Consider the following 115343-nt stretch of genomic DNA (forward strand, 5'->3'; position numbering starts at 1 on the left):
CCGAATCGATCAGTCCGACGAACTCCTCGTGGAACGGCACGAAGCTCTCGTACACCTCCGCGATGGAGTCCTCGTCGATGGACACCCGCTCGGCGTCGAGCTGATCCTCGAGCTCCGAGTGTCCGGCCTCGGTGAGCCCGATCCGGCCGTCCGACACTTCCTGCGCCTTGCCCTGGGTCAGCAGCGCGTCGTAGGCGGCCTGCGCGGACGCGGCGCTCACACCGAGATGCTCGGCCAGAACGGCCGCGCTGACCTGCTCTTTCAACCGGACCGCCTGCAGCAGGGCCAACTCGTCCACATTGCCAGCGAAGGCCATAGATCTCTCCTCGTCACACCCCGTCCAGGGCGGTTCTCCGCAGGCCCGGTCGGACCTGCCGCCCTTTAGATAACACGACTACAGTTCGAGGATCTCCGAGGGCGCGGGAATCTGCCTGTGCGACCGATCGGACAGCTACCGACGAGTAGCCGTCAGCGACAGGGTCGTCCCTCGCCAAGATGTCAAGCATTCGTCGAGCGAACTGACGATCTCGTGCACCAACTCCACCCGACCCCGACGTACCATAGGCCTGTTAGCGCGGGGTGTGCCCCGTGAGTGGCGGCTCGATCACCAGCGGATCGTCCGCAGCCGGTGGTCCGTAGACGCCGCCGTTCCTCGTCCCGTTCGCCTGACCCAGGTCGTCCGGTCGTGGCACGTTCACGGCACCCCTCTGCTCCAGGTACTGCTGCGACTGGCACGTCCAGTCCAGGGCGGGCTGACTCGGTTCCGCGTCGGTCACCAGACGGCGCGGGGCGTCGTAGACGCACATCGGTCCCTGCGTTCCGACCAGGAGTAGGTCGGCGAGTCCGCCCTTCTCGATCGACGCGATCTTCGGCAGCGCGCCGGGCATGATCGTCAGGCCGTAGTCGAGGGAGGGTGTGCGGTCACCGACGATCTGGGTGGGGAGAACCAGATTCGCCATCAGCGCACCCAGTGAGTCCCGATTTCCGGACAGCAACGCGTCCAGGCTCGCCATCGTCTGCGGCGAGCGTCCGAGCAGGTCGACGAGGGCGGAATCGTGGGCCCGCAATTGCTCGAGGACGTTCCGCGCCGTACTCGCCGATTCCGGCAGAGCCGCGGTGAGACCGTCCGCCGTGTCCAGGAGCGGCATGCCCTTGTTCACGATGGTCGACAGTGCGTCGGTGCGGGTTTCGAGTGTCCGGGCGATGTCGGCGGAACCGTCGAGCAGGTTCTGCAGGTCCGGTCCCGTGCCCCCGAAGGCGGTGCCGAACGTGTCGGCCAGCGAGGACAGAGCGATGACGTCCATCGAGTTCACGAGGTCCGTGGTCTCGACGAGGGTCGCGTCGAGCGAGCGCGGGATTCCCTCCTCCGGAACCTCGACGACGTCTCCGTCCGCGAGGTACGGCGGGTCCGCGCCGTCGGGCATGATGTCGAGCGCCTGGATGCCGATCGCGTTCTCGGTGGTGATCTTCGCGGTCGAACCGGCCGGCACCTGCGTACCGGGATGCAGTTCGATGCCGAGGACGACGCCCGTCCCTTCGGGGTTCACGTCGACGGAGCTGATCGTGCCCACTCCGACGCCGCGATAGTTGACGGACGCTCCCTGGGCGAGGCCCGCGGCGTGGTCGAGCCGGGCACTCAGGTGAATGGGAGTTCCGAACGTATCCGGGCCGGCGACGTACCGCAGCCCGAACAGAATCGCGGCGATCGAGATCACGAGGAACAGGACCAGCTGCGCCACCACGTGACGTGTCATCATCGGACGCCTCCGCCGAGTACCTCGGGCAGCGTGCGGGCTTCCGGCACCTCGAGCGGAGCCGATCCGGTGAGCAGCTTGGCGATGACGGCGGTGACGTCGAACGTTCCGTCGAACGTCGTGTAATCGCCGGGTGTGGCCGCGGCGAATCCACCCAGGAACGTCGCCACCGAATTCAGTGTCGGCGCGAGTTGCGACTCGAACCCGTCGAGCGCCGTGAGTACGGCCCCCGCGTCGCTGATCTCGGCCGACAATTCGGATCCGGCGCTGCCGAGGACGTGCTGCGCCTCGCGGCTGAGACGGGACGCCTCCCCCATCAGCGCGACGATCTGATCTCGTTGCGACACCAGGAAATCCACCGCCGGCGCCAGGCCGGTCATCGCCCGGTCGAGGATCGGTTGCCCGGCAGCGAGTTCCGCTGCGAAGGCATTGGACGCCACCATCGCCCGGTCGAGTTCGTCCCTATGGTCGTCGACGACCCCCAGCGTGTCGTTCAGCATGTCCACCAGTTCCCGGACCTTGTCCGAGCGGCCCGTGAAGGCGACGGTCAATTCGTTCATGATGGCGTGCATCTGGTCGATGCCGCTGCCGTTCAGCACGGTGGCCAGCGCGGCCAGACCGCTCTCGATGTCGGGACCGCGCGACGTCCGATCCAGTGGGATGGTGTCGCCCTCGCTCATCGGCGCGCCCGCCGAGTCCCCGACGTCGAGCCGGACGAAGGGATTGCCGAGGGCCGTGGGCAATTCGATCCGGGCCGTCGCATCCTGCGGTATCGGGACGTCGTCGCGGATCCGCATCTCGATCCGAGCGGTGAAGTCCCGGGTCGACACGTCCGAGACGCGGCCCACCACCTCCTGGCCCACCCGGACCTCGGCGCCCGGGACGACGCGATCGACTCCGTCGAACTGCGCGGAGATCTGATACGACGGACCTTCCGGCGAACGGCCCACCGACAGATCCTGCAGGCTCAGCGAACACCCTGCGGCGGGCAGCGTCACACCGACGATCAGTGCCGCCGTCAGCGACTTCGTTCTCGTCCGGATCGTCATCGTCCTCCGACCATGAGTTCGCGCAGCCCGAACGGGTCGGACATGCTGGGCGGAAACTGAATCGGGTTGGTGATTCCCGCTCCTCGGCAGAGGATCGGATCGACCACCGCGCAGAGCGGGGACGCCGGCTCGGCTTGCGCCAGGTTCGTGGAGATGTTCAGTCTGATGCGGGCACGCTGGTCCGGAGTGACCGCACGCTGGATGTTGTCGATCAGCAAGGGCACCAGGTCCATGATCTCGGCGAGGTCGGTGTCGTGCCTCTGCAGCACCTGGCTCACGCCCGCGAGGTTGTCGATGCCGGCGGCGACGTCGCCGCCCCTGGCGGACACGAGTTGGTCGATCTGGTTCAGGAGCGCGGACAACTGGTTCACCGTGTCGCCGATCGCGAACTTCTGGCCGGCGAACTCGTCCCCGATCGCGGTGAGCGAACCGGCCAGTGAATCGACCTGCGCCTGACGAGACGAGATCGTGTTCACGAGTACCTCGAGGTTGTCGACGAGCGCGCCGACGTCCGCGCTGTTGCCTGCGATCACCGAACTCGCCTGCGACAGTGTGCGGATGGCGTCGTTCATCGCGGGACCGAGGCCGTCCGTCGACGCGGCGGCAGCGGAGATCGCGGCGCCGGCGTCGCCTCCGTCCGGGCCGAGCGCCTTGACGACGGTGTCGACGCTGTCCATCAGCTGGTCCCAGGTGATGGGCGAATGACTGCGTTCGGGTGGAATGGTCTGCCCACTCTCGAACACCGGGCCGCCGGCATACGCGGGACCGAGTTCGACGAAGCGCTCACCGATCGCGGACGTCACCAGCACGTACGCGTTCGCGTCCGCGGGGAGCACGACGTCCGACGCGACGGACATCGTGACCATCACGGTCGCGCCTCTCGGCTCGACCGCCTCGACGGTGCCGACCGGAACCCCGAGTACCGAGACCGTGGTGCCGGGGAACACGCCGTTGACGTAGCCGAATTCGGAATGCACGACAGTGAACGACGTGCGGAAAATAAGCAGCCAGCCGGCCACGACGACCACCACCACGAGGGCCAGCACGCCGCCGATCCCCGCGGCCCGGCGCGCGATGCCCGCGTTCACGAGCACCCCGTGATCAGCCCGACGACGCAGAGCAGGTTGTCGGCGATCACGGCCGACGGCGCCGAGACGTCGGCCCAGTCGCCGGTTCCGGTCGCGTTCACGAGTGCCCTCGCGGCCGGTGCCCCCGTGGTCAGGAGCGCGTCGAGGTTCGCGAGGTTCGCCTGCAACCGGTCCGTCACCTGCCTCGCGTTCGCGAGCAGTGAATCCAGCTCGGCGGTGTTCTCACCCAGGAACTGGGATGCCTGTGCGACGAGCGCCTGGAGATCGTCGACCATCTGGCGGATGGCCGCACGCCGGGTGGCGAGCGTGTTCATCACGACGTCCGCATTACCGAGCAGGGTGGTGAGCTGATCCTGCTGACCGACCAGCACGTCCGTGAGGGTCCGCGAGCTGTCGAGCAGCTGCGTCACCTGGTCGGCGTTCTTCGCCAGGATCGCGGACGCCGCACTCACACCCGCCAGAGCCTCCCGGTTCAGGTTCGCGTCCTGCGGCAACGTCTCCGTCACGACAGCGAGCATCTTCTGCAGTCCCCCGAGGTCGAGTTCGTCCGCCGTCTCGATCGCGGACGACCCGATGTCGTCGAGCGAGTACGGGACGCCGGTGCGGCGTAGTGGAATCACCCCGTCGTCCCCCAGGTCTCCCGGCCCCGACGGCGCCACGTCCAGATATCGCTTGCCGAGGATGGTCGACAGCTTCACTCCCGCGGACGTCGTCGATCCGAGGTGACGCTCACCGTCGAGCCGGAAGTGCACGACCACGTGATCGCCCGCCAGGTCCACTGCGGTCACCCGGCCGGCGGGGACACCCGCCACGTACACGTAGTCCGAATCGGTCAGGCCCGCAGCGTTCGCGAGTTCGGCCGTGTAACCGTCGGTCCGCACCGCGAAGCTCACCCGCGGGATCACCAGAACCAGCGCCAGCGCCAGCGTTGCCGCGAGGATTCCGGCGATCCCGACGATCAGCGGGTTGACGGGCCGCACTCGCTGATTTCCGGCCAGCGAGTCCCAGACGTCGCGCACCTCCTCGGTGACACTCATTGGCAGTACCTCGAATGCAGGTCGGGGCCGAGGACACCTTCGCGACCGTCGACGTTGACGATGAAGGTGCACAGGTAGATGTTGAGCCACGAGCCGTACGAGCCCGAGCGGTCGACGGACGAGAAGAACTCCGGCATGGCCACCATCAGGTGATCGAATTCCGGGTTGGCGCCCAGCATCGCCCCCGTCAGCGAATCGAGCTGTTCCACGGTGCGGCTGAGCTCCTGGACGCGGCCGTCCACGATCTGCAGCGCCGAGCGGCTCACCGCCGCACTCTGATCGAGGGTGTCCATGAGCACCTCGTTGTTCTCGGCGAGCATTCCGGTGAACTGGGTGAGGCTGTCGACGAGGTGGGACAGCTCGGGACCCCGCGCCGCCGCCGTGCCCACCACCACCTCGAGGTTTCGGATGAGATCACCGATCAGCTGATCGTGATTCGCCAGGTTGCCGGTGACGTCCGCCACCCGGCGCAGCAGAGTTTCCATGCTCGTCTTCCTGCCGTCGAACACGGCGACGACTTCGGTGGCGAGTGCGTTGACCTGTTTCGGGTCGATGGCGTCGAACAGTGGCTTGAATCCGTTGAAGAGACTGGTGAGATCGAGCGCGGGCGACGTTCGGTCGAGCGGGATCGTGTCGCCCTCCTCGAGCGTGCCCTGGCCCGACGGCCCGGCCGCGAGATCGAGATACCGGACCCCCAGCAGGTCGCCGTATCGGATGGCGACGGTGGTGTCGGCGGGAAGTACCTGATCGCGCTGCACCTCGAAGTCCACCAGGGCGGTGGCACTTCCGGCGTCGCCGTCGACGATGTCGATCGAATCGACGCGTCCCACCCGCACGCCGGCGATGGTGACGTCGCTGCCGGGAGTGACCCCCTGGGCGTCGGTGAACAACGCCGTGTACGTCACGGTGTGCCCCTCGACCGGCACTCGCAGAGTGTTCACCACGAGCACTGCCGAGAGGATGCCGAGGACGGCGAAGATCGCCAGTTTGATTGCCGAGTTCCGGACGCTCATCCTCCGCCACCTCCCCCGCAGTTCGGTCCGTCCACGCCGGGATACCGCGGGCAGTCGGCCGACGTGTAGGGCCGCGGGTTGGACAGGTCCGCGGCAACGCGGACCGCGAACTTGCCGGTGGAGAAGACGGCGGCGCCGGCCTCGCCGAACGGGCCTGCCTCGTCGAGGGTGGCCCGCAGCAGATCGGACTTGCTGGCCATGGTGCCCAGGGTCGGCGAGACGTTCAGGGCCACCGCGATCATGTTGTCCGCGTTCTGTTCCAGGACGTCGCCGGAGTTCCTCGACACGACGAGTGACGCGGCGAGGAAACCGGTGAAGCTGTCGGTGTTCTCGACGAGAGTGCTCGACAGGGACACCGCCGCGTCCATGGTGGCGAGGACGTCCGGTGCGGCCGCGGCCAGCTGCTCACTGATCCGGGCGATCTGCGGCGCCCGCTCCGCGACCGACTCGACGAGAGGCGCGGTCGACGTCGCCACCGTGTGGAGGCTGTCGATGGTGTGCCCCAACTGCTCGCCGCGGCCACGCAACGCGTCCGCGACGGCGCTGAGTGCGGCCTGCATCTGCTCGGGCTTCACCCGCGACAGCATGTCGTAGACCTTCGAGTACAGGTCGTACATCTCGACGGTCTCGGCCGAGGTGTCGGGTTGCAGCCGCGCGCCGGCCTCGAGTCGGGCGCCGCCGGTTCCGGCGGTCGACACCAGCTCTACGGTCTGGTCACCGAACAGCGTGCGGGGCACGACCCGCACCTGCACGGACGCCGGGATGTGACGCATCTGTTCCGGGCGGAGACTGATGTCCATGCCGGTCTCGTTCATTCCGGGGTCGACACTCGACACGGTCCCCACGGTCGCCCCCTTGTAGGACACCGTGGTGTGCGACTTCACGGCACCGGCGTCGGCCGGAAGCGTCGCTGTCACCACCGGATCGGTGACGATCGCACCGGTGCCGAAACCGACCAGCAATGCCGATCCCAGGATCAGGACGGCCACTCCGATCACCCCCCGCACGGCGAGTGCGCCGTTGCCCGGACCCCCCGGACGGCCGCGCATCACGGCAACCCCAGTGCGGGGGCGGACGGGACGAGGCCCCACAGCGAGAGCGTCAGGAGCAGGTCGACGATGCCGATGGCGAGGATGCTGGTACGCAAGGCGCGTCCGGCCGCACGGCCGACGCCCTCGGGGCCGCCGTACGCGTGGTACCCGTACGAGCAATGGACGAGCGCGATGATCGTCGCGAACACGACAGCCTTGACGAAGGAGTACACGACGTCGGTGGGGGTGAGCATGAGATGGAAGTAGTAGTCGTAGGTTCCGGCCGACTGCCCGCCGAATGTGACGATCACCAGCCGCGAAGCCAGGTACGACGACAGCAGGCCGACGATGTACAACGGGATCACACAGATCAGGCACGAGACGAGTCGTGTGCTCGCGAGGAACGGCAGCGACCGGATCGCCATCGCATCCAGCGCACTGATCTCCTCCGAGATTCGCATGGCGCCGAGCTGGGCGGTGAACCCGGTTCCGACCTTCGCCGCGAGCGCGATGCTGGCGATCACGGGCGCCAGTTCGCGGGTGTTGAGGATCGCCGACAGGAGTCCGGACAGGGATCCCATACCGAGCAGGTCCAGTCCGCGCAGCCCCTCGATGCCCACCTGCGTCGCGGCGACGGCGGACATCGCAAAGACGACGCCGATCGCGCCGCCGCCGGCGAGCAGCGTGGCACCGCCGAAACTGATGTCGCCGATCTGACGCATGATGTGCCGCCAGTACTTGACGATCGCGAGGGGAACTCCGGCGATCACACTGCCGTAGAACGTGAATTCGCGGCCCAGCCCCGTCATCAGGTCGAGGGGCTGGCGGGCCCGGGTCCGCACCCAGTGCCCGGCGGGCCATCTGGCACTCACGACCATCAGTAACCACCTACCGGGACGACGAGAACGGAATAGAGCTGACTGAGCACCGTGTTGACGATGAAGACCAGGATGAAGGCCAGGACGACGGCCTCGTTGACGGCGTCGGCGACACCGCTGGGTCCGCCCTTGGCGTGCAGCCCCTTGAAACTGGCGACGAGCGCCGATGTCACCGCGAACGCCATCGATTTGACGAGGGCGACCACGAAATCCGACAACCGCGTGTACTGGGACAGTGCGGTGAGAAAGCTTCCCGCCGAACTGTTCTGGACGACCACCTGGAAGAGGAAGCAGGCCGACACTCCGACGGCGGCGACCATCGCGCACAGTGCGACGCCGACGATCACCGCCGCGAGCACTCGCGGGACGACGAGCCGCTCGATCACGTTGAGCCCGAGGACCTCCATGGCCTCGACCTCTTCGCGGATCGTCCGCGAGCCGAGGTCGGCGCAGATCGCGGACCCTCCGACCCCGGCCAGCATCAGCGCGCATACCAGGGCGGACGCCTGCCCGACGATCACGAACCCCACGACCGCCCCGGTGTACCCCTCGGCGCCGAGCTGACCGGCGAGGCTACCGATCGTGACCGCGATGAGGACTCCGATGGGGATCATCAACAGCAGGGCGGGCGCCGACGTGACCGACGCGATCCGCCAGGCCTGGTCCAGCAGTTCCCGCCAGGCCAGCTTGCGCCGCACCAGAACTCGCACCGCGGCCACCGTAGTCGCGATCGAGAATCCGATGAGTGCGCCGACTTCGTTGGCGAAATGACTCACGGGCCCTTTGGCGGGTGGCAACTCGAATGTCACGCGGTCCTCCCCCGTGGCCGGTCACCGCAGAGCGGCGACCGGCTCGAGATGTTCGATACGGGGTCAGACGACCGCGACGCCGGTTGCGCCGTGGAACTTTCGGAGCTCGCCTTTGACGACCTTGCCGCTGGCGTTGCGGGGCAGTGCGTCGACGATCACGACGTCTTTCGGGTGCTTGTACCGGGCAAGCTTGTCGTCGAGCCACGCCGCGAGTTCTTCCACGGTCAGGTCGGATCCCTCGTCGTCGAGTGCGACGACGGCGACGGGCACCTCGGTCCACTTGGGATCGGGCCTGCCCACGACGGCGGCCTCCCGGATCCGCGGGTGTCCGAACAGGACGTTCTCCACCTCGGCGCAGTAGATGTTCTCGCCGCCGGAGATGATCATGTCCTTCTTTCTGTCGACGACGTAGACGAATCCTTCGTCGTCCTGCCGCACCAGATCTCCGGAGTGGAACCACCCACCGGCGAACGCATCCGCCGTGGCGGTCGGGTTCTGCCAGTACTCGAGCATCATCGTCGGTCCGCGGTAGACGATTTCGCCGACGGTCCCGGGTGCGACGTCGTTCATGTCGTCGTCCACGACGCGCGTCTGGATCGTCGGGATCGGTTTGCCCACCGAGCCCAGCTTGCGGATCGCGTCGTCCCCGTCGAGGACGCAGGTGATGGGCGACATCTCGGTCTGCCCGAACACGGCGACGATGAGCGCCCGCGGGAACGTGTCCGCCATGGCGCGCAGCACCGTATCCGATGCGGGCGCCGCACCCCAGCTGATGACGCGAAGGGCGAGATCGCGACCCCGGACGGTCGGGTCGGCGCAGACGGCCTGCCACTGCACCGGCACGAGAAACACCGTCGTGATCCGCTCCTGCTCCCACACGTCGAGCATCTCGGTGGGGTTGAACGCCTTGAGCGGGTGAATCACCGTGGTACCGCCCAGCATCAGCATCGGGGCGACGGAACCGAGCGCGGCCACGTGGAAGACGGGGGACGCGAGGAACCCGATGTCGTCGCCGCGGTCGTAGCGCATCGCGCGGATACAGGTGATGGACTGTCCGACCATGTTCGAGTGCGACAGCACCGCACCCTTGGGTGTACCCGTCGTTCCGGACGTGTAGAGAATCAGGGACGGTGTGTCCTCGGGCAGATCGACGGGTGCATACGCCTGGCCGGCCTCCGACACGAGTTCTTCGTAACCGAGCACGTCGGCTTCCGAGTCGGCGCCGATGTTCACGACCAGACTCAGTTCGGGAACGTCCTGACGCACCGCCGCGACCAGCGGTGCGAGCGCGGGCTCGGTGAACACCGCACGAGCCCCGCAGTCACGGGCGATGAACGCGACCTCGGGCGGGGTGAGCCGGAAGTTGACGGGAACCGCGATGGCACCGAGGGCATTGATCGCGAGAACCGCTTCGAAGAATTCGGTGCGGTTGAGGGTGAGCAGCAGAACACGGTCGCCGAAGTTCACACCGCGGCGGGACAGCGCGCCGGCGAGCGCCTCCGATCGGTCGTGCAATTCGCGCCAGGTCGTACTGTGGCCGAGAAAGCGGAACGCGGCCTGATCGGGCTTCATCTCCGCGTGCGACGCAACCCAGTTGTTCCAGTGGTTGCGGCGGGATTGCAGTGGCTGCTCCAGCAGCTCGCTACGTGACGACATGTGGTGGTGGTCCCTTCGCTGTACTCACGCCCGGCGCCCGTCCGTCCGTTCGGACCCGCACCGAGCTGTGACGAGTATTACAGATCTCGACGTCTATCGGAACAGTCTTGTTAACCGCAATTCGCATCAGCTCCGGAAGTTCGGAGCGCGTTTCGCGAGCATCGCGGTGACGCCTTCGACGAAGTCGGGGGCCTGCAGCAGTTCCGCCTGGCCCGCCTTCTCGCGGTCGAGTGATGCATCCAGAGCTGTGAGCGTCGCTGCGGTGAGTGCCCGCTTGGTGAGTTCGATGGCCCGCCTCGGACCACGAGCGAGCCGGGCCGCCACGGCATCGACGTGCGCGGCGAGTTCGTCCGGAGGAAGGACGCCGGCGATCAGTCCGTCCCGCTCCGCCTGTGCGGCGGGTAAGCGCTCTCCGAGGAGAGCCATCCGGGTAGCCCGTGCCCGGCCGATGGACGCCGCGATCAGCGCGCTGGAACCGCCGTCGGGCATCAACCCGATGTTGACGAACGCGAGGAGTAGATAGGCATTCTCGGAGGCATATGTCAGGTCGGCCGTCAGAGCGATGGACGCCCCGACGCCCGCGGCCGCCCCGTTCACCTGAGCGATGACCGGGACCGGCAACTCGACGATGGCACGAACCACCCTGTTGGCGGAGTCCATCACCACCTCCGCGGGCGCTTCCCGGCCTCCGGCCGCGGCGGCCGCCGCGAGGTCCGCGCCCGTGCTGAACGCCTTGCCCGCCCCCGCGATGATCACGACGCGAACCGAGGAGTCCGTGGCGGCTGCGGTGAGCACGTCGCCCAGCGCCGTCATGTGTGCCAGGTCGAGGGCATTCATCCGGTCGGGGCGGTCGATCGTGATCCGGAGGACCCCGGTCTCGTTGACGACGCGCAGCCCGTCGACCGCCGGCGCGGTCACGACACCGCTCCGATGCGCGAGTCGACCGTGCGCGCGAGCCGACCGGTGATGATCGATTCCGCCTCCGCGACCATCCGGGTCACGAGTTCGCGCACGGTCGGGATGTCGTCGATCAGGCCCTGACTCTGTCCCGCGGTCCAGATTCCGGCGTCGAGATCGCCGATTTCGAACACCGTGCGTCCCCGGGCTCCGGCGACGAGATGCTGGATGTCGGCGAATTCGCAGCCACGGGACTCGATGTCGACCACCTCGGCGCTGACCGCGTTGCTCGCGACGCGGGCGGTGTTGCGAAGGGATCGGAAGATGAGTTCGGTGTCGCGTTCGGTGTTGGCGACGATCTGTTCCTTGACGGCGTGTGCCACCGGGGATTCGACCGTGCACATGAATCGGGTGCCCATGTTCACGCCGTCGGCGCCGAGTGCGAGCGCGGCGACGAGACCGCGCGCGTCCGCGATACCGCCGGACGCGATCACGGGGATCGTGAGCTTTCGGGTGGCGGCCGGGATCAGGATCAGGCCCGCGACGTCGTCCTCACCGGGGTGGCCTGCGCATTCGAAGCCGTCGATGCTGACCGCGTCGACACCGACCTGTTCCGCCTTCACCGCGTGCCGCACGCTCGTGCACTTGTGGATCACCTTGATCCCCGCGTCCTTGAGGTACGGGAGGTGGTCCACGGGATTGGAGCCGGCGGTCTCGACGATGCCGATTCCGGAATCGATGATCGCCTGGCGGTACTCGGCGTACGGCGGCGGGTTGATCGACGGGAGGATGGTGAGATTCACGCCGAACGGTTTATCGGTGAGCTCCCGTGTGCGGGCGATCTCCGCGACGAGATCTTCGGGGGTCGGCTGGGTGAGCGCGGTGAGAAATCCGAGCGCTCCCGAATCGGCCACAGCCGCTACGAGTTCGGCACGGCCGACCCACATCATGCCACCCTGGACGATCGGGTGCTCGACACCGAAGGCCTCGGTGAATTTCGTCCTCATTCAGTTCACCTCTTCGAACGTGCCGCCGGTGGCGGCCTTGTCCAGCAGTAGTTGGGGTGGGAGGAATCGGTCCCCGTACCGCGCGGCGAGAAGCTGCGCCCGGGAGACGAATCCCTGGATCCCGCCCGGGTACTGGTCGATGTAGCGGGCCACGCCGCCCGTCCAGCCGGGGTAGCCGATGCCCAGAATGGAACCGACGTTGGCGTCGGTGGTTGATTCGAGCACCCCCTCTTCCAGGCAGCGGACCGTCTCGACGGCTTCGATGAAGAGCATCCGCTCCTTGATGTCCTCGAACGGAATCTCGGTGCGCGCACCGTCGCGCCGGAACGTCTCGAGCCCGGACCACAATCCGACGCGCTTACCGTCCGCGTATTCGTAGAAGCCGGCGCCCGTGGATCGACCCTTGCGGCCGAACTCGTCGATCATGCGATCGACGACGGCATCCGCCGGATGTGGCTCCCAGGATTTCCCCTCGGCGAGTATCGCGGCCTTCGTCTCCTCGCGGATCTTGCGGGGCAGCGTGAGCGTCAGTTCGTCCATCAGCGCGAGGACAGGAGCGGGGCATCCGGCCTGCGACGCCGCCTGCTCGATCGACACCGGGGAGACGCCCTCGCCGAGCATCGCGATACCTTCGTTGGTGAACGTACCGATGACGCGGCTCGTGAAGAACCCGCGGCTGTCGTTGACGACGATCGGAGTCTTGCCGATCTGCCGGACCACGGCGAGCGCGCGTCCGAGCGCGTCGTCGCTCGTCTTCTCCCCCTTGATGATCTCGACAAGGGGCATCTTCTCGACCGGCGAGAAGAAGTGCAGGCCGATGAAATCCTCGGTGCGCGAGACGTTTTCGCCGAGGAGGGTGATCGGCAATGTCGACGTGTTGGAGCAGAGCAGTGCGTCGGGCGCGATGAAGCGGTCGATCTCGGCGAACACCGTGTACTTCACGGCCGGGTCCTCGAACACGGCCTCGATGACCAGCTGGGCGCCCGCAGTGTCGTCGGGCCTGTCGGTGGGGAGGATCCGCGCGAGGATCGATTCGGCCTTCTCGGGGGACGTCCGGCCCTTGGCGACCGCCTTGTCCAGAAGAGTCTTCGAGTAGCCCTTGCCCTTCTCGGCCGCGGCCAGGCTCACGTCCTTCAGCACCACGTTCATGCCCGACTTGGCACACACGTACGCGATGGCGGCGCCCATCATCCCGGCGCCGAGCACCGCGACCGTGCCGACGGGTGCGCGGTCTGCTCCGTCGTACTGCTTGACCAGACCGTTGGCCTTCTGGAGGTCGAAGAAGAACGCGCGGATCATGTTCTTCGAGATCTGTCCCGTGGCCAGCCCGGCGAAGTAGCGGTTCTCGATCTTCTGAGCAGTGTCGAAGTCGACGAGCGCGCCTTCGACGGCAGCGCTCATGATCGCGATCGGAGCCGGATAGGGCGCGCCTTTGAGCTGTTTCCGCAGGTTGGCAGGGAATGCGGGAAGGTTCGCGGCCAGCGCCGGGGACGCGGGAGTTCCACCGGGAAGCCGGTACCCCTTCACATCCCACGGCTGCACTGCGTCGGGGTTGTCGGCGATCCACTTCTTCGCCGCGGGCACCAGGTGATCGACGTCGTCCACGAGCTGGTCGATCAGGCCGAGACCGTGCGCCTTCTCCGCGGTGTGACGCTGCCCCTGCAGGAGAACCTGGGTGAGAGCGGGGACGATTCCGAGCAGGCGCACCGTCCGGACCACGCCGCCCCCGCCGGGAAGGAGACCGAGCGTCACCTCGGGGAGTCCGATCTGCACGCCTGCGGCATTCAGCGCGATCCGATGGTGGGTGGCGAGTGCGATCTCGAGTCCGCCGCCCAGGGCGGCGCCGCCGATGGCCGCGACGACGGGCCTGCCCAGCGTCTCCAGCCTGCGGAGTGGTTCCTTGATGCGGTCGATGTTCGCCATCACCGCCTCGGCCTGTCCCGCGCGGGACTTCAGGATGTCGTTGAGGTCGCCGCCGGCGAAGAAGGTCTTCTTCGCGGAGGTGACCACGACCCCGGCGATGGTGTCGCGCTCGGCGGTCAAGCGGTCGACGACCTCGCCCAGGGACACGATGAACCCCTCGTTCATCGTGTTCGCGGACTGGGCGGGGTCGTCGAGAACGAGGGTGACGATTCCATCGGCGTCCTTCTCGTACCGAATTGTGCTGTCAGTCATGCTGTTCGCTTCTCCTGTGGTCAGTGCTGGATGCGTTCGACGACCGTCGCGATGCCCATGCCCGCGCCGACGCACAGGGTGGCCAGGCCGTAACGCTTGCCCCGGCGTTCGAGTTCGTCGAGCAGCGTGCCGAGGATCATTGCGCCGGTGGCGCCCAGGGGGTGGCCCATCGCGATGGCGCCACCGTTCACGTTCACCTTGTCGAGCGGGATCTCGAGGTCCTTGGCGAACTTCAGCGCCACGGAGGCGAAGGCCTCGTTGATCTCGAACAGATCGATGTCGGAGACGTCGAGCCCGGCCTTCGCCAGTGCTTTGCGTGCCGAGGGCGCGGGACCGGTGAGCATGATCGTCGACTCGGAGCCGATGACTGCCGTGGACACGATCCGGCCGCGCGGCGCGAGGCCGGCGCGTTCACCTGCTTCTGCGCTGCCGATGAGCACCAGGGAGGCACCGTCCACGATTCCGGACGAGTTGCCGGCGTGGTGGACATGGTCGATGCGCTCCACCCAGTGGTATTTCTGCAGTGCCACCGCGGAGAATCCGCCCTGCTCCCCGAGAGCGGCGAACGACGGCGTCAACGCCGACAGGCCCTCGACGGTGGCGCCGGGCCGCATGTGCTCGTCCCGGTCGAGGACGACGACACCGTTGCGGTCCCGCACCGGGACGACCGAGCGATCGAACCGTCCGTCGGCCCAGGCGTCGGCCGCCAGTTCCTGTGAGCGAACTGCGAACTCGTCGACCTGGCTGCGACCGAATCCCTCGATGGTCGCGATGAGATCGGCGCCGATCCCCTGCGGGACCATGTAGGTGTCGTAGTTTGTCGCCGGATCGAGTCCCCATGCACCGCCGTCCGATCCCATGGGCACCTTCGACATGGACTCGACGCCGCCCGCGAGAACGAAGTCTTCCCAGCCGGAGGCCACTTTCTGCGCGGCGAGGTTGACGGCCTCGAGACCGGAGGCACAGAAGCGGTTGATCTGGACACCCGCGACGGTCTCGGGCAGTCCGGCAGCCAGCGCCGCGACACGCGGAAGCACGCCGCCCTGTTCACCCAGCGGCGACACGATTCCGAGCACGATGTCGTCGATCAGTGCCGGGTCCAGACTCGGATTCCGGACCTGGATCTCCTCGATCAACCCGACCGCCAGGTCGATGGGCTTGGTGCCCTGGAGGGCACCGTTGCTCTTACCCCGTCCGCGAGGGGTTCTGATCGCGTCGAAAATCAATGCCTGCCCGGTCTGCCGGGTTGCACCCATGATCCAGCTACCTCCGATAGTTCGAAATGTGACATCCAGGAGCGCACGACCGTCAGGAGACCGCGGACACATGCGAATTGTCGTTAACTTATTCTGCGCGTTCCTCACGTGTCAATAGCTCTACGGCAACTCCGCAGCCAGATTCACCGGCATCTTCCGAGAATGTGGGGTCACGATTTCTCCGCACGCGACCCTCAGCCGACCCGACGATGCGAAAGTCTCGGTTAAGATCATCGACAGTTAAACTGGCAGAAGACTGCCGATCGATGGAGGTGACCGTGGCCCGGACCAGCACGGCGGCCGGTGCCGCCACCGAGCGGCCGATCCGCCGTCGCCCGAAGAATCGCAAGGCCCAGATCGCGAACGTCGCGGCCGAGGCCTTCAGCGAGCGCGGCTACCACGCGGTCGGCGTCGACGAGATCGCGGCCACCATCGGGATCTCCGGCCCCGCCCTCTACCGGCACTACCCCAACAAGTACGCCCTGCTCGTACACGCCGCCACCACGACAGCCGACGCACTGCAGGCGGCAGCGGACGGCGCCCTCGACGGCATGGCCGAGCGCGAGCCCGGAGACCGCCTCGACCATCTGATCTCCGCGCTCGTCGCGAATACCATCGAGAACCGCAAGGTCGCCGGGCTATACCGCTGGGAGGGCCGGTACCTCGAGGCCGAGGATCGCACGCGAATCCGCGACGTCTTCGTTCACGTCACCCAGTGCGTGGCGGGCCCCCTGCGGGAACTGCGCCCCGAACTCACGTCCGTCGACGCCACGACATTGGGGGCGTCGACGCTGAGCGTGATGGGGAGCATCAGCGCACACCGCACCACCCTCGCGACGCGCCGGCTCGACGCGCTTCTGAAGTCGGCGTGCGAATCGATCCTGCGCGCGACACTGCCTCCCGCCGTCCCGGCCGACGGAAGGAACACAGACACAGGCACAGGTGCGGTACGCGGCCTGGCGGTGACATCCAAGCGTGAGTTGCTGATCAACGAGGCCGTGAAGATATTCGACCGGCACGGCTATCACGACTCGAGCATCGAAGAAATCGGCGCCGCGGCCGGCATCAACGCGTCGAGCGTGTACCGCCACTTCCCCAGCAAGGCCGACCTTCTCGCGGCGGTGTTCTACCGCGCGTCCGACCGGCTGGCAGTGGCTACCTCGGCGGCGCTGTCCACCGCCACCGGCCCCGAGGATGCGCTCCGCACACTCGCGGAGTCCTATCTGGAACTCTCCTTCCGGAACCCGGAAGTGCTGTCGGTGTACTTCGCGGAGATCGGGAATCTCCCGAAGAACGAGCGGACGAATCTCCGCAACGTGCAGCGCCTGCACGTCGAGGAGTGGGTCCACCTGGTGACCACCGTGCGCTCCGAACTCTCGGCTCCGGAGGCACGGTTCCTGGTTCACGCGGCACTGGGTTTGGTTCTCGATATCGGCCGACTGGTCCACTTCGACACCCGCGAGGAGTCGCGTGCGCGTCTCCACACCCTGATGACGGCGGTACTACTGGGCCACTGAGGCCGTGTCCCTGGACGAGTCGCCCAGGGACACAGCCGTCATGCGACCCGTCGACGAGCTCCACGGTGATTGTCGCTGTCCGCGCCCAGATCCCGGGGACGGTAGCCGACCGGGTATCCGGGATAGCTCCGGTTGTGCCGATCCCGGGCGGCCTTGGACTCCCGCCGCGGCGGCAGGAAGCGCACGAACCTCGCACGGACCCGCAGCGCACGGCGGGACGCGTTCTGCAGCCAGATCGGGGCGGCGGGAAACCCGAACGCTGCCAGCATCATCGGGTCGAGGAGCGCGTGGACCCCCTGCGCGACGAGGGGCCGGAGTGGCGCCGGAAACCAGGAACAGAACAGCTTCAGCGTGTAGGTGCCGACGCGATGGTTGTCGTCGGTGTACCGGAAATGCTTCCGCTCGTAGTCGACTTTGAACCGGTAGAAGTCCTCGAAACTTTCGGGAATGTTCTTGATTCCCATTCGGATTCCCACCTGACGGTAGAAGTGGAAACACGCGAGACGCTCGTTCGGAGTCAGCCGTCGCCATCCGGAGCGGTCGATCCAGTCGATCGGCTCGTAGATGAAGGTGGTCAGCACGTACAGCATGTCGTCGTTGTCGATGTCGTACTTGCCGTGCATACGGTTCACGACGCGCAGTGATTCGATGCCGCGCTCGGAGTCGTAGCCGTGTTCGACGAGTTCGGCCATCAGCAGTGCAGTGTCGTCGTACCTCTTCTGCGGCCGTTTCTCGAACTCGCCGGTGCGCTGCAGCAGTTCCGAAATGGTGGGGACACAGTATGTCCGGAACAGCGCGAACTCGAGCGACCGCTGGTAGTCCCACGGAAACTCGTAGCCGGCCGTGATGCGATGGATCTCCTGGTGATCCCGGACCGGGTCGAGTTCCTCGATCCGCCGCTGCCAGCCTTGTCTGCCCCGCGGAACCCCGCCCGGCGCGCCGGAGTCGGCGCGCTTGGTCTTCATCAGCATGTGGATACCCTCCTGCCGCGTGATCAGCGTCCGTGCCGGTTCTTCAACATCCAGGCCGAGATCTTCATATCCCGCGACTTGCGCTGCATGGTGAGCAGGTTCAGCGGAGCCGCGAATCTCTGCCGGGCGATGGATTTGACCCGGCTGAATTCACGCAGACCGTCCGCTCCGTGGATCCGGCCGAAGCCCGAGTCTCCGACACCGCCGAACGGCAGCGCCGCCACACCGGCGAACCCGAGCACCGAACCGATCGTCACCACTCCGGCCCTGAGTTTTTCGGCAGCCTGCATCGCCTTCGTCGCATCCCTGGTGAAGATGGATGCGCCGAGCCCGAACGTGGTGCCGTTGGCCTTCGTGACCGCCTCGTCGAGGCTGGCGACCCTGTTGATGACGACCGTGGGTCCGAATGTCTCCTCGCGGATCGCGGTGCTGTCCTCGGGAACGCCGGTCAGCACGATCGGCCCGACATAGCCGTCCTTGATGGAGTCCAGTCCGCCGACCACCGCGGATCCGCCCTTGTCGAGTGCATCCTGGACGTGGCCGCGGACGACGTCGGACTGGCCGGCCATCGTCATCGGACCGTAGGCAGCGTCCCGGGGGCCGGGGTGCAGGACCTTCGACTTCTCGGCGACCAGTCGGACGAACTCGTCGTACACCGAGTCGACGACGTAGATGCGCTCGACGCCGGCGCACGTCTGTCCAGCGTTGCCCATCGCGCCGAACACCGCGAAGCCGGCCGCCTCGTCGAGATTCGCGTCGGCGTCGACGAGCATGGCGTCCTTGCCGCCCGCCTCGACGACGAGGGGGGTCAGCGTTTCGGCACACGCGGCCATGACGCGCTTGCCGGTGGCGGCAGATCCGGTGAAGGCAATCTTGTCGACCCCGGCCGAGACGAGAGCCGCGCCGGTCGACCCGTCTCCGGTGACCACCTGCAGCACGGGTTGGTTGGGAACGAGCGTCTTCCACTTGTCCGCGAGCCACACCGCGACCCCGGGGGTCAGCTCGCTGGGTTTGAAGACGACAGTGTTGCCCGCCGCCAGCGCATAGGAGATCGACCCCATCGGCGTGTACACGGGGTAGTTCCACGGCCCGATGACACCGACCACACCCATCGGCTCGTATCCGACACTGCTGGCCTGGTTCGCGCTGACCAGGCCCGACGGCACCTTGCGCCGCTTCAGGACCTTGCCCGCGTTCTTCGCGGCCCAGTCGAGGTGTTCGACGGCGAGCATCACTTCGAGGAGCGCGTCGTCGTACGGCTTACCGGTTTCGGCGGCGACGAGTGCGGCGAGCTGCTCAGCGTCTCGCGCGACGGACTTCTTCCAGTCGAGGAGCCATTGCTTGCGGCCGTCGGATCCGAGAGCGTTCCACCACTGCGCGGCCGCTCGGGCCGCGTCGACTGCCTCGCGCACCTCCTGCTCCCCCTGGATCGGGTACTCGGCCAGGACGTTGCCGTTGCGCGGGTCCAGGGACGCGAACGTCTTCGGCGCCTGCTCCGTCGAGGCCGCGGGCTGCTCGCCGGCCGTCGTCTCGGTCGTCTCCGCCTGCTGTGGCATGGTCAATGTCCTCCCTCGAGATCACATCAAATATATGTGATGTGATGTAATGTAGTGGACATCACAGTATGCGGCAGACCCCATCGCGGCAAGCCCCACACAGTCACCTCCGGCCGACCGATTCGCCGGCCCGATCAACCATGAGGAGTCCCCCGGACATGAGCGTCGAATTCACCAGTGAACAGAAGGACTTCGCGGCGGCGATCGCCGATTTCTGCAAGCGCGAGAGCGGCACCCACGAGCAGCGCGACAGGCTGACGAATCACGGCGAACACAACCACAATCAGGACGTCTACGAGAAGATGGCCAAGCTGGGCTGGCTGGGCATCACCATTCCCGAGGAGTACGACGGCTCGGCCGCCAGCCACGTCGACATGTGCATCCTGCTCGAGGAGGCCGCCAAGGGGATGGCACCCATCGGCGGCATCGGTCCCACCCTGATCACGGGCGGCGCCTACGCGAAGTTCGGAACCGACGCACAGAAGGACATCGTGCTGCGCGGCATCGTGGCCGGCCGATCACAGTCCATCTCGATGTCCGAGCCGGAAGCCGGTTCCGACGTCGGCAACCTCAGCACCCGCGCGGAGAAGACCGCCGACGGCTGGGTGATCAACGGTCAGAAGACGTGGTGCTCCAACGCGCACTTCGCCGACAACATCCTGCTCGTAGCCCGCACAGGGCGCGGCGACGGCAAGCACGAAGGCCTCACGATGTTCCACGTCCCCGCCGATACCGCCGGGCTGAAGATCAGCGGCATCGACACGATGGGCGGCAAGGAGGTCAACGATCTCTACTTCACCGATTGCGTCCTGCCCGAGGACGCGGTGGTGGGCGAGGTCGGCAACGGCTGGCGCCAGCTGATGACCGGCCTGAACTTCGAACGCCTGATCCTCGCCGCCATGATGCTCGGCACCGCGCAGCGCGCGTTCGCCGACACCCTCGACTTCGTCACCCAGCGCAAGCAGTTCGGGCGGCCGGTCGGATCGTTCCAGGCGTTGCGCCACCGCATCGCCGATCTCGCGACGGAGATCGAGTGCTGCAAGCTGCTCGTCTACAGCGTCGCCAGGGACGTCGACGCGAACCCGGACAAGATGCTGGCCCGCGAGGCGTCGATGGCCAAACTGAAGGTCACGGAGACGGCGAAGAAGGTCGCGCTCGAGGGCATGCAGATGATGGGCGGGTACGGCTATGCCACCGAGTTCGACATGGAGAAGCACGTCCGCTCCACCATCGTGTCGACCATCTACGGCGGTACCAACGAAATTCAGCGCGACATCATCGGCAAGACCTACGGCTTGTAATCATCCCCTGCGGTTTATGCTGGTTTGCCGCATCGAAGGAGTTCTCCATGGCATCGCCCTCCGTGTCACGATCCCCAGCGGGCCGCACCCTGCGCCGCCGACCCCAGCTGTCGGACGACGTCGCCGTACACGTCCGTAACCTGATCATGTCCGGGGGCGTTCGCCCGGGTGACTTCATCCGGCTCGACGAGACCGCGGCGGACCTGGGGGTCAGCGTCACACCTGTCCGTGAGGCGCTCCTGACCCTGCGCGGCGAGGGACTCGTCGAACTGGTTCCTCACCGCGGGTACGTCGTCGCCCCGCTCAGCCGGGACGACATCCACGACCTCTTCTGGCTGCAGGGGCAGATCGCCGAGGAACTCGCGGTCCGCGCGACGCGGTCGGCCACTCCGGAGGCCGTGGAGGAGCTGACCGCGATCAACGAGAAGCTGCGACGCGCCGTCGAGGACGGCGACGCCGACCGCATCGAGGACCTCGAGTTCTCGTTCCACCGGGTCATCAACCGGCTTGCCGACGCGAGCAAGCTGTCGTGGTTCCTGCTCAGCGCCACCCGGTACACCCCTGTGCAGTTCTATTCGTCCGATCCGGCCTGGGGCGAGTCGGCAGTCGACAGCCACCGCCGTCTCATCGCCGCCCTCGCCGACGGGAAGGCCGACGTGGTGGGTGCCGAGAACAAGGCCCACTTCATCGACGGCGCCCAGCGGCTGGTCGCGCATCTCGACGAGGTCGGCATCTGGGACTGACCGGCACCACCGCTGCCCGGCGCCCGGTCAGCACGGTGCGGGGTTGCGATCCCCGTAGGTGGGGTCCAGCGCCCGCTGGATGATGTACACGGCCCGCGCATCGGTGGTCAGCTGGCCGTGTTCGGCCGTGTTCGCCTCGCAGCCGTCCTGGAGCCAGATGTTGTGCACGACGGCCCCCGGACCGGCCGTCAGGAACGTGTTCTCCGGGGGGGTCGACACGGTGTCGCTGCGACTGGCGACCGCCGTGTACTCGATGCCCGGGTCGGTGTCGCCACCCGCGTTGAGGACCTGAAGGAAGGGCGAACCCACCATCTGCTGTATGTAGGACGGTCCGACCGCGACACCGGCGAGCGTCGTGACCGGTACACCCAGTGCCTGCGCGATCGCACCGAGCGCCTGGACGTCCCCGAAGCTGGTGCCGTGGTTGGTGGCGCCGAGCGTGACGAGGGAATGCACCTTGTTCAGCGCGGGGTTCGTGCGGTCGGCGCCGCCGTCGAACCGCAGGTACTGGCGGGACACTGTGCCGCCGAGCGAATGCCCGATCATGTCGACCTGCGAAGCGCCGGTGGTGGTACGGACCTGGTCGACGAAACCGGCGAGCTGCCGCGCGGACTCGGCGATGTCCGCGCCGCCGAACATGCGCATCAGGTTACCCTCGGTCAGACCGGCGGCCTGTCCGTAGTTGAGGGCGAAGACGCAGTACCCCTCCGCCGTGAGCGCCGGGGCGAGGTCCTTCTACGTTCCCACCATGCCGGTCCAGGTGCCGTGCACCAGCACGACGGGACGCGGATGCGCCGCGGACGGCTTACAGCTCCAGTCATTCGCACCCGGCAGTACCGACGGGTCGGCCGCGGATGCGGGTTCCGCTTCCACGGGATCCGCTGCCGCCGGTGCCCCGCCGCAGAGCATCACGATGCCTGCCAGCGCGAACAACAGGGCCCTACCGGCCGACGATATACGCATATTCCTCGTATCCTGAGTTGACGGAAATAGACTTCAGGTTACGTTACCCAACTGTCCATCAAAGTCTCAACCTGAGATCGAGACTCTGGGGGTGATAACCCACACGATTCGTCTTCGGCTGATCACAGACAGCCCTCCCGGCCATCCGGAAGGCTCACCGAAACGAACCACCAACGACACACGATAGTCGGGATGAGAAGGCTACTGCCAATCGAGTGAGTGGGGCGATTATGTATTTCTCCGTAGAACAGCGGAACGGCGACGATTCCGGAGAGCATTCTGACGCCTCGGCGCAGCAGGCACTCGACGGTCTGCGCGCGGAACTCGACGCAGTCGACGCGACCCTTCTCGACGCGGTGCGGCAGCGCTTGGAGGTGTGCCTGCGCATCGGCGAACTGAAGCGACGCGAGCACATCGCCATGATGCAGCCCGGCCGGATCCACATCGTCCACGAACGGGCGCGACAGTACGCGGACAGCCACTCACTGTCCCCGGAGTTCTTCGACTCGCTCTACGACCTTCTCATCGCCGAGACCTGCAGGCTCGAGGACCTCGTGATCAACGCGGAGCCCGCCGACGAGGGCCCCTACCACAACGGACACCACGACCACCGTGACAACCACCACGTTCGTCACAGTTCCGTGCCCTCTGCGAATGTCGAGTCGTGATGAGTACCCGAACGCTCCTGGTCGACAACTACGATTCCTTCACTTACAACCTGTTCACCCTGCTGGCCGAGGTGAACGGTGAACCCCCCACGGTCGTGCACAACGATGTGGAGTGGGATTCGATCCCCTGGTCCGACTTCGACAACATCGTCATCTCCCCCGGCCCCGGACGCCCGGAGCGGCAACGGGACTTCGGCATCAGTGCGCGCGTCATCACGGAGACCGCACTCCCCGTCCTCGGCGTGTGCCTCGGCCATCAGGGGCTGTGCCAGCTGTTCGGGGGCAGAGTGGTTCTCGCACCCGAACCGATGCACGGCCGCGTGTCCCTCGTCGAACACGACGGTTCCGAGCTCTTCGCCGGCATTCCGTCACCGTTCCCGACCGTCCGCTACCACTCGCTGATCGTCGAGGATCTCCCCGACGACCTCGAGGCCACCGCCTGGACCGCCGACGGCCTGCTGATGGGTGTCCGCCACCGGACTCGTCCGCTGTGGGGCGTCCAGTTCCACCCCGAATCGATCAGCACCGCGTTCGGTCACGAACTGCTCGCGAACTTCCGCGATCTCACGCAGACGCATTCCGGGACACCCACGCACGGGTCCATGCTGAGAATCCCGATTCCCCACGCGCCGTACGTGGTGCAGCAGGTGCGCGTCGATCACGAAGTCGATCCCCGCACCACGTTCGAGGATCTCTTCGCGTCCGGACCCAACGCGTTCTGGCTGGACGGGACGTCGGCCTCGGAACCGACGTCGCGATTCACCATCATGGGCAATTGTTCCGGCCCGCGCGCCGAGTACATCACGTACGACGTCAGCGAATCGATCGTCCGGATCACCCGCGAGGGGTTGCCGGTCGAACAGGTGCACGCACCGTTCTTCGACTACCTCGAGCGGCAACTGCAGGCCCGGTCGGTGCCCGGTCTCCCGGGTGTGCCGTTCGGCCTCGGCTACGTGGGGTACCTCGGCTACGAACTGAAGGCCGAGACCGGCGGCACGGCGGCCCACAAGTCGCCCACCCCGGACGCCGCGCTGGTGTTCGCGGACCGCGCTGTCGTCATCGACCATTCCGGCGAGCGCACCTACGCGCTGTGCCTGAGCGATCACCAGGACGATCCGGAGTTGCGCCGCTGGCTCGACGAGATGGAGGTGGCGCTGCATCGGCTGGCCGAGCCGGACAACCCGCCGACCGCGGTGTCGCCGATCCGGAAGCCGGAGTCCGCCGAACTCGCCCTGCGCCACGAGCACGACAAGTACCTCGAACACATCGCGACCTCGCTCGGCGAGATCCGGACCGGCGAGTCCTACGAGGTGTGCCTGACCAACATGGCGACGGTGGACCAGTCGATCGATCCCCTGCACACGTTCGAGTTGCTGCGCTCCATCAGCCCCACCCCGTACAGCGCGTACCTCCAGTTCGCCGGACTGTCGGTTCTCAGCGCCTCCCCCGAACGGTTCCTCAGGATCGGCGCGGACCGGGTGGTGGAGTCCAAACCCATCAAGGGGACGCGGCCGCGCGGCGCGACCCCCGCCAAGGACGCGGCGCTGCGGCAGGACCTGCTCGACAGCGAGAAGGACCGCGCCGAGAACCTGATGATCGTCGATCTGACGCGCAACGATCTGGCTCGGGTGTGCGTTCCCGGATCGGTGCACGTTCCCAAGCTCTTCGACGTCGAGACGTACGCGGCCGTGCATCAACTCGTGTCGACCGTGCGCGGGACCCTCAGCGCGGACGCCTCCGTCGTCGAGTGTGTTCGCGCCGCCTTCCCGGGCGGATCGATGACGGGCGCCCCGAAGATCCGGACCATGGAGATCATCGACCGGCTCGAGTCCGGGCCGCGCGGTGTGTATTCCGGGTCGATCGGCTACTTCTCACTGACGGGGACGGCCGACCTGTCGATCGTCATCCGCACGATCGTCGCCACAAACACCGAGGTGACGTTCGGTATCGGTGGGGCGATCACCGCCCTCTCCGACCCGGAGGAGGAGTTCGACGAGGCGATGGTCAAGGCCGCCACCATGTTGCGGGCACTGACCGTGACGGCAGACCGGCCGAACGAGATCGGGCCGTGAACGTCCCGGCCGCATCCATCCGGACCGTCGCGCTGATCGGCGGTTCCGGCGATGTCGGCCGGATGCTGGCTGCTCGGCTGCGTGCCGACGGAAACACGGTGCGCACCATCGACATCCGATTCACCGATCGATCCGACCCGGATCAGGTGAAGGGCGACGTCACCGACCCGTCGCCCGAGCTGCGGACGGTGGTGAACGCGGCCGATGCGGTGATCCTGGCGATCCCCGAAAGCATCGCGCTGGAGGCGATTCCGTTCGTCGTCGCGGAGTTGGCCGAACACGCCCTGCTGGTCGACACGCTGTCGGTGAAGTCCCGATTCGACGCCGCCCTGCGCGACAGTGCGCTGCGCACCGGTGCGGTGGGCATCAACCCGATGTTCGCGCCTTCCCTCGGACCGGAGGGCCGCCCCGTCGCGGCGGTGACCTACCGGGACAGTGGTGAGGTCGAGTGGTTCCTGTCGGTGCTGTCCGGCTGGGGGTCGTCGGTGGTCCGCCTGGACGCCGAACACCACGACCGGCTCACCGCAGCGACCCAGGCGCTGACACACGCCGGCGTCCTCGCGTTCGGCCTCGCGCTGGCGGACCTCGGTGTCGACGGCGCCGAACTCACCGCGGTGGCGACCCCTCCCCATCTCGTGTCGCTCGCGCTCCTCGCGCGGGTCGGCGGAGGCGTCCCGGAGGTCTACCGGGACATCCAGGCGGGCAATCCCTTCGCGGGCGAGGCCCGCCGCGCGCTCGCCGCGGCGCTGACCACTCTCACCGAAACCGTCGAGCGGGGCTCGGAGGACGATTTCGCTTCGCTCATGTCCCGCTCGACATCGGCGCTCGGCGACCGGAGCGAACCCCTCGCCCGGGTGTGCGCCGATCTCTTCACCGATCTCGTTCACAGACAGCCGTAGTCGTGGGACAGGAACGGAGATTCGTCATGACGCCCCAGAAGACGCCCTCGCTCCCGGAGTACGACCCGGCGGATCCGGTGGAGAGTGCCGTGGTGTCCCGGCTCGCCCGGAACTGGGGTCAGCGGGCGACCGTGAAGAAGCCGGAACCGGACCTCGACGCGCTGTTCGACCTCGACAAGCAGGACTACCCGAACGAGTTGCTGCCCTTCGCCGATCACGATCGGTTCCTCGGCATGAGCGAGGAGCAACGGAACCAGCTCCGGGCGTGGGCCTGGATCGCATTCAACAAGAACGTCATGGACATCGAGCAGTACGTGGTCAATCCCGGGTTCGACCTCGTCGCGCACGACGCCCTGGACACCGGGCTCGGAGACACGTTCGCCGTGGCCGTCCACCAGGCGATGGTCGACGAGCAGTACCACACCCTCATGCACCTGAACGCGAGCGCGGTCACGCGCAGGCAACGCGGTTGGGCGATGCCGAACAACGCCCTTCCCGACGTCCTGACGTTGCGCCGACAACGCGCGGCGACGGCCGAGGCCGCCGACCCGAGGAAACGGGCGATCACGACGTTCGCCTTCATGACGGTGGCGGAGATCTCGATCAGCTCCTACCTCGACCTGATCTCCGAGAACGACGTCATCCAGCCGGTCAACCGGGCGACGGTGAGGCTGCACAATCGCGACGAGTACTGCCACGCCTCGATCGCCGACGACATCGCCGGCGTCGTCTACGACACGCTGAGCCCCGACGACCGCCGCCACTTCCTGGACGGGCTCGTCGACGCGATGACCGCTTTCAGCAGCAACGACTACTCGACGTGGCACACCATCGTCGGACTCATGGACCTGGGCGGCGGTCAGGCGATGATCGACGACGCCGAGCACGACACCCGCCGATCCGCACTGGTCCAGGATTTCGGTGGAATCCACAAGCTGTGCAAGCACCTCGGCGTCGCCGGCGAGATGTCCTTCGAGTGGGAGCACTGACACGCAACTCCAAGGATTTGTAGCGATGGCGCGATGCGTGTCACGTCACTCGGCGGTGCCGGACGCGCCGAGCAGCTCCTTGCGGAGTTCGGTCCACACGGTGGCGTACGAGTCGATCACGGGTTCCGAGATCCACTTCGACTCCCCCGCCGCGACTTTCGCGAGAGCGTCGGCGAACAGGTCCTGGTAGCGGGACAACCGGGGTACGAACGCCGACAGGTCGTCGAACACGACCGACGCCCGGCGGTCCAAGTCGGCCAGCTGATCGGCGTCGGCCGAATCGATCAGTCCGACGAACTCCTCGTGGAACGGCACGAAGCTCTCGTACACCTCCGCGATGGAGTCCTCGTCGATGGACACCCGCTCGGCGTCGAGCTGATCCTCGAGCTCCGAGTGTCCGGCCTCGGTGAGCCCGATCCGGCCGTCCGACACTTCCTGCGCCTTGCCCTGGGTCAGCAGCGCGTCGTAGGCGGCCTGCGCGGACGCGGCGCTCACACCGAGATGCTCGGCCAGAACGGCCGCGCTGACCTGCTCTTTCAACCGGACCGCCTGCAGCAGGGCCAACTCGTCCACATTGCCAGCGAAGGCCATAGATCTCTCCTCGTCACACCCCGTCCAGGGCGGTTCTCCGCAGGTCCGGTCGGACCTGCCGCCCTTTAGATAACACGACTACAGTTCGAGGATCTCCGAGGGGGCTGCGAGCGCATCCGCGCGGGAGGTGTCCTTCAACTCCACTCCGGACCGGCCCAGTTTCCTGGCGCCGGACACGAGACCCGCCACGACGCGGGCTGCGAGTTCGTAGCCGAGCCCCTCGGGTGGGTGGATGTTGGACACGCAGTTCCGGTCCGCGTCGGTGCGTCCGGGACGTGGGAGGTGCGTGAGGTAGACGCCGACACTGTCGGCCACCGACAGTCCGGGCCGCTCCCCGATCAGCAGGACGAGGGTCTGCACGCCCAGTGCCTGCGCGATGTGGTCTCCGAGCGCCACCCGGGCCTGGGTCGCGATCACCGGCGGCGCCAGCGAGTACGTCCCGCCGAACTCGTCGACCAGTGCGGACAGCAGGGACACCCCGTGATCGGTGAGCGCCCGGGGCGACAACCCGTCGGCGAGGACGAATCCCACCTCGGCCGTTCCCGCGGGTACCGCGGACAGGTCTGCCGGTGTGCGGCCCAGGTCGGGCCGCCGCAGGTACTCGCTGCGGTCCGACGCCTGACTCGTGACGACCACGGGCCTGCCCAGGCCCACGGCCTCGACCTGCTCGGCCAGCGCCTCCGCGTCGAGCGGCTGGTGGACGGCGTCCCGTGCGGCGGCGTGCGCCGACCGGAACTCGAGGACGCGCTGCGTGGGCAGGGCGTCACCGGTGCGGCCGAGTCCGATACGCGCCTGCGTCGTGGCCCGCAGTTCCTCCCAGAAGTCGTGCACCACAGGATCGCTCATCGTGCCACCGTCAGCGCCCGCAGCGGCGACGCCGCGGCGTCGACCGGCAGGACCCGTCCCGCGTCGTCGACCATGCCGAGACGGCGCATCCAGTCCTCGAATTCCGGTGCCGGTCTGAGTCCGAGCACCTGACGTGCGTACAGCGCGTCGTGGAACGACAGACTCTGGTACCCGAGCATGACGTCGTCCGCGCCGGGTACCGCGATGACGAAGGCCGCGCCTGCCACCCCGAGCAGGGTGAGCAGCGTGTCCATGTCGTCCTGGTCGGCCTCGGCGTGATTGGTGTAGCAGACGTCGACACCCATCGGCAGGCCCAGGAGCTTTCCGCAGAAGTGATCCTCGAGCCCGGCCCGGATGATCTGCTTGCCGTCGTACAGGTACTCCGGACCGATGAACCCGACCACCGTGTTGATCAGCAGCGGTTCGAGATCACGGGCCACCGCGTACGCCCTGGTCTCGAGGGTCTGCTGGTCGACGGGCCTGCCACCCGTTCCGAGGTGGGCGCCCGCACTGAGCGCCGAACCCTGACCCGTTTCGAGATACATGACGTTGTCGCCGACGGTGCCGCGTTTCAGGGACCGGCCGGCCGCGTTGGCCTCACGGAGCAGCGAGATGTTCACGCCGAAACTGGAATTGGCGCCCTGAGTTCCGGCGATGGACTGGAACACGAGGTCGACGGGGACGCCTTCCTCGATCAGGCCCATCGTGGTGGTCACGTGCGACAGCACGCACGACTGCGCCGGAATGTCGAAGCGCTGACGGATGTCGTCGAGCAGGTGGAGCAGTTCCGCGGTGGCGTGCGGCGAATCGGTGGCCGGGTTGATTCCGATGACGGCGTCACCGCAGCCGAGCAGCAGACCGTCGAGCGTGGCGGCCGCGATTCCGCGCGGGTCGTCGGTGGGATGGTTGGGCTGCAGCCGGGTTCCCAGGTGTCCCGGTACGCCGAGCGTCGTCCGGAACCCCGCGGTGACGGTGACGGCCCGCGCGACCGCGATGAGGTCCTGGTTGCGCATGATCTTGCTGACGGCCGCGACCATCTCCGGGGTGAGCCCCGGGGCGACGCGGCGGAACGTCTCGGCCGCACCGTCCCGCGCCGCGACGTCCAGCAGCCAGTCGCGCAGTCCGCCGACGGTGAGATGGGAGATCTCGCCGAACGCGACCCGGTCGTGCGAGTCGATGATGAGCCTCGTGACCTCGTCGTCCTCGTAGGGAACGACGAGTTCGTTCAGAAACGTGCCGAGCGGGACGTCGGCCAGCGCCCACTGCGCGGCGGCGCGTTCGGCGTCGGAGGACGCCGCGCACCCGGCCAGTTCGTCTCCGCTGCGCAGCGGTGTCGCCTTGGCCATGAGGTCGACGAGACCGTCGAACGTGTACCCGGTTCCCGCGACTCCGTGACTGTAGGTGGTCATTCGAGTTCTTCCTCTGCCTTCGCAAGAACAGCAAACTCCTCGTCGGGCGAATTGGCAACGAGGTGATGGCGGCTGTACAGGCCGAAGTACGCCATGAAGGCCGCGAACGCGATCAGCGTCCAGAGTGCGGCGACCGGATCGACGAGGAAGGTGGCGATCACCGCGGCGGCCGCGATGACGAGCGCGAAGGATGTGGTGACGATGCCGCCCGGGGTGCGGTACGGCCGCTTCATCTCCGGCTCACGCCTGCGGAGGACGATGTGGCTGACCATCATCAGCACGTAGCTGACGGCCGCGCCGAACACCGCCATGTTCAGCAGCATCGCGCCTTCACCGGTGAGCGACAGCACGAACCCGATGACCCCCGGCACGATGAGGGCGAGCATGGGCGCCTTCCGCGAGTTGGTGATCGACAGACTCGTCGGGAGGTAGCCGGCGCGGGACAGCGCGAACGTCTGCCGCGAGTAGGCGTACATGATCGAGAAGAAACTGGCGACGAGGCCGGCCAGTCCGATGTAGTTGACGACCTTCGCCGCGGTTCCGTCACCGAGTGCCTCGACGAGCGGATTGCCGGACGTCGACAGGCTCTCGGCACCCAGCGCTCCGGTGGCGAGGAACAGGACACTCGCTCCCGTGACGATGAGGATGAGCATGCTGATGATGATTCCGCGCGGCACGTTCTTCTCCGGCTCGCGGGCTTCCTCCGCGGCCAGCGGCACGCCTTCGACGGCGAGGAAGAACCAGATGGCGAACGGGACGGCGGCCCAGATTCCGAATGCGCCGAAGGGCAGGAAACTCGATGCGCCCACCGCATCGGTCGCGGCGATGTCGGTGAGGTTGCCCGCGTCGAACAGACCGATCGCGGAGACCGCGAAGATCACGAGACCGACCAGTGCGATCGCCGTGATGACGAACATGGCCTTGAGTGCCTCGCCGGCGCCGGTCAGATGGATTCCGATGAAGATGGCGTAGACCGCCAGGTACACCCACCACCCGTCGGTGATACCGAACAGGTTCAGTGACTCGACGTAGCTGCCGATGAAGGTCGCGATGGCGGCGGGAGCGATCGCGTATTCGATGAGAATGGCCGTGCCGGTGGCGAATCCGCCCCACGGCCCGAGGGCGCGCCGCGCGAACGTGTAACCACCGCCTGCGGCGGGCAACGCGGACGACATCTCGGCCATGCCCAGCACCATGGCCAGGTACATGCCCGCGATGACGACACCGGCGATCAGCAGGCCGCCGAATCCGCCCTCGGCCAGTCCGTTGTTCCATCCGGCGTAGTCGCCGGAGATCACGTAGCTGACGCCGAGGCCGGCGAGCAGCACCCAGCCCGCCGAACCCTTACGGAGCGTGCGTTTTTCCAGATAGCTGCTGTCTTCCGAGTGGAAATCGGCAGCATCGTGATGTTGACCGGTTCCGGAATTCTTGGATGGTTCTACGAGTGACATTCCGTCCCCTACGTCGATCCGAATGGTGCCTCGCCCGCACCGCTCGGGGAGCGGAATCGAACGGCCGAGGCCAATGGTGAACGAGTTGTGTACACGTCGTGTCAGCAGAACGTGACCGCGACGTAAAAACCTGGGTCGTAGCGCGCTTCGGGTGCTATGGGACCGGGCGGCGGGCGGGCACGGGACATGCGTCGACGGCTTCGGCCACCACTTGCGGTTCGGGGGACGGCGCGGGCCGCCAGCCCTGCTCCCACCGCTGGCCCACGATGACCTCCTCCGCGGCGAGGCTGGCGTTCTCCTCCGGGGTGAAGGCACGTGCACGACTGAGAAAGCGCATGCCTTCGGGACTTTCCAGGCTGAATCCTGATCCGCGACCGGGCACCACGTCGAGCACCAGCTGAGTGTGCTTCCACGCCTTGAACTGCGAGCCGGAGATCCACACGGGCACGGCATCGGCACCCTCGGCCCGGGTGGACGGGGTCTCCCCGACACCGAGACGCAGGTCGAGGACGCCGAGCAGCACGTCGCGGTCGCCGACGATGAATTCACCGTCGGGGTAACACATCGGCGCGGAGCCGTCGCAGCACCCGCCGGACTGATGCATCATCAGCGCCCCGTGGGTACCGCCGAGGCGGCGGAGAAGCTCCACCGCCCCGGCGGTTGCCTTCAGGCGCTGAGGCGCCCGGGCTGCGTCCATCAGAAGAAGCCCTGAGCCTTCTGGGCGTAGCTGACCAGCAGGTTCTTCGTCTGCTGGTAGTGCTCGAGCATCATCAGGTGGTTCTCGCGGCCGATGCCGGACTGCTTGTAGCCACCGAACGCGGCGTGCGCGGGGTACTGGTGGTACGTGTTGGTCCACACGCGGCCGGCCTGGATGTCACGTCCGGCCCGGTAGGCGACGCCACCGTCCCGCGACCACACGCCGGCGCCGAGGCCGTACAGCGTGTCATTGGCGATCTCGATCGCCTGGTCGTAGTCCTTGAACGACGTGACGGAGACGACGGGACCGAAGATCTCCTCCTGGAAGATCCGCATCTTGTTCTGACCGGTGAAGATCGTCGGCTGCACGTAGTAGCCGCCGGACAGATCGCCGCCGAGTTCGGCGCGCTCACCGCCGGTGACGACCTTGGCGCCTTCGCCCTTGCCGATCTCGATGTACGACAGGATCTTCTCGAGCTGATCGTTCGAGGCCTGCGCGCCGATCATCGTGTCGGTGTCGAGCGGGTCGCCCTGGCGGACGGCCTTGGTGCGGATGGCCGCCATCGCGAGGAACTCGTCGAAGATGTCCTCCTGGATCAGCGAACGCGACGGGCAGGTGCACACCTCGCCCTGGTTGAGGGCGAACATGGTGAAGCCCTCGAGCGCCTTGTCCTGGTAGTCGTCGTTGGAGGACAGAACGTCGGAGAAGAAGATGTTGGGGCTCTTGCCACCGAGTTCGAGGGTGACCGGGATCAGGTTCTGCGACGCGTACTGCATGATGAGCCGCCCCGTGGTGGTCTCACCGGTGAACGCGATCTTCCGGATCCGCGGGCTGGAGGCGAGCGGCTTGCCCGCCTCCACACCGAAGCCGTTGACGATGTTCAGCACACCGGCGGGCAGCAGGTCGCCGATGACGGAGATCAGGTGCAGGATCGACGCCGGGGTCTGCTCGGCCGGCTTGAGAACGACCGCGTTGCCCGCGGCGAGTGCGGGAGCGAGCTTCCACACGGCCATGAGAATCGGGAAGTTCCAGGGGATGATCTGGCCGACGACGCCGAGCGGCTCGTGGAAGTGGTAGGCGACGGTGTCGGAGTCGATCTCCGACAGTGCACCTTCCTGCGCCCGGATCGCGCCGGCGAAGTAGCGGAAGTGGTCGATGGCCAACGGAATGTCGGCGTTCAGGGTCTCGCGGATCGGCTTGCCGTTGTCCCAGGACTCGGCGAGCGCGATGGACTCGAGGTTCTCCTCGATGCGGTCCGCGATCTTGTTCAGGATGATGGCGCGCTCGGCCACCGACGTCTTACCCCAGGCCGGAGCCGCAGCGTGTGCGGCGTCGAGCGCAAGTTCGATGTCCTCGGACGTCGAACGCGCGACCTCACAGAACGGCTGCCCGGTGACGGGTGTCGGATTCTCGAAGTACTGGCCCTTGACGGGCGCAACCCACTGGCCGCCGATCCAGTTGTCGTAACGCGATTGGAAGGACATGACGGCGTCCGGCGAACCCGGGCGGGCATACACGGTCATCGATAACTCCCTGGTGTCGTGAAACTCGGGTGGAACTGGGTGTGACTCACAACACTAGGGACCGTACCGTTGCAACTACGTTGCGTACTGCTGATCGAACAGATCGATCCTGGACTTGACCTGGGAATACAGGGGCGAACGCGGGTCGAGGCCTGCCAGATACGCCTCCCATGCGGCGACGTCCTCGCGGCCGTGGACGGACGTGGTCCATTTGGCGAGCAACCGTTGATCACCCTCGCGCAGCAGCGCCGCCTGGACGCGTGCCCGCAACTCGTCGCGAAGATCCTCGACCCCGGGCGCCTCCGACCCGGGAAGGACCGGTCCCGAGTAGACGTCGAGGGCGGCGGCGAGCTCGCCGCGATCCAGGGCTCCGCGGACCTGCCGGACGTCCGACGTCAATTCGGCGAGCAGCCGATAGGGCCGCGAACCGAGGTTTGCGGGACCGAAAACCTTACGCAGGCGCGACATCTCGGCACGGATCGTGACGGCGTCGAGTTCGTTCTCGTCGAGCAGCACCGCGAGGCGGTCGGAACTCAGGCCTTCGGGGTGCTCCGCCAGGAGCAGGAGAATCTCCGCGTGCCGCTGCGACAGCGGGATGCGTTCGGGCCCACGAACCAGAGTCGGCCGTCCCGATCCCAGCACCTCCAACCGCAGTACCGTCTCGACGAGCGGGTGCGGTGAACGCAGCTGGTGCAGTCGCAACTCCGCCTCGGCGGCCGCGACGGTCGCCCTGATCAGCGAGAGCACCTCGGGCACCGCCACCCGCGGACCACCGGTGATGTCGATCGCCCCGACGATCAGCCCGGTCGCGGGGTCGTGGACGGGCGCCGCCGAACAACTCCAGTCGTGCACCGAGCGGCTGAAATGCTCGGCACCGAAGATCTGCACACAATGGTCGAGCGCCAGCGCGGTACCCGGGGCGTTGGTGCCGACGGTGTCCTCACTCCAGTCGGCGCCCTCGACGAAGTTCATCTCCAGTGCGCGGTCCTTGGCGGACGAATCGCCCTCGACCCACAGCAGCTGGCCCTTCTCGTCCGTGATGGCCACGAGCAGCCCCGTGTCGGCGGCGTCCTCGACGAGAAGCTTGCGGACCACCGGGCGGATGATCGACATCGGGTGCGACGCCCGGTACGTGGCGAGATCCGCGGCCGCCAGATCGACCGCGCGGGCCGACCCGTCCGGGTTCACTCCCTTGCTGGTGCTGCGCATCCACGAGTCGAGGATGACGGAACGGACGGAATTTCCCTCATCGTCCGGGGCACGACCGGAGGGTGCGTGACGCTCGACGAACAACTGATGCGCCGACGACACCCTGCGTGCCAGCATCGCGACGTCGTCTCCCGGGCGCACGGCGACCCACGGATTGCCCCCTGTGGGCGGTTGACTTTGCATCGAACTCCTCCACGGCGTCTCTGCCTACTGTAACCCGCATCACACGGGCCCGTGTCGCCCCCTCGGTCACTCCCCCAGGAAGGTACTGACGCGCTCGGCGACCATCACCGCCGTGGCGTGCGGCCCACGGCTCGGGACCACCGGGAACACCGAGGTGTCGGCGATGGTCAGCCCTTCCATTCCGCGGACGTTGCACCACTCGTCCACCACCGCCCCCTCGTCGTCGCGTCCGCCCATCCGGCAACTGCCGCACAGGTGCAGCGACGTCCCCAGATGCGCGAGCACCGAGCGGGCGGACACCTCCTCCGACAGCGGCACGACGAACGGACCGAGCTCCGGCGAACGCAGCAGTTCCAGTGCGATGGCCTGCCCCTCGCGCAGCGCCCGGCGGTCGGCGGCCGATTGCGCGTAGCGGTATTCGATTCGGGGACGGTCCCGGCGGTGCCGCGACGTGAGCCGGATGTCGCCCCGGCTGTCCGTCACCATGAGCCCGATCCCGAGGACCGGGTCGGGCTGCCCGGATCCGGGGACGAGCACGTCGAACGGCGCCGTGTACGGACGGATCTCGAGGTCGCCGACATTCAGCACCGTTTCGACGACCGGACTGGTGTCGCTGCGACGGAGCGTGTCCCGGATACGGTACGGCAGAGCCACTTCGGGGTGGTCGCTGAAGTCGCTGCCGACCCCGGGCGCGTCGAGTATGACGGGAATGTCGTTGTCTTTCAGGTGTTCTTCCGGACCAATTCCCGAAAGCATCAGCAGCACCGGGGTTTCGACGGGACCTGCCGCCAGCACGACCCGACCGGTGCGGACCGTGCGCCGCACGCCGTCCGACTCCACCTCCACTCCGATGGTCTCGTTACCGGAGAACAGGATTCGGATGACGTCGGAATTCGCTTCGACCGTCAGATTGGGCCGCTCCCACGCCGGCAGCAGGTACGCCACCGCCGTGCTGACACGGCGGCCGCCGTCGACATTCAGGGGCACCGGACCGATCCCGCCGACGCCTGCACCGTTCTTGTCCGGTTCCTCGGGATGTCCCGCGCCGAGGGCCGCGGCGCGGAATGCCGCACTGATCTCGCTCAGCCGTTCGGCGGGCTGCCTGCGAACGGGCATCGGCCCGGTCGTGCCGTGCCGGGAATCGTCGAAGTCGGCGTCACGCTCGAGCGCCCGGAAGACGGGCAGCACGTTCTCGTACGACCACGACGCGGGCCAGTGCCGGAAATCCGCTTCCGTCCCACGGACGAAGTAGGCGCCGTTGACGGCGCCCGAACCGCCGAGGACGTGCCCACGCACCATGGCCGAGGGAACGCTCGGTGCCAACTCCACGCCGTACGTCTCCGCGAACGCGCTGCCCGGACCGACCGGCAGTGTCCGGTAGTCGAGCACGGGACAGTCGGCCACCGACCGGTAGCCGGGTCCGGACTCGAGGAGCAGGACCGATCGTCCGGGATGCCCGCTGAGCCGAGCGGCCACCACACATCCGCTCGAACCGCCGCCGACGACTACGACGTCGGCGGCGCGAATCGGATCGGCCACTACGACTTCAACCGGGGCTTCAATGCGTCGAGGTCGCGGGCGGTGATGGCGCCCTTCCAGAGCCCGGCCCCGTACGCGACGTCGTCGATCCGCTTGAACACCGTGTGCCGCACGGGTCCGAGCCCTCCGGGCTCCCGGTGAGTCACCCAGTCGGCGACGCCCTCGGCGACGGCGATCGCGAGCGCGATGCGGCGAATCCGTTTCGAGAGCAGCACCGCCAGCAGGGTGATGGGCCAGTAGTGACGACACATTGCGGACGCCAGCTGCCAGGCACCGCCGGCGAAGCCCTGCGCCGCGAGGATCGCGGCGATGCGGGTCGGCTGGTCGAGGCCCGTGAACATGCGGCGCAGGCGCAGCACCATCATCGCGAGTGTGGCGACGGCGCCGAGCAGGCCCAGCCGGGTGCACGTGGCGGCGGCGAGGCACGCGAAGAACGTCCACGGCGACATCGACAGCGGGGGAACCATGCCCGAGTGCCTCGCCGCCAGCGGCGCCGCACCGGTGCCGTAGAACAGCTTGCGGTCGAACCACTTTCCGAACGTCACACGGTGATCGTGCGCAACGTGGGCCACGGGCTCGTATCGCAGTCGCCAGCCGGACTCCTGGAGTCGCCAGCACAGGTCGACATCCTCCGCCACGTGCATGGACTCGTCGAAGCCGCCGAACTCGTCGAGCACCTCGCGACGGGCGATCATCGCAGCGCTCGGGACGTATGACACCGGGCCGCCGGACTGGACCGCGGACTCCTTGCGTCCGAGGTCGAGGGAGGAGCGGGCGTGCTCGTACCGCGCGAGTGTGCTCGCCTCGGGTTCGAGCGCCACGATCCTCGGGGCGACGAGTGCGACGGCGGGATCGCTGAAGTGGCCGAGCATGACCTCGATCCAGCCGGTGCGCGGCAGGACGTCGGAGTCGAGGAACGCCACGAACGGAGTTGCGGCGTAACGCAGACCGGTGTTCCGGGCAGCGGCCGGCCCCTTGGCCGTCTCGTGGCGCAGGACGGTGACGTGGCCACCACACCCGTTCTGCAGCGCGGGGGCGACGATCGGGACGTCGGAGCCGTCGTCGACGACGACAACCTCGAGTCCGCGGAGCGAGGCCAGCACCCGATGCAGCCCGGACGCGTTGTTCTTCACCGGAATGACAACGGTGACATCCCGGGGGGACGGAGTACTCATGGGGCGCGGGTTGGCGACCCCCGAATCGAGGAGGCGGCGTGCGACGACCGCGGACTGCGGATCGACGACCTCGAGGTAGCCGTCTCCGATCATGGCCGCCGCGGTGGGCGCCAGCTTCAGCATCCGAGTCGGCGAACCGCCGATCAACACTCGACCTCCGGAATATGCGCGTACCTTGGGGTCGATTCGGATCCCGAATCCATCGGGAAGTCGAGCTTGGCGCATCAGTCGATCGTATGCGGATCGGAGAGCGCTGGCAGGGCATGCCGGAAATTAGTCGCGTGGGCATGCCGGAAATCCGCCCTCGGCAACTCGAGGACGCCCGTGCGGGTCATCGGAGCCTCCCATCGGCGCCCGGTTCCCACCGGAGCCTTCCATCGGGGCCCGGTTCCCACCGGGCCAGTGCCTTGGTGACTGTGTGGACGAGTACGCCGAAGATCTGCGCCCCCTCCGCGGCCGTTGCGCCCGTCGGGTCACCGAGCACGCCGTTGGCCGACACGGCGACCATACCGCCTTCGCGCAGTCTTGGCATCAACCTCGCAACAGGTTCCGTATTACCGACTTCAGCCCTGGACAACCTCACCCGACCAGGTGAAAGGTGTAGCAACAAGGACGTTTCCGTACGCCCGGCATGGGCGTCCGCCCCGGGAACCGCACACGGCACCCAGGCCACATCGCGAGCCTCGTACCGAAGCAAGGCGACAGCCTTGACCAATGCGGGCCCGTTTCCGCCGTGCCCGTTGACGAACAGCACACGGTCGGCCCACCGGCACGCGGACCTGCCGTACTCGACCAACACGGCCTCCAGCGCCTCAGCCCCGAGCGACACGGTCCCGGGAAATCCCTCGTGCTCGCCACTGGCGCCGTAGGCGATCGGGGGTGCCACCAGCACGTGCGGCAGCGCGCGGGACACGGCGTCGGCGATGGCGGTGTCGGTGTCGAGCGGCAGATGCGGTCCGTGCTGCTCGAGCGAGCCGACCGGGACGACGACCGTCGACACACGGGATGCGAGTTCGGGCCACACCGCGTCGTCGAGGTGTCCGGAATGGGGCATCCCCCGATGCTAGGCGACGCGGAACCGGCTGCTGCTCGCACTAGAGCGCGAGCGCCACCCGCTCCCCCTCGATGACGGCGGAATGCGCGCGGCGCGGAGCCAGGGCGTCGCCGATGCGATGAACCTCGATACCGCTGTCGGCCAGCTCTTTCCAGAGCCCGTCCTCCGGCTGCTGATGCGCCGAGGAGACCACCCAGTCGACGGTGAGTTGCCGCGGCTCACCGGTCGGGTGGTGCAGGAGCGTGACCTCGAGCCGCCCGCCGTCGACGACGTCGCACCCGGTCGGCACCACGTCCGTCACCTGCGTGATGCCCTTGCCGTGCGCCCGCCGGTTCCATCCCTCGAGGTCCAGCGTGATGCCCAGGTCCTGGCCGACGATCATCCCCGGAGTGCAGATCGTGACGGCACACCCGTCGTCGGCGACGAACTCCGCGACGGACGTGCCCTGATGAAATCCCAGTTCGTCGACCACCAGCACCGTCCCGGACGGACACGCGCGACCCTCCAGCACGTCCCGCACGTCCACCACCCGCCCCGACGCACCCGCCCAGTGCGGACGGCGCGGACGTGCCCCGGTCGCGAGCACCACCACGTCGGGACGTCCCCGCACCAGGGTCTCGGCGGTCGCGTCGGTGCCCGTCCGCACGTCCACACCGCGCCGAACGCATTCCGATTCCAGATCGACGACGAGGTCGAGGAACTCGCGGCGACCCGGGACGACGGCGGCCGTCCGGACCTGGCCGCCGAGAACAGTCGCGCGTTCGAACAGCGTCACGTCGTGACCCCGCTGCGCCGCGGTCGCCGCGGCCTTCAACCCGGCCGGTCCACCGCCGACCACGAAGACCCGCCTGCCGCGAACGGTCGGTTCGGGCAGCGGGACCGCTTCCCTGCCCGCGCGCGGGTTGACAACGCATCCGAGCCACCGGCCCAGCCCCATGCGTCCGATGCATTCCTGATTGCACGCCAGGCACGTTCGGATGTTTCCCTCTTCGCCGGCCAAGGCCTTCACCGCGAAGTCCGGGTCCGCGATCTGGCCGCGCACCACCCCGATCAGGTCGCAGTGTCCCTCGTGCAGAGCCTGGTCGGCCTGGTGCGGATCCGAGAACCGGCCGACACCGACCACAGGAAGACCGACCCGCCGCCGGATGGCGTTCGGGACGAACAGCGCGTACCCGCGAGGGACGGCCATGGACGCCTCGATCATGTGGAGCGTCTCGGTGGCCATGCCGATGGACGTGTTGATGTAGTCGACCCGGCCGTCCGCCTCCACCAGAGCGGCCACCTCCACCGCCTCGTCGAGGCGGACTCCACCGTCGAACAGATCCTCCCCCGCGAGCCTCACCCCGAGTGCGCGGTCCGGACCGATCGCGGCACGCACGGCCTCGACGACCTCGAGGAGGAACCGGGCACGGTTCTCCAGCGACCCTCCGTACCGGTCCGTGCGCTGGTTCGTGGCGGGGGCCAGGAAACTGCGCACCAGCGACGAGTGGGAGCACTGCAGTTCGATCCCGTCGAATCCGCCTCGGAGACAGTGCTCGGCCACGCGCGCGTACCCGTCGACGAGGGTCCGGATCTCCCGCCGATCGACTGCCTTGGGAACTTCACGGAACAGTGGGTCGGGGACGGCGCTCGGCGCCCACAGCGGCCGCCGCGAGTACATGCTCGATCCCTGGCCGCCGTTGTGGTTGACCTGAGCCAGGATCGGGACACCGTGCTCGTGGACCGCGTCGGTGATCCGCCGGTACCCCGGGACGACCTCCGGCCGGTAGCCGGCGATCACCTTCTCGTACGGCCAGTCCCCCGGATGGGTGGCATGCTCCTCGGAGATGATCAGGCCCGCACCGCCCTTCGCGCGCGCCGCATAGTAGGCGGCGTGCTGCGCGGTGGGCAGGCCGTCGACGGCGTACCCCGTGAGGTGCGCGGAGAAGACCACCCGATTGCGCAGGGTCAGCGGCCCCAGGCGCAATCGGGTGAACAGGTGGCGGTACGCGGAGGTGCTCACACCTTGGTGTTGCCCATGTCGACGGCGACCTGACTGCCCGTGACCCTCCGCGAACCGTCGCCGGCAAGCCACAGCACCGCGTCGGTGATGTCGTCGGTGTCGGCCAGCGGGTGGTCGGTGAGGATGGTGCCGAAGCTCGACAGATAGTGCGGGTGCTTCTCGAGTATCACGAGGCTGCCCGGATCGGTGCCCATCGGAGTCTTCACCCCGTACGGATGAATGGAGTTGACCCGGATGCCGTATTCGCCCAGTTCCTTCGCCGCGGTCTGGGTGAGTCCGACGAGCCCGAACTTGGAGGCGGCGTAATTCGCCTGCCCCGGAAGCGGCTTGATACCCGCGACGGAGCTGATCACGATGATCGAACCCCCGCGACCTCCCTCGATGAGCGCCGGGACCGCAGCCTTCAGCGTCTTCCACGCGCCGGTGAGGTTCACGTCGATCAGCGTCTCCCACTGCTCGTCGGGCATCTCCCAGAAGCGGCTCCAATTGCAGATCCCGGCGTTCGCGATCACGATGTCCAGCCGGCCGAACTGTTCGACTCCCCGGTCGACGACAGCCTTCAGTTGCGCACTGTCCCGCACGTCCGCCTGCTCGGCGAGAATCTTGCCGCCCTCGGATTCCACGAGCCGCACCGTCTCGGCCAGGTCGTCCGGCGTCGCAGGCTCGTAGCTGTTGTACTCCGACACCGGCCCGCAGATGTCCACGGCGATGATCGCCGCACCTTCCCGCGCCAACCGCACCGCGTGCGTCCGCCCCTGCCCACGGGCAGCTCCGGTGATGAACGCGACCTTGTCGTCGAACTGTCCCATGAAATGTCCTATCTCTCGTTGACGAGGGTGAACGGATGGTGGTCGAACTCGTTCTGTCCGTGTGCGGTCCAGGTCAGCGCCTCGGCGCGACCCTCACGGACCGCCTCGAGCAGTGTGCGGGGTGCCACGCAGTCGCCGACCCGCACCGCATCCGGACGCGACGAGCCGAGTGTGTCCTCGGGAAGGCGATGCGAGCAGTCGATGAGCACGGCGCACGGCACCACCGACTCTTCGGCGGTGTACCGGTTTCGTAGGCGCACACCTTCGTCGCCGATCGACGCGATGCGGCTGTCGAGGTGGCGCGTCACCCCGGCTCGTTGCAGACGGGTGTTGGCGTCGGCCAGGTCCCCGGTCATGCCGAGTCGCGAGCCGGCAACGGAATCCTGGGTCACGATGCTCACGTCCCGGCCCCGCGCCGCGAGCCATTCGGCGACTGCCACTCCGACCGGTCCGCCGACCGGGTCGAAGACGACGTGCGGCCCTTCCGTCGACGCGTCGGCGTCCAGCAGGTCCGCGGCACCGATACATCGGACGCTCCCCTCGACCGGGAACGGCAACGGGCGAGGCCTGCTGCCGGTTGCGAGGATCACCCTCGTGCCCTCACCTTCCGCGGCGTCGAGTTCGGCGTCCGAGACAGCGGTACCGAGACGGAATTCGACTCCGAGCCTGCGGCATTCGTCCTCGAGCCAGTCGACCAACGCCGTGAGGTGCGGCGCACCCGCGGCGGCCCGGACAATCCCGCCGAGCCGGGCCGACGCGTCCGCCACGGTCACGCTGTGACCGTTGAGGGCCAGCACTCGCGCCGCTTCGAGACCGGCCGGACCGCCGCCGACCACCAGCACCGCGCCCGTGGCCCCACCAGTGCTGTCCTCGGCAGGCTCGACAGTCTCGTGTCCGGCCGTCGGATTACCGACACAGGTGACGACCGGATTGCGGGGGTCGAGCACCTGGCACGTCTGATTGCACAGGACGCACGGCCGCGGCACCGCACCGCGACGGATCTTGACGACGAGGTCGGGGTCGGCGATCTGTGCGCGCGTCATCTCGACGACGTCGGCGACACCCTCGTCGAGCGCCCGCCGGGCATCGGCCGGATCGACGACGCTGCCCTGCAGAACGACCGGGACCATGCCCGCGACAGCGGCGCGGATGTCCCGGCAGAGTTCGGTGTTGAACGCGGGTTGCCGATGGAAGTCGGGGCGGTAGGCCTTCGGCGTCATCGGTCCGCCCCGGACCACCACGAGCAGGTCGAGATCCTCGGCAAGTTCTCGTGCGTGTCCGGCGGCGATCGACGGCGTGATCCCCGCCCAGGACGTCGCCTCGTCGCAGCTCAGGCGCAGGGACAGGACCCGGCCGGGGCCCAGCTCGTCGCGGACGGCGGCGAGGACCTCCCGGGTGAGGCGCAGCGGGTCGGCGCCGTACGCGTCATCGCGCACATTGGTGAGGTTCGAATGGAACTGCCGCAGTAGCCCTCTCGGTCCCGCGTCGAGCTCGACACCGTCCACGTCCGCGGACACGGCCGCCGCGGCCGCGGCACGGAAGCCCTCGACGAGACCGTCGATCTCCGCCCGCTCCATCTGCATCGGCATCTCACGGGAGATCACGTCGGCAATGCCCGACGGTCCCCACAGCACCGCCTGCGAATACGCACTCGACCCCTGCAGTCCGGTGTGCCCCAGCCCGGCCAGCACCAGCGTGCCGTGCGGGCGGCACGCAGCGACCACGTCCCGCCAGCCGCCGACGCAGTCGGACGCCAGCGGCGCCCGCTCGTACGGCCAGTCGGACGCATGGACCGACGCCACCTCGGTGACGACGATCCCCGCACCACCACGCGCCCGACGCTCGTAGTACGCGACGTGCCGCGGGGAAAGCGCTCTTCCCGCACCGAGATTGGTGGGGTGCGGACCCAGAAGCACCCTGGCCGGGGCGTGGCGTCCGGCCAGGGTGATCGGGTCCGTCAGTTGCGCAGACATCTACGCCGTTCGTCGGTCAGGATTCGGCGCCGAGCACACGGGCGAATCCGGGCGGGATCACGACGTCGGACGGCGTGAGGTCGTGGATGGACGAATGACCCAGCCCGAGCAGCGCCGAGTCGATACCTCCGCGGAGGACGTCGAGAACGTTCTCGACGCCGGCCTGACCGTTCGCCGAGAGGCCCCACAGGTACGCGCGGCCGATCATGACCGCCCTCGCACCGAGCGCGACGGCCTTCACGACGTCGCTACCACGGCGGATACCACCGTCGAGAAGCACCTCGACCTGGTCGCCGACGGCCTCCGCGATGGCGGGCAGCGCGCGGATCGGCGCCGGGGTGCCGTCGAGGTTGTTGCCGCCGTGATTCGACACGGAGATCGCGGTGACGCCGGCGTCGATGGCGCGCTTGGCGTCGTCGACCCGCATGACACCCTTGAGCATGAACGGCCCGCCCCACTGCTCGCGCAGCCACGCGATGTCGTCCCACGTCGGCAACGGCGTCTGCATCCACTCGCCGTAGGCGCCGAAGAACGTGGGCGGTTCCTGACCGGGCTGCGCCAGGTTCGGGGTGGTCAGATCCGGGATCTTGCGGGTCTTCGCGAACTCGTACAACCACTTCGGACGGGCGATGCCCTCCGGGGCGAACTGAAGCATCGCCTTGAGGTCCATCTTCTCGGGAATCGCCGGGCTACCCCAGTCGCGTCCGTACGAGAACGACCAGTCGGTGGTGATGATCAGGCCGGTCGCCCCGGCGGCGCGGGCGCGTTCCATCCGCTGGATCAACACGTCCCGGGTGCCGACCCAGTACATCTGGAAGAACGTCTGAGGATTGGCCGCCGTGACCTCCTCGATCGACTTGCTCGCGAACGAACTCAGACCGATCGCCGTTCCCCGTGCCGCCGCCGCACGCGCGACCGCGACCTCCCCATCGGGGTGCACCGCCTGCACACCGGTCGGGGAGATCACGACGGGCAGCGAAATCGGCTGACCCATCACGGTCGTCGACAGCTCACGCTTGTCGGACAAACCGACGACGTGGGGGGCGAACCCCAACTCGGCGAACGCCGCGATGTTGTCGTCGACCGTCACGCCCCGCTCGGAACCGGCGATCAGCGCCGCGTACACCGACTTCGGCAGGCGCTTCTTCGCGCGACGCTGAGCCTCCGCCACCGTCTCGAAGAACGGATTCTTACCCATGGCAATACCTCTCGTACCTGGCAGACGACTTACGTCTGGTCCATGCCCGCAAGCGGGTTCTCGTCACAAATCTTTGCCGGCGGACGCACCATCAGCGTCAACGGAACCGGCGCCCGCGGAGTCCGGCGCTGGCCGGTGCGGGAATGGTCGACACTGGATTTCGGGATCTCCCCCGCGGCAGCCAACGCCAGTTCGCCGTTGCCGATCACACATTCAGGGTCCGGGCCGTCCATCGGCAGCCCGGTGAAGAACTTCGCGGCCATGCATCCGCCGCGGCAGGAGTCGTAGTGGTTGCACTTACTGCACGCGCCACCGGTCTGCGGGGACCGCAGCTCCTGGAACAGCTCCGACGTCTGCCACACCTGCTGGAAACCGCCGTCCGCCACGATGTTTCCCGCGAGGAACTGCTCGTGGATCGCGAACGGGCAGGCGTAGACGTCGCCGATCGGGTCGATCAGGCACACCACCCGTCCGGCGCCGCACAGGTTCAGACCGGGCAACGCATCGCCGTACGCGGACAGGTGGAAGAAGGAGTCGCCGGTGAGCACACCCTCGCCGTTGGCGACCAGCCAGTTGTACAGCTCGCGCTGCTGCGCCTGCGTAGGATGCAGTTCGTCCCACACGTCCGCGCCGCGCCCCGACGGTCGCAGCCGGGTGATGCGCAGGGTGGCGCCGTACTTGTCGGCGAGGGCCTTGAAGTCGTCGAGCTGGGACACGTTGTGCCGGGTGACCACCACGGAGATCTTGGCGTCCTTGAAACCCGCCTCGGACAGATTCTCGAGTGCGCGCACCGCCATCGCGAACGAACCCGGACCACGGACGGCGTCGTTGACCTCGGCCGTCGCACCGTCGAGGGAGATCTGCACGTCGACGTAGTCGCTGGCCGCGAGCCGGGCGGCGACCTTCTTGTCGATCTTCACCCCGTTCGTGGAGAACTTCACCCCCACCTGGTGGGCCGTCGCGTAGTCGACCAGCTCCCAGAAGTCCGAGCGAACCGTCGGCTCACCGCCGCCGATGTTCACGTAGAAGACCTGCATACGCTGCAGTTCGTCGATGATCGACTTGCACTGCTCGGTGCTCAACTCCCGCGGGTCACGTCGGCCGGAGGAGGACAGACAGTGCACACACGACAGGTTGCACGCGTAGGTCAACTCCCAGGTGAGGCAGATCGGGGCGTCGAGACCGAGTTCGAACTGGTCGACGAGGCGGCCGACCGGGGCGGACGGCCTTTCGAGCATGGAGGTCATGGGCTGTGTCCTCTGGTACGGGTGGAGAGAGCTGGTCAGGCGGGGACGATCATGTGCGACTCGGCCAACGTGCCGAGCGCGCGCGCATACTGCGCGGCAGCGTCGTCCCCGATACCCTGCGCCCGCAGTGCGGACCGGGCGTCGGCGTGTGAGGGAAGCGCTTCGACCACCGCGACGATCGTGCGGTTCTTCAGGAACGACAACTTGCGCGTCCCGAAGTGGTAGAGCAGCGCCCCGAAAGGTTCGGGACGCAGCGCCACCTGCGGATGAAGCTTCCAGCCCACATCGAGATCGATACCGGCGTTGCCGGCCACTGAAGCAGAAGCTGGAGCGGACATGATCAGTACACGCCGCACATGCCGTCGATCGAGACCTCTTCCACCAGGGATTCCTCGACCAAGTCGTTTTCGAGCACGTTGTTGTCGCGATCCGACATGATTTCCTCCTACTGTTCGGTGATACGGCGCGAGCCGGAGGGATGTTCCCCGTCATAGGAGACCGTCCCTGTGACTCGCCTCACCACTGTAATGGCATCGAGTGCAGAATGACAGGTCGGGAGGGGACGAAAATTGAGAAGTCGTCGAAAACCATCCAGTCGGATAGGGCGACGCCCGTCCACCACGCAGGATCGGATCAGTACTGTCGGGATCGAACTGTTCACGGAACAGGGGTTCGACGCCACCAGCGTCGACGAAGTCGCCGAAGCGTCCGGCATCGCCCGGCGCACCCTCTTCCGCTACTTCCCGTCCAAGAACGCGATCCCGTGGGGTGACTTCGACGCTCACCTCGCCGAAATGCGTGCCCAACTCGCAGCGCAACCCGACGACATCCCTATCGTCGACGGACTCACCGCAGCACTCCTGCAGTTCAACGCGTTCCCCGCGAGCGAGGAAATCAACCACCGCAAACGCATGGGGCTGATCCTGCGAGTCCCCGCCCTGCAGGCGTATTCGGTGGTCATGTACGAAGGGTGGCGCAACGTCATCGCCGAGTACGTCGCGAGCCGGCTCGGAACCTCACCTACCGACCACGTTCCCCGGACAGTCGGTTATCTTCTACTCGGCGTTGCGATGTCGGCGTACGAGCAGTGGCTCGACGACGATTCGCTCGAACTGAACGAACTACTCGCCAGCGGAATGCAATCGCTCTACGATGGGCTGAGTTCCCTCGGCGAGCCCGACACCCGAACCTGACCCACTCCCGCCATCACCTCTCGGCAAGGTTGCCTCGAATGACTTCCACTCTCGACACACCCGCGTTCGACTCTCTCGCACCGTGCGAATCCGGGCTGTGGTCACATGGTCACGTCACGGTGGAGCGGGTCGCGGCCGGGCCGCTCACACTCACCCGTGACGGCGAGCAGCTGCGGGTGACACACGCCCTGACACCCGAAGATCTGAGCGAACGACTCGTCGCCTCGGTTACCACGTCCATCGAGGACGCCGACTTCGGTCAGGACGAATTCGAATCGACCATGGTCGGACTGGTCCGCTCCACCGTCGACGGTGCGCTCGAAGCGTGGACCGTCTACTACCGCAACTCCCTGAACGAACTGCTCGACGGCACCGCCGACTTCGCACCGATCCACGAGAAGGCAGAACAACTGGTCCATGGCTCCGTCCTCGACCTCGGGTCGTGCTTCGGATTCCTTCCCCTCCGACTCGCCCGCGCCGGCCGGTCCGTCACTGCGACCGACATCCTGCCCGGCACCATGACCCTCCTCGACGCCGTGGCACCGGAACTCGGCCTCGATCTGCGCACCCTCGTGTGCGACGCCGCGCACGTGCCGGTTCCCGACGACAGCGCCGACACCGTCACCGCAATCCACCTCCTCGAACATGTCGACGAAAACATCGGGGCCGCAGTGATATCCGAGGCCCTCCGCGTTGCCCGCGACCGAGTTGTCGTCGCCGTCCCCTACGAGGACGAGGCAACGGCCTGCCACGGACACATCCGCACCTTCGACACCCCGTCGCTCACGAAGCTCGGCGAATCGACGGGACGTCCCTTCGAGGTGTTCGAACACCACGGCGGATGGCTCGTCATCGACTGCTGACCACCTCACGATGCCCACAGATGCGCCGAGGTCGGGGGCGCGGCGCGGTTGATCGGTAGTGGTGTCCGGTCGGGGTGCCGAGGTCGATGAGATGGGTGCGGCCGGGGTTGTGCACCGGTCGGGCCGTCCACCCCGGTGCTTCCTTCGCGTAGTTGCAGGCCTCGCACAGTCCGGACCCGTTTCGCGCGGTGGTCGCCCCGTGCTGTCGGCGGGAGCGGATGTGGTCGTGGTGCCGGATCGGTGCATCGCACCACGGCGTACGACACGTGCGGTCGCGGAGGTCGATCAGCGTCCGCAGGCTCTTCGGGAACGTGCGCGACTGCGATTCCATCGCCGTCAAAGCACCCGACTGCGGGCAGGAGTACACCCGACGTAGCGACGTCTCGGTGTCACTGTCGACGGCGTCGGCCACCAGCTGCCGGGCAATCCCGGCCGGCACCGGCCCGAAGCCGTGCAACTGCGCGGCCTCGTGCCCGCCGGCCAGCAAGGTCTCATCCGAGAGCACCAGATTCACCGCCACCGGAACACCACCACCAGCAGCGGTCTGCCCGGTGCCGCGGTCGAACAACAGGTCCACCATCAGCTGATTGCGAGTCCGGCCACCACTGTCCCCGGTCGCGATGAGACTGTCCGCATCCCGCCCCAGCGTGGCCTGCAGACACACCGCCTGCTCGACCGGCATCAGCACGCTCAGATACGCCATCGAATCCGGTGCCGGCCGCGTCGTCACCCGCCGCTCGGACACCGCTGTGATGCCGCCGCACCACGGATGCGGCGTCGAGTTCCACCGCCAGAGCCTTCGCCCGTGTGATCAGACCGCGGTCACCGACCCCGTCGAGAATGTCTGGATCCGAGCACAACCGGCGGTCCACGATCGCCCGATCCGTGGCCGACAGGCACGCCGTTTCCCGCACCAACAGGGTGGCCCGCCATTCGTTCAACCGCCCGGTCTGCAACATGGCGAGGGTGTGCGGCATCTCGTGCACCAGAGCCTGCGCGAAACCCAGATGCCGGCCGCCGCGGTTCGGGGATTCCCTGCGCGCCAACGCAATCTGCGACGCGATACCCCGGTCCCACTCCACTCGCGGCAACCCCCGAGCCCTGCGGTCCGCACGGATACTCGTCGCGACGCCGTCGGTGATCACCGCCTGCACCGCACACCCGACCGACTTCAACGCCTCGATCGCATCGAGCCACTCGATCCCCAACCCCGCGTCCCCACCCGCCTCGACACATCGCAGCCGCGCCGTGAACGCACGCAACTCGTCCAAATCCGCTGCAACCAGAGCCCCCACAACCAACCTCCCCCAAGGTCGTTCGAAACTTTGTTCGATTCTAGCAACGGAACCCGACCCGAGCAATAGACGGACGGCTTCCCACAGGTCCGCCGCACAGGCGCGCGTTCGACAATCCCCCCGACGCCTCCTCCGGTGGGTCCGCCACAACCTCGATCCCTTCGCCTCGGTCGGCGCTCACAGTCGGCACCACGAAGGTTCAGCTAACGAAAACCGATGCCGCAGCGACAGAAGCAACATACGGACCCGATCGTCAGGCGGGGCCGCCGGACTCGAAGGAGTATCCGATGACCCACAGGATCCGCAGGTTCCTCGCCGGAGCGGCCGCATCGTCCGCCCTTGCCGCCGCGGTGGTCGCCTTGGCCGCCGTACCCGCCCAGCCGAACCCTCGGCCGACTGTCACACCGGCACCACACCCACATCGGGCACCTCGCACTGCACGGCTTACGACGTGCCCGCCGGCAGGACCGCAGTCCACATCGGGACCGTCGAGTGCTTCGGCCTGACGCCACGGGCGATTCCGGGACCCGGGGGTGTCTCGCACATTCCGTGGATTCAGGGCTATCGCCGCGATGGCCTGTGGGTGCCGACCGGGACACCGTCGACCGGATCGTGTGTCGGGGGGATCGGTGCCCCGTGGTGGGAGGTCGGCGTCTCGACGGGCGCCTTCACTACCTGCGGGCTGCGGGTGGGGATCGTCACCTACGTCAGTGTCGCCTGCACTCCGATCCGCCCCCAGTAGGGCACACGACCATCAGCGATCAAGGAGTGTGGCCGGCGAGGATCTGCTCGCGCAGGATGTCGGCGTGACCGGCGTGCTGGGCGAGTTCACGCAAGACCTGCAGGTACAGCGCCCACACGGTGCGCTCGCCCCGGCCGTCGACTGTGTCGTCGAGCGCCAGGGCGGCGATGGTCCGCCGGGAGGCGTCACAGCGTTCGGCGTGGGCGTCGAGCACGGATGCGATGGTGTCGGCCCGGGTGAGGGTGAACGACTGGTCCGGGGTGCTCACGATGCCGATCTCCCGATACGAGCGACCGGTCACAGCCTGGTCGAACCACACGCCCTCGACGTAGGTGACGTGTTTGACCAATCCGAGCAGCGTCGTCTTCGAACGCACCAGACGCCGACGCGCCTGCTCGTCGTCCAGGTCGTCCAGACTGCCGCGCAGAGCGGCCCGGTATTCGTCGAGTAATTCGTCCAACCGGCCGCGGAGATCGACAGTCCACCCCATGCTGGGCATGATAATCACCTCCGAGCGGCCGGCGTGTCGGATCTGCTGAAACCTTCCGCGGCAGCGGCCCGAGCGACGAGCAAGGCGCGGAAATACTCTCGGCGTCGGTAGCCGAATACGACGTCGTCGCCGAGGTGCGGCCCCTGTTCGGGGACGGCACAGCGTGAAAGCGCGGAACGGCACGGGCCCCGATGGTCGAAAATGGAACCATGGCAGGGGAAGCGAGCGAGATCGTTCTGAGCAAGCATGAACTTCGTGAGGTCACCGCGTTCGCCGCGGCATGTGCGGAGGTGGTGCTCGCGGTATTCGAGGCCGATCAGCCGCACGACTCGCGGCCCCGCGCCGCGATCACTGCTGCGTGGGAGTTCGCGCGGGGTGGTGAGCGTGGTAAATCTCTGCGCGACACAGCGTGGGCGGCGCTCGAGGCAGCCAAGGTCACGGACACTGCGGCTGCGCGCGACGCAGCGTGGGCTGCGATGTCTGCGGCAGGCGCCGCCTATTTGCATCCGTTGCCCAAGGCCACCCAGGTCAAACACATTCTCGGGGCGGGCGCTCACGCGGCCAGAGCGGCCGAGCTCGTCGCCGGTGACGACCGGACCGTCGGTGCCGGACACGTCGAACAAGCGGTGCATCGTGCGACACCGGTCGTTGTCGACGTGCTCGAACGCTTTCCGGCGGCACCGGGTGGCGGTGGACGGGTCGGCGAGTTGATCCGCATGCTGGACACCGACCTGCGGCGCCGACCGTCGACCCAGCCTCCCTGTGCCGCTACGAATTCGTGAGGTCGCGCCGACGGAACAGCACGACTCCGACCGCACCCACGACGACGGCGATCACCGCCAGCCAAACCAGCGGAGTGGCCGTCACCTCCGCGGCGGGAACAGGAGGGACGTGTGTGAACGGCGACAGATCGCGGACCGCCTGAGGCAGCCCGAGCAGTGATCCGAGGAATCCGAAGATCAGGCAGCCCGCGAGCGCACCCCAGGAGAGCCCGGCCGCCCAGGCGGGAACGCCGCCGAACGCCAACACCGCCAATGCCGCGATCACCCCGATCGCCGGTACGAAGGCAAGGGCGGCCCCCGTGAGGTTCACGATTTTTCCCGGCACGTCGTCGGTCACCAGACCGTACGCGAGACCGGTCGCCGCCCCGGTCAGCGCCTGTAGGACGACGATGCCGACGGTGACCAGGCCGATGTGCGCCAGCATCCACCGCGGACGCGAGACCGCTGTCGCGAGAACGGGTTCGAGTCGCCCCGCCGATTCCTCACCGCGCATCCGCAGTAAAGCCTGTACGGCGTAGCCCGCAACCGCGATCGCCATCATGCCGAAGATGGCGGCGAAGTAGGCGTCGACCATGTTCGTCGTGCCGCCACCGAGCTGTTCCATCATGTCGGCCACCTGCTCGCCCTCGCCGAGGAAGTCGTCGATCTGGTCTGCGATCGCGCCGTACACCACGGCGAGGACGACGATTCCGAATGCCCACCAGAACAGGATCGTCCGTTGCATCCGCCACGCCGATCCGACCGCCGTCGGCAGCGAACGGGATGCGCGGGCGGGGCCCGGGCGGGTCGGCACGAGCCCGGAGCCGATGTCCCGGTGCTCCGTGAGGGCGAAGCCGACCGAGCCGACCGCGAGTGCGAACACGGCGGGCAACGCCAGCACCCACCAGGCGTTGTCGTCGTACGGACGGACCTGCTCGGCCCAGCCGATCGGCGACACCCACGTCGGCCAGCCACTCACCACCCGCGCGCCGTTGTCCGTCACGGTCCCCGTCATGTCCCCCACCGCACGCAACAGGAATGCCACGCCCAGGGCGGCCCCGGCGAGTCCGTTCGCGGTGCGGGCACTGTCCGTCACCTGCGCCGTCACCGCGGCGATCGCCGCGAACGCGATACCGGCACCGGCGACGGCCGCGCCGAGCGCCACCGACCCGTCCAGTGGCAGACCCGCCGCCACCAGCACCACGACGTTGAGCAGTCCGAGAGCGAGGTTCGCTCCGACCGCGACCACCAGGGCCGCGGTGAGCAGTGCCTTCCGGCCCACCACGGCGGCCTCGACGAGTTCGGCGCGGCCGGTCTCCTCGTTCTGGCGGGTGTGCCGCACGACCAGCAGGGTGGTCATCAGGCCGGCGGCCAGCGACAGGGGCATGACGATCTGACAGGCGAGCACGGCGCCGGCGCTGTACCCCGACACGAGACCGTTGGTGGCCAGCGCGACCGGCGACGCCGCGGTGGCCATCGCGAAACTGCGCAGGTCGGGCTCCGTGGGATACAGGCCGAGCACGCTCGACGCCGAGAATGCCTGCAGCGCTGCGAGAGCGAGCAGCCACACCGGCAATTGGATTCGGTCGCGGCGCAGGGCGAGCCGCACGAGCCGGGCGGTCCCCGCATACTGGCCGCGGCCCGCCGTCGCCGGCGCCGTCACCGTGCTCATGGCGTCCGCGTCCCGGACTCGGCCCGCCGGTGGTTCTCGCCCTCCCGGGCCAGTTCGTCCCCGTAGTGCCGGAGGAACAACTCTTCCAGTGTCGGGGGCGTCGACGTCAACGACGTGATCCCGAACGTCAGCAGATGGCGCAGCACCCCGTCGATCGCGCTGGTGTCCACCTCGCACCGGGTGTGCAGGCCGTCGACTCGCACGTCGTAGACCCCCTCGACGGCGTCGAGTCCGGTCACCGGCCGCTGTGTGTCGGCGGTGATCGACGTGCGCGTGAGGTGACGCAGTTCCACGAGGGTGCCGGTCTCCACCGTCCGGCCCTCACGAATGATGCTCACCCGATCGCACAGCGCCTCGACCTCCGCGAGGATGTGACTCGACAGCAGGACCGTCTTCCCCGCGTCGGACATCTCCTCGACGCAGTCCTGGAACACCGACTCCATCAACGGATCCAGCCCGGATGTGGGTTCGTCGAGCACGTACAGTTCGACGTCCGACGCGAACGCGGCAACCAGTGCGACCTTCTGCCGGTTGCCCTTCGAGTACGTGCGCGCCTTCTTCGTCGGATCGAGTTCGAACCGCTCGAGGAGTTCCGCGCGCCGCGGCTCGTCCAGCCCGCCGCGCAACCCCGCGAGGAGGTCGATCGCCTCACCGCCGGTGAGATTGGGCCACAGGTTCACCTCACCGGGAACATAGGCGAGCCGCCGGTGCAGCGACACCGAGTCGCGCCACGGGTCACCACCCAGGAGGCGGGCATTGCCCGAATCCGCGCGCAGCAGGCCGAGCAGTACCCGGATGGTTGTCGACTTGCCGGACCCGTTGGGGCCGAGGAATCCGTGCACCTCCCCCGTCCCCACCTCGAGGTCGAGGCCGTCGAGTGCGCGGGTCGGCCCGAACGTCTTGACGAGATTCTCCACCGAGATCGCAGACATGATGGGGACGCTACGCCGGTTCGCGGGTGGCCACGACGGGTTCCGCGGCCCCGGCCGCCACGGGGCCGGATCAGATCAGACCGAGTTTGCCCGCCTCGTACACGGCCTCCGCACGGCGGCCGACGTCGAGTTTGCGCATGATGTTGCTGACGTGAAACTTCACCGTCGTAGCCGAAATAAACAGCCGCTCACCGATTTTCGCGTTCGACAGACCCTTGGCCAGGAGTTGCAGGACCTCGAGTTCACGCTCGGTGAGCCCGTCCCGCGGCGTCGTCTGCCCGTTGAGCGAGCGGATCACGGCCGACGCGCTGCGTGAATCGAACGCGCTCTCGCCGCGGGACACGGCGCGGATGGCGCGCACCAGTTCGGTCGTGTCGACGTCCTTGACCACGTATCCGCGGGCGCCGGCGTGGATGGCGCGCACGACGAGTTGCTCGTCGAGAAACGTCGTGAGCACGAGCAGACCGATCTTGCTGTCCGCGGCGGACAGCTGCGCGCACAGTGCCAGCCCCTCGTAATCGGAGGCCGCCGACAGTTTCAAGTCCATCAGCACGACATCGGGCGCGACGTCACCGACGACGGCCAGCGCCTCCTGCATGGACGACGCTTCCCCGACCACCTCGAGATCCGGCTCCCGCTCGAGGACCGAACGCAGACCCTGGCGGAGAATCGCGTGGTCGTCGACGAGCACGAGCTTCACCACCGAGGTGGGGCGGGCGGACCTGGCCTGGTCACGCACCGAGGTTCGTATGGTCATCGGTCCACCTCACTGTCGGAATGTAACGGGATCCGGGCAGCCACCCGGACTCCGCCGATCCTGGCCCGCGCCACTTCGAGAGTGCCGCCCAATTCGGCTGCCCGGGCCTGCATGTTCGCCAACCCGCGGTGGTGGCCGTCGAGGTCGTTGTTCGCCGCCATCCGCAGCATCAGGCGCATCCGCTTGGGGTCTCCGTCTCCGTCGTCGGCGACGGAGAGCAGCACCGAATCTTCCGAATACGTGAGCCGCAGGACGGCGCGCGTCGCGTTGGCGTGGACCGCCGCGTTGAACAGCGCCTCGCCGGCGATCCTCAGCAGCGCGTGTTCCCGGTCGCTGGACAGCTCGGCGGGGGTGCCGCCGACGCGGACGGTGACCGCGAGTTCGTCGGGCATGTGCACGACCCCGAGTTGCTCGAGCATCTCGGGCAGGGACGTCCGGTCGGAGCCGCCGGAGTGATTGAGCGCGTAGATGGCCGAGCGTAACTGCTCCACGGCGCGGCGCGTCAATTCCTTTGCAAGATCGAGTCTCTCGCTGCGTTCGTCGTCCGGGACACCGCTCCGGCACACCTCGATCTGCATCCCCGCCGACAGCACCGCCTGCGTGACGCTGTCGTGGAGTTCGCGGGCGATCCGGTGTCGTTCCTCGTCGAGGACCTGGTGCCGGTGCGCCGCTCCGAGTTGACGCTGGGTGGATTCGAGTTCGGCGTTGCGCACCGCGAGATCGGAGGCGGTACGACGCGCCTCCGCGTACGCGTGCTCGGCCCGCTCGAGCAGCAGCTGGCCCCGCTGGTAGAGCGCCGAATTCTGCAGAGCCACGGCGGTCTGGCTCGCGAGGATGCTGAGGACCGCGCCGTCGGTCGTGTCGAGCGTGCGGTGTTCGGCCGTCCAGGCCGCGAAGGCTCCCACGACGCCACCCTCGAGGACGATCGGCACGAAGGCATGGTGCGCGTCGATGACGGGAGCGCCCCCGGTGCGCGCGGACCTGATGTCGGCCAGACACGTCACGACCTCGTCCGGCAGCGGGGGGCCCTCGACGTTGTCGACGAGGAACGGCGTCGCATCCGGGCCCAGGACGAGCCGGCGCGGGCCGGCGTCGGGCAGCATGCCGTCGGCGAGGGCGAACGCGACCCATCGCGCGTCCAGGTGCGCCCGCGCCGCCTCGGCGACCGCGCAGATGAGGGTCTCGGGGCCTTCCACCGTGCGGACGAGGGCCCGCGAGATGAGTTCCAGCGCGTGGACGACACGTTCGAGACGTTCTGCGGCGCCACGATATTGGGGGTAGAACGTCGGCTTGCCGGACCGCAGTCCGGTGAGCGTCGACAGGTCCGGGGCGTTCATGCGCTCACAGCGCAGTCCGGAACAGCGCCACCATCTGCTCCTGGGTGGCCGTACGCGGGTTGGTGGACATGCAGGCGTCGCGGAGCGCGAACTCGGCGAGGCGTGACAGGTCTGCTTCGCGAACCCCCAACTGGCCCAGACCTTTCGGAACTCCGACCTCGCGGGCGAGGCGTTCCACCCGGTCGGCGACCGCCAGCGCAGCCTCCTCGGGTGTTCCGCGACGCTCCTCGAGACCGAGAGCAGCGGCGATGGCAACGAACGGGGTGGCGTCGTCGGTGGCGTTGAAACGGATCACGTGCGGGAGAAGGATGCCGTTGATGACTCCGTGCGGCAGGTCCAGCAGTCCCCCGACCTGATGGCTCATCGCGTGGGCGGCACCGAGGATCGCATTGGTGAACGCGAGGCCGGCTTCGAGGCTCGCCTGCGCCATGACGGCGCGCGACTCCATCTCCATCGGTAACTCGATGGTGCGGACGAGGGTGTCGGTGACCAGCCCGACCGCGCGGAGCGCATGGTGGTCGGTGAGCGGGTTGTGGGCCAGCGACACGAACGCCTCGATACCGTGAGTGAGGGCGTCCAGGCCGGTCGCCGCATTGAGCCACTCCGGCATGGTGGTCAGCAGCCGGGGGTCGATCACGGTCACGTCCGGTACGAGCGCGCGGCCGATGATGGTGATCTTGGTGCCCCGCTTCGTGTCCGTGACGATGCAGAACTGCGACACGTCGGCGCCTGTGCCCGACGTGGACGGCACCATCACCAGCGGCGGGATCGGACTGGTGGCCTGGTCGACTCCCTCGTAGTCGAGGATGTTGCCCCCGTTCGCGGCGAGCACCGCGATGCCCTTCGTCGCGTCGATGACGGAGCCGCCGCCCAGGGCGACGAGGACGTCGCATTCACCCTCGCGATACGCGTCGTGCCCGGCCGCGATCTCGTGGTCCTTGGGGTTGGGCGTCAACGCGCTCCACACGACCGGGGTGAGGCCCTGCTCGCGCAGCTGATCCTGAAGCTCGGTCGCCCAGCCGGCGTCGATCAGACCCGGATCGGTGACAAGCATCGGCCTCGATCCGCCGAGGCGGAGTACCGCGTGCGCGGCCTCGACCATCGATCCGATACCGAACACGATCTCGGGCGCATGGAATTTGACCAGCCTGCCCGGGGCGGTGGTGCGGGTGGACGGATAGGATACGGACAAGTCGACACTCCTCCCGACACCTGCGTGCATGTGATCCACATTACAAGACTCTGACCTAGACCCTACGGTCCGGGACGAGCTCCCACACCCACCGAAGGACAGGTACGTACCTACCCGATCGGGTAGGTGGACGGGATCTTCACCGCAACGCGTGCCCCAGCTCGGCGGCGCGGGACATCAGCTGGGCGGCATCCCGCGCGACGACGACACGGTCGCAGATCTCGGCGTACTCCGGCATCGCGCACGACGCCTGGTTCCAGTACCGCTCGGGTTCCGGGGTGATCCAGGCCAGCCGGTGCACTTTGCGACGCAGTTCGGCGAATTCGTCGACACCCGGTGGGAGGCCGTTGCACCGCCCGTCACCGACGACGACCACCGAGGTGCGGGAGTTCACGTCGGTGCCGAACTCGGTCAGCACGTCGGAGAACACCCGGCCGTAGTCGCTGCTCGCCTCCAGATCGATGCGCGGGTCGGCGAGCACCGACGCGAGCGCGTCGTCGTCGGCCCCGGCGAGGAGAGTGTCCGTGACGTCGACGGGCCGGTCCACGAACGCCAGCACCTGGCAGCGGCTCGCCCGGCGATGCATGGCCTGTGCCAGCCGGAGGGTGAAGGCGGTGACGGGTCGCACCGACAGCGACACGTCCGCGAGGATCAGCACCCGCACCCGGTCCGGCCGCGGCGCCTTCACCATGAGGTGGAAGGGTATGCCCTCGGTCCGCAGGCTCGCGCGCACGGTCCGGCGCATGTCGAGCCGGCCCCGCGCCAGTTCGCGCGGGCGGGGACGCGACGGTCCGCGCATCCGCCGAAGCACCTCGTAGCACGCCTGATTCACTTCGGCACGGGACGTGGCCGACACCGATCCGCTCGTGGCCCCCGGTGCTTCTGCGGGTCCGGCGGTCAGATCCCGGGCGTCCGCCAGGGCGCCGACGAATGCCTCCACCGCCTCCGCCAGCCGGTTCAGCTGGGCCGCGGTGAGTGGTTCGGCCCCATCGGAATCGGCGTAGACCGTGCTCGGGTCGTAGGCGTCGAGCCACGCGAGAATCGACTCCGGATCGTCCCAGGACAACGATCCGACGACGGCACCGCTCGTCGACGACGCCAGGTCACCGACGGCGGTGCTCGCCGCCCGCTCGACCTCCACCGTGTAGGTGACACCGCGTCGTCCGGACTCGGCTTCCGAATCGACGGACAGATCCGCGTCGCTCGACGTCATGCTGACGTCGTCGTCGTCCTTGTGGGGGTTGAAACCCTTCTGCGCTTCGGGGGTGTCGAAGTGGTCGCCCACTTCGGCGGCGCGCTCGTTGTACTCCGCGTACCGGGCGGTCTCCGCGTTGTCCGCCACCTCCAGCGCGGAGGGCAGGCCCTCCGCGAACTCGGTCCGGGACGGGGGACGCGCGTCGGGTGCGGCGTCGGCGATCGATGCGAAGAACACGTCGAAGGCGCGGTCGAAACCCGCCTGCTCGTACGTGTACTTCGCGCACACCGCACGCAGCGACGCCCTCAGTGTGGGCAGGTCGCGGCCGCCGACCAAGCCGAACACCCGGCGAACCTCGATGACCTCGGCAGGAGACGCGGCGACGCCACAGCGGCGCAACACCTTTCCGAAGGACGCCGCGAGCACGTCGAGAAGTTGCGCGGGCAGGGACGGGGAGGGGTCGGGCTGCGGGCGGAGCATCGTCAGCGCCTGCCCTGCCGACCCGCGCCGATGCCGCCCCGGTCGCGGCCACCGTGCCCGCGGAAGACGGCCGTGGTGGTGTTGGCCGGCCGCGATGCGACCGTCACCCGCTCCACCGGCCCGGCCGGAGCGGTTTCGCCGTCGCCCGCCGGGACAGGCTGTTCGCCGGAGAGCCGGGTGCGGACCAGTTCGACGTCGCTGGTGTATTTGAGCAGGGCGGTGAGCAGGATGTCGCGGACCGCGGCCCGCGAACTCACGGCCACTCCCGTCGACTTCAGGACAACCGCCGCCCGGGCCGCATCGATGACCTCCGCGATGGATGGACTCTTGCGGAGCGGCAACTGCCGCAGCGTGCGAGCCAGATCCACCACGTCCGCCGCGACGGCCTCCTCGACCTCGGGGGCCTTGGCCGTCACGATGTCACGCTCGCGCTGTGGTGTCGGGTAGCCGAGGTGGTAGTGCAGGCAACGACGCTTGAGTGCGGGCGACAGTTCGCGAGTGTCGTTGGACGTCAGGATCACCCACGGCGCCGACCGCGCGGTGAACGTCCCCACTTCGGGGATGGTGACCTGTCCCTCCGCGAGAACTTCGAGGAGCAGCGCCTCCATCGACTCCTCGGTGCGGTCCACCTCGTCGACGAGCAGCACCACCGGTTCCGGCGACAGGATCGCCTCGAGCAGCGGGCGGACCGACAGGAACTTCTCCGAATACAACCCGAAATCCTGCGCGGCCAGGAACTGCGACGCCTCGGCGACGTCGTCGAACGCGGCCATCTTCTCACCGATGCGGTCGCGCAACATCTGCACGTGCAGAAGCTGTTTCGCGTAGTCCCATTCGTACAGGGCCCGGTTGTCGTCGAGACCTTCGTAGCACTGCAGCCGAACGAGCTTCCGCCCCGACGCCTCGGCCAGCGACTTCGCCAGCTCCGTCTTGCCGACGCCGGCCGGCCCCTCCAGCAGCAGCGGGCGCTCGAGCGCGGTCGCCAGGTGGACGACCACCGCGAACTCGTCGTCGGCGATGTAGTCGACCTCGCGCAACGCCTCCTTCAGTTCCGCGCCGTCGGCGAAGCGGATGTCCTCCGGTTCCGGGGCTGTGTGCGGTGCAGTCATGATCGGGGCGTCCGTCCTTCGTCAGCGGTGTGGTGGTGGGATCGCATCCGGGGCGGGGCCGGGCTGGGGTGAGGCGCCCGCCCCGGACGCGAGTCTTCTGCGGTCGGTCAGTACGCGCTGTTGATCGCGTGATCGACCACGGGGAGCATCGACTCGACCGTCACCTCGCGCGGGTTGCCCGGTGTGCACCAGTCGCCCTGGATGTGCTCGGAGATGGCCCGCACGGTCTTCTCGTCGCCCCGGATGGTGTCACCGCGACCCTCGTACTTCTTGGTGTTCATCTGGTTCTTGTCGTACGAGTCGGTGCGCACCTGACCGAAGTTGTCCGGAATGCCGACGTCCTTCGCCAGGCGGATGGCCGCCTCGACCGCTGCGTCCGCGGCCTGCACCGTGGTGAGGTTGCGGGTGTCCACGCCCAGCGCTCCGGCCAGCTGGGCGTAGCGCTCGTACCGCGACGGCAGGTTGTACTCCCAGACGCGGGGCAGGGCGATGGCGTTGTTCAGGCCGTGGTGGCTGTCGAAGAACGCGCTGACCGCGTGCGAGATGGAGTGCACGATGCCGAGGCCGCCGGAGTTGAATGCCTGGCCGGCGATGTACTGCGCGTTCATCATTCCCTCGCGGGCCTTCAGGTTGCGCGGCTCGAACACGGCCTCCCGCAGGTTCTTCGCGACCAGTTCCACCGAGTACAGCGCGTTGCCGAGCGACGGCGCGAAGTCGAGACGCGACACGTACGGCTCACTGCCGTGCGCGAGAACGTCGAATCCGCAGTACGCCGTGAAGTGCTGGGGGCAGGTGTAGTACAGCAGCGGGTCGTCGATCGCGAGGGTCACGATGGTCGCCTCGTCGAATCCCACCCACTTGTGCGGGTTGTTCATGTCCGACGTGTCGGTGATGACGTACGCCCACGATGTCTCCGAACCCGTACCGGCCGTGGTGGATACGGCGATGTGGGGTGGGTTCTCCTTGTTGGTGGACTTCGCGAATCCCTCGAACTCGTTGATGTTGCGGCCGTCGTGCGCGACCACCACCCGGGCGCCCTTGGCGGCGTCGTGACTCGAGCCGCCGCCGACGGAGATGATCGAATCGCACTTCTCCTTCTGGTAGAGCGCGGCGGCTTCCATGACGTTGTAGTCCTTGGGATTGGACTCGACCTTGTCGTAGAGCACGACCTCGACGCCCTGGTACTCGATCTTGCCGACCAGTTCCTCGATGATGCCCGAGCCGCGCAGGCCCGTGGTCATGAGCAGGGTCCTCTTGAATCCGAGGTTCTTCGCCTCGACGCCGATGATGTCGTGGGCGCCCACTCCCATCAGTGCCCGCGGGAACGGGTGGAATTCCTTGATGGGGAAGTCCCAGATCTGGTTGAGCTCGATGGCCATGGCCGTCTCCTCGATTAGTCGATGTCGAATCTGAAGCGTTGCGGAAGGGGACGCACTCGATGTGATCGGCGTCTCACCTGGAATCCACTGTGACCTAGTTCGGGCCCCGGTTACAGGCCTGCGGGGCCGAACCGTCCGACCGCGGCGCACAAACTGCCCGAACGGGCAGGTGCGGCCGGGCCGAGCCGGAGGGGGCGGCACTCGATAGGATGTCCACTTCACGCGGAGTCCACCCGCTAGGCAAAAACTAGAACCTGTTCTATATTTGGAGCAGGCAAGCGAGCGTTCCGGCGCTGCGAAGTACGGAAGGACTGCACACACGATGACGACTGTCGAGGTGCCGCACAGCTCACGATCGGTGGTGCTCACCGTGTCGGGCGTAGTCGAGGAAACCCCCGACTCCCGGTCACTGGTCTTCGACGTCCCGGCAGACCTCACCGACAAGTTCGCCTACAAGCCGGGCCAGTTCCTCACCCTACGCATCCCCAGCGACCGCACGGGCTCGGTCGCCCGGTGCTACTCGCTGGCCAGCTCACCGTTCACCGACGACGCCCCCAAGGTGACCGTCAAGCGGACGGCCGAGGGCTACGGGTCCAACTGGCTCTGCGACAACATCGCCGTCGGCGACACCCTCGAGGTCCTCCCCCCGTCGGGAGTGTTCACCCCCAAGTCACTGGACCACGACTTCCTGCTGTTCGCGGCAGGTAGTGGCGTCACGCCAGTGATCTCGATCCTCAAGTCCGCCCTCACCGAGGGGTCCGGCAAGGTCGTGCTCTTCTACGCCAACCGCGACGAGAAGTCGGTCATCTTCGCGGAGGAACTCCGCACGCTCGCGAGCCGGTACCCGTCACGGCTCGTGTCCATCCACTGGCTCGAGACGGTCCAGGGACTGCCGAGCGTCGATCAACTCGCCTCCGCCGTCGCGCCCTACCTGGGGCACGAAGCATTCATGTGCGGACCGGCGCCGTTCATGGACACCATCCACAAGGCGCTCGCCGACGCCGGGATGCCCCGCAGCCAGGTGCACGCCGAAGTGTTCAACTCGCTGGCCGGCGACCCGTTCCGTGACGCCGACGTCGCGGAGGTCACCGACGACGAGGCCGCCGACGCCGCCACCGTGGAGGTGGAACTCGACGGCGAGATCCACAACCTGAGCTGGCCCCGCAAGCAGACCCTCGTCGACATCATGCTGGCCAAGGGAATCGACGTGCCTTACTCCTGCCAGGAGGGCGAGTGCGGGTCCTGCGCGTGCACCGTGCTCGAGGGCAAGGTCGAGATGGAGAACAGCGAAATCCTCGACCCCGAGGACATCGAGAGCGGCTACATCCTGGGCTGCCAGGCCCGGCCGGTCACCGACCACCTCAAGATCGAGTTCTGACTCCGCTCACCCGAGCCGGCCGAAGCCGACGACGGCGGAGTCGCTCGTCCAGTCCACGGTGTGGACGCGGATACGGCCGAACTCGTTGCCGCCGACCGTCGTAGCGGTGTCCCCGTCGACCGCGACGACGACGTTGGTGTGCTGGCCGACCCAGCTGCTGTTGTCGTAGAGCACCACGTCCCCGACGGTCGGACGGTATCCGCCCCCGACCTCCTCGAACCGCGACTGCGACTCGTAGTACTCCTGCAACGTGTAGACCCCGGGAATCCGCCAGTGCCCGGAATTCGGATTCGCCAGCGGCAGGCCGGCTTCCCGCATGATCCAGCTGACGAAGTCCGCGCACCAGGGCTCCTCGACCCCTTCGGAGTAGAACGTGCCCGGCCGCTGCCTGTCGTGTTCGGCCTCGAGCAGCCCGACGATCCGTGCCTGCTGCGGCGACAACGCGGATGTGTCGACGGCCGGGAATTCTGCGGTGTCCCACGGTAAATAGCGGTCCGGTGCCAGCCACAACACCCCTCCCGCCACGACGACCATCACAGCGACGACGGCGCCGAGGATCACCCCGGCACGTCGGCGGCGGCGAGTGGGCGCGGGAGCAGTCATGCCACCGAATGTAGCGGGTATCCGGTCACCGCATCGCGCGGTAGCCCGCACGCTCCTCTGCGGTCAGATGCTCGCACGCATACGTCAGGGCGGTGCGGCCCATCGCCGCGGCGTGCCGGTCGAGGAAACCGGTGAGCAGGTCGCGGTCGACCCGCTTGCCGACCTCGCGCAGCATCCAGCCCGTCGCCTTCTGCGTGAGGTCGCGGCGATCACCGAGAACACGCTCCGCGACCTCGAGCGTCGTGGAGGCGTCACCCCGGCGGATGAAACCGAACGTACTGAGCAGCGCGACACGGCGCCGCCAGAGGTCGTCGTCCGCGGCCAGATCGAACACCGGGGCGCGCGGCCGGTCGTACAGCCACGCGCCCAGGATCCGGTCGGCGGACGAGTCCACCAGATCCCAGTTGTTCACCCGTCCCCGCATCACCAGGTCGAGGTAGAAGGACGCGATCTTCTCGCGCAGGGCGTCGTCGCCTGCCTTCGCCGCCCGGTCGAACTGCGTCGCGAGCACCAGCAGCCCCGCCAGTCGATGCTCGTGCACCGGACTGTCGAGGAGCACCGTCACCTCCGGAAGGTCCAGATCGGCGTGCGCGCGAACCACACTGCGCGTGCCGGGAACCCGCACGCCGATGAAGACGTCGCCCTCCCCGTACTCCCCCGGACCGGTCTTGAAGAACCGTGCCAGATTGACGGCGTCGGTCTCGTCCGACAACTCGTCGAGTGCGCGCTTCACGTCGTCCGCGGTGGAAGTCACGAAGGCACTGTCCCACAGGGGGCCGACAGCCGCCGCGACAGCACGGGCAAAAATCACGAAACATACTCTGACCTGCAGTTCGCGTTATCCGACTGCAACGAGCCAGGTATTGATCGGTCGGTCAATCAGGCGTGTACTCGAGGCGGACACAATCCATTTCGAGGAGGCTGGACATGAGATCGTGGAGTCGTATGCAAGATGTGGTGGCGATCGTGATCGGAGCCTTCGCGGCGCTCTCGCCGTTGTGGCTCGACACCAACAACGCCGCGATGTGGTCACTCATCGTGCTCGGTGTACTCGTGGCCCTCTCCGGTCTCGTCCACATGAGCCGCCCGGAGATGACCGTGGCCGAGTACGCGATGGCCGTCTTCGGAGTGCTGTTGTTCCTCTCCCCGTGGGTGATGAACTTCGACGCATTCACGGGCGCGTCGTGGACCGCATGGGTTGTCGGTGTCCTGGCAGTCGTCGTGGCTGTCACGGGGTTGCCGATGATGAGTTCCCGGATGCACGGACACGGAGGGCTGGCGACACATCACTGATCTGTGAACCACAGCACCGAGAACATCGATTGGGGCGGGGCGCAGGCTTACGGCCTGCGCCCCGCCGTTCACGTCCGGAAAGGCCCATGCCAGCACCCCATCTCGGTAAGCCCGGTGGCCTCCAACCGCGGAAAGGCCGGCGGCGGCGCAGCGCGAAGATCGACGGCGACGCCCGGGAACTGATTCTCGACGCCGCCGAATCCCTCATCGCCGTACACGGATTCGATGCCACGTCCACCGCATCGATCGCCTCTGCCGCGCACGTCCCGAAAGGACTGGTGTTCTACTACTTCCCCTCCAAAACCGACATCCTTCTGGCGCTGCTGTCCGAGAGACTGCCCACCGAACCCTTCGGCGACGTGGGCCCCCTGGTGACTCCGGGCGACCCCGCCGCCAGCCTCGTCAACCTCGACAACGCTCTGAATCTGCGCGATCACCACTCGTCGGTGATGCGCGTGATCATCTGGCGCGAGGCCGAGACCCACCCGGACGTCCGTGCGCACCTGCGGCGGTTCCGCGACTACCTCAGCGACATCACCGAGCGTCTCCTGCAGGCCAGTTCGCCCTACCCCGTGCAACCCGGGACGCTCCGGGCCTGCGCGACGGCATGGGTGGCCGCGATGTTCTCCGTGGCGGGCAACGACCGCCTCCACGACCTCGACGACCTGCCGCGACGGCACGGCGAGGAACTCGACAACGTCGCACGCGTCGTGGCGGCCGGGATGGTTCAGCTCGGCTGAGAACGCCCCGCCGACAACAGCTGACCGGCGGGGAACGCCTCGGCGCTCGCGGGCAGCCGCCCGGGCCTGCCGCTGAGGAAGACCTCGACGGTGCCCTCCCCCGCGCTCGGACGGTTCAACGCATCGATACGGCGGAGGGTCTGCGCCGCCACCGCCTCCGCGCTGTCGAACAACCGCACCCCGGCGGGAAGCTGCGCCGCGATCTCGTCGGCCATCAACGGATAGTGGGTGCAGCCCAGCACCACCCCGCCCACGTCGTCGGGTGTGCGCTCCACGGCGGAGGCGATGGCAGCGGTGGCCGCGTCCCGCTCGCCGCGGTCGATCGCCTCGGCGAGACCGTGGCACGCGACACCCACCACGGAACTGCCGTTCCCGAACTTCTCGATCAGATCGGCCTGATACCGGCTCGCCGTCGTCGCCGCGGTCGCCCAGACGGCCACCGACGGACACGCGGCGGCCGCCGGCTTGATCGCCGGAACCGTGCCGACGACCGGAACAGCCGGTCCGACGAACTCCCGGACGTGGTCGAGCGCCGTGACGCTCGCCGTGTTGCACGGCAGCACGATCACCTCGGCTCCGCGTTCGAGGCAGCGCTGCGCGGTCGCGAGAACGCGGTCGATCACCCACTGTTCCGGCTTGGGACCCCACGGAGCCCCGTCCGGATCCAGAGCGAGGATCAGATCCAGTTCCGGTCGCAACTTGCGCAGCCACGCCGACGTCGGCAGCATGCCGAGACCCGAGTCGATGAGCGCAACAATCACCCGGAGAATCTATCGCGCCCCCGCCCGGCGGCCTACGCCGACGCGGCCTCGAGGACCTCCCCGATCGGAGTTCCCGCCGCGATCTTGCCCCGCATCTTCATGACGCCCCCCGCCATGCCGGCGCCGACGACACCCGCCAGGATGCCGTCCCGCTCGTAGTAGGCGAGGAACTTGCGGCCGTCGTCCTTGATCACGTGCACCTCGTCGGTGGCCGCCACCGTGCCCAGTGCCTGGATCTTGATGTCGTACTGGTCGCTCCAGAAGTACGGCACCTGAGCGGCGGCGTTCTCGTCGCCGGTCCCGGTCAACGCCCCGGCGAGGATCTTGGCCTGCTCACCGGCATTGCTCCAGTGCTCGACGCGTTTGCGACCGCCCACTTTCAGCTGCCACGCGGCCACGTCGCCGACTGCCCATACGTGCGGGACCGCCGTGCGTCCCACGCCGTCGCACACCACACCGTTGTCCAGTTCGACGCCCGAGCCGTCGAGCCACGCGGTGACCGGCACCGAGCCGACTCCGATCGCCACCACGTCGACGTCCACCTCGCTTCCGTCGCTGAGGACGGCTCCGGTGACGCGGTCCGTGCCCACCAGCGAGGTGAGCCCGACACCGGCACGCAGGTCGACTCCCTCGTCCGTGTGCAGCCGGGCGACGAGTCCGCCGATCTTCTCGCCGAGCACGGACGCGAGCGGTGTCGGCTGCGGCTCCACCACCACCACGTCGAGACCACCGGCCCGCATGCTCGCCGCCAGCTCGCAGCCGATGAAGCCCGCGCCGACGATCAGTGCCCGCTTGCCCTCGGCGAGGTCCGCGCGCAACGCCAGGCTCTCGTCGATGGACCGGAGAACGTGGACGCCCGCGAGGTCGGGCAGACCCGGTATCCGCCGCGGCACGAGGCCGGTGGCGATCACCAGTTCGTCGTAGCCGAGTTCGGTGCCGTCCGCGAGTCTCAGGATGCGGGAACCGGTGTCCACCGAGGCCGCCTCGACCCCCAGACGCAACTGGATGTTCTTCTCGTCGAAGAACTCGCGCGGCTTGAGCGTGGTGTCGCTCTTCTCCCCGCGCATCACTTCCTTCGACAGCGGCGGGCGGTCGTACGGAAGGTGCGGTTCACCGCCGAGAAGCACCAGGTCACCCTCGTATCCGGCCCGCCGGAGTTCCTCGGCTGTGCGCAGACCTGCCAGGCCCGCTCCGACGATCACAATTCTCTGCACTGTCCCCGTACCCGCCCAATCTGCCCCTGCGACGACATGACCGCCATCACATCTCTGGCACAAGTCATATCAAACGCGCTCCGCACCCGTGAGTACTTGTCAACCGCCCGCGGTTGACAAGTACTCACGGGTCAGAGATCGGCGATGGCCTCCAACGGCCGGGTGCGGGCGGCCCGGCTCGCCGGCCACAGCGCGGCGAGGACGCCGACCACGCCGGATCCGAGGAGCATCGCTATCACCTGCCCCCACGGCACCGTCACCTGGTCGAGCCCCTGGTCCTTCAGAGTGCTCACGAAACCCCAGCCGAATGCGATGCCGAGCAGCACGCCGACGGCCGCACCGAACACCGCGATCAGCATCGACTCCAGGTAGATCGTGCGACGCATCTGGGACCGCTGCATTCCGACCGCGCGGAGCATGCCGATCTCCCGCCGACGCTCGACCACCGACAGCGCGAGCGTGTTGATGATGCCGAGAATCGCGATCACGACGGCCAGTGCGAGCAATCCGTAGAGGATGGCGAGGAGTGTGTCGATCTGTTGCCCCTGTGTTCCCTTGAACTGTTCGCGGTCCTGCACCTGAACCACGACGAACTGCTTGGTCGCGGATTCGAGGTCGGCGCGCAGCTGCGTCAGATCCGCACCCGGCTTCGCATCGACGAGGACAGCCAGATCGGGAATGGTCGCGGCGGGCATCACCTGGCGATACACGTCGTCCGAGACGAGCCAGTCGCCGACCAGCTGGTTGTCCTCGAAGACACCTGTCACCTCGGCGTCGACGACCTTGCCGTCCGCGCTCGTCATCGGGACGGTCGTCCCCAGTGTCCAGCCCTTCTGCGCGGCCGTCGTCTGGGACACGATGAGGTGGTTACCCGTCAGATCGGCGCCGCCCGCGACGAGCTTGTAGTCGAGGACGCCCTCGAGCGGGCCGTCCAGCGACGCGCCCTGCTGCTGCTCGTCGTCGACCTTCACGGACACCGGATGCAGGGCGGCGGCGCTCTGGACGTCGCCGAGCTTCCGCACGGCCCTCGCCGCGCCGCTGGGCACACCGATCTGGTTTGGGCCGGTGAGCACGTAGTCGGCGGACACCCCCGAGTCGACGAGCTGGTTGACGCTGGCCTTCGCGGACGCGCCGAACACGCCGATCACGGACACGAGCATCAGACCGAGCGTCAGCGCGAACGCGGTGGCGGCGGTACGACGCGGATTCCGCACGGCATTGGTGCGGGCCAGGCGCCCGACCGGGCCGAACGGCTTGGCCAGTACCGCTCCGAGCGCCCCGACGATCGGCCGGGACAACGCAGGCGCGGCGAACAGCACGGCCAGGATCAGACAGAGCGCGCCGGCACCGACGACGGCGGCCGCGCCCCCACCCGTGCCGCGCGAACCGATCACGAGTCCCACGACGCCGAGTGCCCCGAGGACGGCGCCGGCGATGGTCCGCACGTGCAGCGAGTCACCGGTGGACGCGAATTCCTCCCGCATCGCCGCGACCGGCGGCACCTTGGACGCGCGCCGGGCGGGCGCGTACGCGCTGATCGTCGTCACCAGCACCCCGACCACGAGGGCGATGAGAATCGTGCGCGGCCCCACCTGCAGGGGACCCTCGGGCAGACCGACGTCGAACGCGTTCAGCAGTCCGCGCAGACCGTAGGCCAGGCCGACGCCGGCGGCGATCCCGATCGCACTGCCGATCACGCCGACCACGAGGGCCTCGAAGACCACGGAACGGCCCACCTGCTTGCGGCTGGCACCGATCGCGCGGAGCAGCGCCAGTTCGCGCAGGCGCTGGGCCACGATCATCGAGAACGTGTTGTAGATGATGAACGTGCCGACGAGCAGGGCGATCGCACCGAATGCGAGGAGGAAGTAGTTGATGAAGCTCAGCGCCTCCGTCACCTGCGCCTTGGTCTCCTCGCGCACCTCGTCGCCGGTCTGGACCTTCGCGTCGGGAAGGGCCGCGGCGATCTCGTCGCGTAATTCGGTCTGGGACAGACCCGTTCCGGCGACGTCGATGTACTCGACGTGCTTGCCGTCGGTGAACAGTTCGCGGGCCTGCGAGTCGACGAACGTCGCGCCGATGAATCCACCGGTCTCGTTGCCGGTGTCGTAGATGCCGGAGACGGTGACGTCGACCATGCCGCGAGCGGGCACGAGAACCTTGGTGGTGTCGCCGACCGCCAGTCGCGCGCGTTCGGCGGCACTGGCGTTGACGGCCATCTGGCCGACCTGGGCCGGCGGGCCGCCCTGAACGTATTCGTCGGGTTCACCGAGCGCCTGACCCGGCGGGAGGTAGGACTCGCCGATGCTCGGCGCACCACCCGTCTGGACGGCGGCGCCGTCGGAGTCGATGAGGACGATCTGCCCGCTGACGGCTGGTGCTACCGCGCGCACTCCGTCGAGCGCGGTGATGGTGTCGAGGTCGGCGAGGGGCACTCCGCTGGAGTTGCGCTCCTCGCTCGACACGCGGACGTCGACCCCTTGCGCGGTGTTCTCGAAGATCGAGTCGAACGTCTTCTGGAGTGTGTCGGTGAAGACGAAGGAGCCTGCGACGAACGCGGTGCCGAGCACCACGGACAGCACCGTCAGTGCCAGCCGAACCTTGTGTGCCGCCAGGTTGCGCAGCGACACCTTGCGCATCGGAGCGCTGGATGTGGACGCCATGCGGTCAGACCGCCGCGTCGGACGCGAGGGCGTGGGCGGGCTCGTCGAGTCGCTTCATCGTGTCGAGGACCGAATCGGCCGTCGGGTCCCGCAGTTCGTCGACGATCTTGCCGTCGGCGAGGAAGACCACCCGGTCGGCGTAGGCCGCCGCACGGGGATCGTGCGTGACGATGACGACGGTCTGGTGGAACTCGTCCACCGCCGCCCGCAGGATCGCCAGCACCTCACCCGACGACTTCGAGTCGAGGTTGCCGGTGGGCTCGTCGCCGAAGATGATCTCCGGCTGCCCGGCCAGGGCGCGGGCGCACGCGACCCGCTGCTGCTGACCGCCGGACAACTCGCCGGGGCGATGCTCGAGACGGTCCTGCAGTCCGAGCTTGGTGAGCACGTTCTCGAGCCACGCGGCGTCCGGCTTGCGGCCCGCGATGTCCAGCGGAAGGGTGATGTTCTCCAGTGCCGTCAGCGTCGGCACCAGGTTGAACGCCTGGAACACGAAACCGATGCGGTCGCGTCGCAGCTGCGTCATCTGTTTGTCCGTCAGCGTCGTCAACTCGGTGTCGCCGATCAGGACGGAACCCGAACTGGCCGCGTCGAGACCTGCCAGGCAGTGCATCAGCGTCGACTTACCGGAACCGGACGGTCCCATGATCGCGGTGAACTCACCACGGGCGAACTCGGCGGATACCGCGCTGAGCGCGTGAACCTGGGTGTCGCCGGTGCCGTACGTCTTGGACAGCTCGACAGCACGGGCAGCGACAGCGGGGGCATGCGTGCTCATGATCGCCTTTCGTCATTCCTCTTGTGGCGGTCCGGCCCCGTGGTGACGGGCCGGGACGGTGCACGCGCGGCGCACTCCTCCATCTTGTCGACACCCGTGGCGGCCCGCCATCAGGGACCACCCTGATCTTGGGTCCCCGCGGCCGTGATCTCGGACACGGAGACCCGCGCGGAAACGCCCACGACGGAAGTACCGACCTGGGAGAATTCCGGTATCGCCGGCGCGAAGGAGAGCCTCATGGCCAACGAATCCCCCCAACCCCGGGCGGGATCGCGGTTCCTCGACGCGTTCCTGCAATCACCCTTCGCCGGCCTGGCGCCGTGGATCCTGATGTCGCTGCTGTCCGGTCCCGGGCGGTTCGAGGAATCGGTCGCCACCGCTCTCGGGTTGTCGATCCTGTTCCTGTTCCTCAGCCACCGCCGCGGCGGAACCCTCAAACCCCTCGAAGTGTTCGACATCCTCTATTTCGGCTGCCTCGCCGCCATCGGACTGTTCGCGTCCGACGACCTGATCACGTGGCTGGAGAAGTGGTCGGGCGAGATGTCGAGCCTGGCGCTGGTCGCGTTCGCGTTCGGCTCACTGCTGCTGCGCAGTCCGTTCACCCTGCCGTACGCGAAAGAGACCACGCCCGAGGAATATTGGACCTCGCCGCTGTTCCTCAAAGTCAACCAGCTCATCACGCTGGTGTGGGCGCTGTCGTTCACGGTATCGGCAGCGGCCGGACTGTACGGCGACCTGGTCCTCGACCAGCCGGACAATTTCTGGACGGGCTGGATCATCCCGATCGGAGCGCTGCTGTTCGCGCTGTCCTTCACCGAGTGGTATCCGGACGTGGCGAGCGCACAGGCGCCGCGGGAACCCGGAGAACCGCAGGAGGTGGCACCGCCCCTCGTCAGACTGTTCGACTTCCTGCCGCCGTTCGTGGTCGGCGTGGGGATCGCGATGCTCGTCACCGACAACGACCCCGACTGGCTGGGCATCACTCTGATCGTGGTCGGCGCCGTCGGCACCGCCGCGCTGCGACGCGCGGACACACAGAGCCGAAGCAGTTCGGCCGCGTGATGCAAAACGTCACTGATCGGATCACCGACTACTAGCCTGATGTGACTGACGTCACAGACGAGAGGTGGGCGCATGTCGGACGCCGACAACGAGATCATCTTCGACCGACTCGCGCACTGGGCGCAGGTCCGACCGGATGACGTCGCCGTGCAGTTCCAGGGCACCGAATACACGTGGTCCGGATGGCACGACCGGATCCTGCACATCGCGGGAGCCTTGGCGGAGGGCGGAATCGGGGCGGGCGACACGGTCGCGTTCGTCGACAAGAACCATCTGTCCTGCCTCGAGGTCACCTACGCCGCCTCGCTCCTCGGCGCGGCCGCCGCAGTCCCCAACTGGCGATTGGCCGGCGAGGAACTCGACTACGTGATCAACGATTCCGGGGCGCGGATCCTGTTCGTGGGCAACGAGTTCCTCCAACAGGTCATGGCACTGCGCGACCGGCTGACCGGCATCGAGCAGATCATCACCGTCGGCGGAGAGCACGACGAATTCGAGCCGTGGCTCGCCGAGGCGTCCGTGCTGTCGTCGCCACCGGAGGTCGGAGCGGATGCGACCGCCCTGATCCTGTACAGCTCGGGAACCACCGGCAGGCCGAAGGGGGTTCAGCTGACCCACCGCAACCTGATCGCCCACAGCGCCGCCGTGCTCGAGATCCTGCCCGCGCGGCACGACGACTGCCTGCTCGTCGCCATGCCGCTGTTCCACGTCGGCGGCAGTTGCTACGCGATCATGGGCGTGCACGCCGGCGCCCGATGCCACTTCACCAGGGAGGCCGACGCCCTGTCCCTGTTCGGCGCGCTCGCGGCGGGTGCGAACATCGCGTTCCTGGTGCCGCCGGTGATCGCCGGAGTGCTGGCCGCGGGCGAGCAGGCCGTGGCCGCGTTCAGCGCGCTGCATCGCATCACGTACGGCGCGGCGCCGATGCCGCTGCCGTTGCTGCGCAGCGCGCTCGCGGCCTGGCCGGAGGCGGAGTTCGTCCAGGTCTACGGAATGACCGAGTGCGCGGGTGTCGTCACCGCTCTGCTGCCTGAGGTGCATCGCGACCCGACGCAGGAGGAGAGGATGGCGTCGGCGGGACAGCCCATTCCCGGTGTGGAGATGCGCATCGTGGACCCGGCCACCGCCGAGGACGTCGCCCCCGGCGAGACGGGGGAATTGTGGTGGCGTTCGGAACAACGCACGCCCGGGTATCTCGGCAAACCCGAGGCGACGGCGGAGGCCGTCACCGCCGACGGATGGTTGCGCAGCGGCGACATGGGACGCGCGGACGCCGACGGTTTCGTGTTCATCGAGGACCGGCTGAAGGACATGATCATCACCGGCGGTGAGAACGTGTACTCCCCCGAGATCGAACGGGTGCTCGTCGAGCATCCGGCGGTGGCGGAGGTGGCGGTGATCGGCGTGCCCGACGACCACTGGGGTGAGACGGTCAAGGCTGTCGTCGTGCCGGTGACCGGGACGAGAATCGAACCGGACGAGCTGATCCACTACACCCGCCAGCGTCTGGCGAAGTTCAAGTGCCCGACGACGGTCGACATCGTCGATCTGCTGCCCCGCAACCCCACCGGCAAGATCCTCAAGCGGGAACTCCGCGCGCCGTACTGGAAGGACCGCGCCCACAAACTCGTGTGACCGCCGTCCATACTGGAACCGTGACCGCTCGATGCCCCTGCCTGCTCGGTGAACCGTACGACGAGTGCTGCGGGAGGTATCACCGCGGCGAGACGACGGCGCCCACCGCCGAACGCCTCATGCGATCACGGTTCAGCGCGTTCGCCGTGCTGGATGCCGACTACCTGCTCGCGACGTGGCATCCGAGCACGCGGCCCAGGACTCTCGACCTCGATCCGGAGCAGCGCTGGACCCGCCTCGACATCCTGGGCACGAGCGGCGGCGGACTGCTCGACACCACCGGCACCGTCGAGTTCCGCGCGTACTACGTACTGGACGGCCACCGCGAATCGCTGCACGAGAACAGCCGATTCGTCCGGGAGGACGGCAATTGGCTGTACCTGGACGCGATCGCGACGCCACGCCAGGGGCTCCCTCGTGTCTGATGGAACCCGGCTTACGATCGGATCATGATCAACCACCGGATCGGTCCTTTCGCCGCGTTCGCCGTCTGCGCCCTGACCCTGACGCTCACCGGATGCTCGGAGTCGAACTCCGCCAGCAGTGTGGCGGCGACGTCACCGGCCGCGGCCGCCACCACCAGCAGCGCCCTCGAATCCGAGTCGGCGCCGATCCCGACGGACGCGTCGCCGAAATCGTCCGCGGCGTCCGAGTCCGCGAAGCTCACGGTCACCGACGTCCGCGTCGGCGAGCACGAGGGATTCGACCGCGTGGTGTACGAACTCGGCGGCAAGGGCACGCCGGGCTGGCGGGTCGCATACGTGGACGAGGCGGTGCAGGACGGCAGCGGCAAGACGATCCCGGTGTCGGGCAACGGCATCCTGCAGGTGCAGATCGACGGCTCGGCGTACCCGTTCGACAGCGATGTGGAGGGGTACTCGGGCCCCAACCCGGTGCCCGGTGTTCCCGGCGGCACGGTGACCGAGGTGAACGGCGCGCTCGTGTTCGAAGGTGTCACGCAGTCGTTCATCGGCGTGACCCGACCGGACCGTCCCTTCACGGTGTCGGCCCTGTCCGATCCGACGCGGGTGGTCGTGGACGTCGCGAAGTAGCGCTTCCCGCCCGCAGCTTGACCTCGAGTAACGTTGAGGTTCTACCGTCGTGTCATACCCCGGCTCTACCGTGGGGGGATAGCGACAGGAGGCCGCTGGCATGAGCATGGAAGTCACGGCGTGGAACGCGATGTACAACGCGATGCACGCGCAAGAGGATCGTCGACCCTTCTCCCGCACAACGTTGCGGCGGATAGCCCGATTCGCCCTGCCGCATCGGCGCAGCCTCGGGTGGTACCTGCTGCTCAGCGTCGTCACGGCCGCGCTGGCGGTGGCCACCCCGGTGCTGGCGGGCCGTGTCGTCAACGCCATCGTCGGGGGCGACGCGGTGTCCGTCGTCGTGCGCCTCGCGGCGCTCATCGCGGTCATCGCCGTACTCGAATCCGCACTCGCCCTGTGGACGCGGTGGCTGTCCGCGAGCATCGGTGAGAACCTGATCCTCGACCTGCGGACCGCCGTGTTCGACCACGTGCAGCGGATGCCGATCGCGTTCTTCACCCGCACTCGCACCGGTGCGCTGGTCAGCCGCCTCAACAACGACGTGATCGGTGCGCAGCGCGCGTTCAGCGACACGCTGTCGGGCGTGGTGTCCAACCTCGTCACGCTCGGCATCACGCTCATCGTGATGATCGGGATCTCCTGGCAGATCACGCTGTGCGCGCTGCTGCTGTTGCCGATCTTCGTTCTGCCCGCCCGCAAGATGGGAGCGCGGCTGGCGCAACTCAATCGTGAGGCAGCCAACCACAATTCGGTGATGAGCACTCAGATGACGGAGCGGTTCTCGGCGCCGGGTGCCACACTCGTGAAGCTGTTCGGCCGTCCGTCCGAGGAGTCCGCCGAGTTCGCGGTCCGTGCCCGGCGGGTACGGAACATCGGCGTCCGCACGGCGATGCTGCAGTCGGTGTTCGTCACCGCGCTCACTCTCGTGTCCGCTCTCGCGCTGGCGCTCGTCTACGGGCTGGGCGGGTTCTACGCACTGCGCGGACAACTCGACGCGGGTGCCGTCGTCGCGATGGCGATGTTGCTGACCCGGCTGTACTCGCCCCTCACCGCACTGGCCAGCGCACGCATGGACGTGATGAGCGCGCTGGTGAGCTTCGAGCGCGTCTTCGAGGTCCTCGACCTGAAGCCGCTGATCGCGGAGAAGCCCGACGCGGTCGCGGTGCCCGAGGGCCCGGTGTCGGTGGAGTTCGACTCCGTCGAGTTCGCATACCCCTCGGCAGACAATGTCGCTGGCGTCGCTCGAAGAGGTCGCGACTCTCGACACCCGCGGCGGCGTCGACGTGCTGCACCAGCTGTCGTTCCGCGCCGAACCCGGGCAGATGGTCGCGCTGGTGGGATCGTCCGGAGCAGGCAAGTCCACCATCGCCCAACTGGTTCCCCGGCTCTACGACGCAGACGCCGGCTCGGTGAAACTCGGCGGGGTGGACGTGCGCGACCTGACCGCCGACTCCGTGCGGGCCACCGTCGGCATGGTGACTCAGGACGGGCACCTCTTCCACGACACCGTGCGGGCCAACCTCCTGCTCGCCCGCCCGGGCGCCACGCCGGCCGAACTCGCGGAGGTGCTGGAACGGGCGCGGCTCACCGACCTCGTCGCCGCCCTGCCCGACGGCCTCGACACAGTGGTCGGCGAACGCGGCTACCGGCTGTCGGGAGGCGAACGCCAGCGGCTGACCATCGCGCGCCTGCTGCTCGCGCATCCGCGGGTGGTCATCCTCGACGAGGCAACGGCGCACCTCGACTCCACGTCCGAGGCCGCCGTCCAGGAGGCGCTGGGCGAAGCCCTCGCCGGACGGACCGCGGTGGTGATCGCGCACCGGCTGTCAACCGTCCGCGCCGCCGATCTGATCCTCGTAGTCGAGGCCGGGCGCATCGTCGAACGCGGCACCCACTCCGAACTGCTCGCCGCGGGCGGCCGGTACGAGGAGCTGTATCGCACTCAGTTCGACACGGGCACGGTGTCGTCCCCCACCCTCACCGAGGTACTCCGGTGAGTCTGCGAATGGCCGAGAGGGGCAAGCCGATCCAATTCGGGCGGTTCCGCGCCTCGTACACGGTCTCGTACACCGCCTTGTCGAGTTCGTAAGCCCGCAGCAACGCCGCCGCCTCACGCGGGTCGGTGCCCGACACGGAGGCATAGCCCTCGCAGAAGGCGTCGGCGTTGCGCTGCGCCCACTCCCTCGCGCGGAAGTCCCGCTGCGACGCCGCCCCCATCGCTCCCATCGGCACCGAATCGGCCAGCAGGTGGTGAGCGGCGTAGTCGAACGACCGCAGCATTCCCGCGACGTCCCGCAACGGACTGTCCCGTTCCCGGCGCTCGTCGAGCGTCTTGGCGGGCTCCCCCTCGAAGTCGATGAGCAGCCACCGCTCCGGCGTCCGCAGCACCTGACCGAGGTGAAGGTCGCCGTGAATCCGCTGGACAGTGGTGGCGCCCAGAGCTTCCGCCTCGGCGAACTTGCCCCGCACCGCCGCGGCCACCTCTCCCAGTTCGGGAACGATCGAGGTGGCGGCGTCCAGCCTGCGCGTCATCGCCTCCACGGTCGTCGACGCCACCTGTCGTTCCTCCGCCCCGAGCGCACGCGCCAGGGTCGCGTGCACCTCGGCGACCGCGGCGCCCATCCGGTAGGACTCACCGGCGAAGTCCGTCCCCAACTCCGCGGCGTGGAGATCCGCTTCGATCAGGAGGTCGCGGACGCTGCCGAGCGCCATGCTCCACCCGTCCGCCGAGTTGGCCTCGAAATCCTGCACCATCGCAAGGGTGGTCAGAATCCCGGCCACGTCCGTCTCCATCCACGCCCGCAGCGTCGCCACGTACTCGCTGCCCGCCTCGGCGAGCGCGAGGTGGAGTTCGACGTCCGGGTTCACCCCCGGCGTGACCAGACGGAAGATCTTCATCAGAAGCTTCTCCCCCAGCACCACCGACGTGTTCGACTGCTCCGCGCCGAGCGTGCGCCCGCGGAGCCCCGCTTCGATCACCGTGCCCGGCACGGTCTTCAACTGAATCGGCCCGGAACCCTCGGCCTCCGACAGCAAGTCGGCATACAGGGTAATGATCTCGGCATCGTGCAGGCCGTCGTACGCGATCATGATGTTTCCGTCGCCGTCCGGCAGCGCCCACGGCTCGAGGTCCCCGGGTAGATGACTGCGGAACCCCAGCGGTATCTGGTACACCTGCGGCGGCCCCGCCTCGAACTCCACCGACACCAGGAGATGCTCGGCGGAGAAGCCGACGACCGCCATCAGCTCGTGGCGCAGCAGGATCCGCACCGCCGAAATGGTGGTGCCCTTGGCGGCGAACCACCGCCGGTCCGGCAACCAACGGACGAGTTGCCGCTCGAGGGTCTCGTCGGGAATGCGTTCACTGCTGGGTTCGTTCACTGCTGCACCGCCTGTTCCGCTTCGCTGCTGACCGGGTGGCCGCTCACCGCGCCGTCGGACTTCGGATCCGGTTCCAGCGCAAACCAGAAGAATCCGTGACCGGGGAGTGTGATCATGTACCCGTCCTCCCCGATGGAGGGGAAGGGAACGGAACCGGTGAGCTCCACGGGAATTCGGCCGGCGAACTGGGTGAGGTCCAGGATCACCGCCTGCGGGAACCTGGACAGGTTGTTGACGCACAGAATGACGTCGCTGTACGGCCGGTCCTGGCTCGGCGGCGTCTCCCGAACATACGACAGGACGGCCGGGTTCGCGCTGCCGAGTTCGGTGAACGACGCCGTTCCGAACGCCGGATGCTGTTTGCGGACCTGGATCAGGCGCCGGGTCCAGTGCAGCAACGAGTTGGTCGAGTTCATCTGCGCCTCGACGTTCACCGACTGGTAGCCGTACGTGGGATCCATGATGACCGGCAAGTACATTCGCGCCGGGTCGGCGCGGGAGAATCCGGCGTTGCGGTCGGGAGTCCACTGCATCGGCGTGCGCACCGAGTCCCGGTCGCCGAGCCAGATGTTGTCGCCCATGCCGATCTCGTCCCCGTAGTAGAGGACGGGCGAACCCGGCAGGCTCAGCAGCAGCGCGGTGAACAGCTCGAGCTGGTTGCGGTCGTTCTCGAGCAACGGAGCGAGACGTCGGCGGATGCCGATGTTCGCCTTCATCCGCGGATCCTGCGCGTACTCGGAATACATGTAGTCGCGCTCCTCGTCCGACACCATTTCGAGCGTCAGCTCGTCGTGGTTCCGGAGAAAGATTCCCCATTGGCACGAGCTCGGAATCGGTGGGGTCTGCGCGAGGATCTCGGAGATCGGGAACCGGTTCTGCCGCCGCACGGCCATGAAGATGCGAGGCATCAGCGGGAAGTGGAACGCCATGTGGCACTCGTCGCCCACGTCCGGTTCCCCGAAGTACTCCACGACGTCCGACGGCCACTGGTTGGCTTCGGCGAGCAGTGCCCGCCCCGGGTACTCGGCGTCGATGACTGCCCTGCACTTCTTGAGAAACACATGGGTCTCGGGCAGGTTCTCGCAGTTGGTGCCCTCCCGCTCGAACAGATAGGGCACGGCGTCCAACCGGAAGCCGTCGATTCCGAGGTCCAACCAGAACCGCAACACGTCGATCATCGCGTCCTGGACGTCGGGATTGTCGTAGTTCAGGTCCGGCTGATGGGAGAAGAAGCGATGCCAGTAGTACTGCTTGCGCACCGGATCCCACGTCCAATTGGACGTCTCCGTGTCGACGAAGATGATGCGCGCCTCCGGATACCCTTCGTCACGGTCCGACCACACGTAGAAGTCGCCGTACGGGCCGTCGGGGTCGGCGCGCGACTCCTGGAACCATGCGTGCGTGTCGGACGTGTGGTTCATGACCAGGTCCGTGATGACTCTGATCCCGCGACGGTGCGCCTGATCGAAGAGCTGGACGAAGTCGTCGACCGTCCCGAACTCGGGGAGCACGGCGCGGAAGTCGCGGATGTCGTATCCGCCGTCGCGCAACGGCGAATCGTAGAACGGTGGCAGCCACAGGCAGTCGACGCCGAGCCAGGACAGGTAGTCGAGTTTGGACGTCAGCCCCCGGAGATCGCCCGTTCCGTCGCCGGAGGAATCGAAGAACGCGCGGACCAGAACCTCGTAGAACACCGCGGTCTTGAACCACTCGCTGTCCACCTGCAGTTCTCTGGCGTGGAAGTAGTCCTCGGACCGGGCCTCGATGATGTGGCCTTCCAGGTCGTGCTCCGGCGGGGCCGCGCCCTCCCGGGACGGGTCGGCGAAGGCCGACGACGAATCTTCCAGGGGCATAAGCACCTCGGTTCGCGACTCGATCACAGGAACAGGGGCGTTCCCCGGACACGTGCCTCGATCGTAGGTCGGTCCTGCCCGAACCGCTGGGGACGCGCGCAGCGTGTCGATCGAGGACAGTATGTGTCCGCTATTGCCGCCACACTGGGTGCATGACCGAATCACCCAGCACCCAGAACCCCATCTCCGACGAGCGCGGACTCCTTCTCCTCATGCTGGACAACCAGCGCACCGCCTTCCGCAACGCGCTGTCCGGGCTGACCGAGGAGCAGGCCCGCAGTGTGCCCAGCGCCAGCGAGTTGAGCCTGGCGTCACTCCTCAAGCACGTGATCGACGGCGAGGAGGCGATGACCTCCCGCATCACCGGGGCCCCGCGCGATATCGGCGACGATCCGGTGGCAGCGTGGATGGCCGCATGGAACGTCGCCGAGGACGAGACCGTCGACGTTCTCCTCGCCCACTTGGACGACGCACAGCGCGCCACCGAGGCCGCGGTCGCAGCCGAAACCGATCTGGATCGCGACGTCGACCTGCCCGCCGACGTGGCGCAGTGGATGGCGTCGGGAGTCACCTTCACGGTCCGCTACATGCTGCTGCACCAGATCGAGGAACTCGCCCGGCACGCCGGTCACGCCGACATCATCCGGCAATCCCTCGACGGTGCACGCGCCGATACGCTGGCCGGCGGCGGCAGCTGGTCCTGACTGTTTCCACTCTCTCGGGTAAATTCTCCGCTCGGGCGCGCTGCAGAGCTGCCCGGACGAGACAACGAGGAGTTCAGGTGGACGGTATGAGCGTGATGCGACGCACGATCGCGGCGGCAACGGTCGGTATCGCGGCGACTTTCGGCCTCTCGGGCACGGCAGCGGCGGAACCGGCCACCCCGGACGTCCCCGGACTCGCCGAACTGCGCACCCAGGCCGACAAGCCCGAGGAGAAGGCCGCGGTCGAGGCGCTGGCCACGTCGACCGTGCTGCATGATGTCGCGGGCGCGTACACGCCGTTCCTCTACACCGCACCGACCGTGGGTTGCGGCACCGTCGCACCGGTCACGCTGACGCTGGCGTCGGGCACCACCGGGCCCACCGCCGAGGTGAAGGCCAACGAGATCAGCTTCCAGGCCCTCTCCGCGTACCCCGGTGTCGTGAAGTCGTCGGGACTCAACGTCGCGTGGATCAACACCAACACCGGCGCCAGCGGAATCCTGCCCCTCGACGGCGTCACCGACGGCGGCTACCCGGCGCTGAACAAGGTCGTGACGACGGGGCCGGGCACCGTCGTGGCATCGATCTTCGGCACCGTCGGTTACACCAACGCGACGTGCTACGTGCTGCCGACCGTCGGTTCGTTCTTCGTTCCCGAGGAGGGGCCGCTGCCCGCCGAGGCGGCACAGCCCGCCCCGGCTCCCGCTCCCCCGGCGTAATCGCCGGGGGATCCCGTTCGGGACGGCCGCGCGAGAACTACTCGCGCGGCCTTTTCCGGCTGTCCCGGTCGCGCTGGAACTTTCCGCCTGCCCGATCGTCGCGGCCACCACGCGGCCGACCCGACGGCGGACCCGAATCGGGCTGCAGCTGAATCAGCACACCGGAGATCCGGGTACGGCGCAGGGCTTCGAGGGTCTCGCTGGACAGGTCGGCGGGCAACTCCACCAGGCTGTGGTCCGGGCGGATGCTGATGTGCCCGAAGTCGCTGCGCCGCAGCCCACCCTCGTTCGCGATGGCACCGACGATCGCACCCGGCACCACACGGTGCCGCTTGCCGACCGCGATGCGGTACGTCGCGAGCTCCTGGCCCTCCGGTCCACGCGACCGCGTCGGGGGGCCGTCGTCGAAACGGCGCGCCGGGCGTTCGCGGGGCTCACGCTCGCGGCGGGGCGCGGGCGGCGGTTCGGGCGCCATGAGGAACGCCTCACCGTCGCGCGACTGCACCGCGAGCGCGGCGGCGATGTCGGCGAGCGGGACGTCGTGCTCCTGCTCGTAGTCCTCGATCATCTTGCGGAACAACGCCAGGTTGTCGGACGTGAGGCTCTCGGTGATCGAGTCGCCGAACTTGGCCACACGCTGCGCGTTGACGTCGTCGACGCTGGGCAGCTGCATCTCGGCCAGCGGCTGACGGGTCGCCTTCTCGATGGCCTTGAGCAGGTGACGCTCGCGCGGCGCCACGAACAGCAGCGCCTCGCCGGCGCGCCCGGCGCGACCGGTGCGGCCGATCCGGTGGACGTACGACTCCGTGTCGTGCGGGATATCGTAGTTGACGACGTGGGAGATGCGGTCCACGTCCAGACCACGCGCGGCCACATCGGTGGCCACGAGGATGTCGAGGGCGCCGCTCTTGAGCTGGCCGATGGTCCGTTCACGCTGCGCCTGCACGATGTCGCCGTTGATCGCCGACGCGGAGAATCCGCGCGAGCGCAGTCGTTCCGCGAGGTCTTCGGTGGCCTGCTTGGTGCGCACGAAGATGATCATCGCCTCGAAGTCCTCGACCTCGAGGACACGCGTCAAGGCGTCGAGCTTGCGCTGGTGCGCCACCTGGACGTACCGCTGCGAGATATTGGAGGCCGTCGACGTCTTCGACTTCATCGTGATCTCGACGGGGTCGTGCATGTACTGCTTCGAGATCTTGCGGATGGCCCCCGGCATCGTCGCCGAGAACAGCGCCACCTGCTTGTACTCCGGAGTGTCGGCGAGGATGCGCTCGACGTCCTCCTGGAAACCCATCTTCAGCATCTCGTCGGCTTCGTCCAGGACGAGGTACGAGAGCTTGGACAGGTCGAGCGTGCCCTTCTCCAGGTGGTCGATCACCCGACCGGGCGTGCCCACCACGACGTGAGCGCCGCGCCGCAGCCCCGACAACTGGACGCCATAGCTCTGACCGCCGTAGATGGGCAGGACGTGCAGGCCCGGAATATGGGCGGAGTACTTGCCGAACGCCTCCGCGACCTGCAGCGCCAGTTCCCTCGTCGGCGCGAGAACCAACGCCTGCGGCGACTTCTGCGTCAGGTCGATCTTCGAGAGGATCGGTACCGCGAACGCAGCGGTCTTGCCGGTGCCGGTCTGCGCCAGGCCGACGACGTCGTTGCCGGCGAGAAGGGGCGGAATGGTGGCTGCCTGGATCGGCGAGGGCGACTCGTAGCCCACATCGGACAGTGCCTTCAAGACCCGATCATCGATGTCGAGGTCGGCAAAAGTGGGGGGTTCGGGGTCACGCTCGATATCACTCATTGACCAGCAGTTTAGTGCACGAGTCCACAGTGCATCGCCACGCCGCGGAAATACGCGGCGACCGGGACGGGAGACACCTGCCGCACCTCGTCGCCTAGCGTGGACGGCATGGTCGATGTCGCTGTCATTCAGTTCGCTCCCGGTCAGGACAAGCAGGAGAACCTGCGCACCCTCCGCACGCTCGCCGCCGAGGCCGCGGGCCGCGGCGCGAAGGTGGTGGTGGCGCCGGAGTACGCGATGTTCACGGCGCCGAGAACGGACGAGCGGATCGTCGAGTCGGCCGAGGGCCTGGACGGCGAGTTCGTCAGCGGGCTGGCCGCGACCGCGAAGGAACTCGAGGTCCACCTGATTGCCGGGGTCAACGAGCAGTTGCCCGGGGACGATCACATCTCCAACACCCTCGTCGCGCTCGGACCGGGCGGCGACATCGTCGCCACCTACCGCAAACTCCACCTGTACGACGCGTTCGGCTACAAGGAATCCGACGTCATCCGCGCCGGGGAGATCGGCGCCCCGGAGACCTTCGCCGTCGACGGCCTCACGTTCGGCATGCAGACCTGCTACGACCTCCGGTTCCCCGAGGTCACCCGCCGCATCGTCGACGCGGGCGCCGACGTGCTGCTGCTGCCCGCACAGTGGGTGCCCGGACCGTTGAAGGAGGACCACTGGTCCACTCTCGTGCGGGCACGCGCCATCGAAAATACCGTGTACGTGGCCGCCGCCGACCAGAGCGCGCGCACCGGGGCCGGCAACAGCATGATCGTCGATCCGATGGGCGTGACCCTCGCCTCCCTCGGTGAGCGGGTGGGTACAGCGGTCGCGGCGGTCAGCGCGGAGCGGATCACCGAGGTGCGGGAGAAGAACCCCGCCCTCGCCCTGCGCCGATTCACCGTCAGCGAGATCTGAACGGCCCGATCGGGAGTAGCGTCGGAGACGAACCGTTCTCCCCGATCACGGAGCGTTCGATGTTGTACACCAGTCGCGCCGACGCCGGCCGCAGACTGGCCGCCGCATTGGAGCACCTGCGCGGCACCGATCTGGTGGTGCTCGGTCTGCCGCGGGGCGGCGTCCCCGTCGCGTTCGAGATCGCTGCCGCCCTGTCTGCGCCCCTCGACGTGGTCCTCGTCCGCAAACTGGGTGTCCCGTGGCAGCCGGAACTCGCCATGGGCGCCATCGGTGAGGGTGAATCCCGGGTGATCAACGACGACGTCATCCGCATCGCCCGGATCAGCAAGACCGCACTCGCCATGGTCGAGGCGAAGGAGCGCCGCGAACTCGAACGGCGGGCGCGGGTGCTGCGCGGCGGGAAACCGCGCGTGTCACTCAAGGGCCGCACGGCCGTCCTCGTCGACGACGGGATGGCCACGGGCGCGACCGCGGCGGTGGCCTGCCAATCGGTGAAGAAGCTGGGCGCGGCACGCGTGATCGTCGCGGTCCCGGTGGCGGCCCCGGAGGCCGTCGGACGTCTGCGCGTGACCGCCGACGAGGTGGTCTGCCCGTACATCCCGGCCGATCTCGGCGGAGTCGGCAACGCGTACGACGATTTCCATCAACTCTCGGACAGCGAGGTCACAGACCTTTTGGCCCACCACTGACGGTGGTTCTCGAGGAATCTTCAGCTCCAGTGCAACGTTCCCGGAGGCCCTGTCGATACACCGGACAGAGCACAGAACAGACTGCCTTTGGAGGATCTCGTGACCGTCTCTGCCGATACCGTCGAAACCGTCGTCACCGCGTGCCGCGACCGATTGGGAGACCCGTCCGGCTGGGTCACCTCCGATGCCTACCGGCACAGCCTCGCTCTCTGCATCATCGAGTCGGTGCAGTCGAGCGCCGGGCACAGCGAGGTCGCCGTCGTCGACCGCTATCTGGCGTACCGGCGGGCGCACCCCGATCAGCCCCTCACCGACGGCGCGCGCGACCTTCTCCGCACGTTCGAGGAGGCGGGCAGCTCGGATCAGTGGGCGGGCAAGGTCGGTTCGTACAAGAGGCGGTACTCCGCGACCGGTGTGCCGATCGAAGCGCGCCACATCCAGCTGGCGGCGGAGCGACTACACCAGCTCCGGATCAACAGCATCGACGACCTTCTCGAGGCCGCCCGGGACGAAGCCGCCCTGGAGCAGATCCACGACGCGTGGATCGAGGTGTGCGGTGAGAGCAGTGACGTCACGTGGGCGCATTTCCTGATGCTCGCCGGAATCCCCGGGGTCCGGCCGAATCGGGTGGCGGACGTGTTCATCAGCGGCGCGCTCGGCATTTCGGAAGCCACCGACGACGGCCTCGCCGAGGAGATCCTCGAGGCGACGGCGACCGAACTCGGTGTCGATCCGGACCAGTTGAACTATGCGATCCGGCGCTGGCTGTCGGCCAACTCGCGCCGCCTGGAAGAGGCCGCCTGAGTTATCAGTTTACGCCGAGTTACACTTATCTCCGCTGGTCAGACACGAAATACACATAACGGACATCGACCCTGGTGCGAAACTCGGACAAATGTGATCGAATGCACATCCGTCATGTCGTTTCAGTGGAGGGGTCATAGTGCGTGAATTCTCGGTACCGCAGTCGTTCTCAATTCCGGAGGACGCCTCAATGGCGGACACGGTCTTCCGTCATGCCGAGGAAGACCCGAAGTTCGTTCCGTTCAAGCGCCCCGGCAACGGGGGTTGGGTAGACGTCACCGCCGCGGAGTTCGCGGAGCAGGTCTCCGCCGTCGCGAAGGGCCTCATCGCTTCCGGCGTCGAGCTCGGTGACCGCGTCGCGATCCTGTCGGCGACCCGGTACGAGTGGGTCGTCATCGATTACGCGATTTGGACGGCAGGCGGGTGCACCGTCGCCATCTACGAAACGTCCGCACCCGATCAGGCGAAGTGGATCCTCGAGGACTCCGGCACCTCGCTGCTCGTCGTCGAGAACGCCAAGCAGGCCGACGCGCTGAAGGTCGTCACCGACGCCGCGCCGGACCTGAAGGAGGTCCTGCAGATCGAAGGCGGCGCCATCGACGAGCTCTCCAAGCGCGGCGAAGGTGTCACCGACGAGCAGCTGCACGAGCGTCGTCACCAGGTGCGCGCGTCCTCGCCCGCGACCCTCATCTACACATCGGGGACCACGGGCCGTCCCAAGGGTGTGCAGTTGACCCACTCCAACTTCTACGCGGAGTCCGCGGCCGTGAAGCTGGCGCTCGACGATGCGATGTACGCGGGCAGGCGCACCCTGATGTTCCTGCCCCTCGCGCACGTCTTCGCCCGCGCCATCTCCTTCGGTGCGTTCGACGCCAAGGTCACGGTCGCGCACACCGCCGACCTCACCACGCTGCTCGACCAGTTCGCCGCATTCAAGCCGCACTTCATCCTGTCGGTGCCGCGCGTGTTCGAGAAGGTCTACAACTCCGCCAAGCAGAAGGCGTACGACGGCGGCAAGGGCAGCATCTTCGAGAAGGCGTCCGCCACCGCCATCGCGTACAGCGAGGCGCAGGACAACGGCGGCGCCGGGCTGGGCCTCAAGCTCAAGCACGCCCTGTTCGACAAGCTCGTCTACTCGAAGCTGCGCACCGCGCTCGGCGGCGAGTGCGACCGCGCCGTCTCCGGCGGCGCCGCGCTCGGTGCACGCCTCGGTCACTTCTTCCGCGGCATCGGCGTCCCGGTGTACGAGGGCTACGGCCTCACGGAGACGAGCGCCGCCATCTCCGTGAACACCACCCGAGCACAGAAGGTCGGCACGGTCGGCAAGCCCATCGACGGCCACGCCGCGAAGATCGGCGAGGACGGCGAACTGCTCCTGAAGGGCCCCGTCGTCTTCGGCGGGTACTGGCACAACGAGCAGGCCACCGCCGATTCGATCCGGGACGGCTGGTTCCACACCGGCGATCTCGGCTCGATCGACGAAGAGGGCTACATCTCGATCACCGGCCGCAAGAAGGAAATCATCGTCACCGCGGGCGGCAAGAACGTCGCGCCCGCGGTCCTCGAGGACGCACTCCGCGCGCACCCGCTGATCAGCCAGTGCCTCGTCGTCGGTGACGGCAAGCCGTTCATCGGCGCGCTCATCACCCTCGACTCCGAAACCCTGCCGGGCTGGAAGGAACGCCACGGACTGGCCGCTGACACCCCGGTGTCCGAACTGGTGAAGAACCCCGACCTGGTCGCCGAGATCGACGAGGCCGTGGCCGAGGGCAACAAGAAGGTGTCCAACCCGGAGCGGATCAAGAAGTACCGCATCCTCGAGGTCGACTTCACGCAGGAGACCGGTGAGCTCACGCCCACGCTGAAGCTCAAGCGGAACGTCATCCACAAGGAGCACGGCGCGGCCATCGAGGCCATCTACGCGTAAGCGGCTCCGCCGCCCGTGAGTGGCCGAGGAGTCCGGAGACTCCTCGACCACTCACGGGCGCGCAGCGCCGAGGATGAAGTCGCGGACCACCGCGGTCACGGTCGCGTGGACCTTCTCGTGGAGCAGGTCGTGTCCGGCGTCGTCGAACTCCCGGAATTCGAGGCCTCCGATCCCCGCCGCCCAGTCCCGGACAGGGTCGATCGGTGCGATGCGGTCGTCCACGCCGTGGACCGCGAGCAGCGGTATCCCGAGTGATTCGAGCGCATCCGCCGTCTGCTGCACGGCTGCGGTCTTCGGTGTCCCGCACAGAATCGCGCACCGGAAACCGGCGTCACCGGACGCGAGAAGTTCCATCGAGACCGCGGCACCGAGCGAATGCCCCATGAGCACGAGCGGAACATCCGGTGCGTGCCTGCCGGCGAGGCCGGTGAGAAGCGCGGCGTCCTCCGCCAGGTCCGCCACGGATCCCGGATGGTCGCCTTCGGACAGTCCGTGACCGGCCTGGTCGATTCCCCACACCCCGATTCCGGCGGGCGTGAGTCCGCGCGCGAACCGGTGGTAATGACCCGTGTGCTGCCCCATGCCGTGCAGAAACACCAGCTGCGCGGCGGGTCCTCCCACCGCGCTCCAGTGCCGGTAGTGGACTCGTCCGGAGTGGCCGTCGAAGAAGGGCATGGCTGCCATTCTGGCTCTGTCGCACCCCGATGGCACAATCGGCCGGGTGAACTCACCGGCAGAACTGGGGACGTAGCTGTGTTCCTCCTCGACGACACCATCGTCTACAGCGCCAGCGACCTCTCCGCGGCCGCCACCTGCGAGTTCGCGTTGCTGCGCCGGTTGGACGCCACGCTCGGGCTCGCCGGGGCCGGTTCCGCCACCATGTCCGTCGACGACGACCCCATGCTGAAACGGACGTCGAGCCTGGGCGATGCTCACGAGCATCGCCGGCTCGAGCAGTTCCGCGCCGAGTACGGCGACGGGGTGGTCACGATGGACCGTCCCGAGTACACCGCGGTGGGACTGTTCGAGGCGAACCTGGCCACCGTGGAGGCGATCCGCGGCGGCGCCGACGTCGTGTACCAGGGGACGTTCTTCGACGGCCGCTTCCTGGGTTTCTGCGATTTCCTCGTCCGCGACGGCGACACGTATGCCGTCTACGACACCAAACTGTCCCGGCACGCGAAGGTGTCGGCCCTGCTCCAGCTCGCCGCGTACGCGGAAGCACTGGCCGACAACGGGATCCCGACCTCACCGGACGTCCACCTGCTGCTCGGCGACGACAGCGACTCGGCGCACTCGCTCGGCGACATCGTTCCCGTGTACTCCGCGCGACGCTCCTCGCTCGAGCGAATTCTCGACGAGCACCGCGACGAGCAGTCCCTCGCGGAGTGGGGCGACCCCCGGTACACGGCGTGCGGCCGGTGCGACACGTGCACCCCGGAGGTGGAGCAGCACCGCGACCTCCTGCTGGTGGCCGGAATGCGCACGACGCAGCGGAGCCGGCTGATCGCGGCCGGGATCGGCACTCTCGACGCCCTCGCCGCGCATACGGGCAGCGTCGAGGGCCTGCCCGAGCGCACCCTGGAATCGCTTCGCGCGCAGGCCGCCCTGCAGTTGCGCCAAGAGTCCTCGGGCACCCCCGAGTTCCAGGTGTACGCCCCGCAGGCGCTGGGCGGGCTGCCGGAACCGGACGACGGCGACATCTTCTTCGACTTCGAGGGAGACCCGCTCTGGGCCGAGAACGGATCCACGGACTGGGGTCTCGAATACCTCTTCGGCGTGGTCGAGGGTCCCGCCGACGCCGCCGCGTTCCGGCCGTTCTGGGCACACGACCGCGCCGAGGAGCGGCAGGCACTCGTCGACTTCCTCGACTACGTGACCGCGCGTCGTCAGCAGTACCCGAACATGCACATCTACCACTACGCCGCGTACGAGAAGTCGGCGCTGCTGCGGCTGGCGGGACGGCACGGCGTCGGCGAGGAGACTGTCGACACCCTGCTGCGCGACAACGTCCTCGTCGATCTGTATCCGGTGGTGCGCGGGTGCCTGCGCATCGGCGAACGGTCCTACAGCATCAAGAAGCTCGAACCGCTGTACATGCCGGAGCAGCCGCGCGACGGCGACGTCACCAACGCCGCCGCATCGGTGGTCGCGTACGCCGACTACTGCGATCACCGCGACAACGGCCGGGAGGACGAGGCACGCGCGCTGCTGGAGGGCATCGCCGACTACAACGAGTACGACTGCGATTCCACGCTGCGGCTGCGCGACTGGCTGATCGGGCAGGCGAAGACGCACGGCGTCGCCCTCCGGACGCCCGGCGACGGGCCCACCCCGGTGACCGAGGAATGCACCCCCGCGGAGGCGGCGTTACGCGAGTTCGCCGGGCACGGACCGAGCGAGCACCGGGGACACGACCAGCAGGCGGCGGCGCTCATGGCGGCGGCGGTCGGCTATCACCGCCGTGAGCGGAAACCGTTCTGGTGGGCGCACTTCGACCGGCTGGTCGTGCCGCACGACGAACTGTCGGACATCCGGGACGTTCTGGTGGTGTCGTCCGCGGTCGTCGAGGAGAACTGGCACAAGAGCAGCCCGCGGCAGCGCAAGCTGCGCCGGCGACTTCAGCTCACCGGCCGTTTCGGGACCGGGAGCACGGTGGGGCCCAAGACCACGATGTACGCGCTGTACGACACCCCTGCACCCGAGGCGGTCGCGGGCGACAATCCGCAGCAACGGGGAACGTGCACGGTCAACGTGCTCGACGTCGGGAAGGACGGCCGCCGCCGCGACGTGGTGCTCGTCGAGGAACTCCTGAACGGCGAGGAGTACGTGCAACTTCCGACGGCGATCACCCCCGGGCCGCCGATCACGACCGACCGGATCGAATCGTCCATCGCGGTGGCCGCGGACGGCATGTGCTCGCCGCTGCCGGCCCTCCCGCTGTGCGCGTCGGTGGACATCCTGCGGCGGTCCGACCCGCGCACCCGGAGCGGGACTCCGCTCCCACCCGTCGACGGCACGGATTACGCGGGCGCGATCACCGCGGCACTACTCGACCTCGACGACTCGTACGTCGCGGTGCAGGGGCCTCCCGGCACCGGCAAGACGTACACCGGGGCCCGGGTGATCAAGGCGCTCGTCGAGCAGCACCACTGGCGGATCGGTGTAGTCGCACAGTCGCATTCGGTGATCGAGAACATGCTCGGCGGCGTCGTGAAGGCCGGGCTCCCCGCCGAACTCGTCGCGAAGAAGGACGGGCGGCATCGCGCCGCGACGTGGACCGACATCAGCTCCAACGACTACCCCGGCTTCATCGACCAGGCCGAGGGAACGGGCTGCGTGATCGGCGGGACCGCATGGGACTTCGCGAACACCGACCGGGTTCCGCCGGGCAGCCTCGATCTGCTGGTCATCGACGAGGCCGGGCAGTTCGCTCTCGCCAACACCATCGCGGTGGGCGGCGCGGCCCGCAATCTCCTGCTTCTCGGCGATCCTCAGCAACTTCCGCAGGTCAGCCAGGGCACCCACCCGGAACCGGTGGATGCGTCGGCCCTCGGGTGGCTCGCCGAGGGGCACGGGGCGCTGCCCGCGAGCCGGGGATATTTCCTCGAGCGCACGTGGCGGATGCACCCGGAACTGTGCGCGCCCGTATCGACACTGTCCTACGACGGCAAGCTGCGTTCACAGGAATCGGCCAGTGCCGCACGACGACTCGACGGCATGGAACCGGGCGTGCACACCGTCTTCGTCGACCACCAGGGCAACGCCACCCAATCCCCCGAGGAGTCGCGGGAGGTGGTCAACCGGATCACGAAGCTGCTCGGTTCCGGCTGGACCGACCCCAGCGAGTTCGAGGGCACCCGCCCACTCGGCGAGTCCGACATCCTGGTCGTGGCGCCGTACAACGCGCAGGTCGGGTTGATCGAACGCGATCTGGCCGCGGTCGGCCTCGACAAGGTCGAGGTGGGTACGGTCGACAAGTTCCAGGGGCGGGAGGCGGCCGTCGCCATCGTGTCGATGACCGCGTCGGCGATCGAGGACGTGCCGCGCGGCATGTCGTTCCTGCTGTCGCGGAACCGGATGAACGTGGCGGTGTCCCGCGGCAAGTGGGCTGCGATCATCATCCGGTCGGAATCGCTGACGCAGTACATGCCGAGCACCCCGGAAGGTCTGACCGAGCTGGGTGCCTTCATGCGGCTCACCGGTCAGCCGAAGCACTGACCTTCGCCGCGGTAGGTGGGCACCACGGTGCGGGAGCCGTCCGACTCGACGAGGTGCACCTCGGTGAACCGCTCGCACAGCTCGCCGGCCTTCGCGTGCCGGAACCACACCCGGTCGCCGATGCCGAGATCCGCTGCCGCCTTTCCGGTCACCGGGGTCTGGACCTCACCGGCGCCCTCGTTGCGCAGTAGCTTCAGCCGCGGCGGCCACACCGGCGTGGGCACGCGACTGCCCCCGGCGGGACCGGAGGCGATGTAGCCGCCGCCGAACAGCGTCGCGATGCCGGGTGCCGGCCGCCGGACCGTCGACAGGGCGAAGTACAGCGACGGGTGCGGACGGAACGCGCGGTACTTGTCGAAGAGCGTCGGGACGTACAGACCGGAGCCGGCTGTCACCTCCGTCACGACCGGGTCCGCGGAGCTCACCTCCAGCGAGCCGGTGCCCCCGCTGTTGACGATCTCGAGCACCCCGACCTCCGACTGCACGGCGTTCACCACGGCAGCGCGACGGGTCGCGAGTTCTTTCGCGGACGCCCGCTTCATCCAACCGATCGGCGGACTGGAGTCGGGCAGACCCGCGATCTGCGCTTCGTAGAACATGACACCGACGACGGCGAATCCCCGCCCCGCGGCGCGCTTCGCGAACGCGGCGACGGCGGACGGTTCGCGGAGCGGGGAACGGCGCACCCCGATGTGGACCGGCCCGAGCCGCAACGAGGCGTCCACGTCGATGCACAGCCGGGCCGGGAGGGACGTGGTGCCTGCCGCGGCGAGAACGAAGTCGAGGTGGTCGTCGCTGTCGACCATCAACGTGATCCTGTTCAGCAGTTCGGGATCGGCCGCGAGTTCCGCGAGTGCCCCGCGGTCGGCCGTCGGGTAGCCCATCAGGATGTCGTCCGCGCCGTGCCGGGCGAGCCAGATCGCCTCGCGCAGCGAATACGCCATGATCCCGCGGAACCCGCCGGCCCCGGTGAGATTCTCCCCCAGTGCGACCAGGAGTACCGCGCGGCAGCGGACGGATTTGCTGGCGACGCGGACGGGGGTGCCGCCCGCACGCAGCACCAGGTCGGCGGCGTTGGCGCGCAGCGTGGTCAGGTCGAGTGCGGCCAACGGCGGGTCGACCTCGGTCGTCGAGGCGATGAGACGGTCGAGCGTGGGCGTCACAGTTCGTCCAATCTTTTCCATCGGTCTGCGACGCCAGTCAACCATCGAGTTGGACGATTGTCCAGATCAAACGGGCCCGCTCAGGCCTGCTCGACCGCCTTCGACGCGATCACGTGCACCATGTCGTCCAGCGCCGCGATCATCGCCTCACTGTCGCGGTCGACCAGCCACCGCAGCACGAGCCCGTCCAGGATGGCCAGCCCGAACCGCGCGATCGCCTCGACCGGAGTGGCCCAGCCGACTTCGGCGATGCGGGCGCACTCGGCGAGGAACTCGATCGCCTCCTCGTCCATGGTCCGATACTGCTGCCCCGCGATGTCGCCGGCCCGCTCGCTCCCGGACGCCCGGTGCCGCAACGCCTGCGCGGTGATCTCGTACGTCAGCAACTGGCGGTCCGGGGTAGCCTCGATGATCGGCCACATTCCGCTGATCCCGATGTGGAGAAGTTCGCGCAGACCGTCGATCCCGCGCAGGTCCGGCGCGTGCCGAACCTGACCGAACGCCAGCCGCATCGACGCGCTGAGCTGCAGAACCAGGCTCTCACCCATCGCCGCGAGGAGCTCCTCCTTGCTCTCGAAGCAGTAGTGCACCACACCGAGCGAGACGCCCGCCTCCTCCGCCACGGCACGCACCGTGACCGACGCGACGCCGCGCTGCTCCGCGATGGCGAGCGCCGACTCGACGAGTTGGGCACGACGTTCATCCGCAGGAAGCCTGTTCAGCATCCTCTGATCGTAGAACCTGCGGGAGCCTCGCCCGTGACCAACACGGACGCCCGACCAACCCGCCATTTGCCTGGACGAGCGTCCAGGTTCATGATGGGCGAATGGCACAGGACACATGGCGCAACTGGGCGGGCACCGAGACGGCGAACCCGCTGCGCTTCGCGACACCGCGCTCGGTGGAGGAACTCAGCGCGCTCGTCTGCGGTGCCGCGGAGCACGCCCAGCGGGTCAAGGCCGTGGGGTCGGGTCACTCCTTCACCGGGGTCGCCGTCACCGACGGGATCCTCGTCAGCCTCGACGCCCTCACCGGAATCGAATCCGTCACCCTCGACGAACCGGCTGGCGCCCTCGTCACCGTCCTCGCGGGCACGCGGTTGCACGACCTGAGCGAGCAACTCTGGCACCGTGGCCTGGCGATGATCAACCTGGGCGACATCGACGTGCAGTCCATCGCGGGTGCGCTGTCCACCGGAACCCACGGCACCGGAGCGCGTTTCGGAGGCCTCGCCACTCAGGTCCGCGCCCTGCAGGTGGTGCTGGCGGACGGCTCGGTGGCCGACTGCTCCCCCACCGAGAACCCCGAACTGTTCGAGGCGGCACGGCTGGGACTCGGCGCCGTGGGCATCATCTCGAAGGTCACGATCCAGTGCGTGCCGCACTACGTGATGCACGCCGTCGAGAAGCCCGAGTCACTGGACGCCACCCTCGACCGGCTCGACCACGACCGCACCACGATCGACCACTTCGAGTTCTACTGGTTTCCGCACACCCGCCGCGTGCTGACGAAACGCAACACCCGGCTACCCGGTGACACCCCGGTCTCTCCCCTCCACCCGGTCCGCGCCTACGTCGACGACGAACTGCTCGCCAACGTCCTGTTCGAGGGCATCAACAGGGTCGCCGGCCTTGCGCCGGCGGCGATCCCGAAGATCAATCGGCTGTCGTCGCGCATGCTCAGCGCGCGCGAATTCACCGACCGCAGCTACCGCGTCTTCGCGTCGGAGCGCCGGGTCAAGTTCCGGGAGATGGAATACGCGGTTCCCACCGAGGCGCTTCCCGACACTCTCGCGGCGATCGACTCGTGGGTGGAGAAGTCCGGTTTCACGGTCGCGTTCCCCGTCGAGGTCCGCTTCGCCGCGGGCGACGACGTGTGGCTGTCGACGGCGAACGGTCGCGACACGGCGTACATCGCGGTGCACCAGTACCATCGCCGCGATCACGAGCCGTACTTCTCCGCGGTCGAGGCCATCGCCCGGGAAGCGGACGGGCGACCGCACTGGGGCAAGATGCACGGCCGCACCGCCGACGACTTGCGGCCCGCCTATCCGAACTTCGACGAGTTCGTCGCCGTGCGCGACAAGTACGACCCCGAGCGAATGTTCGGCAACGCGTACCTCCAGCAGGTCCTCGGTCGCTAACGTGGGCTAGGTGCCCCCCAGTCGATCTCTCGACCGTCGCGACTTCCTTCGCATCGCGGGTGCCTCCGGGGCGGTGGCGCTCGGTGCCGTGATGCTCGGCGCGTGCGGGGAACGCCTGCACGACCCGGAGGTTCCGCCGCTTCCCGACGGCCTGTCCGCTCCGGGCGGCGGAGCGGTGTCCGAGTTCGTGCCCGTCGACAAGGCGACGTGGCGCGTGCAGGGGGATCCGCTGGTCGCGCCGACCGGTGACGGGCCCCTCGCCGGCAAGCGACTCGCCGTCACCGACCTGTACGCCGTTGCGGGACAGCAGATCGGTGCGGGCAGCGGACGGCGTCTCGCCGAGGCACCCGTCGAAACCGGTACCGCCGCAGTGGTGGCGCGCCTCCTCGGTCAGGGCGCCCGCGTCGTCGGCCTGGCGCAGACCGACGACCTCGGTTACGGGCATTCCGGCATCAACCAGCAGTTCGGTACGCCGCCCAACCCCCGCGCCGAGGACTGCCTGCCCGGCGGTGCGACCTCGGGTGCCGCGAGTGCAGTCGCGCAGGGTTCCGCCGACATCGGATTGGGTGTCGACACCACCGGTTCCGTCCGCATCCCCGCCTCGTATCAGGGCCTGTACGGCTTCGCGCCGTCCCGGGGCGCCGTCTCCACCGACGGGCTGTTTCCGCTGTCCCCCACGTTCGACACCCCCGCATGGGTCTGCGGCGACCTCGACACCCTCGTCGCGGTCTCCGGCGCGCTTCTCCCGCTCACGGCGGAGACCCCGTTCCGCAGCGCGCTCACCTCCGACGGCATCAACGCCGTCGCCGAGGCGGGGGCGCTCGGCGCTGTGCGGCGCGCCCTCACCGCGTGGGAGAAGAGTTCCCTCCCCCGGCTGACGTGGACCGACACGGACATAGGCCGGCTTCCCGACTGGTACGACGCCGTCGTCGCCGTGCAGGGCTACGAGGCGTGGCGGCTGCACGGCGACTGGGTGAGCGGGGCGATGACGTCGCTCGGCGACGAACCCGGCCGCAATTTCGCCGCCGCGAGCCGCATCTGGGAATCCACGTACGGCCGGAAACTGATCAAGCTCGCCGAGGCGTCGCAGACGATCACCGCGTACGTGGGCGACAGCCTGCTCCTGCTGCCCGCGACCTCCTCCACGGCCCCCGAGCGGACGAGCTACCCCAGCGGTGACCGGTTCCGGAACACGATGCGCGCCACCGGCATGCTCACCTGCCTCGCGAGCATCTCCGGACTGCCCAACGCGACCGTGCCGTTGCGCACCGACGACGGAGTTCCCGTCGGTCTCTGCCTGGTCGGCCCGCACGGCCGTGACCGCGACGTCCTGGCGGTCGTCGCGAGTCTCGGCGACACGGGGCTGATCGACTGACGGCCGGAACCGTCAGCCGCGGAGCAGTTGCGCCTTGCGCGCGTCGCTCGCGAACGACGCCGTGATCGAGTTGCGCGCGAGGGTTTCCCGCTCGGCATCCGTGAGGCCGAGCTGATCCCGCAACTGGGCGAAGTTGTCGTCGACGTACCCGCCGAAGTACGCGGGGTCGTCGGAGTTCACGGTGACGAGCAGACCCGCCTCCAGCATGGTCCGCAGCGGATGCTCGGACAGCGAATCGACGACACACAGTCGCACGTTCGACAGTGGGCACACGGTCAGCGGCACTTCCTCGTCCACCAGACGCGCCACGAGCGCCGGGTCCTCGAGCGCCCGCACCCCGTGGTCGATGCGCTCGGCACCGAGGAGATCGAGCGCCTGCCAGATGTACTCCGGCGGGCCTTCCTCGCCTGCATGGGCGACCACGTGCAGCCCCTCCGACCGGGCGCGGGCGAACACGTCCTCGAACAGCGACGGCGGGTTGCCCACCTCGGCCGAGTCCAGGCCGAGCCCGACGATCGGCGTCTGCAACCGGATGATCTCCGAGAACACTTCCTCCGCCTCGTGCACGGGACGGTCCCGCAGGATCGCGGCGATCGCGGCGCTGCTGAGGCCGAACTCCCGCTCGCTGGTTCCCACCGCGTCCATGATCCCGTCGAGCACCTCGTGCAGCGGCACACCACGATTGACGTGAGCCTGCGGGTTGAAGAAGAACTCCACGTGCGCGACGCCGCCCGCCGACGCCCGGGCGAAATAGGCGCGAGTGAGGTCCGCGAAGTCCTGCGCCGTCCGCAGCACCTGCATGTTGGCGAAGTACAGGTCGAGGAACGACTGCAGATCGGTGAACTCGTACCGCGAGCGGAGATCGTCGAGGTCGGTGTACGGCAGCTGCACGGAATTCCGTTCGGCCAGCGCGAAGATCAGCTCGGGTTCGAGGGAACCCTCGATGTGCATGTGCAGCTCGGCGACGGGAGAGCTCACGGGTGGATACCTGCCTTTCGCACCACCTAGGCAGCGGTGTCGCGGTCGACGATACGGACGAAGCCGTCGCCGTCGATATTCGCGGTGTCGCCGGTGTGAAACCAGCCACCCGTGAAGTTCTTCGCGGTGACCTCGGGACGGTTCCAGTAGCCGCGGCTGACTCCCGGACCGCGGCACAGCAATTCGCCGATACCGCGGCCGGCGTCGGGACCGAGGAGGGCCACCTCCATCCCGCCGAACGCGACGCCCACGCTGCCCGCGTGTGTCAGAGCGCACTCGTCGGGCAGCGCCAGGCCCGCCCCGCACGTTTCGGTCATTCCCCACCCGAGGAAGTGCCTGGCCGCAGGGAACGTCCGCCGGAGCAGTTGCGACTGCTCCAGGGACAGGCCGGAGCCGCTGTAGTCGATCCAGCGCACCGCGCGCCGGCCGAAACTCGTCACCCGCGAGTTCTCCACGGCCCGCAGGAGGACGGCGGGCGCCGCGGTGAGCACGTCGGCACCGGTGCCGCGCCACGACGCCGCGTCGGTGCTCCCGGTCAGCAGGACCGTTCCGCCCACCACCAGCGTCGAGAGCAGTTCGACGAGGGATCCGACGGTGTGCAGTTCGGGTTCGACGAGGAGATTCCGCAGTCCCTCGGAGCTGAACCCGCGCGCATGGAGCACGGATTCGATGGTCGAGAGGACGTTCTCGTTGCTCAGCTCGACCCCCTTCGGGGACTCCGACGGCCCGGGCGTGTACGACAGCAGCACCAGCTCGTCGGGGCTCGCTCCGTCGTCGATGAACGAGATGCCCTCCGGCAGTTCGCCGTCGAGGATCAGTACCGATTCGCTGTCGGCGAGCACCTCACCGGTCCGCGCGTCGTCGAGTGCCGGGCTCACCCCGACCGGAACGCCGCCGGCCAGCAACACCCCGAGGAAGGCCTCGACCCAACGGACCCCCATGGGCTGCCGGACGGCGACGCGGTCGCCGATCTCGACGCCCTTCGACTTCAGCCCGCCGGCCACCCGCGCCGCGGACGTCCACAGTTGCGAGAACGTGAGCGACCGGCCACCGTCCTCCTCGACGGCGACCCGGCCCGCGTAGCGGTGCACGGAGATGTCGAGCAGCTCGGTGAGCGACGGGTTGAGCCCGCCGTACCGGAGCAGGCCGTCGCGACCACGGACCACCCGGTCGTCGTGGAAGAAGGGACCACTACTCGGGTACTCGACGAGGGACGACGGCATCTGCACCTCCGCTGACGACACTGCGCGACCGGGACGTTGCCACGACTATATGACGCCCGTCACAGTTACGGGGAGCAGTTCGCCGACGCCTACCGCCCGCGGTACGTCGCCTTGCCCGGTCCGACGTCGAGGAAGCTCCGTACCGCACCCCGGAGGTCGTCGGTCTCGAACAGCGCACCCGACACGTCGGGCGTGATCGAGTCGGCGTGCGCGACCCCACCCGACCGCCACGCGGAGATGATCTGCTTCGTGGCGTCGTGTGCGCGCGTCGGCCCGTCCGCCAGGCGTGCGACGAGGGCGCGGGCCTCCGCGTCGACGTCCTCGTGGACGGCGTTGACCACGCCCCAGTCGCGCAGCGTCGCGGCGTCGTACAGGTCGCCGGTCATCACCAGTTCCCGGGCGCGGCCCGACCCCGCCCGCTCGGCCAGCCGCTGCGGTCCGCCCATCGACGGGGTCAGCCCCACCACCGTCTCGACCAGTCCGAACTTCGCCTTCGGTGCGGCGAGGATGATGTCGCAGGCGAGCGCGATCTCGAAGGCCGCGGTCAGCGTCAGTCCGTGCGCCGAGTACACGACGGGGCACGGCAGCGCCTCGAGCGGATGACAGATCTCGGCGAACAACTCCTGCCACAGGTCCGCGCCCTGTTCCGCCGTGAGCCCGTCGAACACGTGGACGTCCACTCCTGCGGAGACCACCTTGCCCTCTGCGCGCAGCAGCACCGCGCGCGGCGGATCCTCGGCGAGCGCCGCGACGTCGGCCTGCACGGCGTCGAACATCGCTTGATCGAAGAGGTTGAGTGCGCCGTGGGCGAACGTCAGGATCGCGATCTCGGCGCCGGCGTCCGTACGGACACGCTCGAGTCGGGTGGGATGCGCGGCTGCAGGCTCAGTCATGCCGCCAGACTGCCACACGTGATCCGCCTACGATCGGGGTGTGGACTCGCTGCGCGCGGCGCTGGCCGACGTCGTCGGAGAACGGTTCGTGACCGTGGACGCGGACGTGCTCGCCGCCCGGGCCATCGACCACACGGGGCGCTACAGCGGGCGGGCGAGCGCACTCGTCCGGCCCGCGGATGCCGCGGAAGTCTCGGCCGTGATGGGCATCTGCCGCCGAGCCGGGGTGAAGGTCACTGTGCAGGGTGGCCGCACCGGACTCGAAGCAGGGACGGTGCCCGAGCACGACGACGTGTTGCTGTCGATGGAACGGCTGACCGCGGTCGGCGCCGTCGACCGCGAGAACCTGCGCGTCACCGTCGGCGCCGGGGTCACCCTCTCGACGCTCCGGAACGCCGCCGCCGAGGCCGGACTGCTGTTCGGCGTCGACATCGCGTCCCGCGACTCCGCGACGATCGGCGGCATGGTGTCGACCAATGCCGGTGGGCTGCACACCGTGCGGTACGGACACATGTCGGCGCAGGTGCTGGGCCTGGAAGTGGTGCTGCCCGACGGGGCGATCGTGCGGCGCAGCATGCGGGTGGGTGCCGAGAACTGCGGATACGATCTGCCCGCGCTGTGGGTCGGCAGTGAGGGGACTCTCGGTGTGGTCACCACTGTCGACCTCACGCTCCGCCCCGTGCCCGAGTTCCGAGTGACCGCCCTCGCCGGCTTCGCGCAACTGCCCGGATTGATCGACGCCGCTCGCGTCGTCCGGCGGCTCGAGGGGGTCGACGCCGTGGAGATGCTCGACGGCCGCGGGCTCGAATTGGCCTCCTCGCGGCTGGGTTTCGCGGTCCCCACGGGTCTGCCGTGGTACCTCCTCGTGGAACTGGCCGGCCACCGCGATCTCACCGACGAACTGGCCGAGGCCCTGGAGCAGTGCGCTCCCGACGAGGAACCCGCCGTCGGGATCGATCCCGCAGGCCGCGCCCGGGTGTGGGCGGCGCGGGATGCGTTCGCGGAGGTGGTCGGATTGTTCGGGCCCCCGCTGAAGTTCGACGCCGCCCTCCCGCTGGACACCCTGGCCGCGTTCGTCGCCGACGCGGTCGCGCTGGTGACGAGCCGGGCCCCCGACGCGATCCCGGTGCTGTTCGGGCACGTCGCCGACGGCAACGTCCACCTCAACGTGCTGCGCTGCCCCGACGAGTCCGTGCTGTACCGGACGGTCACGGAACTGATCCGCGATCACGGCGGCAACATCGCCTCCGAACACGGTGTCGGCGCACACAAGCGCAACTACCTCGACCTCGCCCTCAGCCGCGAGGACATCACCGCGATGTGGACGATCAAGCGGGCGTTCGATCCCGCCGACTACCTCAACCCTGCAGTGATGTTTCCCGACTGGCTGCGTCGCCCGCACTGACTCCAGGCCTCTTCTCGCGCAACGGTCGCGCGAAACACACCGAGGCGATGAACCCGATCAGCAGGACGGCGGCGGGCAGCCAGATCGACTGCGACATCGCCGTCGCGAACGGTTCCTTGACGAACTCGGGCATCTCACCGATGCCGGCCTCCTGGCTGTCGGCGTTCAGCCCCTGCGCGGACAGGCGGGCCGTGATGAGCGCGCCGATCGCGGCGCTGCCGAGGACGGCGCCGACCTGGCGGGTCGTGTTGTAGACGCCGGCTCCGGCGCCCGCCTGATGGGGCGGAAGGTTGTGCGTGGCCGTGGCCGCGAGCGGCGACCAGATACACGCGTTGGCGAGACCGATCAGACCGATCGGCAGCAGCAGTTCCCAGATCGCCACGTCGGGCGACATGACCATGGCCAGCCAGCCGAGTGCGATCGAGAACAGCAGGAATCCGGCGCCCGCGATGTACCGCGGGTGGGTGCGGTCCACGAGCTTGCCGATGAACGGGGCGAACACACCGGTGAGAACGGCCATGGGCACTAGGAGCAGGGCCGATTTCGTCGGCGACAGACCCCGCACCGCCTGCGTGTAGAACATCAGCGGCAGGACCATGGCGGTGATCGCGAACCCCATCGCGGTGATCGCCACGTTGGCGAGCGAGAAGTTGCGGTCCTTGAACAGGCCCAGCGGCAGGAGCGGCTCGTTCTTGTTCCAGGACTGGTACCAGACGAAGATGCCGAGTAGGACGAGGCCGGCGCCGATCGACGCCAGCACGGTCGCCGACCAGTCGTAGGAGCTGCCTTCCTGGATTCCGAATACGAGGAAGAACATGCCGAGCGCACTGAGTACGACACCGGGGATGTCGAACTTGTGCTCGTGGGTCTCGAGCGCGGGCACCAGCCGCCACGCCAGCATGAACGCGATCACGCCGACCGGCACGTTGACGATGAAGATCCACTCCCAGCCGAGGTTGTCCACGAGCACGCCGCCCGCGAGCGGTCCCACCAGGGTGGCGACACCGGCGACGGCGCCCCACAAACCCATCGCGGTGCCGCGGCGGTCCGGCGGGAACGTGCGGGTGATGACGGCCATCGTCTGCGGCGTCATCAGTGCGGCGCCCAGTCCCTGGAAGACCCGGGCGACGATGAGCATGGTGATGGTGCCGGACAGGCCGCACCACAGCGACGCCCCGGTGAACAGGACGAGCCCGATCAGGTAGATGTTCTTGGGACCGAACCGATCACCGAGTCGACCGGTGACCAGCAGCGGCACCGCGTAGGCCAGCAGGTACGCGCTGGTGACCCAGACGACCTTGTTGATGTCGGTGTGCAGGTCGTTCATGATCGCCGGGTTGGCCACCGCGACGATGGTGCTGTCGACGAGGATCATGAAGAAGCCGATGACGAGGGCCCACAGGGCCGGCCACGGATTTCGATGCTCGGGTGGCGACGTGGGTGGTGCGGTGCGCTCGGTGTCCATCGTCAATCCTTTGCTGAACCGGATGGGATCCGGCGTGAGTGTGTCAGTCGTTCGAGAAGTTCCGGCGAAAGCCACGGGAGGGCTCCGGAGTCGATGTCGGCCACCAGGGCGCTGAGCCATTCGTGCTCCGCGCGGGCGACGGTGACGAGAAATTCGTTGCCGAGGAGGAAGATTCTGGGAGTCTCGGTGGAACAGGCGAGAGCGGCGGCGGTCTCGAGCTCGTCGATCTCGCGGGTGAGGTGATCGAGCCGTTCCCGGAGCAGTTCCACCACGGCGGGGGCGTCGACGTTGTGCGCCTCCGCCAGGGCGAGGGGAAACTGCGGGTACTCGTGCACCGGAGTGGCGAGCATGTCGCTCACCCGTTGGACGAGCGCCTCCCGGCCCGCATGCGTGACCTCGTACATGGTGCGTTCGGGCCGGTTTCCCGCCCGGTCGGTACCGGTGGTGCGCACCAGCCCTTCGCCTTCGAGCCTGCTCACGGTGTGATACAGCGAACCCGGCCGGATCTTCACGACGCGTCCACGCCGGGCGGCCGCGAGTTGGTACATCTCGTACGGATGCATCGTGCGCTCACACAGCAGACCGAGGATGGTGACACCGAGCGGGGTGAGTGTCACGGTCACCACCTTCCACTCCTCCAAGTCGAATACTCCACGTGGAATATACCGTCCGGGCCGATGGGGAACAAGCGGTTACCGTGGGTCCCGTGGACTCCCATCACCTCGACATCATTCGACTCGCCTGGTCACGCGAACTGGGATTGCCCGACGACGCACTGTCCACCCGGCCGGGTGCCGACGACCGCGCCGTCCGGGTGGACGACGACACGGACACGATCCGATTCCTGCGCCTGGGCGAGACGTCCGCGCTCGTCGGACCGCGGTGGGCAATCGAGCGTGCCGACGGGCACACGTCGGCGGAACTGACCGAATCCGCGACCCTGCTCGCCCTCACCCAGGATCGGTCCGGACGGTGCGCAGGTCCCCTGGTGCTCGCGTTCGGCACCGACTACCAGGATCCCGCGACGGGGCAGCCACCGCTCGTCTCCCACGAACACGACCACGTCCGGCAGGTCGAGGAGGCGTGTCCCCCGGACGACGTGACCGAGGCCCATCTGGGTGACCGCAACCGATGGTTCACGATTCTCGACGACGCGCGGCAACCGGTCAGTTCCGCCGGGTACGCCGAGTTCCAGGGTTTCCTCGCCGACGTCGGCGTGCTGACGGCGCCGGCGTTCCGGCGGCGGGGACTGGGCGCCGCGGTCGCCGGGATCGCCACCGACGACGCGCTCGACAGCGGCCTGATCGCCCAATGCCGTTCACCCCGCGACAATCTGGCCTCGCGCGCGCTCGCCGCCCGCGCCGGGTACCGGGAACTGGGAACGTACGCTGCGGTCACGATCTCCCGAAGTACGCTCTGAGACACATCGAAAGACGGGGACGAGTCGACCATGACAGACCGAACCGCAGAACCGCACAGCACGGAAGGCGCCTACGTCGAATCCGGCGCCGAGTTCACGCGCGACACCCACTACATCCCCACCCGCATCACGGCCGACGGCCGCGACGGCTATCCCGTCGAACCCGGCCGCTACCGTCTCGTCGCCGCCCGGGCGTGCCCGTGGGCCAACCGCGCGATCATCGTGCGGCGACTGCTCGGACTCGAGGACGTGTTGTCGATGGGACTGTGCGGCCCCACCCACGACAAGCGCAGCTGGACTTTCGATCTCGATCCGGGCGGGCTCGACCCCGTGCTGAAGATCCCGCGCATGCAGGACGCGTACTTCGCGCGTTTCCCCGACTACTCGCGGGGCATCACCGTGCCCGCGATCGTCGACGTCCCCACCGGGCAGGTGGTCACCAACGACTACCCCCAAATCACCCTGGATCTGTCCTCGGAATGGACGCGGTACCAGCGTGAGGGCGCGCCCGACCTCTACCCCGAGCCGCTGCGCGACGAGATCGACGAGGTCGCCGATCTCGTGTTCCGCGACGTCAACAACGGGGTGTACCGGTGTGGTTTCGCCGGATCGCAGGAGGCGTACGACTCCGCGTACGACCGCCTGTTCGCCCGTCTCGACTGGCTCGAGGACCGACTGACCGACCGCAGGTTCCTCGTCGGGGACACGATCACCGAGGCGGACGTGCGCCTGTTCACCACCCTGGCCCGCTTCGACGCCGTCTACCACGGACATTTCAAGTGCAATCGGAACAAACTCGACGAGATGCCCGCGCTGTGGGGGTATGCCCGTGACCTCTTCCAGACACCCGGGTTCGGCGACACCATCGACTTCACCCAGATCAAGCAGCACTACTACATCGTGCACACCGACATCAATCCCACCGGGATCGTGCCGAAGGGTCCCGACCTGTCCGGCTGGCTCGAACCGCACGGGCGTGAACAGCTGGGCGGCAGGCCGTTCGGGGACGGCACACCGCCACCTCCGCCGAAGCCCGGCGAGGACGTCCCGGCCGGGCACGGGGTGTGATGGGGCCGGTCTACGAGCCGGTGTAGGTGCCGAAACTCCAGAACACGCCCTCGGGGTCGCGGCAGGTGAATCCGCGCGATCCGTAGTCCTCGTCCCGGAGTCCGCGGACGATCGTGGCACCGGCGGCCACCGCGCGCTCGTGGAGGGCGTCGGGGTCGTCGACGACGAGGTACACCGAGCCGGTCCCCGGCGGCAGGTCGCTGATGACCGAGTCCTCACTGGGCGAGCCGAGCATGATCCCGCCGCCCTTCGGCCAGCCGAGTTCGGCGTGATCGACCCGGTCGCCCTCGCCGTACACCGCGTTCTCGGCGAATCCGAAGGCGTCGACGAGGAAGCGGATCGCGGCCCGCGCATCGCGGTAGACGAGGGTGGGCCACACACATGTGGTTTGCATCGAAGTAGTCATGCCATCACTCTGCGCCGTCGTCGTGGTAGGGGTCTTGGACGAATGAGAACGGGTCGATCTCGCGCCACCGCGACGGTGCGACGCCCGCGAGGTCGCGCCAGTCCCGCGCCATGTGGGCCTGGTCGTAGTAGCCGCACACCGCGGACACGTCGGCGAGCGTCGCCCCGGCAGCACTCTTGAGCATCCGGTGCGAACGGTGGAAACGCGACAACCGCACCACGTCCTTGGGCGTCACGCCGTATTCTGCGACGAATTTGTTCACCAGATGCCTTCGGCTCCAGCCGACCTCGTGCGCGACGTCACCGACCCGGGTGCCCTCGCCGGCGACGAGCAGATGCCAGGCGCGGGTGAGGTGCGGGTCGATCTCGGCCGGCGCCGCGCGGCGAGTCAGGAGGTCGTCGAGGATCGCGAACCGCTCGTCCCAGCCCGGTTCGAGGGACAGCCGTTCGGTCAGTTCCCCCGCGTCGGGACCGAGCAGTTCCTCGAGCCCGACGACCCAGGAGCCGAGGGCGGCGGTGGGCACCCCCAGTAGCGCCCGGGCGCCGAGAGGGCTGAGCGCCAGTTGGACGCCGTGCTCGTTGCCGTCGTGCCGGATCGTCACCGGTGCCGTGGCGATGCCGCTGGCCAGAGCGGCGAAACGACCGGGCGCCTGCTCGGGCGTCGCCTGGGCGGCGATGTCGAGCGGCTCGTCGATCGTCACGACCACCGTGAGGGAGGGCGACGGCAGACCGAGGTGGATGCCGGGCTCGAATCCGGCCAGCCGATAGCCGTCGTATCCCGTGACCAGCGCGCGTAACGGTGCCGCCGGGCGCCGGAAGGCCCCGGACGACACCGCGGTATCGCTGTCGGCGACGCTCACGAAACCAGCCTAGGCACCGGTGCCGACACCGGCCACACCGTTCACTCACCTACAGTCGGTGCCAGCACACTCGAAGCACACGGCGAGACGGGAGTCCCGATGGCTGGCAATGGTGGACCGGTGGAGAAGGTACTGGTCTCGGTCCTCGACAACGGAAGCCGTCTCCAGGCGCCCGCGGTGGCCAGGTACGTCGAATGGGTCCGGCGCTCGCACCCCGGTGAGTTGCCCGCGCAGATCATCGAGCGCATGGAGAAGATGTTCCTGCTGGCCGTGACGGGCAGCGGCAGCGCGGTCGGGGCCACCGCCGCCGTTCCCGGGGTCGGTACCATCGCGTCCATCGCGGCGGTGGGCGCCGAATCGGCGTTCTTCCTGGAAGCGGCGGCGCTGCTCACTCTCGCTGTCGCATCGGTGCACGGCGTCTCCGCCGTCGACCACCAGCAGCGGCGCGCACTCGTCCTGTCGGTGGCGCTCGGTGAATCGGGCATGGAAATTGTCCAGAAGGCGACGGGCGTGACCGCGAAGAACTGGGCCAGCGCCATCACCAGCCGCATACCCGGCCCCACGATGAAGGGCATGAACAACACCCTGGTGCGCAAGTTCATCACCAAGTATGCCGCCCGCCGCAGCGCGCTGGTCCTCGGCAAACTCGTGCCCGCCGGCATCGGCGCGGCCATCGGCGGCGCAGGCAACCGGGCCATCGGCAAGGGTGTCGTCAAGAACGCGCGCGAAGCGTTCGGGCCCGCCCCGGCCCGCTGGCCGGACGAACTCCGCGCGATCGAGGCCTGACCTAGTGGGCGAAGTGCTGTTCCGTCGAACGCCCGCCGCCCTTCTCGCGGAGTTCGGCGCACACTTCCTCGATCGCCTCGGCGACGAGGGATCCGAGATCGGCGCTGAAGCCCTCGCGCACGACGATGCGCAGGACCGCCACGTCCTCCGCGTCGGCGGGCATCGTGTAGGCGGGCACCTGCCACCCCCGCGCCCGCAGCTCGTGTGACACGTCGAAGACCGTGAACCCGGGGTCACCGACGAGTTCGAACGCCACCACCGGAATGTCGGTGCCGTCCGTGATCAGGGTGAAGCCGTCGATCTCGGCGATGCGTTTGCCCACGCGAACTGCGGTGTCGCGCAACGTCTGCATGATCGACCGGTAGCCGGCCCGGCCCAGTCGCAGGAAGTTGTAGTACTGCCCCACCACCTGATTGCCGGGCCGCGAGAAGTTCAGGGTGAACGTCGGCATGTCGCCGCCCAGGTAGTTGACCCGGAACACCAGCCCCTCGGGAAGGTGTTCCTTGTCGCGCCACACCACGAACCCGATCCCCGGATACGTCAATCCGTACTTGTGACCACTCACGTTGATCGAGGCCACGCGCGGAACCCGGAAGTCCCACAGCAACTCCGGTTGCAGGAAGGGGACGACGAAGCCACCGCTCGCCGCGTCCACGTGGATCGGCACGTCCGGGCCGCCGGACGCGGCGAGTTCGTCGAGAGCGTCTGCGATCGCGGCCACCGGCTCGAGCTCCCCCGTATAGGTGGTGCCCACGATCACGACCGCTCCGATCGTGTTCTCGTCGACCGCATCCCGAACCTGCTCCGGCGTGATGACGTAGCGGCCCTTCTCCATCGGCAGGTACTTCGGCTCGACGTCGAAGTACCGGCAGAACTTCTCCCACACCACCTGGACGTTGCTGCCGAGCACCAGATTCGGTCGCGCAGTGTCCTTCCCGGCCGCCTCCTGCTTCGCCCGCCACAGCCACTTGAGCGCGAGACCACCGAGCATGACCGCCTCGCTCGAGCCGATCGTCGAGACGCCGGTGGCGCTGGCCGGGTCGGTGGTCGACAGGTCGGGAGCGTGGAACAGATCGGCCACCATCGACACGCAACGGGACTCGATCGCCGCGGTCGCAGGATACTCGTCCTTGTCGATCATGTTCTTGTCGAACGTCTCGGCCATCAGTTTGTCGGCCTCGGGATCCATCCACGTGGTGACGAACGTGGCCAGGTTCAGCCGCGAACTGCCGTCGAGCATCAACTCGTCGTGGATGAACCGGTACGCGGCCTCGGGATCGGTTTCCTCGTCCGGCAGCCGCAGCGCCGGAAACGGATCGATCGAGAGGCGCCCCGTGTAGGCGGGAGAAATGACGTCGCGATGGTGGTGGTGGTGCTTGCTCATGTGCGTCCCCAATCGATTGGTTTCAGCATGCGCCGTCGCAGACGCCCTGTACGTCAGTTGGTGAATCTCGGCACGGCAGCCCAGTAGGGTCGAAACAGTTCCATTCGATTGTGGCAGGGGAGGACGGGTTGACCACAGCAATCCCGGGAAGTTTCACGGCGCCGATCGAGGTGCGGGGGCTGTCGAAACGCTTCAAGAACGTCGACGCGGTCACGGACCTCAGCTTCACCGTGCCGCGGGGATCGATCACCGGATTCCTCGGGCCCAACGGGTCCGGCAAGACCACGACGCTGCGGATGATCCTCGGTCTCGTGAAGCCGACGTCGGGCGCCTCCACGGTCGCCGGTGTCCCGATTCGCCTCCTCGTCGACCCCGCGCGCACAGTCGGCGCCGTCCTGGATTCGCAGAGCCTGCACCCCAACCGGACGGCACTCGACCACCTGAAGGTGTACGCGTCCGCGATCCGCGTACCGGACGCACGCGCCCTGCAGGTGCTCGCGCTCGTCGGGCTCGAGGACGTCGCCGGGCGCAAGGCGGGCGGCTTCTCCCTCGGCATGCGTCAGCGGCTGTCGCTGGCGACGGCGCTGCTGGGTGATCCGCGCATCCTGATCCTCGACGAACCGGCCAACGGACTCGACCCCGAGGGCATCGCCTGGCTGCGTGAGTTCTTGAAGGGCTTCGCCGCATCCGGCCGGACCGTGCTGATCTCGAGTCACATCCTCCGCGAAGTGGAGCAGACCGTCGACAATCTCGTGATCGTCAGCCGCGGCTCCCTCGTCTATCAGGGACGGATGGAGGAACTGCGCAAGTCGCAGCAGAGCCGGCTGCTCGTCGCGTCCTCGAGCCCGCCCGCGCTGGCGACCGCCCTGGCCGCCAAGGGCATCGTCGATGCCCGGTCGCTCGCGGACGGACGCCTCGCCGTCGTCGGCGCGTCCCTCGAACTCGTCGAGTCCGTCGCCGCCGAAGCAGGGGTCACGATCTTCGGCGCGGTCGGCGATCACATCGACCTCGAGCAACTCTTCCTGTCGATGACCGCGGGCCAGTACGTGGCCGGAGCGAGCGCCGCGGCGCCCTCGGGGTACGGCCCACCGCCGACGTACGCGCCCCAGCCCGGGTACGCACCTCCCGGGTACGCCCCACAGCCGGGTTACGGTCCGCCTCCCGGGTACGCCCCACCACCGGGCTACGGTCCACCACCCGCACACCCTCAGCACGGTCCGATCTCCGGAGGTCCGCGATGACAGCGCTGCTCACCGCAGAATTCCGCAAGGTCACCACCCTGCGGTTCTGGTGGATGCTCGGTCTCGCACCGCTGATCGTCGGGATGTTCTCGAGCGCGATCACCCTGCCGGTGATGCGTGCGTTCACCGACGCGTTCGAGGCCGATCCGAGCGAGGCCAACCTCGCCGCCACCCTGTTCGGGCTGGCGGTCGCGGTCGCCCTCGTCGTCCTGTTCGCCGCGCTCTTCGGGGCGGTGAACGTGGGCACCGAATTCCGGTACAAGACGCTCACCACCACGTTCCTCACCGCTCGCGGCCGGGACGGGGTGATCGGCACCAAGCTCGCCGTCACCGCGGCCTTCGGCTTCTTCTACTGCCTCGTGGTGGAGGTGGTCAGCGTCGCCCTGCTGCTGACGTTCGGCGGTGACACCTTCGAACTGCGCGGATCCCTGTTCGCCATGCTCGGGGCCGCCCTGATCTGCGGGGCGCTGTGGGCGCTCATCGGCGGCGGGGTGTCGATGCTCACCGGCTCGTCCGTCGGAAGCTGCATCGCCCTGGTGGTCTGGTACACCCTCGGCGAGATGATCCTCCGCTCGATCCTCAGCGGGATCGGCATCGGCGCCGTCGGCAGTGTCCTCCCCGTGTCGGCCACCCTCGGGACGGTCGCGAACGCGGCCGCCGGCAATGAGATCGACTGGCTGACGCTCTGGCCCACGGCGCCCCTCGCCCTGCTCGTGTGGACCGCGGTCGTCGTCGGCGGCGGCTGGGCGCTCACCCGGCAGCGCGACATCACCTGACACGGCGCCGGGTGCCGTCCCTGTCGGTACCCGGCGCTAACGTGGATCCAGTGGCAAGTGAGAGTGCGTCCGGTTCGGTGATCGAACGGGAGCAGACGCTGGAGCAGGATCAGGCACGGCCGGGCTGGATTCGACGGCTGAGCGGTGAGTGCTGGGCGCACCGCCGCGTCGCACTCGGCGCCCTGTCCGTGACAATCGTCGCCGCGGGTATCGACATCTCGTTCCCCCTCCTCACCAAGTACGCGGTCGACGCCGCCGGCTCGGGTCACGACACCCAGGTGATCGGCATCGCCGCGCTGCTCATCGCATTGCTCGCGTGCGTCCGCTTCGGCTGCCAGTACGGCCGCCGGATGCTCGCCGGGAAGCTGTCGCTCGACGTCCAGCACGATCTGCGGCTGGGACTGCTGGGTGCGCTGCAACGGCTCGACGGGCGGGGGCAGGATCAGATCCGCACCGGTCAGGTGGTCTCCCGGTCCATCACCGACCTCCAGCTGGTGCAGGGCCTGCTCGCGATGGTCCCGTTGTCGGCGGGCGCGTTGCTCCAATTCGTCCTCGCGCTCGCCATCATGGCCTGGCTGTCGCCGCTGCTGACCGTCGTCGCGCTGGTGATCGTCCCCGCCGTGTGCCTCGTCGTCTACGCGATGCGACCGAAACTGTTCGCGGCCACCTGGTCGGCGCAGCAACGCGCGGCCGACCTCGCCCAGCACGTCGAGGAGACCGTCACCGGCGTCCGCGTGGTCAAAGGCTTCGGCCAGGAGCGCCGGGCCGTCGACCAGCTCGAGGACCACAGCCGGATGCTGTACGCGGAACGCCTGCGAGCCGCCCGGATCAATGCGCGCTTCGCGCCGACCATGGCGGCACTGCCCCAACTGGGTCTCGTCGGGGTCATCGCGGTCGGCGGCCACCTCGCCCTGCACGGCTCCATCACGATCGGCACGTTCCTCGCCTTCGCGACGTACGTCGCCACGATGACCGGCGTCACCCGCACGCTGTCGTCGGTCGTGATCATGGCCCAGCTGTCCCGGGCCGCCGTCGAGCGTGTGTACGAGGTGATCGACGCCGAACCGGAGGTCGCGGACCCGCCGCACCCCACCGCCCTGCCCGGCGGACCGCTGGGTGTGGACCTGCGCGCGGTCACGTTCGGCTTCGAATCGGACCGGCACATCCTCCGTGGACTCGACCTGCGTATCGCCCCCGGCGAGACGGTCGCGGTGGTGGGGATGGCCGGTTCCGGCAAGACCGCCCTGTCGCTGCTGCTCCCCCGCTTCTACGCCCCGTCCTCGGGTTCCGTGTCCCTCACGTCGGCGGGCGCGTCGTTCGATGTCGCGCAGCTGAGCGCCGAGCAGTTGCGCGAAGCCGTCGGCCTCGTGTTCGACGAGCCGTTCCTCTTCTCCGACACCATTGCGGCCAACATCGCCCTCGGCAGGCCCGACGCCAGCGCCGAGGAGATCCGCGCCGCCGCCGACATGGCGGCCGCCGACGAGTTCGTCTCCGCCTTGCCGGACGGCTACGACACCGTGGTCGGCGAACGCGGTCTCACCCTCTCCGGCGGGCAGCGGCAGCGGATCGCGCTGGCACGCGCACTCCTCACCGACCCGAGAGTGCTGATCCTCGACGACGCGACCTCCGCCGTCGACGCCACCACCGAGGCGTCGATCTTCGCGGCGCTGCGCGCGAATCGTGGCCGAACTGCTCTGATCTTGGCGCATCGCCGCTCGACCCTGTCGCTCGCCGACCGAGTCGCCGTGCTCGACCGCGGACGGATCATCGATTCCGGCACGGTGGCCGAACTCGACGAACGGTGCCCGCTCTTCCGCGCACTGTTCGCCTCCCCCGACAACGCGGGCCCCATCGACGTCAGCGTTCCCGCACCGAGCGAGCCGATGCCGTATCAGCGCATGCCGTCCGAGTCCGAGTTGTGGCCGGAGGACGCCGAGGAGTGGGACGTGCCTGCCGCGTCCGGCCGCACCCCGGCTCCCGGCGCGGGACCCGGCGGCGGCCGCGCCGCCGGCGGACCGATGGCGGGAGCGCTGGGCAACGTAGCCGCGACCCCGGAACTTCGGCAGGCCGTGGATGCGCTTCCGCCCGCCGTCGAGAGCCCGGGAATCGACACCCGGAACCTGCGCCTGCCCGAGCCCGACTTCCGGCTGTCGCGGATCCTGCGGCCGGTCCGTGCCCTCCTCGTCGCCGTCGCCGTCTGCCTCGCGCTCGACTCGCTCGCGGGGATCGCGTTCCCGTCGATCGTCCGGTTCGCGATCGACCGCGGTGTCGTCCCGCAGGACTCCGCGACGCTGTGGACCGCGACAGGGGTGGGCGTCGCTCTCGTGGTCGCCGGCTGGCTCGTCGTCGCCCTGATGACGGTCCTCACCGCCCGAGCGGGGGAACGTGTGCTGTTCGGGTTGCGGGTGCGCAGCTACGCCCACCTGCAGCGGCTCGGACTCGACTACTACGAGCGCGAGCTGTCCGGTCGCATCATGACCCGGATGACCACCGACGTCGACGCGTTGTCGTCGTTCATCCAGACAGGAATGTCCACCGCCGTGGTGAGCGTCCTGACCGTCCTCGGTATCACCGTCGCGCTCGTCGCCACCGACGTCACGCTCGCGCTGGTGGCGCTTGCCGTCATCCCGCCGCTCGTCGTCGCGACGCTGATCTTCCGCCGGATCTCCTCGGTGGCATACACCGTCTCGCGTGAGCGGATCTCGCTCGTCAACGCCGACTTCCAGGAGAACATCGCCGGGCTCCGTGCGGCCCAGGCATACCGCCGCGAAGGGTTCGCTGCCCGCCGGTTCGCCGAGCGGGCCGACAGTTATCGGCGCAGCCGGATGCGGTCGCAGCGGGCGATCTCGCTGTACTTCCCGTTCATCGCGTTCCTCTCGGACCTGGCCCTGGCCGCCGTGGTGTTCGTCGGTGCGCGCCAGGTCGCGGGCGGCGACACGACGACCGGTACGCTCGTCGCCTTCGTGCTGTACCTCGGGCTCCTGTTCGGCCCCATTCAGCAACTGTCGCAGGTGTTCGACGGATACCAGCAGGCCAGTGTCGGCCTGCTCCGGATCGGGGACCTGCTCCGCACACCCAGTTCCATCGAGCGGGCGACCTCGCGCGAGGACCTCCAGCCGATCGACGGGCACCTGCGCGGCGAGCTGTGCCTGCGCGACGTCGGGTTCCGCTATCAGGGGGCGGACAGCGACGCCCTGACCCACATCGACCTGCACATCCCCGCCGGCACCACCGTCGCCCTGGTCGGCCGGACCGGCGCGGGCAAGTCGACCATCGTGAAACTGCTCGCCCGCTTCTACGACCCGACGTCCGGCGCGGTGCTCGTCGACGACGTGGACCTCCGCCGGTACCCGCTCGGCGCGTACCGCGGACGCCTCGGCGTCGTCCCCCAGGAAGCCCACCTGTTCACCGGGACCGTCGCCACCAACATCGCGTACGGACGCCCGGATGCGAGCCGCGAAGAGATCGAGGACGCTGCACGCGCGGTCGGCGCACTGGGCACGATCGCCGTATTGCGGGGTGGGATGCGTCACCCCATCGGCGAGCGCGGGCAGGGCCTGTCGGCCGGCCAACGCCAGCTGATCGCGCTCGCCCGGGCCGAGCTGGTCGACCCCGACCTGCTGCTGCTCGACGAAGCGACCGCGACGCTCGATCCGGCCACCGAGCAGGTAGTTCTCGAGGCGAGCAGCCGGGTGACCCGCACCCGGACGTCGGTGGTGGTGGCACACCGACTGGCCACCGCGGCCCGGGCAGATGTGATCCTCGTCATCGACGAGGGGCGGGTGGTCGAAACCGGATCCCACGCCACCCTGCGCTATGCCGGTGGCCACTATTCGGGACTGTGGGATGCGGCGGAGACCGGGGCGGGGAATAATCGCGGGGCGAGAACCGTCATCGATGGTGACCCCATCGGTTGGCCGTGAGACAGCTCACACGTGCAGGCCTGGCGATCTACACGTCACACGCGAGGGCTAGTCTCATGTATATAGGCGCTCTGATCGGGTACCGAAATAGAAACGAGGCGAACACCTGCCGTGAGCAGCAGCTCTACATCCCAGTTCGGACAGAACCAGTGGCTGGTTGACGAAATGTACCAGCGTTTCCAGGACGATCCGTCGTCCGTGGACGCGAGTTGGCACGAATTCCTGACGGATTACTCTCCCGACGCCGCCGCCAAGGCAGGCGCAGCCAACGGACACGGCACGAACGGCACCACCACCGCCGCACCTGCTGCCGCTCCCTCCGCCAAGGCGTCGACTCCCCCGGTTCCCGAGTCCGAGACCGCACCCAAGCCTCAGACCAAGACGGCCAACGGTGCAGCGCCGAAGACTGCACCCAACGGTGCAGCTCCGAAGGCTGCTGCCCCGAAGACCGAGGCCTCCACGAAAGCCGCACCCGCGAAGGAGACCGCGGCGAAGGACGCGAAGGCGTCCGCTCCCGCTCCTGCCGTAGACGAGTCGAAGGTTCTCCGCGGCGCAGCTGCTGCCGTCGCCAAGAACATGTCGGCCTCGCTGGCCATTCCGACCGCCACCAGCGTTCGCGCCATCCCTGCGAAGCTGATGTTCGACAACCGGATCGTCATCAACAACCACCTCGCCCGTACCCGCGGCGGCAAGATCTCGTTCACGCACCTGCTGGGTTACGCGATCGTGCAGGCGGTCAAGGCGTTCCCGAACATGAACCGGCACTTCGCCGAGATCGACGGCAAGCCCAACGCGGTCACCCCCGCACACACCAATCTCGGTCTGGCCATCGACCTGCCTGGCAAGGACGGCAGTCGGTCCCTCGTCGTCGCCGCGATCAAGAACACCGACACCCACAACTTCACGCAGTTCTACAGCGCCTACGAGGACATCGTCCGGCGCGCGCGTGACGGCAAGCTCACCGCCGAGGACTTCTCGGGTGTCACGATCTCGCTCACCAACCCCGGCGGCATCGGCACCGT

97 protein-coding genes and 4 pseudogenes (2 of these 101 cut by a window edge) are annotated in these 115343 nt (G+C 68.1%); 36 read left to right on the forward strand and 65 right to left on the reverse strand.

The features are described from left to right. The 14 genes from GO592_RS19180 to GO592_RS19245 form a co-directional block, all read right to left on the reverse strand. Nucleotides 1-316, reverse strand: the 5' portion of a protein-coding gene (locus tag GO592_RS19180; RefSeq protein WP_202714925.1) for a hypothetical protein. It extends 230 nt beyond the left edge of the window; only the first 316 of its 546 coding nucleotides appear in the window; it begins with the start codon at nt 314-316; the stop codon falls past the left edge of the window. Nucleotides 317-569: 253 nt separating this feature from the next. Then, nucleotides 570-1757: an MlaD family protein gene (locus GO592_RS19185; RefSeq protein WP_202714926.1), complete on the reverse strand. Its 1188-nt coding sequence runs from the start codon at nt 1755-1757 to the stop codon at nt 570-572. Further along, nucleotides 1754-2803, reverse strand: a complete 1050-nt coding sequence (locus GO592_RS19190) for an MCE family protein (RefSeq protein WP_202714927.1) — start codon at nt 2801-2803, stop codon at nt 1754-1756. The genes GO592_RS19185 and GO592_RS19190 overlap by 4 nt, the downstream gene beginning before the upstream one ends. Continuing rightward, the gene (locus tag GO592_RS19195) at nt 2800-3897 is read right to left on the reverse strand and encodes an MCE family protein (protein ID WP_202714928.1); all 1098 of its coding nucleotides are present in this window, start codon (nt 3895-3897) and stop codon (nt 2800-2802) included. Before GO592_RS19195 ends, GO592_RS19190 begins: the two co-directional genes overlap by 4 nt. Then, complete coding sequence (locus tag GO592_RS19200; protein WP_202714929.1) at nt 3888-4928, reverse strand: MCE family protein; 1041 nt, start codon at nt 4926-4928, stop codon at nt 3888-3890. The genes GO592_RS19195 and GO592_RS19200 overlap by 10 nt, the downstream gene beginning before the upstream one ends. Beyond that, the gene (locus GO592_RS19205) at nt 4925-5941 is read right to left on the reverse strand and encodes an MCE family protein (protein ID WP_202714930.1); all 1017 of its coding nucleotides are present in this window, start codon (nt 5939-5941) and stop codon (nt 4925-4927) included. The genes GO592_RS19200 and GO592_RS19205 overlap by 4 nt, the downstream gene beginning before the upstream one ends. Beyond that, nucleotides 5938-6990 (reverse strand): MCE family protein, encoded by a 1053-nt coding sequence (locus tag GO592_RS19210; RefSeq protein ID WP_202714931.1) that lies wholly within the window; start codon nt 6988-6990, stop codon nt 5938-5940. Before GO592_RS19210 ends, GO592_RS19205 begins: the two co-directional genes overlap by 4 nt. Next, nucleotides 6990-7850 (reverse strand): MlaE family ABC transporter permease, encoded by an 861-nt coding sequence (locus GO592_RS19215; protein WP_144286051.1) that lies wholly within the window; start codon nt 7848-7850, stop codon nt 6990-6992. The genes GO592_RS19210 and GO592_RS19215 overlap by 1 nt, the downstream gene beginning before the upstream one ends. Continuing rightward, nucleotides 7850-8659: an MlaE family ABC transporter permease gene (locus GO592_RS19220; RefSeq protein WP_202714932.1), complete on the reverse strand. Its 810-nt coding sequence runs from the start codon at nt 8657-8659 to the stop codon at nt 7850-7852. Before GO592_RS19220 ends, GO592_RS19215 begins: the two co-directional genes overlap by 1 nt. A 63-nt stretch (nt 8660-8722) precedes the next feature. After that, nucleotides 8723-10315, reverse strand: coding sequence for a fatty-acid--CoA ligase FadD5 (fadD5, locus tag GO592_RS19225; protein ID WP_202714933.1), 1593 nt, complete (start codon nt 10313-10315; stop codon nt 8723-8725). 126 nt (nt 10316-10441) lie between these two features. After that, nucleotides 10442-11233 (reverse strand): enoyl-CoA hydratase, encoded by a 792-nt coding sequence (locus GO592_RS19230; protein ID WP_202714934.1) that lies wholly within the window; start codon nt 11231-11233, stop codon nt 10442-10444. Further along, the gene (locus GO592_RS19235) at nt 11230-12219 is read right to left on the reverse strand and encodes an NAD(P)H-dependent flavin oxidoreductase (protein WP_202714935.1); all 990 of its coding nucleotides are present in this window, start codon (nt 12217-12219) and stop codon (nt 11230-11232) included. The genes GO592_RS19230 and GO592_RS19235 overlap by 4 nt, the downstream gene beginning before the upstream one ends. Beyond that, nucleotides 12220-14394 carry a 3-hydroxyacyl-CoA dehydrogenase NAD-binding domain-containing protein gene (locus GO592_RS19240; protein WP_202714936.1) on the reverse strand — a complete coding sequence of 725 codons (2175 nt, stop codon included), beginning with the start codon at nt 14392-14394 and terminating at the stop codon, nt 12220-12222. 20 nt (nt 14395-14414) lie between these two features. Continuing rightward, entirely contained in the window at nt 14415-15650 is a 1236-nt protein-coding gene (locus tag GO592_RS19245) for an acetyl-CoA C-acetyltransferase (protein ID WP_202714937.1), read from the reverse strand. Between the two features lie 266 nt (nt 15651-15916). Between GO592_RS19245 and GO592_RS19250 the strand changes: the two genes are divergently transcribed. Beyond that, complete coding sequence (locus GO592_RS19250) at nt 15917-17167, forward strand: TetR/AcrR family transcriptional regulator (RefSeq protein WP_202714938.1); 1251 nt, start codon at nt 15917-15919, stop codon at nt 17165-17167. Between the two features lie 38 nt (nt 17168-17205). On the opposite strand, the gene GO592_RS19255 is transcribed toward GO592_RS19250, so the two are convergent. Beyond that, nucleotides 17206-18138: an oxygenase MpaB family protein gene (locus tag GO592_RS19255; RefSeq protein ID WP_202714939.1), complete on the reverse strand. Its 933-nt coding sequence runs from the start codon at nt 18136-18138 to the stop codon at nt 17206-17208. Between the two features lie 23 nt (nt 18139-18161). Continuing rightward, the gene (locus tag GO592_RS19260; protein ID WP_172650384.1) at nt 18162-19694 is read right to left on the reverse strand and encodes an aldehyde dehydrogenase family protein; all 1533 of its coding nucleotides are present in this window, start codon (nt 19692-19694) and stop codon (nt 18162-18164) included. Between the two features lie 158 nt (nt 19695-19852). On the opposite strand from GO592_RS19260, the gene GO592_RS19265 reads away from it, so the two are divergent. Both GO592_RS19265 and GO592_RS19270 read left to right on the forward strand, forming a co-directional pair. Beyond that, on the forward strand, nt 19853-20995 hold the full coding sequence (locus GO592_RS19265; RefSeq protein ID WP_202714940.1) for an acyl-CoA dehydrogenase family protein: 1143 nt from the start codon (nt 19853-19855) through the stop codon (nt 20993-20995). Nucleotides 20996-21042: 47 nt separating this feature from the next. Continuing rightward, nucleotides 21043-21738, forward strand: coding sequence for a GntR family transcriptional regulator (locus GO592_RS19270; RefSeq protein ID WP_054245385.1), 696 nt, complete (start codon nt 21043-21045; stop codon nt 21736-21738). Nucleotides 21739-21765: 27 nt separating this feature from the next. Here the strand turns inward: GO592_RS19270 and GO592_RS19275 are convergent. Then, nucleotides 21766-22701 (reverse strand): annotated as a pseudogene (locus GO592_RS19275) (esterase/lipase family protein). 230 nt (nt 22702-22931) lie between these two features. Here GO592_RS19275 and GO592_RS19280 point away from each other — a divergent pair. From GO592_RS19280 to GO592_RS19295, 4 genes are read left to right on the forward strand one after another with little or no spacing between them, the layout of a single operon-like run. Continuing rightward, nucleotides 22932-23369 (forward strand): chorismate mutase family protein, encoded by a 438-nt coding sequence (locus GO592_RS19280; protein ID WP_054245387.1) that lies wholly within the window; start codon nt 22932-22934, stop codon nt 23367-23369. Beyond that, entirely contained in the window at nt 23369-25441 is a 2073-nt protein-coding gene (pabB, locus tag GO592_RS19285) for an aminodeoxychorismate synthase component I (protein WP_202714941.1), read from the forward strand. The genes GO592_RS19280 and pabB overlap by 1 nt, the downstream gene beginning before the upstream one ends. Next, nucleotides 25438-26340 carry a prephenate dehydrogenase/arogenate dehydrogenase family protein gene (locus GO592_RS19290; protein WP_202714942.1) on the forward strand — a complete coding sequence of 301 codons (903 nt, stop codon included), beginning with the start codon at nt 25438-25440 and terminating at the stop codon, nt 26338-26340. The genes pabB and GO592_RS19290 overlap by 4 nt, the downstream gene beginning before the upstream one ends. Nucleotides 26341-26366: 26 nt before the next feature. Further along, nucleotides 26367-27329 (forward strand): AurF N-oxygenase family protein, encoded by a 963-nt coding sequence (locus GO592_RS19295; RefSeq protein ID WP_202714943.1) that lies wholly within the window; start codon nt 26367-26369, stop codon nt 27327-27329. Between the two features lie 45 nt (nt 27330-27374). Here GO592_RS19295 and GO592_RS19300 read toward each other — a convergent pair whose 3' ends face one another. From GO592_RS19300 to mftA, 17 genes are all read right to left on the reverse strand, one after another. After that, complete coding sequence (locus GO592_RS19300; protein WP_005253815.1) at nt 27375-27920, reverse strand: hypothetical protein; 546 nt, start codon at nt 27918-27920, stop codon at nt 27375-27377. A gap of 78 nt (nt 27921-27998) precedes the next feature. After that, complete coding sequence (gene eutC / locus GO592_RS19305) at nt 27999-28766, reverse strand: ethanolamine ammonia-lyase subunit EutC (protein WP_039950387.1); 768 nt, start codon at nt 28764-28766, stop codon at nt 27999-28001. After that, complete coding sequence (locus GO592_RS19310; protein ID WP_005253813.1) at nt 28763-30175, reverse strand: ethanolamine ammonia-lyase subunit EutB; 1413 nt, start codon at nt 30173-30175, stop codon at nt 28763-28765. The genes eutC and GO592_RS19310 overlap by 4 nt, the downstream gene beginning before the upstream one ends. Continuing rightward, nucleotides 30172-31626: an ethanolamine permease gene (gene eat / locus GO592_RS19315; protein WP_007295775.1), complete on the reverse strand. Its 1455-nt coding sequence runs from the start codon at nt 31624-31626 to the stop codon at nt 30172-30174. Before eat ends, GO592_RS19310 begins: the two co-directional genes overlap by 4 nt. A gap of 154 nt (nt 31627-31780) precedes the next feature. Then, nucleotides 31781-32323, reverse strand: coding sequence for a DUF779 domain-containing protein (locus tag GO592_RS19320; RefSeq protein WP_007295774.1), 543 nt, complete (start codon nt 32321-32323; stop codon nt 31781-31783). Continuing rightward, nucleotides 32323-33846, reverse strand: a complete 1524-nt coding sequence (adh, locus tag GO592_RS19325; RefSeq protein ID WP_005253809.1) for an aldehyde dehydrogenase — start codon at nt 33844-33846, stop codon at nt 32323-32325. Before adh ends, GO592_RS19320 begins: the two co-directional genes overlap by 1 nt. Nucleotides 33847-33921: 75 nt before the next feature. Continuing rightward, the gene (locus tag GO592_RS19330; protein ID WP_007295773.1) at nt 33922-35238 is read right to left on the reverse strand and encodes a helix-turn-helix domain-containing protein; all 1317 of its coding nucleotides are present in this window, start codon (nt 35236-35238) and stop codon (nt 33922-33924) included. A gap of 66 nt (nt 35239-35304) precedes the next feature. Then, the gene (mftG, locus tag GO592_RS19335; protein WP_007295772.1) at nt 35305-36777 is read right to left on the reverse strand and encodes a mycofactocin dehydrogenase MftG; all 1473 of its coding nucleotides are present in this window, start codon (nt 36775-36777) and stop codon (nt 35305-35307) included. After that, nucleotides 36777-38177, reverse strand: coding sequence for a mycofactocin biosynthesis glycosyltransferase MftF (gene mftF, locus GO592_RS19340; RefSeq protein WP_037202999.1), 1401 nt, complete (start codon nt 38175-38177; stop codon nt 36777-36779). The genes mftG and mftF overlap by 1 nt, the downstream gene beginning before the upstream one ends. A gap of 106 nt (nt 38178-38283) precedes the next feature. Further along, the gene (mftE, locus tag GO592_RS19345) at nt 38284-39006 is read right to left on the reverse strand and encodes a mycofactocin biosynthesis peptidyl-dipeptidase MftE (RefSeq protein ID WP_005571400.1); all 723 of its coding nucleotides are present in this window, start codon (nt 39004-39006) and stop codon (nt 38284-38286) included. 40 nt (nt 39007-39046) lie between these two features. Further along, nucleotides 39047-41008 carry a mycofactocin system FadH/OYE family oxidoreductase 2 gene (locus GO592_RS19350; protein ID WP_007295771.1) on the reverse strand — a complete coding sequence of 654 codons (1962 nt, stop codon included), beginning with the start codon at nt 41006-41008 and terminating at the stop codon, nt 39047-39049. Next, the gene (locus tag GO592_RS19355) at nt 41005-41817 is read right to left on the reverse strand and encodes a mycofactocin-coupled SDR family oxidoreductase (protein WP_007295770.1); all 813 of its coding nucleotides are present in this window, start codon (nt 41815-41817) and stop codon (nt 41005-41007) included. Before GO592_RS19355 ends, GO592_RS19350 begins: the two co-directional genes overlap by 4 nt. Before the next feature lie 8 nt (nt 41818-41825). Continuing rightward, the gene (locus GO592_RS19360) at nt 41826-43790 is read right to left on the reverse strand and encodes a mycofactocin system FadH/OYE family oxidoreductase 1 (RefSeq protein ID WP_007295769.1); all 1965 of its coding nucleotides are present in this window, start codon (nt 43788-43790) and stop codon (nt 41826-41828) included. Between the two features lie 16 nt (nt 43791-43806). Continuing rightward, the gene (gene mftD / locus GO592_RS19365; RefSeq protein WP_007295768.1) at nt 43807-44988 is read right to left on the reverse strand and encodes a pre-mycofactocin synthase MftD; all 1182 of its coding nucleotides are present in this window, start codon (nt 44986-44988) and stop codon (nt 43807-43809) included. Nucleotides 44989-45017: 29 nt separating this feature from the next. After that, nucleotides 45018-46235 carry a mycofactocin radical SAM maturase gene (gene mftC / locus GO592_RS19370; RefSeq protein ID WP_007295767.1) on the reverse strand — a complete coding sequence of 406 codons (1218 nt, stop codon included), beginning with the start codon at nt 46233-46235 and terminating at the stop codon, nt 45018-45020. A 35-nt stretch (nt 46236-46270) separates the two neighbouring features. Continuing rightward, nucleotides 46271-46573 carry a mycofactocin biosynthesis chaperone MftB gene (gene mftB / locus GO592_RS19375; RefSeq protein ID WP_082324873.1) on the reverse strand — a complete coding sequence of 101 codons (303 nt, stop codon included), beginning with the start codon at nt 46571-46573 and terminating at the stop codon, nt 46271-46273. 2 nt (nt 46574-46575) lie between these two features. Continuing rightward, nucleotides 46576-46671: a mycofactocin precursor MftA gene (gene mftA / locus GO592_RS19380; RefSeq protein WP_005573048.1), complete on the reverse strand. Its 96-nt coding sequence runs from the start codon at nt 46669-46671 to the stop codon at nt 46576-46578. Between the two features lie 133 nt (nt 46672-46804). Between mftA and mftR the strand changes: the two genes are divergently transcribed. Together mftR and mftM are read left to right on the forward strand one after the other, a co-directional pair. Next, entirely contained in the window at nt 46805-47428 is a 624-nt protein-coding gene (gene mftR / locus GO592_RS19385; protein ID WP_005239471.1) for a mycofactocin system transcriptional regulator, read from the forward strand. Between the two features lie 38 nt (nt 47429-47466). Then, nucleotides 47467-48291, forward strand: a complete 825-nt coding sequence (mftM, locus tag GO592_RS19390; RefSeq protein ID WP_007295765.1) for a mycofactocin oligosaccharide methyltransferase MftM — start codon at nt 47467-47469, stop codon at nt 48289-48291. A 5-nt stretch (nt 48292-48296) separates the two neighbouring features. Here the strand turns inward: mftM and GO592_RS19395 are convergent. The 3 genes and pseudogenes from GO592_RS19395 to GO592_RS19405 form a co-directional block, all read right to left on the reverse strand. Continuing rightward, nucleotides 48297-49586 (reverse strand): annotated as a pseudogene (locus tag GO592_RS19395) (HNH endonuclease). A gap of 253 nt (nt 49587-49839) precedes the next feature. Further along, the gene (locus tag GO592_RS19400) at nt 49840-49989 is read right to left on the reverse strand and encodes a hypothetical protein (protein ID WP_172650366.1); all 150 of its coding nucleotides are present in this window, start codon (nt 49987-49989) and stop codon (nt 49840-49842) included. 358 nt (nt 49990-50347) lie between these two features. Beyond that, nucleotides 50348-50827 (reverse strand): DinB family protein, encoded by a 480-nt coding sequence (locus GO592_RS19405; RefSeq protein ID WP_007295762.1) that lies wholly within the window; start codon nt 50825-50827, stop codon nt 50348-50350. Between the two features lie 32 nt (nt 50828-50859). Here GO592_RS19405 and GO592_RS44545 point away from each other — a divergent pair. Beyond that, nucleotides 50860-50985: pseudogene (locus GO592_RS44545) on the forward strand (antibiotic biosynthesis monooxygenase); the annotation flags it as partial. A gap of 42 nt (nt 50986-51027) precedes the next feature. Next, nucleotides 51028-51600 carry a putative immunity protein gene (locus tag GO592_RS19410; protein WP_050998565.1) on the forward strand — a complete coding sequence of 191 codons (573 nt, stop codon included), beginning with the start codon at nt 51028-51030 and terminating at the stop codon, nt 51598-51600. On the opposite strand, the gene GO592_RS19415 is transcribed toward GO592_RS19410, so the two are convergent. From GO592_RS19415 to mdo, 8 genes are all read right to left on the reverse strand, one after another. Continuing rightward, nucleotides 51587-53251 (reverse strand): ABC transporter permease, encoded by a 1665-nt coding sequence (locus GO592_RS19415; RefSeq protein ID WP_007295760.1) that lies wholly within the window; start codon nt 53249-53251, stop codon nt 51587-51589. The two genes, GO592_RS19410 and GO592_RS19415, sit on opposite strands and share 14 nt — an antisense overlap. Then, nucleotides 53248-54183 carry an ABC transporter ATP-binding protein gene (locus GO592_RS19420; RefSeq protein WP_007295759.1) on the reverse strand — a complete coding sequence of 312 codons (936 nt, stop codon included), beginning with the start codon at nt 54181-54183 and terminating at the stop codon, nt 53248-53250. The genes GO592_RS19415 and GO592_RS19420 overlap by 4 nt, the downstream gene beginning before the upstream one ends. 70 nt (nt 54184-54253) lie before the next feature. Further along, the gene (locus GO592_RS19425) at nt 54254-54940 is read right to left on the reverse strand and encodes a MadR family response regulator transcription factor (protein WP_007295758.1); all 687 of its coding nucleotides are present in this window, start codon (nt 54938-54940) and stop codon (nt 54254-54256) included. Beyond that, nucleotides 54937-56277 carry a MadS family sensor histidine kinase gene (locus GO592_RS19430; protein WP_007295757.1) on the reverse strand — a complete coding sequence of 447 codons (1341 nt, stop codon included), beginning with the start codon at nt 56275-56277 and terminating at the stop codon, nt 54937-54939. The genes GO592_RS19425 and GO592_RS19430 overlap by 4 nt, the downstream gene beginning before the upstream one ends. Nucleotides 56278-56281: 4 nt before the next feature. After that, on the reverse strand, nt 56282-57469 hold the full coding sequence (locus GO592_RS19435; RefSeq protein WP_306670148.1) for an iron-containing alcohol dehydrogenase: 1188 nt from the start codon (nt 57467-57469) through the stop codon (nt 56282-56284). A 139-nt stretch (nt 57470-57608) separates the two neighbouring features. Then, a complete protein-coding gene (madC, locus tag GO592_RS19440; RefSeq protein ID WP_007295755.1) occupies nt 57609-59144 on the reverse strand; it encodes a MadC family VWA domain-containing protein in 1536 nt (511 codons plus the stop codon). Nucleotides 59145-59146: 2 nt separating this feature from the next. Further along, nucleotides 59147-60253, reverse strand: a complete 1107-nt coding sequence (locus tag GO592_RS19445) for a MadB family AAA-type ATPase (protein WP_007295754.1) — start codon at nt 60251-60253, stop codon at nt 59147-59149. A gap of 107 nt (nt 60254-60360) precedes the next feature. After that, entirely contained in the window at nt 60361-61632 is a 1272-nt protein-coding gene (gene mdo, locus GO592_RS19450) for an NDMA-dependent methanol dehydrogenase (RefSeq protein WP_005239439.1), read from the reverse strand. 322 nt (nt 61633-61954) lie between these two features. Here mdo and GO592_RS19455 point away from each other — a divergent pair, with 322 nt between their 5' ends. Further along, the gene (locus GO592_RS19455) at nt 61955-63010 is read left to right on the forward strand and encodes a ferredoxin--NADP reductase (protein WP_007295753.1); all 1056 of its coding nucleotides are present in this window, start codon (nt 61955-61957) and stop codon (nt 63008-63010) included. Between the two features lie 6 nt (nt 63011-63016). Here the strand turns inward: GO592_RS19455 and GO592_RS19460 are convergent, their stop codons facing one another. Next, nucleotides 63017-63613, reverse strand: a complete 597-nt coding sequence (locus GO592_RS19460; RefSeq protein WP_039950378.1) for a CHAP domain-containing protein — start codon at nt 63611-63613, stop codon at nt 63017-63019. Between the two features lie 25 nt (nt 63614-63638). After that, nucleotides 63639-64367 carry a DNA alkylation repair protein gene (locus GO592_RS19465; protein ID WP_237720344.1) on the reverse strand — a complete coding sequence of 243 codons (729 nt, stop codon included), beginning with the start codon at nt 64365-64367 and terminating at the stop codon, nt 63639-63641. A 173-nt stretch (nt 64368-64540) separates the two neighbouring features. On the opposite strand from GO592_RS19465, the gene GO592_RS19470 reads away from it, so the two are divergent. Together GO592_RS19470 and GO592_RS19475 are read left to right on the forward strand one after the other, a co-directional pair. After that, nucleotides 64541-64906, forward strand: a complete 366-nt coding sequence (locus tag GO592_RS19470) for an SPW repeat domain-containing protein (protein WP_025432213.1) — start codon at nt 64541-64543, stop codon at nt 64904-64906. A gap of 86 nt (nt 64907-64992) precedes the next feature. Further along, the gene (locus GO592_RS19475; protein WP_007295751.1) at nt 64993-65646 is read left to right on the forward strand and encodes a TetR/AcrR family transcriptional regulator; all 654 of its coding nucleotides are present in this window, start codon (nt 64993-64995) and stop codon (nt 65644-65646) included. On the opposite strand, the gene GO592_RS19480 is transcribed toward GO592_RS19475, so the two are convergent. The 4 genes from GO592_RS19480 to GO592_RS19495 all read right to left on the reverse strand — a co-directional run bounded on the left by GO592_RS19480 (nt 65634) and on the right by GO592_RS19495 (nt 71062). Beyond that, nucleotides 65634-66407, reverse strand: a complete 774-nt coding sequence (locus GO592_RS19480; RefSeq protein ID WP_007295750.1) for a glutamate racemase — start codon at nt 66405-66407, stop codon at nt 65634-65636. The genes GO592_RS19475 and GO592_RS19480 overlap by 13 nt on opposite strands. Nucleotides 66408-66439: 32 nt before the next feature. After that, a complete protein-coding gene (locus GO592_RS19485; protein ID WP_237720343.1) occupies nt 66440-67621 on the reverse strand; it encodes an NAD(P)/FAD-dependent oxidoreductase in 1182 nt (393 codons plus the stop codon). 131 nt (nt 67622-67752) lie between these two features. Next, entirely contained in the window at nt 67753-70284 is a 2532-nt protein-coding gene (locus GO592_RS19490; RefSeq protein WP_039950374.1) for an ABC transporter permease, read from the reverse strand. 4 nt (nt 70285-70288) lie between these two features. After that, nucleotides 70289-71062: an ABC transporter ATP-binding protein gene (locus GO592_RS19495; RefSeq protein ID WP_005253776.1), complete on the reverse strand. Its 774-nt coding sequence runs from the start codon at nt 71060-71062 to the stop codon at nt 70289-70291. Between the two features lie 144 nt (nt 71063-71206). On the opposite strand from GO592_RS19495, the gene GO592_RS19500 reads away from it, so the two are divergent. The 5 genes and pseudogenes from GO592_RS19500 (at nt 71207) to GO592_RS19520 (ending at nt 76808) form a co-directional block, all read left to right on the forward strand. Further along, nucleotides 71207-72124, forward strand: coding sequence for a hypothetical protein (locus GO592_RS19500; RefSeq protein ID WP_007295747.1), 918 nt, complete (start codon nt 71207-71209; stop codon nt 72122-72124). 72 nt (nt 72125-72196) lie between these two features. Beyond that, nucleotides 72197-73759 carry a long-chain-fatty-acid--CoA ligase gene (locus tag GO592_RS19505; protein WP_007295746.1) on the forward strand — a complete coding sequence of 521 codons (1563 nt, stop codon included), beginning with the start codon at nt 72197-72199 and terminating at the stop codon, nt 73757-73759. Beyond that, nucleotides 73756-74184, forward strand: coding sequence for a YchJ family protein (locus GO592_RS19510; protein WP_007295745.1), 429 nt, complete (start codon nt 73756-73758; stop codon nt 74182-74184). The genes GO592_RS19505 and GO592_RS19510 overlap by 4 nt, the downstream gene beginning before the upstream one ends. 24 nt (nt 74185-74208) lie before the next feature. Further along, nucleotides 74209-74811, forward strand: a complete 603-nt coding sequence (locus GO592_RS19515) for an AMIN-like domain-containing (lipo)protein (RefSeq protein ID WP_007295744.1) — start codon at nt 74209-74211, stop codon at nt 74809-74811. Between the two features lie 100 nt (nt 74812-74911). Continuing rightward, nucleotides 74912-76808 (forward strand): annotated as a pseudogene (locus GO592_RS19520) (ABC transporter ATP-binding protein). Here GO592_RS19520 and GO592_RS19525 read toward each other — a convergent pair. Both GO592_RS19525 and treS read right to left on the reverse strand, forming a co-directional pair. Then, nucleotides 76789-78192 (reverse strand): maltokinase N-terminal cap-like domain-containing protein, encoded by a 1404-nt coding sequence (locus GO592_RS19525; RefSeq protein ID WP_007295742.1) that lies wholly within the window; start codon nt 78190-78192, stop codon nt 76789-76791. The pseudogene GO592_RS19520 and the gene GO592_RS19525 sit on opposite strands and share 20 nt — an antisense overlap. Beyond that, nucleotides 78189-80045, reverse strand: coding sequence for a maltose alpha-D-glucosyltransferase (gene treS / locus GO592_RS19530; RefSeq protein WP_039950395.1), 1857 nt, complete (start codon nt 80043-80045; stop codon nt 78189-78191). The genes GO592_RS19525 and treS overlap by 4 nt, the downstream gene beginning before the upstream one ends. 152 nt (nt 80046-80197) lie before the next feature. Between treS and GO592_RS19535 the strand changes: the two genes are divergently transcribed. Both GO592_RS19535 and GO592_RS19540 read left to right on the forward strand, forming a co-directional pair. After that, nucleotides 80198-80749, forward strand: coding sequence for a mycothiol transferase (locus GO592_RS19535; RefSeq protein WP_007295740.1), 552 nt, complete (start codon nt 80198-80200; stop codon nt 80747-80749). 86 nt (nt 80750-80835) lie between these two features. After that, nucleotides 80836-81468 (forward strand): hypothetical protein, encoded by a 633-nt coding sequence (locus GO592_RS19540; RefSeq protein ID WP_005573939.1) that lies wholly within the window; start codon nt 80836-80838, stop codon nt 81466-81468. A gap of 37 nt (nt 81469-81505) precedes the next feature. On the opposite strand, the gene GO592_RS19545 is transcribed toward GO592_RS19540, so the two are convergent. Next, entirely contained in the window at nt 81506-83266 is a 1761-nt protein-coding gene (locus tag GO592_RS19545) for a DEAD/DEAH box helicase (RefSeq protein WP_005253764.1), read from the reverse strand. 108 nt (nt 83267-83374) lie between these two features. On the opposite strand from GO592_RS19545, the gene GO592_RS19550 reads away from it, so the two are divergent. From GO592_RS19550 to GO592_RS19565, 4 genes are all read left to right on the forward strand, one after another. Then, entirely contained in the window at nt 83375-84172 is a 798-nt protein-coding gene (locus GO592_RS19550) for a carbon-nitrogen hydrolase family protein (RefSeq protein ID WP_005253763.1), read from the forward strand. A gap of 59 nt (nt 84173-84231) precedes the next feature. Continuing rightward, nucleotides 84232-84861 carry a phosphoribosyltransferase gene (locus tag GO592_RS19555; RefSeq protein ID WP_005253762.1) on the forward strand — a complete coding sequence of 210 codons (630 nt, stop codon included), beginning with the start codon at nt 84232-84234 and terminating at the stop codon, nt 84859-84861. A gap of 99 nt (nt 84862-84960) precedes the next feature. Further along, nucleotides 84961-85665, forward strand: a complete 705-nt coding sequence (locus GO592_RS19560) for a hypothetical protein (protein ID WP_007295739.1) — start codon at nt 84961-84963, stop codon at nt 85663-85665. A gap of 139 nt (nt 85666-85804) precedes the next feature. After that, complete coding sequence (locus tag GO592_RS19565; RefSeq protein ID WP_039950370.1) at nt 85805-87592, forward strand: AMP-dependent synthetase/ligase; 1788 nt, start codon at nt 85805-85807, stop codon at nt 87590-87592. Nucleotides 87593-87643: 51 nt separating this feature from the next. Here the strand turns inward: GO592_RS19565 and GO592_RS19570 are convergent, their stop codons facing one another. Next, the gene (locus GO592_RS19570) at nt 87644-88267 is read right to left on the reverse strand and encodes an alpha/beta hydrolase (RefSeq protein WP_007295737.1); all 624 of its coding nucleotides are present in this window, start codon (nt 88265-88267) and stop codon (nt 87644-87646) included. Nucleotides 88268-88345: 78 nt separating this feature from the next. Here GO592_RS19570 and GO592_RS19575 point away from each other — a divergent pair, with 78 nt between their 5' ends. Beyond that, entirely contained in the window at nt 88346-91813 is a 3468-nt protein-coding gene (locus tag GO592_RS19575; protein ID WP_007295736.1) for a TM0106 family RecB-like putative nuclease, read from the forward strand. Here GO592_RS19575 and GO592_RS19580 read toward each other — a convergent pair. Beyond that, entirely contained in the window at nt 91798-92997 is a 1200-nt protein-coding gene (locus GO592_RS19580; protein WP_082324872.1) for an amino acid deaminase/aldolase, read from the reverse strand. The genes GO592_RS19575 and GO592_RS19580 overlap by 16 nt on opposite strands. A gap of 59 nt (nt 92998-93056) precedes the next feature. Continuing rightward, on the reverse strand, nt 93057-93701 hold the full coding sequence (locus tag GO592_RS19585; protein WP_005564766.1) for a TetR/AcrR family transcriptional regulator: 645 nt from the start codon (nt 93699-93701) through the stop codon (nt 93057-93059). A gap of 101 nt (nt 93702-93802) precedes the next feature. Here GO592_RS19585 and GO592_RS19590 point away from each other — a divergent pair, with 101 nt between their 5' ends. Beyond that, on the forward strand, nt 93803-95119 hold the full coding sequence (locus tag GO592_RS19590) for a D-arabinono-1,4-lactone oxidase (RefSeq protein WP_007295734.1): 1317 nt from the start codon (nt 93803-93805) through the stop codon (nt 95117-95119). A gap of 10 nt (nt 95120-95129) precedes the next feature. Beyond that, complete coding sequence (locus GO592_RS19595) at nt 95130-96494, forward strand: amidase family protein (RefSeq protein WP_007295733.1); 1365 nt, start codon at nt 95130-95132, stop codon at nt 96492-96494. A gap of 12 nt (nt 96495-96506) precedes the next feature. Here GO592_RS19595 and GO592_RS19600 read toward each other — a convergent pair whose 3' ends face one another. From GO592_RS19600 to GO592_RS19610, 3 genes are all read right to left on the reverse strand, one after another. After that, entirely contained in the window at nt 96507-97472 is a 966-nt protein-coding gene (locus GO592_RS19600) for an adenosine deaminase (protein ID WP_005253753.1), read from the reverse strand. A 26-nt stretch (nt 97473-97498) separates the two neighbouring features. Continuing rightward, on the reverse strand, nt 97499-98695 hold the full coding sequence (locus GO592_RS19605) for a class I adenylate-forming enzyme family protein (protein WP_007295732.1): 1197 nt from the start codon (nt 98693-98695) through the stop codon (nt 97499-97501). Nucleotides 98696-98784: 89 nt separating this feature from the next. Further along, nucleotides 98785-99588 carry an enoyl-CoA hydratase/isomerase family protein gene (locus tag GO592_RS19610; protein ID WP_005253751.1) on the reverse strand — a complete coding sequence of 268 codons (804 nt, stop codon included), beginning with the start codon at nt 99586-99588 and terminating at the stop codon, nt 98785-98787. A gap of 40 nt (nt 99589-99628) precedes the next feature. On the opposite strand from GO592_RS19610, the gene GO592_RS19615 reads away from it, so the two are divergent. Further along, nucleotides 99629-100993, forward strand: coding sequence for an FAD-binding oxidoreductase (locus tag GO592_RS19615; RefSeq protein WP_007295731.1), 1365 nt, complete (start codon nt 99629-99631; stop codon nt 100991-100993). Here the strand turns inward: GO592_RS19615 and GO592_RS19620 are convergent. Together GO592_RS19620 and GO592_RS19625 are read right to left on the reverse strand one after the other, a co-directional pair. Beyond that, entirely contained in the window at nt 100947-102458 is a 1512-nt protein-coding gene (locus tag GO592_RS19620; protein WP_007295730.1) for an MFS transporter, read from the reverse strand. The genes GO592_RS19615 and GO592_RS19620 overlap by 47 nt on opposite strands. A gap of 2 nt (nt 102459-102460) precedes the next feature. Beyond that, complete coding sequence (locus GO592_RS19625; protein ID WP_039950392.1) at nt 102461-103084, reverse strand: PadR family transcriptional regulator; 624 nt, start codon at nt 103082-103084, stop codon at nt 102461-102463. Nucleotides 103085-103155: 71 nt separating this feature from the next. Here GO592_RS19625 and GO592_RS19630 point away from each other — a divergent pair, with 71 nt between their 5' ends. Continuing rightward, entirely contained in the window at nt 103156-103878 is a 723-nt protein-coding gene (locus GO592_RS19630) for a GNAT family N-acetyltransferase (protein ID WP_007295729.1), read from the forward strand. A gap of 30 nt (nt 103879-103908) precedes the next feature. Further along, a complete protein-coding gene (locus GO592_RS19635) occupies nt 103909-104946 on the forward strand; it encodes a glutathione S-transferase family protein (protein WP_007295728.1) in 1038 nt (345 codons plus the stop codon). Nucleotides 104947-104956: 10 nt separating this feature from the next. Here GO592_RS19635 and GO592_RS19640 read toward each other — a convergent pair whose 3' ends face one another. Continuing rightward, the gene (locus GO592_RS19640; RefSeq protein WP_039950365.1) at nt 104957-105352 is read right to left on the reverse strand and encodes a VOC family protein; all 396 of its coding nucleotides are present in this window, start codon (nt 105350-105352) and stop codon (nt 104957-104959) included. 4 nt (nt 105353-105356) lie between these two features. After that, nucleotides 105357-106211 (reverse strand): AraC family transcriptional regulator, encoded by an 855-nt coding sequence (locus GO592_RS19645; protein ID WP_007295726.1) that lies wholly within the window; start codon nt 106209-106211, stop codon nt 105357-105359. 99 nt (nt 106212-106310) lie between these two features. Between GO592_RS19645 and GO592_RS19650 the strand changes: the two genes are divergently transcribed. Next, on the forward strand, nt 106311-106997 hold the full coding sequence (locus GO592_RS19650; protein ID WP_039950364.1) for a hypothetical protein: 687 nt from the start codon (nt 106311-106313) through the stop codon (nt 106995-106997). 1 nt (nt 106998) lies between these two features. Here the strand turns inward: GO592_RS19650 and GO592_RS19655 are convergent, their stop codons facing one another. Next, nucleotides 106999-108381: a glutamate decarboxylase gene (locus tag GO592_RS19655; RefSeq protein ID WP_007295724.1), complete on the reverse strand. Its 1383-nt coding sequence runs from the start codon at nt 108379-108381 to the stop codon at nt 106999-107001. Between the two features lie 128 nt (nt 108382-108509). Between GO592_RS19655 and GO592_RS19660 the strand changes: the two genes are divergently transcribed. From GO592_RS19660 to GO592_RS19675, 4 genes are all read left to right on the forward strand, one after another. Beyond that, on the forward strand, nt 108510-109622 hold the full coding sequence (locus GO592_RS19660) for an ABC transporter ATP-binding protein (RefSeq protein WP_007295723.1): 1113 nt from the start codon (nt 108510-108512) through the stop codon (nt 109620-109622). Beyond that, on the forward strand, nt 109619-110398 hold the full coding sequence (locus tag GO592_RS19665) for an ABC transporter permease (RefSeq protein WP_007295722.1): 780 nt from the start codon (nt 109619-109621) through the stop codon (nt 110396-110398). Before GO592_RS19660 ends, GO592_RS19665 begins: the two co-directional genes overlap by 4 nt. Nucleotides 110399-110448: 50 nt before the next feature. Further along, nucleotides 110449-114321, forward strand: coding sequence for an ABC transporter ATP-binding protein (locus GO592_RS19670; RefSeq protein WP_007295721.1), 3873 nt, complete (start codon nt 110449-110451; stop codon nt 114319-114321). A 111-nt stretch (nt 114322-114432) separates the two neighbouring features. Continuing rightward, a protein-coding gene (locus GO592_RS19675) for a multifunctional oxoglutarate decarboxylase/oxoglutarate dehydrogenase thiamine pyrophosphate-binding subunit/dihydrolipoyllysine-residue succinyltransferase subunit (RefSeq protein ID WP_080606086.1) crosses the window boundary here: on the forward strand, nt 114433-115343 show its beginning. It continues 2866 nt past the right edge of the window; 911 of the gene's 3777 nt are visible here — the first part of the coding sequence; the start codon lies at nt 114433-114435; the stop codon falls past the right edge of the window.

Origin of the sequence: Rhodococcus sp. 21391, from assembly GCF_016772255.1 — a bacterium.
Taxonomy (GTDB): Bacteria; Actinomycetota; Actinomycetes; order Mycobacteriales; family Mycobacteriaceae; genus Rhodococcus_F; species Rhodococcus_F opacus.

Bases quoted from the DNA above. Each gene is read 5' to 3' on its own strand.
- GO592_RS19185 (WP_202714926.1), bottom strand. From the start codon at position 1,757: ATGATGACACGTCACGTGGTGGCGCAGCTGGTCCTGTTCCTCGTGATC.
- GO592_RS19190 (WP_202714927.1), bottom strand. From the start codon at position 2,803: ATGACGATCCGGACGAGAACGAAGTCGCTGACGGCGGCACTGATCGTC.
- GO592_RS19200 (WP_202714929.1), bottom strand. From the start codon at position 4,928: ATGAGTGTCACCGAGGAGGTGCGCGACGTCTGGGACTCGCTGGCCGGA.
- GO592_RS19205 (WP_202714930.1), bottom strand. From the start codon at position 5,941: ATGAGCGTCCGGAACTCGGCAATCAAACTGGCGATCTTCGCCGTCCTC.
- GO592_RS19210 (WP_202714931.1), bottom strand. From the start codon at position 6,990: ATGCGCGGCCGTCCGGGGGGTCCGGGCAACGGCGCACTCGCCGTGCGG.
- GO592_RS19215 (WP_144286051.1), bottom strand. From the start codon at position 7,850: ATGGTCGTGAGTGCCAGATGGCCCGCCGGGCACTGGGTGCGGACCCGG.
- fadD5 (WP_202714933.1), bottom strand. From the start codon at position 10,315: ATGTCGTCACGTAGCGAGCTGCTGGAGCAGCCACTGCAATCCCGCCGC.
- GO592_RS19235 (WP_202714935.1), bottom strand. From the start codon at position 12,219: ATGAGGACGAAATTCACCGAGGCCTTCGGTGTCGAGCACCCGATCGTC.
- GO592_RS19240 (WP_202714936.1), bottom strand. From the start codon at position 14,394: ATGACTGACAGCACAATTCGGTACGAGAAGGACGCCGATGGAATCGTC.
- GO592_RS19245 (WP_202714937.1), bottom strand. From the start codon at position 15,650: ATGGGTGCAACCCGGCAGACCGGGCAGGCATTGATTTTCGACGCGATC.
- GO592_RS19250 (WP_202714938.1), top strand. From the start codon at position 15,917: ATGGAGGTGACCGTGGCCCGGACCAGCACGGCGGCCGGTGCCGCCACC.
- GO592_RS19255 (WP_202714939.1), bottom strand. From the start codon at position 18,138: ATGCTGATGAAGACCAAGCGCGCCGACTCCGGCGCGCCGGGCGGGGTT.
- GO592_RS19260 (WP_172650384.1), bottom strand. From the start codon at position 19,694: ATGCCACAGCAGGCGGAGACGACCGAGACGACGGCCGGCGAGCAGCCC.
- GO592_RS19265 (WP_202714940.1), top strand. From the start codon at position 19,853: ATGAGCGTCGAATTCACCAGTGAACAGAAGGACTTCGCGGCGGCGATC.
- GO592_RS19270 (WP_054245385.1), top strand. From the start codon at position 21,043: ATGGCATCGCCCTCCGTGTCACGATCCCCAGCGGGCCGCACCCTGCGC.
- GO592_RS19280 (WP_054245387.1), top strand. From the start codon at position 22,932: ATGTATTTCTCCGTAGAACAGCGGAACGGCGACGATTCCGGAGAGCAT.
- pabB (WP_202714941.1), top strand. From the start codon at position 23,369: ATGAGTACCCGAACGCTCCTGGTCGACAACTACGATTCCTTCACTTAC.
- GO592_RS19295 (WP_202714943.1), top strand. From the start codon at position 26,367: ATGACGCCCCAGAAGACGCCCTCGCTCCCGGAGTACGACCCGGCGGAT.
- GO592_RS19300 (WP_005253815.1), bottom strand. From the start codon at position 27,920: ATGGCCTTCGCTGGCAATGTGGACGAGTTGGCCCTGCTGCAGGCGGTC.
- eutC (WP_039950387.1), bottom strand. From the start codon at position 28,766: ATGAGCGATCCTGTGGTGCACGACTTCTGGGAGGAACTGCGGGCCACG.
- GO592_RS19310 (WP_005253813.1), bottom strand. From the start codon at position 30,175: ATGACCACCTACAGTCACGGAGTCGCGGGAACCGGGTACACGTTCGAC.
- eat (WP_007295775.1), bottom strand. From the start codon at position 31,626: ATGTCACTCGTAGAACCATCCAAGAATTCCGGAACCGGTCAACATCAC.
- GO592_RS19320 (WP_007295774.1), bottom strand. From the start codon at position 32,323: ATGGACGCAGCCCGGGCGCCTCAGCGCCTGAAGGCAACCGCCGGGGCG.
- adh (WP_005253809.1), bottom strand. From the start codon at position 33,846: ATGACCGTGTATGCCCGCCCGGGTTCGCCGGACGCCGTCATGTCCTTC.
- GO592_RS19330 (WP_007295773.1), bottom strand. From the start codon at position 35,238: ATGCAAAGTCAACCGCCCACAGGGGGCAATCCGTGGGTCGCCGTGCGC.
- mftF (WP_037202999.1), bottom strand. From the start codon at position 38,177: ATGCGCCAAGCTCGACTTCCCGATGGATTCGGGATCCGAATCGACCCC.
- mftE (WP_005571400.1), bottom strand. From the start codon at position 39,006: ATGCCCCATTCCGGACACCTCGACGACGCGGTGTGGCCCGAACTCGCA.
- GO592_RS19355 (WP_007295770.1), bottom strand. From the start codon at position 41,817: ATGGGACAGTTCGACGACAAGGTCGCGTTCATCACCGGAGCTGCCCGT.
- GO592_RS19360 (WP_007295769.1), bottom strand. From the start codon at position 43,790: ATGTCTGCGCAACTGACGGACCCGATCACCCTGGCCGGACGCCACGCC.
- mftD (WP_007295768.1), bottom strand. From the start codon at position 44,988: ATGGGTAAGAATCCGTTCTTCGAGACGGTGGCGGAGGCTCAGCGTCGC.
- mftC (WP_007295767.1), bottom strand. From the start codon at position 46,235: ATGACCTCCATGCTCGAAAGGCCGTCCGCCCCGGTCGGCCGCCTCGTC.
- mftB (WP_082324873.1), bottom strand. From the start codon at position 46,573: ATGTCCGCTCCAGCTTCTGCTTCAGTGGCCGGCAACGCCGGTATCGAT.
- mftA (WP_005573048.1), bottom strand. From the start codon at position 46,671: ATGTCGGATCGCGACAACAACGTGCTCGAAAACGACTTGGTCGAGGAA.
- mftM (WP_007295765.1), top strand. From the start codon at position 47,467: ATGACTTCCACTCTCGACACACCCGCGTTCGACTCTCTCGCACCGTGC.
- GO592_RS19405 (WP_007295762.1), bottom strand. From the start codon at position 50,827: ATGCCCAGCATGGGGTGGACTGTCGATCTCCGCGGCCGGTTGGACGAA.
- GO592_RS19410 (WP_050998565.1), top strand. From the start codon at position 51,028: ATGGCAGGGGAAGCGAGCGAGATCGTTCTGAGCAAGCATGAACTTCGT.
- GO592_RS19415 (WP_007295760.1), bottom strand. From the start codon at position 53,251: ATGAGCACGGTGACGGCGCCGGCGACGGCGGGCCGCGGCCAGTATGCG.
- GO592_RS19420 (WP_007295759.1), bottom strand. From the start codon at position 54,183: ATGTCTGCGATCTCGGTGGAGAATCTCGTCAAGACGTTCGGGCCGACC.
- GO592_RS19425 (WP_007295758.1), bottom strand. From the start codon at position 54,940: ATGACCATACGAACCTCGGTGCGTGACCAGGCCAGGTCCGCCCGCCCC.
- GO592_RS19430 (WP_007295757.1), bottom strand. From the start codon at position 56,277: ATGAACGCCCCGGACCTGTCGACGCTCACCGGACTGCGGTCCGGCAAG.
- madC (WP_007295755.1), bottom strand. From the start codon at position 59,144: ATGCTCCGCCCGCAGCCCGACCCCTCCCCGTCCCTGCCCGCGCAACTT.
- GO592_RS19445 (WP_007295754.1), bottom strand. From the start codon at position 60,253: ATGACTGCACCGCACACAGCCCCGGAACCGGAGGACATCCGCTTCGCC.
- mdo (WP_005239439.1), bottom strand. From the start codon at position 61,632: ATGGCCATCGAGCTCAACCAGATCTGGGACTTCCCCATCAAGGAATTC.
- GO592_RS19455 (WP_007295753.1), top strand. From the start codon at position 61,955: ATGACGACTGTCGAGGTGCCGCACAGCTCACGATCGGTGGTGCTCACC.
- GO592_RS19460 (WP_039950378.1), bottom strand. From the start codon at position 63,613: ATGACTGCTCCCGCGCCCACTCGCCGCCGCCGACGTGCCGGGGTGATC.
- GO592_RS19470 (WP_025432213.1), top strand. From the start codon at position 64,541: ATGAGATCGTGGAGTCGTATGCAAGATGTGGTGGCGATCGTGATCGGA.
- GO592_RS19475 (WP_007295751.1), top strand. From the start codon at position 64,993: ATGCCAGCACCCCATCTCGGTAAGCCCGGTGGCCTCCAACCGCGGAAA.
- GO592_RS19490 (WP_039950374.1), bottom strand. From the start codon at position 70,284: ATGGCGTCCACATCCAGCGCTCCGATGCGCAAGGTGTCGCTGCGCAAC.
- GO592_RS19495 (WP_005253776.1), bottom strand. From the start codon at position 71,062: ATGAGCACGCATGCCCCCGCTGTCGCTGCCCGTGCTGTCGAGCTGTCC.
- GO592_RS19505 (WP_007295746.1), top strand. From the start codon at position 72,197: ATGTCGGACGCCGACAACGAGATCATCTTCGACCGACTCGCGCACTGG.
- GO592_RS19515 (WP_007295744.1), top strand. From the start codon at position 74,209: ATGATCAACCACCGGATCGGTCCTTTCGCCGCGTTCGCCGTCTGCGCC.
- treS (WP_039950395.1), bottom strand. From the start codon at position 80,045: ATGCCCCTGGAAGATTCGTCGTCGGCCTTCGCCGACCCGTCCCGGGAG.
- GO592_RS19535 (WP_007295740.1), top strand. From the start codon at position 80,198: ATGACCGAATCACCCAGCACCCAGAACCCCATCTCCGACGAGCGCGGA.
- GO592_RS19540 (WP_005573939.1), top strand. From the start codon at position 80,836: ATGAGCGTGATGCGACGCACGATCGCGGCGGCAACGGTCGGTATCGCG.
- GO592_RS19545 (WP_005253764.1), bottom strand. From the start codon at position 83,266: ATGAGTGATATCGAGCGTGACCCCGAACCCCCCACTTTTGCCGACCTC.
- GO592_RS19550 (WP_005253763.1), top strand. From the start codon at position 83,375: ATGGTCGATGTCGCTGTCATTCAGTTCGCTCCCGGTCAGGACAAGCAG.
- GO592_RS19555 (WP_005253762.1), top strand. From the start codon at position 84,232: ATGTTGTACACCAGTCGCGCCGACGCCGGCCGCAGACTGGCCGCCGCA.
- GO592_RS19570 (WP_007295737.1), bottom strand. From the start codon at position 88,267: ATGCCCTTCTTCGACGGCCACTCCGGACGAGTCCACTACCGGCACTGG.
- GO592_RS19580 (WP_082324872.1), bottom strand. From the start codon at position 92,997: ATGGAAAAGATTGGACGAACTGTGACGCCCACGCTCGACCGTCTCATC.
- GO592_RS19585 (WP_005564766.1), bottom strand. From the start codon at position 93,701: ATGCTGAACAGGCTTCCTGCGGATGAACGTCGTGCCCAACTCGTCGAG.
- GO592_RS19590 (WP_007295734.1), top strand. From the start codon at position 93,803: ATGGCACAGGACACATGGCGCAACTGGGCGGGCACCGAGACGGCGAAC.
- GO592_RS19605 (WP_007295732.1), bottom strand. From the start codon at position 98,695: ATGCCGTCGTCCCTCGTCGAGTACCCGAGTAGTGGTCCCTTCTTCCAC.
- GO592_RS19610 (WP_005253751.1), bottom strand. From the start codon at position 99,588: ATGACTGAGCCTGCAGCCGCGCATCCCACCCGACTCGAGCGTGTCCGT.
- GO592_RS19620 (WP_007295730.1), bottom strand. From the start codon at position 102,458: ATGGACACCGAGCGCACCGCACCACCCACGTCGCCACCCGAGCATCGA.
- GO592_RS19635 (WP_007295728.1), top strand. From the start codon at position 103,909: ATGACAGACCGAACCGCAGAACCGCACAGCACGGAAGGCGCCTACGTC.
- GO592_RS19640 (WP_039950365.1), bottom strand. From the start codon at position 105,352: ATGACTACTTCGATGCAAACCACATGTGTGTGGCCCACCCTCGTCTAC.
- GO592_RS19650 (WP_039950364.1), top strand. From the start codon at position 106,311: ATGGCTGGCAATGGTGGACCGGTGGAGAAGGTACTGGTCTCGGTCCTC.
- GO592_RS19655 (WP_007295724.1), bottom strand. From the start codon at position 108,381: ATGAGCAAGCACCACCACCACCATCGCGACGTCATTTCTCCCGCCTAC.
- GO592_RS19665 (WP_007295722.1), top strand. From the start codon at position 109,619: ATGACAGCGCTGCTCACCGCAGAATTCCGCAAGGTCACCACCCTGCGG.